Raw genomic sequence first — 115,343 nt, 5'->3', positions numbered from 1 at the left:
ACAGAAACTACAGCGTGCAGAACAAAAAAGGGCGAACACAAGGTTCGCCCCTACGGATTGGCAAGTCCCTCTTTAATCCCACAGCCAGGAAAATCTCCCCTCGCCGCGACGCCGCTCCACAAACACTGCGGTGCTGCGTCCGGGTAGGGTGAAGGTGCCGCTATCGCGGTCGAAGTTCACCGCGCGCAGGCGCACGTCGGCGGAGAGCAACTGTCGCGGGTGCTGATGCAGTCGGATACCGCGCAGGCTGTCGTGGCTAAACTCGACGCTTTCGTCGTCGCCGTTGAACAGCACCAGTACGCGCTCGTAGCGGCGGTCGATCTCACCCTGCGGATCGTGCAGCTGCATCGCGATCAATCCGGGAACCTGCTCCGGGCCGGTGTTGAGGAAGCTCAGGTGCTTCTCCACCGCCGCGGCGCTGGTCAGACGGAACAGCGGCGAGCTGTTGCGGATCGCCAGCTGCTCGCGGAACAGATCGATGCTCCACAGCCGGTGCCACTGCTGCGGCGCGAGCGCCGGATCGGCCAGCAGCGGCTGCATCAGCGGCCACTTGTCCTCGTTCTTGTCGGCGATCGGCAGGCCCGCACCCCAGTTGCCGGTGGCGAAGCTGAAGTCCAGCGCGTTGAACCAGTCACCGGAGTTGTAGCTGTCGCGGTCCATCGACTTGGAACGCAGGAATTCCTGCCCCGCGTGGATAAACGGAATCCCCTGGGCGAACAGTACCAGCGAGTTGCCGAAGGCCTGCATGCGCACCCGCTCCTCCAGCGAGGCAGTGCTGTTGGCCTTGATCTGGATACCGTCGAACAGGGTCTCGTTGTCGTGGGCGGCGATATAGTTGATCGACTCCTGCGGGTCGGCGGTGTAGCCGGTGGGCTGGCCGTTGTAGATCAGCTGGCTGCCGGTAATCGCGTTGCCGTAGGCGTTGGTCAGCGGGAAGTCGGCCAGGTTGCCGGCCAGCGAGATGCGCACCTTGTCCGCCAGCGTCAGCAGGGTCGCGCGCTCGTCCCTGCCCTCGAACTTGCCATTGGAATCGGTAAACAGCCCCGTGCCGAAGCCCTGTTCCTCGTAGCCGCCAAACGGATTGCCGCCGCGCACCGAGTCGCGCAGGCGATCGTTGAAGGTGCCCACACCGGTGCCGGCCATTCTGGACTGGCGCGCCTGTACGAAGCGGGCGTCGTCGGCCACCTCGCCGAAATTCCAGCCCTCGCCGTAGAGATAGATACCGCCGCCGTCGACACCGTCCCGCTCCGGCGTCAGCGCCTGCAGGGCCGCCCTGGTGTTGAGGATATTGTCGCGGCTGTGGTGTCCCATCAGGTCGAAGCGGAAACCGTCCACCTTGTAGGCCCTGGCCCAGGTGAGCATGGAATCCAGCATCAGCTTTTCCATCATCGCGTGCTCACTGGCGGTGTTGGCACAGCAGCTGCTCATCTCCACGTCGCCGTCGAGATTGCGGCGGTGGTAGTAGCCGGGCACGATCTTGTCGAGCACGGATTTGTCGTACTGGCCGTAGGAGCTGGTGTGGTTGTAGACCACGTCCATCACCACCCGCAGGCCGGCATGGGACAAACCCTGCACCATCTCGCGGAATTCGCGGATGCGCGCGGTGCCGTCCGGGTCGGTACTGAAGCTGCCTTCCGGCACGGTAAAGTGCAGCGGGTCGTAGCCCCAGTTGAAGCCGTCGCTGTCGCGCACGGCGTTGACTGCGGCCTGCTGCTCACTGCTGTCCGGTGCGAATAGGGACAGGTCCGGTGTCTGTACCTGCTCGGTCCGTTTCTCGTTGACGGTGGCGAAGTCGAAGGCCGGCAGCAGATGCACATGCGTCAGGCCGGCGCGGGCCAGGCCAGCCAGGTGGCGCATGCCGCGGCTGCCGCGTTCGGCAAAGGCGGCGAAGGTGCCGCGCGCGTCTTCACGGACGCTGTCGTCCTCGATGCTGAAGTCGCGCACGTGCAGTTCGTACAGGCTGATGTCTTCCGGATTCTCCAGCGCCGGCTTGCGCAGCCGGTCCCAGCCGCGCGGTTTCAGGTCGGCGTCGTCGAGGTTGACGATCTGGCTCTTGCCGCTGTTGACCGACAGGCTCAGGGAGTAGGGGTCGGTGACCAGATTGGTTTCCATCCGGCGCGTGAAGTAGGAATAGACCTCGACTTCGTAGAGGTAGAATTTTCGCTCCCACTGCTTGTCTGTGACTGCGGACCAGACACCGCTGTCGGCGTCGCGCGTCATCGGCACCACCATATCCGCGGCGCTCTGCGCGGCGTCACCGAACAGGTGCAGCTTCACCGAGCGCGCGGTCGGCGCCCACAGGTCGAAGCGAATGGCGGAGTCTCCGACCCGCGCGCCCAGCGCGCCGCCGTAGTAGAAGCGGTCGTCGAGGGCACCGGCCAGTTGCACACCGGTCGCGTCGCGCACTTTGCCGTCACTGTCATAGAGCACCAGTGCCAGTTGCTGCGTCACCAGATCGCCGATAGCGGGGCTGCCCGCGGGCAGCTTGAAGGCGGAGAAAGAGGCCAGGTGCGGGAATTTCTGCTGCACCGTATCGGCGAGTTCCGCATCGGTCTGCAGCGCAATGGCATCGCCGCCGCTGACGCCGCCGGTCTCCAGTTTCAGGCTGGCATCCGCGCTGTAGTGCAGTTTGACGGTATCGCCTTCGCTCGGGGAGATGTTCCAGGCAAATGTATCGCCGTCGACCCAGTGCGCCCTGTCCAGGCCCAGGTCACCGCGGGGAATCCCGTCGCTGCTGACGACGACCTGTTTGCTGGCGCTGTCGAAGGCGAAATAGATTTCGTCGTGATCCGCGGCCACGGTGAAAGACACATTGTTGCCATAGCTGCCGTAACTCTCGCTCCAGCTTTCGTTCAGTGCCACCTTGAACTCGTAATTGCCGGCGGCGATCCTGTCGGTGACAAACGTATAGATACCGTCACCGTCGGCGTCCTGCATCCAGCTCTGCAGGCAGTCCGGCTGCCAGTCGCCGGGACAGCCCAGCTGGTACTGAAAGTTGCCCGCCACGGTGGCGATGGTGGCGTTGAGGTTGTCGGCGATCCAGTGGGATTCGTGGTCGTAAATAAATTTTACTTCGCGCCCGGCGGATAGATTGAGGGGAATATTGGCGCCGTTACGCCAGCCGCCGAGACCGTAGTTCTCATCCCAGCTGGCGTTCAGCGCCGCCTTGTACTCCCAGCTGCCGGCGGGAATAAAAAAGCTGCCCTGCCACTTGTCGTCGCTGCTGTCGTAGCCGAGCATGGTGGCGGCGCATTCAGGCTGCCAGTCTCCGGGACAGCCGAGCTGACTCTGTATAGTGCCGGGAATATTGACCGCCGAAGGTGCCGGTGTGTCGGCGGCCAGCGCCGGCAGTTGCGCGGCACAGAAGAGGCCGCCGAGTAGAATTCGCGCCCAGGTGTCCAGGTGACAGGCGCGCGGGTGAGAGGGTTTTATCGATCGCATTTTATGTGCCCCGTTGTGTCGTTATTTGGTGGGGTACGGCATACATCTCCCGCGCGCTCATTGAAGCGCAGTGGTTTTTCGTGGGCATCCCACCCCCGGGAGGCGGAGTCGCCATGTGCGGGTGGTCGGCTAACAAGCATGCGCTCTGTCACAAAATTTTTATAAAGGCGTCACGGAGCGGCAATCTGGCGGGGGCATTCTTATCCTCGAGTAAAGAATGCAGCGGAACTAAAAGTTGTGTCTATACTCCAACAATCTGGTTGTCGCGGGTCGAGAAAGGTGATGCACTCGCTGCAATCGGGTTATGAAGGCCGGCTCTAAGCCGGCTTTTCTTTTTGTGTGCGGCTGGTGCCGGCGACGACACATCCTGCGCCGTTTCTCCTGACTGCCGATCTGCTCGACGGGAGAAATGGCGCTTGCACACTGCCGGCCGCGCTGCTAGATTCGCGCCTAAATATTCACCAGCGGAGGACTCCAGATGATTGTATCCATCCTTCGCCGGGCCTCTCAGCTCTAAGCTGTCCCAGCCCGGCGACCATCCTAACCGTCGGGTTTCCCCAAACCGGAAGCCTCGTTGACCGCCTTGCCGCGGTTGTAATGCGCAATGTGCGCCCTGAGGATTTTAACCTTGAGTAAATCACTGATTTCCCGCCGCCCGAGAATCGGGCGCGGTGGCTCCGCCGTGCAGTCGGCTGGCGAGCGCCAGTTGTCATCGCTGCAGCGCCTCGGCTGGAAGCCATTCTTTCAACAGCAGCTCTCACTCGCCGAGCTGGGCGAATGCGAAGTGGTGCGGGTAATGGCCGTGCACCGCAGTCAGCTGCAGGTCGCCGGCGAGCGCGGCGAACAGCCGCTGCCCGTTACACCGGTACTGCTTGCCGAGGATATCGAACAGCGCCCCACGGTGGGCGACTGGCTGCTGCTGGAGCGCGAAAGTGGCAAGTTTGTGCGTCGCCTGGAGCGCAGCAGTCTGTTCCAGCGCATGGCCCCCGGCGCCAGACAGCTGCAGCTGATCGCCGCCAATGTCGACAGCGTGCTGATCGTGTCCTCCTGCAATGATGACTTCAACCTGTCGCGTATCGAACGCTACCTGGCGCTGGTGCGCGAAGCAGGTTCCCGGCCCTATCTGGTGCTGACCAAGGCCGATCTGTGTGCCGATACCGCGGCCTATACCGGGGCCATGCAGGGTTACCGCGATCTGCCGGTAGCGCTGGTCAACGGCCTGGACGCGGACAGCGTGGCGCAGCTGCGCCAATGGTGTCTGCCCGGTGAAACCATTGCGCTGCTGGGCTCTTCCGGCGTGGGCAAGTCGACCCTGCTGAACGGCCTGGCCGGCCAGCAGCTGGCAGCCACCGCCGCGATTCGCGAGGACGACAGCAAGGGGCGTCACACCACCCGCCACCGCGCGCTCTATCCGCTCGCTGCGGGCGGCCTGTTGCTGGACAGCCCGGGTATGCGCGAACTGGGGCTGGCGAACGCGGAGCAGGGACTCGCCGCCACCTTTGACGACATCGGGGCTCTTGCGCGCCGCTGCCGCTTCGCCGACTGCCACCACGATTCGGAACCCGGCTGCGCGGTGCAGGCGGCGATCGATTCCGGGGCGCTGGACGAAAGGCGCCTGCACAACTGGCGCAAGCTGGAGCGGGAGATAGAGCGCAACAGTCGCACGCTGGCGGAACAGCGCGCCGGCGACCGGGCCCTGGGGCACTTCTACCGCGAGGTACAGAGCCACGCGCGGGAGCGCAAGCAGCGCGGCGACTGATCCGGCCTTCCCCTTGTAGGAGCGGATGGCCGCCCCGCCGCTCCTACAATAGGGGTGGAGGCAAGATATGGCCGAGATCTATACCGAAGCACCGGAAATCGTCGCGTCCAGCTGGCTGAACACGGCGGGGCCGCTCGCGTTGCGCGACTTGCGCGGCAAGGTGGTGCTGCTGCACGCCTTCCAGATGCTGTGTCCGGGCTGCGTACTGCAGGGCACCCCGCAGGCCGCTGCGGCGGCGGAGTGTTTTGCGGGGGAGCCCTTTCAGGTCATCGGTCTGCACACGGTGTTCGAGCACCATGCGGTGATGAATCTGTTGGCGTTGCAGGTCTTTGTCAGGGAGTTCCGCCTGGAGTTTCCGATCGCCGTCGATCAGCGGGCGGAAGACAGTCCGGTGCCGGTGACGATGCAGGCGCTCGGCTTGCAGGGCACCCCCTCACTGGTGCTGATCGACAAGAACGGCTTGCTGCGCTTTTCCCATTTCGGGCGCTTGAGCGATATGCAGCTCGGCGGGATGGTGGGGCAGTTGCTGGCGGAATAGCGCCGGCCAGACTGGACGGCGCCTGAAGGAACAGAAAGGGAGGCGAACGCTGTGTTCGCCCCTCTGTGCTTTTACCGCCCGGAAACCCCGCCGAGTGCGACCGGTTTCGGTTGGGCCAGTGCCGAACCGCCGCTGCGTGCGTCGATCCAGCTGTTCATACGCGCTTCCAGGACATTCAACGGCAGGGCACCGGCGCCCAGCAGTTCGTCGTGGAAGGCGCGGATATCGAAGCGGGCGCCAAGCTGCAGTTCCGCCTTGGCGCGCAGTTTCTTGATCTGCAACTGCCCCAGCTTGTAGGCCAGCGCCTGGCCCGGCCACACCAGGTAGCGGTCGATCTCCACCGTCACATCGTGCAGCGGCTTGGCGCTGTTGTTCATGAAGTACTCGATTGCCTGCTCGCGGCTCCAGCCCAGCTGGTGCATGCCGGTATCGACGACCAGGCGCACCGCGCGCCACATATCGTAGGTCAGGGCGCCGAACTCGCTGTAGGGATCCTTGTACAGGCCGAGGTCGTAGCCGAGGCTCTCGGAGTAAAGGCCCCAGCCCTCGACGAAGGCGGTGTAGCCGCCGAGGCGGCGCAGCGGGTGAATGTCCTGCTGCTCCTGCGCCAGCGCTATCTGCAGGTGGTGTCCGGGCATGGCCTCGTGGACGGTCAACGCCTCCATCTCCCACTTCGGGCGGCTCGGCAGGTTGTAGGTGTTGGCGAAGAAGACACCGGCGCGGCCCGCTTCACTGGAGCCCGGCTGGTAATAGGCCGTGGTCTGGGATTTCTCCGTATAGCTGGGGATGGGCTTCACGCCGTAGGGCAGGCGCGGCAGCGTGCCGAACAGGGCCGGCAGCTCGCCGTCGATGCGCTTGGCGATATCCCGGTAACCGCTCATCAGTTCTTCCTTGTCGGTGTAGTAGAACTGCGGATCGGTGCGCAGGAATTCGGTGAACGCCTTGAAGTCGCCCTGGAAACCGGTCTTCTGGATGATCTGGTCCATTTCGCCGCGGATGCGCCGCACCTCGGCCAGACCGATGCGGTGAATTTCTTCCGGGCTCAGTGTGGTGGTGGTGTTATCGCGCACCTTGTGGGCGTACCAGCGCAGGCCGTCGGGCATGCTGGTGAAGGCGGTGTCCACCTTGGCAGCGGGGATATATTCGCGCTCGACAAACTCCGCCATGCCCTGCCAGGCCGGCACCAGTTCCTTGTGATACAGCGCGTAGACTCGGCTCTGCAGGCGGCGCTGTTGGGCGGCGGGAACGCCGTTGGGCATTTCGGCAAAGGCTTTCAGCAGCGGGCTCTGTTTCGGATCCGCGGGGACCAGTGCGCGGATCTGTTCCGGCAGGTCGCGCAGGGTGATCTGCGGTGGGGTGATCTTCTTCTCCAGCCCCTCGCGCATCAGCGCCTGGGTCTGGGCAACCAGCGCGGGCAGCTTTTCCAGTCGGGCCACGATAGTCTCGTAATCGGCGACTGTGCGCCTGGGCATGCTGTTCAGCACGCCCGGCACGTTGCGCTGGATGCCGTCCATATGGCTGACCGGCAGCAGGTGGTCCGGGAACTGGAAGCCCTTCACTTCGGAAAGCAGGTCCTGGTACAGCAGCTGATAGTCCAGTTGCTGCGCCTCCGGCAGCTCGCTCTCGCGGATATGGCGGCTGGCGGCGAGCATGCGACGCGTCTGTTCCCGGCGGCGCTGGATGCCGTCTTTCGAGGCGTCGGTCCAGCGGCCATTGACCCCGGGGTAGCCCTGGTAAGTGGCCCAGCCCGGGAAGCTCTCCATGGTCCAGCGGTAGCGCAGGTCCTGCAATGCCTTCAGCTGCTGGCTCGCGTCTTTTTTGGGCAGGGCGTCGAAGGCCTTATCAAAGGCCTTCTCTTCCATCGCGGACGCGCTGGCGGCGGCCAGGCCGATGGCGGCGGTAAGGCCCAGCGCCGCAACAGGATTTTTTCTGAATAAGGACATGGTCCCCCCGCATTCGAATGCAAAAATAAATACAAAAAAAGGGCCCAACTTGGGCCCCGTTACTTCAACTAGATGGCGGCCGCTTTCTCTTCAAAGCCCTTGCCGTTCAGCAGCTGCAGGCGGCGGCGGATCTGTTCCTCGATACCGCCGGCATCGAGGCCTATGGCGGCGAGCAGATCCTTGTGTTTGCCGTGTTCGATAATCTTGTCCGGCAGGCCCAGCTGTAGCAGCGGAACCAGGGTGCCGCTGCTGTTCAGGTATTCCATGACCGCGCTGCCGGCGCCGCCGGCCACGGTATTCTCCTCGATGGTGACCAGCAGCTGGTGGTCCGCGGCCAGCTCGTCGATCAGCTTCTCGTCCAGCGGTTTCACCCAGCGCATGTCGGCGACAGTCGCGCCGAGCCTCTCTGCGGCGGCCAACGCCGGTGCCAACAGGGTACCGAAGTTCAGTATGGCGACCCGGCTGCCCTCGCGCAGCAGCCGGCCCTCGCCGAGCGGCAGTGCGGTCATCTCCTCGCGAATCTCCACGCCCAGGCCTGTGCCGCGCGGGTAGCGCACCGCGGCGGGGCCCGGGTGCTGATAGGCGGTGTAGAGCAGCTGGCGACACTCGTTCTCGTCGCTGGGCGCAGCGATAGCCATATTCGGCAGGCAGCGCATATAGGTCAGGTCGAAACTGCCGGCGTGGGTAGGGCCGTCCTCGCCGACAAGACCGGCGCGGTCGATCGCGAAGGTGACGTCCAGATCCTGGATGGCGACATCGTGTACCAGCTGGTCATAGCCGCGCTGCAGAAAGGTCGAGTAGATGGCGACAACGGGTTTGGCGCCCTCGCAGGCCAGGCCGGCCGCGACAGTCACCGCGTGCTGTTCGGCGATGGCCACGTCGTGGAAGCGCTCCGGGAAGCGCTCGGCGAACTCCACCATTCCGGAGCCCTCGCACATGGCCGGGGTAATGCCGATCAGGCGCTCGTCGCGCTCGGCCATATCGCAGAGCCAGCGGCCGAAGATGTCCTGGTACTTGGGTCCGCTCTTTTTCTTCTCCCCGGGCACTGCAACCTGAACCTTGGGCTCCGGCTCCAGCTTGTTGAGTGCGTGGTAGCCGACCGGGTCTTCCTCGGCGGGGCCGAAGCCCTTGCCCTTGGTGGTGACGATATGCAGCAGCTGCGGCCCGCGCTGGGTGCGCAGGTTGCGCAGTGTGTGCACCAGGTCGTGCATGTTGTGGCCGTCCAGCGGGCCCACGTAGTTGAAGCCCAGCTCCTCGAACAGGGTGCCGGGGGTGATCATGCCCTTGACGTGCTCTTCGGTGCGTCGCGCCAGCTGCCAGGCCTTGGGAATGGCCGACAGTATCCGGCGGCTGCCCTCGCGCATGGTCAGGTAGGTCTTGCTGGCGAGGATCTTGGCGAAGTAGGTGGCCAGGCCACCCACGTTCTTTGAGATTGACATGCGGTTGTCGTTCAGTACCACCAGCATGTCCCTGCCGGTGTGCGCGGCGTGGTTCAGGGCCTCGAAGGCCATGCCCGCCGTCATGGCGCCGTCGCCGATGACCGCCACCACCTTGCGCTCGTCCGGCGAGCCCAGCGCCATGCCCAGGGCGGCACTGATGGAGGTGCTGGAATGGCCGACGCCGAAGGTGTCGTAGGGGCTCTCGCTGCGCTTGGGGAAGCCGGACAGGCCGCCCTGCTGGCGCATGGTGAGCATCTGCTCCCGGCGTCCGGTGAGAATCTTGTGCGGGTAGGTCTGGTGGCCCACATCCCAAACCAGCCGGTCCTCCGGCGTGTTGTAGATGTAATGCAGGGCGATGGTCAGCTCTACTACGCCCAGGCCGGCGCCGAAGTGGCCGCCGGTCTGGCCGACGCAGTACAGCAGGTATTCGCGCAGCTGACTGGCCAGTTCCGGCAGCTGGCGCTCGTCGAGGGCGCGCAGTTGCGCGGGCTCGTCGATCGTGTCGAGCAGTGGCGTCTGCGGCCTTGTGCGGGGAATTTCGTCGAACATCAAACGTATCAATTGCAACTGATGTGTAGGAGAGGGGGATTGTATGCCTGTGACGGCGATATTGCATCCCGCGGTCGGGACCGGGGCGGCGCAGCTTGCGCCGGGGACCGGGCGGGTAGCGCTCATCTGCCGCTTGCGGAAGAGGGCGGACCCGCGGCCCGATGCCGAGCCGGGGCTCGGCGCTCCCGGCGATCAGTGACTGCGTTGAACTATGTAGTCCGCGAGCTGGCCCAGCAGGCTGGTGTCGCGGTCCAGTTGCGCCAGGGACTCCAGTGCCTGGCGGTGCAGGCCCTGCAGTTTGTCCCTGGCACCCTCGAGGCCCAGCAGCGAGACATAGGTCGGCTTGTTGCGCGCGGCGTCGGCGCCCTGGGTCTTGCCGAGGGTGGCGGTGTCGGCGGTGACGTCGAGGATATCGTCCTGCACCTGGAAGGCGAGGCCGATGGCCTCGGCGTAACGGCTTACAGCGGCCAGCTCAGCCTCGTCTGCGCCGCCCAGCAGGGCGCCCATACGGGCACTGGCGCGGATAAGGGCACCGGTCTTGAGGCGGTGCATGGTTTCCAGTTGGGGCAGGCTCAGGGCTTTGTCGACCGAATCCAGGTCGATGGCCTGGCCGGCGACCATACCGCGGCTGCCTGCGGCCGCGGCCAGTTCCTCGAGCAGGCGCAGTTTCAGTGCGGGGGCGGCATCGCTCGCCAGCAGCAGTTCGAAGGCCTGGGTCTGCAGCGCGTCGCCGGCGAGAATGGCGCAGGCCTCGTTGAATTCGATATGGCAGGTGGGGCGGCCGCGGCGCAGGTCGTCGTCGTCCATGGCCGGCAGGTCGTCGTGGACCAGCGAGTAGGCGTGGATACATTCCAGCGCGGCGGCGGCCGCGTCGCAGCGCGCGGGCACGAAGTCAGCGCCGCGCAGCGTCTGCGCGCAGGCGTAGACCAGGCCCGGGCGCAGCCGTTTGCCCGGCCCCAGCGCAGCGTAGCGCATCGCCGCAAACAGCTTCTCGGCACCGGCGGTGGATGGTTCGAGCGCGCGCTCGATCTCTGCTTCCACGCGGGCGGCGGCCTGCTGCAGGAAGGTCTGCAGCTGCGCGGACATGGGCTCCGGCCTGGTCACTCAGGCTTCTTCCCCGCCAATGTTCGCGGGATTGTCTTCATGGGCATCGAAGGGCAGTTCGCGGATGCTGCCGCTCTCCTCCATCAGCACCTTGACCTTCTGCTCGGCACTGGCGAGCTTCTGCTGGCACTCGCGCGTGAGTTTCACACCGCGCTCGAAGTCTGCCAGGGCTTCTTCCAATGGCAGGTCGCCCGCCTCCAGCCGTTCGACCAGCTGTTCCAGCTCTTCGAGCGCCTCTTCAAAGGTCGCCGATTTCTTTTTTGCCGCCATTGCATCGCCTCGTTAACTTGCCGGGGAACCTTAGCCGCTGGCGCCTGAAGGGTCAATTGGTGCACGGGTGCCAGGGCTGCAAATCAATGTTTGGAGCTGTTGCTCTCCACCTCGAGTGACATCAGGTAGTGGGCCAGGGCGCGTTTCTGGGTGCCGCTGAATCCGTAGTTGGGCATCGGCGGCGTGGGCGTGTCGAAGTAGTTCGCCAGCGTCTGCAGGTTATACTTCTTCGCCAGGCTTCGCAGCGGCACCTGGGCGGCGTGACACTGGGTGCAATTGTGCCGCCGGTAGAGTTCCTCGCCGCGCAGCGCGGCCCCGGAATCGATGACCAGCGGCTTGTTGGGCGCCTGCATGCGCGGCTTTCCCTCCGCGGCGGCGCCCGCCGAGCGCGCCACGCCGGCACTCACCCGGTAGACGGCGCCGGCATAGTCGTCAGAAATGTAGATGTTGCCACTGGCGTCTTCGGCAATGGCGACCGGTCTGCCGTGGACTTCCGATTTGTCGTCGCTGAGGAATCCCCACAGAAAGTCCCGTTGGTGGATGTAGCCCCGTTCATCCCAGTGCAGCGAGACGACCTTGTAGCCGTCCTTGACGCTGCGGTTCCAGGAGCCGTGCAGCGCCACCAGGGCGGCGTCGCGATAGCCCGCCGGCTGCGCCGGGCTGCGCAGGAAGGTGATACCCAGCGGCGCATTGTGCGCGGGGAAATCGTGTACCGGCGGCCGCGATGCGGCGATCTTCTGCGCTATCTCGGCGCTGGCATTCGCGCCGCTCTCTTCTGGGGTGAAATGCGGGTCCGGTACGCGGTTGCCGTTGGCATAGGGCCAGCCGTAGAAGGCATTCTTTTCCACCAGATTCAGTTCGCAGGGGGGGAAATCGTCACCGAGCCAGTCGCGGCCGTTGTCCGTAGCGTAGAGACTGCCATTCTTGGGGGACCAGTCGAAGCCGACACTGTTGCGCAGGCCGGTGGCGTAAATTTCCAGACTGCTGCCATCGGGCCTGAAGCGCATGATGGCGGCGCGCCGCGGGTCTTCCTCCTCGCACACGTTGCAGGTGGAACCGCTGCTCAGGTACACCCAGCCGTCCGGGCCCATGGCGATGGTCTTGGTCCAGTGATTGCCCTCGTCGCCGAGGCCCTCGAGAATTCTCTGGTAGCTGCCGGCCAGGCGTCCGTCAGAGTGATCGAAAGGAACGCGCCCCACGCCGTCACTCTCGGCGATATACAGCCAGTTGTCGTGCAGGAAAAGGCCGTGGGGGCGGCGCAGTCCGTCGATCAACACACGCTGGCCATCGGCGCGGCCGTCGCGGTTACTGTCTGCCTGCAGCAGGGTTACCTGGCCGCGCTTGGGCTGTGAGGCAATCACGTCGCCACGGCGGGTGACCGCCAACCAGCGGGCATTCGGCACGTCATCGGCGAAGAGGTCGATCCGGTAGCCATCTGCGGTGTGTAGCTGTCGGTCGACGGTTTCCACGTCGGTGTCCGCGCCGCCGGTCAGTTGTCTCCATGGCACGCTGACGCCGGGCGCGAAAATAATTAGCATCGAGAGGACAAGACCGAGGGCAAGAAAAAAAATTAGCGTATATTTCAACAGGCTTTTCACGACAGTGATTGATCTCGTAACGAATATGGCTATAGTGACGGCTTCTTGTTTTTGCGGCGCCAGTTTTACCATAAGCGGGCGCCACCCGTCTTCGCCGCCATCCGCGCGTGGGATATTTCACCTCCTTGTGAGATATCTCGCACAAGAAAATCAGCCAATTGCCTCTACTATTTTTTCCCCTGATGTCCATAATGAAATTGCAAGGACGCACTAAGGGACTGACTTCAGCGGCAAGGGAAAAAAGGGACTGCGCCGCTCGCCCTAGGGACATGGGCACCATCCTGTGAGACGCACCGCCCGGGCCGGATTGCCCGGGCGGTGTTTTATTGGGGGTTTGCGAAAGCGGCTGCCGCCGCGCCGTCACCCAGCCCGACCCCGTCTTCCTCTCCAAAATTAATCCTGAACCCCCCGCACTGTCTGGAAATTGAAACAATTGTGCGCTTTAATCATTGTAGTTCGGCCAATAATACGGACGGCCGGCGGAGGGTGATGCATTCAGTAATCCAGTGCTAGCAGTGTCCGCTTTCCTACAGCCTCCATTCTGCTGGCGGGCGATCCCCTTCTCACCTCTGAATTCTTGCAAAAGCCCTGCCGGGAAACCGGCGGGGCTTTTTTGTGCGGCGCATCCCGGCCTTGCCCTTCGCGGGCCAGCCGAAACTGGCGGGATGCGCAACCGACGCTTCATGAATTGCTCCGGCTCACATTCCACTGATCGAATTGACTGTGATCCTTTGAACTGCAGGGAGGGACGGCGATGCAAGCGAGAATTCTGCGACTGAATCTGGCCGGGCAGCCGCTCGAATGGCTGAACTGGCAGGAGGCGGCCTGCCTGTATGTGCGCGAACTGGTCACCTGGTCGCTGGGCGGGGTAGTGCAGCGGGTGCATGGAGGGATCAACCGCTTCGGGGAGCGCTCCTGCCTGGATCTGGCTGCGATCATCGCCTGCGGCGGCGAGCGCATGGCGCGCCCGCGCCGGCGACCGCCACTGACCAACCGCGCACTCTTCTTCCGCGATGCCCACACCTGCATGTACTGCGGCAATGAATTCCGCACGGCGGACCTGACCCGCGACCACGTACACCCGGTCTCCAAGGGTGGGATGGACGCCTGGGAAAACGTGGTGACCGCCTGCCGCCGCTGTAACCAGCACAAAGGCAACCGGCTGCTGGAAGATATCGAAATGGAACTGCTGGCGCTGCCGTTCTGCCCCAACGCGGCGGAATACCTGGCGCTGATCAACAACGAGCGGATCCGCGGCGATCAGATGGAATTTCTGCGCGGCCAGTTCTCCCGCCGCAGGCAGGAGGGCTGGTTGGCAGTCAGTGGTTAGTGGTGCGTGGCTCTAGTCACTGGCCACTAAACAGTTCAGCGACAACGGAGGGCGACCTTGATAATCAGAAGTGGATCCCGGTTCAAAGTATTGCCGCAGCGGGCAATTTTCAGAGCGGCTATTGCACTGCCGCTCGAATCAGGCTGGCCAAGTAGCGCGAGAAGTCGTGGCCGGCGTTGGCCATCATCTTGGGGAACATCGAGATGGGGGTCATGCCGGGAAAGGTATTGACTTCATTGAGGTAGATTTCGCCGTCATCGGTCAGGAAGAAGTCGATACGCGATAGGTCCTTCAGCTGCAGGCCGATAAAGGCGCGCCGCGAGGCCTCCTGGATCCAGCCCAGCTGGGCTTCGCTGAGCCCCTTGGCCTCCACATGGGTGACGGCGCGACTGCCTTCTGCGTATTTTTCCTCGTAGCTGTAGAAGGTGTCCGCCGGCGCGCACACCTCGCCCGGCGGCGTAATGACCAGCTCGCCCTCGTAGGTGTAGGTGGCCACTTCCAGCTCCCGCACTTTCAGGCACTTTTCCACCAGTACGTAGGGCGATAGCGCGAAGGCCTCCTCCAGCGCGGTCTCCAGTTCCGCGGCCGAACCGACCTTGTAGCAGCCCACCGAAGATCCCTGGTTGGAGGCTTTCACGAACACCTGACCCCACTCCTGCAGCGCCATGCTGGCCTTGCCGATCTCCTCCGCGTCGCTGCTGCACAGGAACTGGTAGGGCGTGTTGTCGATCCCCAGTGCGCTGAGCCACAGTTTGGTGGTGATCTTGTTGAAGCAGATCTTGCTGGCCTCGGGACCACAGCCGTAATAGGGGATACCGAATATTTCCAGTTCGGATTGCAGGTCGCCGGTTTCTCCCGGATAGCCGTGGATGGACGGAATCACATAGTGAACATCCCAGGTCTCGCCGCTTTCATCGCGCAGCGCGCGGTCCTGGGTCAACTGGTGCACCCGGCCCTGCCGGTCGGTCAGGCGGCCGTTGCCGTCCATTTCGACGCGCAGCAGCGCAATATCGTCCAGGTGTCCTAACTGACGCTCGATAAAATCTGCGGTGCGCAGTGAGACCTCGTGTTCGCTGCCGCCGCCGCCGCAGATGAGCAGGGTATTGATCATGCTGTTATTCCTTTATCGGCCGCGCTCAGGGCGCGTCTAAAACCTGTTCGCACTGCTGCGGCATCGGCTTCGGCTTGGGCTTCTCCGGCTGGGGCGCGGTCCCGCTCAGCATTGCGTAGAATTCTTCGCTGAACCACCAGTCCAGGTCCTTACCGCAGGGATCGTTGCGCACCGGCTGCTGGGGCTTGCAGTATTTTTCGCCGTCCGGGCAGGCGAGGCGCACATGGAAATGATAGTTGTGTCCCCACCAGGGGCGCACCTTGCGCAGCCACTCGTTGTCGCTGCCCGCGATACTGCACAGTTTACGCTTGATGGTCGGGTGCACGAAGATGCGCTCCACCCGCTCATCCTCCGAGGCCAGGCGCAGTATCTGCGGGACCCTCTCATCCCAGTTTTTCTCTATTAGGCGGTGGTCGCGCTCATCGGCGAGCGGGATGGCGGAAATGTTATCCCGCTCCCAGGCGGTCAGCGGGCGCTTGGCGGCCCGCGAGTCCTGGGAGTACCAGATATCGATATCCAGACCTGTCTGGTGGCTGCGGTGGCCATACTGGAAGGGACCCCCGCGGGCCATGGACATGTCGCCGATCTGCAGCCGCCCCAGGTCGTTGCGCGCGACGCTGCGGGAGAAATCTACCAGGAACGCCACGGTGGCCGGATGGGCGAAACGGCGCCCGCGCCCGGTGCGCACCAGCTGGAAACCCTCGCCGCGCAGGGACATCTCCTCGGCGCCGCTGAGACAGCCGTTGGTGTAGGTGCCGATACTGGCGGAGACCTGGGAGGACGGACGCTCAACCTCTTCCCAGGGGTTGGCGCCAGCGCCGTCGCTGAACGCGAGGATGCCAGTGAACAAAATAGTGGCGAAAAGAAAGTGCATAACCGCTCTACTGCGAATTTAAGGACGGATGTATTCCCGCGCGGCCAGCGGCCGCTTCTATTCCTATAGCCCTATAGTCCTATAGGGGCGGGTCGGGTGCGCAGGTCACACCCCGGCGAATGCCGGTAATTATAGAGGGGCGAATCAGCTATTCTGTGACGCCATTATCTCCGCACAGGCCGACAGCAGTGCCTCCATTTCCCCGTCTGTGCCGATGGAGATACGCAAGTACTCACTAATGCGCGGTTTGTCGAAATAGCGCACCAGTATGTCCCGCTCGCGCAGTGCGCGGTACAGGGTCGCCGCCGCCAGCCGCCGGGGGCGGGCCAGGACGAAATTGGCCGTGGATGGCACCACGTCGAAATCCAGCGCGCGCAGGCCCTCGACGGTCCGCTCGCGGGTGGCGATCACCTTGCCGCAGCAGTCCGCCAGCCAGGCGCTGTCGCCGATGGCGACGGTGGCCACGCGCTGGGCGATGGCGTCGACGGGGTAGGAGTTGAAGGAGTTCTTGGTCCGGTTCAGCCCCTCGATCAGGTGTTCCTGCCCCATCGCGAAGCCGAGCCGCAGTCCGGCCAGGGAATAGGACTTGGACAGGGTGTGGACCACCAGCAGGTTGGGATAGCGGTCGATCAGCGCCACGGCACTCTCCCCGCCGAAATCGATATAGGCCTCGTCGACGACAACCACCCGTTCCGGCTGCAGCTGCAGCAGCCGCTCTATCTCTGCCAGGGGCAGGCAGCGCCCGCTGGGGGCGTTGGGGTTGGCGAGTATCACGCCACCTGCGGCGCCGCGGTAGTCCTCCACCGCCAGGCTGAAGTCATCCCGCAGCGGCACAGCGCGGTGTTCGATGCCGTAGAGCTGGCAGTAGACCGGGTAGAAACTGTAGGTGATGTCCGGGAACAGCAGCGGTTCGTCGTCATCGCGGCGGAAGAAACTGTAGAAGCTGTGCGCGAGCACCTCGTCCGAGCCGTTGCCGACGAACACCTGCGCCGCCTTCAGGTCGAAGCGCGCGGCAATGGCCTCGCACAGCGCACAGGACTCCGGGTCGGGGTAGCGGCGCAATGCATCGGCCAGCCGTGCGTCGCCCAGGACCTCCAGCGCGCGCGGTGACGGCGGGTAGGGGTTTTCGTTGGTATTGAGTTTGATCAGTGTGCGGCCGCGCGGCTGCTCGCCGGGCACATAGGGCTCCAGTTGCGCCAGCGAGGGGCTCCAGAATGGATTGCTCAAGACTCCGTCTCCGTTGTGTCGCCCGCGCCGTCCTCGGGTGCGGTGGTATCCGCGTCCTTATCGGCTTTCTTTTCCGCCTTTTCTTCCTTCTTCTTCTCGATGGGGATATCAAACAGCGCCGGGGAACTGGCGATAAACTGCTCCATCGGCACGGGCTTGCGCAGCAGCAGGTCGTCGTATTTCAGTTCGGTGGAGATCTCCGGGATGTCGCTGAAGTCGTCCATGCCGCCGATCGTCTCCGCGAGACCGAGGCCGAGGAAACCCCAGGGCAGCACCAGCGCCACCGCCCAGCGCCAGCCGCGCGACAGATTGGTAGCCAGGTAACAGGCACACCACAGCATGGCCGGCAATATGAGCGCCAGCACGACGAAATCCAGTAGCTGCACCAGGTTGCCGAGGGCGAAGTTGTAGTTCAGCAGGGTGCTGAACCAGTCCCAGCCGGTGTAGATCAGCGCGCCAATGGCAGCGATCGACAGGTGGGTGAAAAAATTGGTCTCGTGGCGCACCACCCGGCCGATAAACGCCCAGGCGCCGGCGTAAACCAGCAGGCCGATCACGCTGCCCGACAGCAGATTGACGGCGACGGTCCACTCGTAGTTGCGCGCATAGCCGAGGTAGCTGATCACCAGGGTGGTCAGGGCCACGGTCAGCAACAGGCCGATGGCACCGGCCGGGCGCGACAGATTGCCGAAAAAGCTTTCCAGTGAATGCAGCGGTACCGCCTCTGGTATCGCCGCCTCGCTATTGATCAGGCGCAGGTGTGTCTTGCCGCACTGCACCAGGTCGTCGGACTCGATCATGCGCTCGGATACGTCGCCGGACTTTATCGACTTGTCGCGCGCATTGCCCAGCAGCTGGGTGCCGTTGACGCTGTCGAGGTCGCGCAGGTAATAGCAGCCGTCCTCGGCCAGGCGGATTTCCGCGTGGTGGGCATCCGCGTGCATATCCTCCAGGATCAGGTCGTTGTCGTAGCCGCGGCCGAGGGTAAAGCGGTCGCCATCCATGCGATAGCGCGCTTGCACCCGGTTGGCGCGGTTCAGTTCTTCGATAATCAGTGCCATTGGATCTCGCTTGTGAACTTCTCGGTAAAGGCCGCGGCAGATTCCTGGGTAAATCCGGACAGGGTGAAGTGGCTGACCAGGGCGCGGTTTTTCTGGTCCACGCTCAGGCTCAGGAAGAAGATGTCGTACAGGTCCGGGAAGTCCTTGTAGCGGCGCACGCAGTAGCTGGTGCGGGCCACAATCGGCTTCTTGTTGCGCTCGGGCTTGGATGTGGGCGTCTCGCCGTCGCGCGCCTGGGACGTAAAGGCCTGGCGGCACTGGAATTTGGTGACGTCTTCCTCGCCAGCGGTATTGCCGGGATAGAAACTGCTCATCTGCTGCTCGTACTCGGCGTAGAAGCGCGACGGCAGCAGGTCGTCCGCCTCCAGCCAGAAGAACTCGTATTCCACGCGGCCGGTGTTGAAGTCCTCGGACAGGAAGACCACGTCCTGGCCGGTGCAGCCCTTGTCGATACGCGTGACCGGGTTGTCGTCGCTCTCCTGGGTGCTGCCCCAGCACTGGATGGCCGGCACTATCTCGCCGACCACCTTGGCCTCGCCCAGCGAACGCCGCTGCCAGTCGGCCTGCAGGATCGAATCGATGATGCGCTGCTGGTTGTCCAGCAGCTGCTGGTGAGTAACCGCCTTGAGATCGACGGAATTGCCCTGCTTGCGAAAGTGCTGCAGCAGGTTCGCGAGCTTGTCCACCGGCACCAGGAAACTGACCTGGTTGCCAGCCGTAGCCACGTTGATGCCCACCACCTGGCCGCGGGTGTTGATGGCCGGGCCACCGCTCATGCCGGGGTTGATGGATCCGGCGAAGTGGATGCGATCGTAGAAGCTGCCGCTGGCGATGCCGTTGTAGGTGCCGGGAATCAGCGTCATGCCCAGGTCCAGCGGGTTACCGAGGGCCACGATGGTCTCGCCCTTCTTGGGGGTGTCCTCGGCCAGTTGCAGATAGTCCTTGCCGGGCTGATCCTGGCGCAGTATGGCCAGGTCGTTGATCACATCGATGTCCAGCAGCTCGAGGTTGCCCTTGACCCCGTCCACCGACAGAAACTCCAGCTGGTACTTGTCCGGTTCCGCCACGGCCTCGGCGACGACGTGGTAGTTGGTGGCGATCAGACCGTCGGCGGAAATCTGAAAACCGGAGCCCAGCCCGGCCTTCGAATTGGAGGATTTCTCGATCAGGCGAATCTGGTACAGGCTGCCGCGATAGTCGCTGTAGAGCTGCTCGTAGCCCTGCGCTGTCACCAGGTTGGAAAAGGCAAGTCCGGTAAAACAGCACAACAACAGGGCCAGCAGGCGGGCGGAGAGGTTCAGCATTTTGTTTGATTAAATTATGGGCAGAAGACGTTTGATATTACGGGATATAGGGTAGTGCAACAAGCGCCGAACCTCTGACTCGTAATAGCGGCGCAGGCCGGTATCCAGACCTTGCAGTATCGGGCGGCTTAGAACTGGACCCCGGCCTGCACCGGGGTGACGAGTCGGAAATGATTGCGGGTCAGAGGTAGTCCGCAACGGGCGGAAAGGCCTCCGCCACCTTCTTGTGCGACTCCAGATAAAAACGCGCAAACAGCGCATCCGCCTCCTTGCCCGTCATAAAACCGTCGCTGAAGCCCGAGCGCACCGGGTCCAGGTGCAGGCGCGCACAGCTGATTGCGTGCGCCGCCAGCTGCGCCATGTTTTCGTCGCCGACGGAAATGCGGATGGTGGTGGGGAAAATACCCGCCGCCAGCATCGCCTCCGGCGACAGCTCCGAGTGGGAGGTGAGTGCCGGGCAGAGCACCATGGTGTTGGTCTGCCCGAGGCTGACCATCTGCCCGAAGGCCGGCTCCAGCGCATCGAAGAAGCGCTTGAACGCCTCGGTCGGCAACTGCGCCGCCTCCATGTCGATGGTGAACAGCGGCGTCGGCAACTGGTAGCGCAACAGCGCCTCGCGCAGTCCGCTGTTGGGGTGCGATGCCAGCGCGTGGCTGTTGACGCGGATATCCGGGTGGCTGGCGAAGAAATGGCTCAGGCTCAGGGTGTTGATGCACTTGGTCAGCATGCGCATCTCCAGTGTGCGCATACCACTGTGCACCTCCCAGGCCTTGTCCGCATCCAGGAAGGCGCCCTTGATGTAGTAAACATCCCAGAACAGGCACTGGTTCCAGTTCAGCCCCTCGGCGCTGTCGCCCTTGGGAATAAACATGCGGTGGTTCTCGCCGATCACCACGCCGGCGGTGGCCGTACCGCTGCCGTCGAGATCCTTGGTATAGGAGTGCACGACAAAATCGGGTCGTTCGCTGCGGTCCTGCCGGCGCAGCGGCTGGTACAGAAAAGGCGTCGCCAGGGTCGCGTCGAGGCTCACCAGCAGTTTCTCGCGGTGTGCGGCGCGGCAGATGGCCGGCACATCCAGCATGATGCCGTGGGGATTGCAAGGGGATTCAATGTAGACGTGGACACGCGCGCCCCCGTTTAAGGCATCGGCATGATTCTTTTGGGTCTGCCGCAGTAACTGCTCGAATTCGTCGCCGGTGGTGCCGTCGAACCAGACCAGTTCGATTGCCAGCTTGTCCTCGCGCGCATAGAAATCCTGCAGCAGCTGGTGCACGCCGCCGTAGATATTGCGCGACACAATCAATAGGTCGCCGCGGCTCAGCTGATTGGACAGCAGCGCATCGATCGCCGCCATGCCCGAGTTGAAATTCCAGGCCAGATATTGATTGGCTTCGGGCCCGCACTCCAGGTCGACGATCGCGTTGGCCAGCGAGATGGAAGTCGGGTTCAGCAGGCGCGAATAGATATCGTGGCTGGGCTCGCGGCCGCGGAATGCATCGTCGATCCACTCGGTGCAGGCGTAGATATAGGTGGCGGTGCGCGCGATCACCGGCGTCGCGGAGAAGATCGCCGGGATATTGTCGAACAGCGGGTAGCCACCGCGGGTGGTGATATTGAAATCGTCTCCCTGCAGGCTCTGGAAACTGGCGCGCAGCGGGTTCTGCAGCGTGTCCAGCAGCTTGGCCAGCTGGAAACTCATAAAACGCTTGGCATTGAAATAGGCGACCCTGTCGGAGCGGTCCAGCCGCTGCAACGTCTCCGCGGTCAGTGCCCACAGCTGGCTCAGGTTGCCCTGGGCGCGGTACAGCAGCTCGGCGGTCTCCAGCAGCAGGCGGCCGTGGTCCGAATCCGCATCGATGGCGAAGTGCTGCAACTGCTCCCGCGCCAGCCCCTCGACACTGGTGGCCTGGGTGCTGTTGCGGCGGGGAGAGAGAATTTTCGCGTCGTTCAGATGTTCTTCCATCTTGCCCCCATCATTTCCTGCTTATTGTTATAGCCCGACTGCAGCTGCCCGCTAAGGATGCGGAGGCAGCTATCCCGTAATGGCGTGTAATGCCATGTGATCGACCTGTAATCGGTGGGTGCGTACATTAGCGCGCAGGGTTGCGGGGGTAACCGCGTCTGTGGATGTACCGGCGCTCTGTCCAAGGACTGGCAGACCCCGCAACACCGGATCCGAGGGATCGGATGCCTGCGCCCCCAAGTGGCGCAGTGCGGGAGGGAGACCCATTCAGCGTAAGCTGGACAGCCAAGCCGGACTCGGCAAACACAGAGCCTAGTCTGCCGGGATTTGGGGAAGGGCTTGGCCGGGGCACGGATGCCTCATTTCGCTCTTGATAGTGTTGTTGTAACCGTCGATGGCTGGGACCATCAATTCGGGCCGGTGGTAACGGAGTTACCACCGGCATTTTTTTTTTGCTTTTTTTGTCGTTCCAAGGCAGGTCACCGTAAAAATGTGATGGAGTTCCGGTGGCGGTTGGCATTATGCTATCAGCGCGTTTTTCCACCGGCGTCTTGGGGCAGTCGGTGGGCGAAATCTATTCAATAACCCTGGGCGGTTAACAGGGAACAAGAACAAACAGGAGTGGAAAATGAGCTCAAATGCCGTAGCAGATTATTGCAGTACCTTACCGGTCTTCGAGGTGGCGTTGCCGGAAGGCGACAACAAAGCCTCTTACGACCTGGTGTTGAAGCCGGTTCCGGCGGACGATGGTGTTGACCAGTACTGGCCGCTGTACCACGAAGCGGATGAAGGTGAGCAGTTTGGCAATATGCTGTTCAAGTTCAATGGCAAGAACGGCAAGTTCACGCTGAACATTAGCCTCGACCTGTCAGAAGTTGCGGGTGCGAAGTTCGTCGACAATTCGGGCAATCTGGATGGCATCGTAGGGCTCAGCCCTAACTTCAAGCACGAGTTCAAATCTAAGGTTGTATCTGGCTCCAACGGGACTCAGCTGGAAATTACGATCAAGAATAAAGACAAAAAGAAAGACCCGGATCCGAGCAAGGATGCCTTTTCCTTCCTGTGGCTATGCGAGAGTGCGACTATCGGTGGCCAGTTCAAGTCCGGTGACCCCGAGGCACACATCGAGCCGCAGTGATCAGTCGCAGATAGCAGTCGCCACTACTTTTGATACTTGGGGCTGGGTACAGAGCTGCTGGAAGGCAGGCAGATTGAACCACTCTGCACTCATGCCCTGCTCTAAGAGTTGGGAAATATAGTAGTTAGCGGCAGGCCACTGATTCGAGATGGCGTACACTTGGGCGGAGAAGTATCGTACGTACTTATCCTGAGGGGCGGCTTGCAATAACTCCGTTACTAAAGTGATCCCCTCTGCTGTTCTGCCGAGGTGGGCTAAAGCAAGCGCCCGGTATCGGCGCTCTTTGAGGCCTGTAGAATTTCGGGTCAAGTCCAACACCTCTTGGAAAACGTGCTCCGCCTCTAGTTTCTGACCAAGCATCAAGTAAGTTTCAGCAGTCTGCGACTTGATGAATATATCGTTAGGAACTTGAGAAAGTACACTTTTTAACTCAATAAGTGCTTCATTGTAATTCCCTTGCAGAAAGTGGGTTGAACCTAGGTTCAGTTTTGTGCGCCAGCCACGTAATTCTTCAGGGATGGCGGTAATGGCCGCTTCAGCTTTAGCTAGATTTCCGCTTTCCAGCTCGATTACACCCAGTAACGAATATGAAGACCAATGCTGCGGGTAATTGTGCGTAAGTCGCTCCAGTGTCGAGCGCGCTGAATTGTAGTCACCGCTGGCGGTCTGATTGATGGCAATTAGATACAGGTTATCGGCCGAGGGATTGAACGCGGCTGCCTTCCGTGCGTAGCTCAACCCCGACTCGTAATCTCCCTCCATATAAAGAAAACGCGCATACTTAGCTAGCAAAGTCGCTGAGGGTGACGTCTGATCGTCCAGCCGCTTGAGTAGCGCATCAAACTCGCTCTTATCGTTACTGTAAGTGCGCAACCAGAGTTCCAGCTCGAGAATCAGATTCGGATCTATGCCCCGGCCTTCGGCTCTATCGACGATGTCGAGTCCGGTCTGGAGGTATTTTTGCTCATTAGTGAGCACAAACAGATCGGTTGCCACTTGAGTGAGCATCCGGTACAGATTGGGATTTTGGGGGTAGGATCCCGATAAACTATCGAGCCTAGCCAAATCCTCTACGGTGTTTTCCTTGCTCTCCAAGCGGCTAATAATACTTAGGTAGTCGGCGTAATCCCTATCGGACATCATCACCTGCTCGTCAGCAGTCTTTGCATATCCGTTCGGGAAGAGTGTGGTTGCACTGTTGCCTATGTGGTATTCCGCTTCCTGCCGCTTATCCGCAAGAAACGCAAAGCTCGTTTGCTGCTTGATCTGACTATCCGCCGGCCCAATCCTTTGCAGCTCAATTTCACAGCGCACCTGCGCACACTCCAGCTTCGCGAACAGCGCGTCGGTCACGCCCTTGTCCCGCAGTGCCTGCAACTGCGCATCGAAATCCTGCCCCTCCTTGGGGGTAAAGCTCACCAGTGCACTGGCTTTGAGCTGCGAAGCCGCATTCATCAGCGCCTGCCGCACCATGGTCGCGGTCAGCGCCTTGGCGTTGTCCTCACCGCGCACCTCGCCGTTGATCTCCACCGGCAGCACGGCGATATATTGCGGCTCCAGTCGGGTGATCTCTTTCCAGCCCCAGTAGCCGCCACTGGCCAGAACCGCCAGCCCGGCCAGTGCGCCGAAAATGCGCTTCCGCCTGTTCGGCGGCCTGCGCAGCAGCTGGGTAACGGTGGCGGAGAACTCGCGCGTGTCGGTATCGCCGCCCTGCTGCAGGAAGGCGAGGGCCTCGGCCACCTGCGCGGCGGAATCCGGCCGCTGTTCCGGCAGTTTGCCCAGCAGCCTGTCCAGCAGTACTGCCAAAGGCTCCGGCAGGTGCGGGTTGGCTGTCTGCGGTGGAATATGGGGATTGCTGACCACCTTGTGCGCCAGCGCCATGGTGCCGCCTTCGCCTTTGTCGAAGGGTTTGACGCCGCACAGCAGCTCGTAGGCGATGGTACCGAGGCTGAACAGGTCGCTTCTGGGGCATAGCGGGTAGCCCTGCAGCTGTTCCGGTGACATGGCGTCGACGGTGCCGGCCACATTGCCCTCGCGGGTGAGGGTGTCCATGTCCTGCTGCAGGGACTTGGCGATGCCGAAGTCGTTTATTTTTGCGGTAAGAGTGGCGGTGCCGCTGCCGGCGCCATTGAGGGCGATCAGGATATTGTCCGGCTTGAGGTCGCGGTGGATGATGCCGAGGGAGTGGGCTTCGCTCAGACCGTTGCAGATCTGGATCAGCAGCTCGAGCTTCTGCTGCAGGCTGGGCGTGCGTTCGCGCATCCACTGCTGCAGCGTGCTGCCCTCCACGTACTCCATCACCAGCGCGATGCCGTCACCGTCTTCGATCACGTCGTGCAGCTGCACGATATTGGGGTGGTTGAGCTGCGCCAGCAGCTGCGCCTCGGACTGGATGCGCTGGGCGGCGGTGCTGCTGGTACTGTCCTTGCGCAGCTTCTTGATCGCCACCGGGCGCTGCAGCTTGGTGTCGCGCGCCAGGTAGACGATGCCCATGCCACCGGCGCCGAGCGTGCGCTCGATGCGGTAGCGGCCCAGTTGCAGCACATCCGGTTCGGCGACTTCCATAGCCATTTATTCTTGTTGGTGGTGGTAAGGTCCGTTACATCCGGTGCTTCGCCCAACCCCGATGGCGCCGGCGAAGTGGCGCCCAGTTTACTGTGAAAATGTGACGCATTCTATTTCTGTGCAATCGCTGAGCTCTTCTGGCGCTCGGCGCAGAGCGCCGGGTAGTCGTCGCGCAAGTCGGCGAAATCGGCGCGGCTGCACACCGGTGCAAACGGCGTGGTATCGAACCAGATGGGCGAAACACCCTGTTCCAGGGTTTTGCGCACATGGGCCTTGGCGGAGAGCAGGTCGCCGGTGGTGACGTAGATCTGCGCCCGCGCGTAATTGACATAGAGGTCGTCCGGCGCGCGGCGGCGGATTTTCATCAGGTTCTCGATCGCGTGGCTGGGCTGGCCCAGCTCGGCGTAGGCGCGGGCCTGCATCAGCAGCCCCTCCCAGTCGGTCCGCTCGCGGGTCAGCTCCAGTGCCTGCTGGGCAAAGTCCTGCGCCAGTTCCGGCCGCTGTTGCGCGCGGGCAATCTCGGCCTGGTACAGCAGCGGGTCCGCATCGAGCGGCGCGCGCTCGGCCACGCCGGCAAAGCACTGCCCGGCGCGGTCGAAGTGCTTTTCGATGTAGTGGGCGAGGCACAGGTTGTAGGTGTCCATCGGCCCCAGCTGCTCGACATCGGCGCTGTTGAGCAGACGGATGGTCTCTTCGGGGAAGCCGCGGTCCAGCTCGTTGGCGGCCAGCAGGGAGATGGCGTCGATATTGCTGTCGCTCAGGGCAATGGCGCGCTGCAACAGCGGCTTGGCGGCCTCCATATCGCCACCGGTGGTCAGGGACAGGGCCCTTTGCAGCACATAGTTGAAGCTCTCGCGCTGGGCCAGCGCCTGGTCTATGGCGGCGAGAGCCTGCGGGTATTCACCGCGCTCCTGGTGGTACACGGCCAGCAGGTGGTAGTAGCTAGCCTGGTCCGGCAGGACGATCTTGAGCTGTGCCAGCAGCGCTTTGGCGCGGCTTTCCTCGGCGCGGTAAATCGCCAGGCGCAGTTTCGAGATCAGCACCGCGGGGTGCTCGGCGATGGCCTCCGGCGCCAGGTTCAGGAAGCGCTCCAGGCGATCGATGGTCTTTTCACTGCGGGTATTGAAGCGCTGGTCGATCACCAGGTCGCCGTAGAGTTCGTAGTAGGGTGGGAAGTTCGGTGTCCGTTGCTGCAGCTCTTCCAGCGCGCTCAGGGTCGCTGCCATGTTGGCGTAGTCGTCGCGGCGCTCGAACAGGTCCAGGTAGCGCTGGTAATCCTGGGCGCTGATATTCAGTCTGGACTCGCGGTCCCGCGGCAGGTACTGGGGCAGCAGGTAGTTGAGCTGCTGCAAAATGCGCGCACGGGATTCCAGGCTCTCCTCCGGATCCAGCATGGTGCCGCGGCTGGCGATGACCGCCAGGTTGCGGGTGTCGATCAGTTCCAGCGACGCTTCGCAGCGCCCCGGGTCGCAGGACAGCGACGGGTGCAGCAGCAGGTCGGCGTTCAGCGCCTGCGCCTGTTTTCGCAGTGGCTGGCCCGACAGTTGTTCCGATTCCGAGTAGGGCACCAGCAGCAGACCATCGCGGTTGGACAGCCCCTGTTTGATGGCGCTCAGCGCGTTGTTGCCCAGCAGGCGGGCCTCGGCGGTGGTCAGGGACTTTGCGTTCGGCGCGACAATGGCGATGTACTTGCCCGCCGCGCTGCTCTCCGCTGCCGGCAGCAGCGCCGCGGCTACGGCGACCAGCAGCGCGGCGCCACCGGCGAGAATGGCGCCAGTGAGCAGCTTGCGGCGCTTGCCCCGGCGCCTCTGGCTGCGGTGGTAGCCCTCGGCGGTAATCGTTACGGTGCGGCTGACGGTGTCTGTGGACCTGTCATCCAGCTCCATCAGTATTGCGTCCAGCTCCGCCGCCACCGCGGTGGCGTTGACCGGTCGCCTGTCCGGCTGCTTTGCCAGCAGCCGGTCCAGCAGCTGGCACAGTGCCGGCGGCAGCTCCGGATTCAGTTTTGCCGCCGGCGGGTGTGGGCTGTTGATGATGCGGTCGACGGTGATAAACGGGCTGTCGTGCTCGCCGAAGGGGTTTTGCCCGCACAGCAATTCATAGGCCAGCACGCCCAGGGCGAAGAGGTCGCAGCGATTGTCCAGCGGTTTGCCGAGGGCCTGTTCCGGCGACATGGCCCCCCAGCTGCCGGCGATATGCTGTTCGCGGGTCAGGTCGCTGTTCTCGCGCCAGTTCTTGGCAATCCCGAAATCCGTGATCTTGGCGGTGTTGTTGTCATCGATCAGGATATTGTCGGCTTTCAGGTCGCGGTGAATGATGCCGATGCTGTGCGCGCGGGCGAGGCCGTTACTGATCTGCCTGAGCAGCTGGAGTTTCTGTTGCAGGCTGGGATTGCGCTCGCGCTGCCACTGGCCGAGGGAGCAGCCGTCGACATATTCCATCACCAGGGCGACATCGTCCTGCTCCTCCACCACATCGTAGATCTGCACGATATTGCTGTGGTTGAGCTGCGCGAGCAGCAGTGCCTCCTGGCGGATGCGCAGGTGCGCGTTGCTGCTGGTGGGATTGCTGACCAGCCGCTTGATGGCCACGCGGCGGTGCAGGCGCTCGTCGGTGGCCAGGTAGACCACGCCCATGCCGCCGGCGCCGAGTTGCCCGGTTACCCTGTATCGACCGATGTGGAAAGGTTGCTGCTCTGACGCCATGGATCTTGCTGAGTGGCCCTGTTGTTACGCTATTGTCGCGTTGCGCCATCCCTGGCAAGCCGTCGTTGTTGTCATCCAGTGTGGCCACCCGCCTGTCCGTTGCGGGCGGCCCGCTCGATCAGTCCGTCAGTGCGCGCCTGGATAGATTTGCCTGGGCCTCCAGTTGCGAGCCCTTGTAAATTTCAAAGCGGCGGCAGCCGAGGCGGATCTCCCAGGAGCGGCGCTCTACCAGGCCGGAGGTGTCGATGGCGTCCGGCAGGGTCTCGGCGATCTGCTTGCGCGCGCGGAAAATCTGCGTGTTCAGGTGGTTGACGGTAATGCCGAGCTCGCGGGTGGCCACCTGGATGGAGACCCAGCCCTGGGCATCGGGGTCGGCGCCCCGCTCCATGTCGCGAACGCGGGCGCGCGCCAGGTACAGCAGCAGGTAGTTGTGAATGCGCGCGGGCAGGGCCTGTTTCATGTCCTCGCGGCGCAGCTGCAGCTGCACATGCTCTTCGTGATGGCTGACGGAAAAGCGCAGCTCGAAATCGGTGATCGACAGCTGCTGCAGCGAGAGTTCCTTGGTCGCGCCCTGGTTGTCGGCGAGAAACAGTTGCCAACTGTGCAGCCCGCAGTCGATGCGCTCGCCGTGCTTGATCGCGACGGCGTTGTCGATGCCGTTCGAATTGCCGGTCAGCTCGTACAGCCACTGGCCGGTGACCGGGCTGAAATGCAGGCTGGCCAGCGGTTCGCGCTCGTTCGGCAGCAGGTGGTACTGCTCCAGGGACTGCGCCTCGCCGGTTTGCAGGTCGATCAGCAGGTTTTCCGGCGCGTCCAGGTTTTCGACAATCCAGATGGGGTTGTTCGCGCGGCCGAAGGCGATACGGTCGCCCTGCTGCAGGGGATAGTTCTTGGCCGGGACCAGTTGCTGGCCATTGACCCAGGTGCCGTTGCGGCTGAGGTCGCGAATGTTCCAGTGGGTACCCGTCCACTGGATGGCCGCGTGAATGCTGGAAATCTCCGCGCTGGTAATGCGCGTGTCCACTGCCCCCTGGCGGCGACCTATGGTGTGGTGCGCCATCAGGTATACGGGCTGGTCCCTGTCTGGATGCTGCAGGCAAGCCATGCTTTAGTCCCTTTCCCCTCTGTTCGTATCGTTGGGGTGTGTGCGCGAAGGCAGCGAATGACTCCATCAGGACAGGCGGCGCAGGCGCGGGATGCATGGCCCACGGGCGAAAAACAGCTGGGGCTGTTTAGAGGTTCAATTTCGCCAGGCGCCGCACCGCTAACTGCTGTCGATATTTCTGGTCTAGCCCAGAGACACTGCATTTTTAGCGGCGCTTTTGAGATAGTTATTGCGCCCTGTCTTGAGTAAGCAGTCGCTAACGTCAAGGCGGGCGATTGCTTTAGTGTTGTCGCTCCATTTATACCGATCTTCGGTGCGAATGCAACGATTGAATGCGAACGGCCCTATTTTCGCCGGTAAATTGCGTTGGCGTCAAAAGCATCTTGCGGGCTTTATTGGTGCACCGGTGTGAACTGCCGCCAGCCGGGCGCTTATTGCTTTGTTACTGCTCGCCATGCCCGGCTCAGATTTCTTCCTGTTCCTCGTCGTCTTCGTCCGACTCTCCCGGCGGCAGTTGCCTGCTGTCCTTGCGATCCAGATCGCCGACATCCAGTACCGGCGAGGCATCTATATGCTCTGCATCCATCATCCGCGCCACGCGCTGCAGTGAGGAAATGATCATCGACTGTTCCCAGTCGCGCAGATCGCGAAACTGGCGCACGAAATGTTCCTGCAGCGGGGTCGGCGCATCGCGCAGAATCTCCGCGCCCTTGTCGGTCAGGTAGGCGTGCACCTTGCGTTTGTCCTCGGAGGAGCGCTCGCGGTAGACGAGGCCGCGCTTTTCCAGGCGGTCGAGAATGGTGGTCACCGTCGCCTGGCTGAGGCTGATCTCCTTGGCCAGTGCGCCGATGGTGACCTGGCCCTTTTCCCGTATTGCCTGCAGCAACAACAGCTGCGGGGCGGTGAGTCCCGCGGTCTTCACCAGCTGCTTGGAGTGCAGGTCGGTGGCGCGGATCAGCCGGCGCAGGGTAATCAGTACTTCTTCGATCTTATCCATCAGTTCTTCTAGCGGTGATTGGGGGCGCTGCAGATCGCGACCGGACAAATGTTTGCGGCCGACTTTAGGCGCTGCGCGACGATTGTCAATTGCTTCCCGCCCCACCTTTCGCTCGCCCCCCCTGCTCCGGAGGCGGGTGTCGTCCCCTCTCTCCTCGCGGTGTGATCTGGTTACCTCTTGATCAATTTCCATTGGGCTGGCCTTGCGATTACGCGTTTGTTTAGAGTACTATGCAAAAAATTATTTAGAGTAGTAAATAGTTTTGAGTTTAAAAGGTCAAATATGGCCTTTAAGGTGTAAAATGTTGCCGGTATGTGAACTTTTGCGCCTTATTCAACGATTTGACAACTAAAGGTATTGATTTGAACGCCACAAGCGTTGCAGCTGCCCTCAGCGAAGGTAAACAAAGTTCGAACGAGCGCTCGGACAGCCAATCGGAAGAATCTGCGGAAGAAAAGCTTCCCGCGCGGCAGGGGTCCAAAACCAGGGAAGCCCTGCTGCGCCGACCGGTCAGCGAAGATGGTGCCGCTGTGCATCGACTGATCAGCCGCTGTCCGCCATTGGACGAAAACTCCATCTACTGCAATCTGCTGCAGGCCAGCCACTTCTCTGATACCAGCGTCGCCGCCGAAGTGGATGGCGAACTCGCCGGCTTTGTCTCCGGCTACCTGATGCCGCAGCGCCCCGACACCCTGTTTATCTGGCAGGTGGCGGTGGCCTCAGAGGCGCGCGGTATCGGTCTCGCCGGACGAATGATCCGCGAGATTCTGCGTCGTCCCGCCTGCGTCCAGGTGCGCCATCTCGAAACCACCATTACTCCCGACAATACCGCCTCTTGGGCGCTGTTCCGCGGCCTGGCCAGAAAGCTCGGCGCCGGCTGTGTCGACTCGGTCATGTTCGACCGGGAGCGGCACTTTCGCGGCCGCCACGACAGCGAAATGCTGCTGCGCATAGGTCCATTTGCCGAGGCCGCTGCCGCTTCCACGGAGTAGTGCCGCCAGTTTTCCTTTTTAGTGAATAGCCAACTCATCAAACAAAGGTTGCCATCATGAAAGTTTTTGAAGAGATCGAATCAGAAGTGCAGAGCTATGCCCGCGCTTTCCCGCGCGTGTTCAACAAGGCCCAGGGGGAATACCTCTACGACGAGGACGGCACCCAGTACCTGGACTTCCTCGCCGGTGCCGGCACCCTGAACTACGGCCACAACAACCCGCTGTTCAAGGAGGCGTTGCTCGAGTACATCCAGCAGGATGGCATTACCCACGGCCTGGACCTGCATACCAAGGCCAAGCGCGAATTCCTCGAGACCTTTTATGAAAAGATCCTCAAGCCGCGCGACCTCAACTATGTAATGCAGTTCACCGGCCCCACCGGCACCAACGCGGTGGAGGCGGCGATGAAGATCGCGCGCAAGTACAAGGGTCGCGAGAACATTATCTCCTTCACCAACGGCTTCCACGGTTGCAGCATGGGCGCCCTGTCCGCCACCGGTAACTCCCACCACCGCGGTGCGGCCGGCGTGAGCATGAATGGAATCACCCGCATGCCCTACGACGGTTACCTCGGCGACGACATCGACACCACCGCCTACCTGGACAAGGTGCTGTCCGATTCCTCCAGCGGTGTGGATCACCCGGCCGCGGTGCTGGTGGAAACTGTGCAGGGCGAAGGCGGCATCAACGCGGCCAGCATCGAGTGGCTGCGCAACCTGCAGAGCGTGTGCAAGAAGCACGACGTGCTGATGATCATCGACGACATTCAGGCCGGTTGCGGCCGCACCGGCAGCTACTTCAGTTTCGAAGAGGCCGGTATCTCGCCGGATATCGTCACCCTGTCCAAATCCCTGAGCGGCTACGGCCTGCCGTTTGCGGTTGTGCTGATGCGCCCGGAGCTGGACCAGTGGAAACCGGGTGAACACAACGGCACCTTCCGCGGTAATAACCTGGCGTTCGTCACCGCCAAGGCGGCGATCGACCACTACTGGAGCGACGACAAGTTCGCGCGGGAAGTGCAGCGCAAGGGCGACTACATCGGCCAGCGCCTGGAAGCCATTGTGCAGAAGTTCGGCGACGGCAACATGACCACCCGCGGGCGCGGCATGTTCCGCGGCCTGAACTGTGTCAGCGGAGATCTGGCCGGGCAGATCACCCGCGAGGCGTTCAAGCACGGCCTGGTCATCGAAACGAGCGGCGCCGACGACCATGTGGTGAAAACCCTGTGCCCCCTGACCATCAGCGACGCCAATCTTAAGCGCGCGCTGGATATCGTCGAGGCTGCGGTGGAAAAAGTACTGAAAGGCACCGAGGTGCCGGAAGAGCACGATTTCTTTGCCGACGACACCGGCGAATCAGCACAGAAGGAAACAAAAGCTGAGCTGGCCGGCGCCGCCTGAAATTTTTGGGGGCCTAGCCGCGCGAACACAAAGCAAAGCTTTGTGCGCGGCTAGGCGCCCCGCCAGGGATGGCGGGGCAGGGGCCCGATCGGTGCCTCTGATGTAGCGCCAGGGAAGGCAGGCATAAATCCGAAACCTGGCTTTGTGCGCGGCTAGGCGCCCCGCCAGGGATGGCGGGGCAGGGGCCCGATCGGTGCCTCTGATGTAGCGCCAGGGAAGGCAGGCATAAATCCGAAACCTGGCTGTGTGCGCGGCTAGGCGCTCCGCCAAGGATGGCGGAGCAGGGGCCTGATCAATGCCTCTGAAGTAGCGCCAGGGAAGGCGTGCACGAATTCCATACCGACTCAAATTAACCGTCAAGAGAAATTCAATGATCGTAAGAACTCTGCAAGAAGCCGAAAAATCCGAACGCCGTGTAGTTTCCGAAGGCTGGGAGAGCACGCGCCTGCTGTTGAAGAACGACAATATGGGCTTCTCCTTCCATATCACCACCATCTACGAAAACGCCGAACTGCACCTGCACTACCAGAACCACCTGGAGTCCGTGTACTGCATGTCCGGTGAGGGCGAAGTGGAAACCGTGGCGGATGGCAAGGTCTACCCGATCCAGCCGGGCACCATCTACATCCTCGACAAGAATGACAAACATATCCTGCGCGCCAAAGCTGAAATGAAAATGGCTTGTGTATTCAATCCGCCGCTGCACGGCAGGGAAGTGCACAACGCCGAGGGGGCCTACGAGCTGGAAGCGGAAGAGGTTTCCGATAACAAATAAATAGATGTTGTGTTGTCGGGCCGGCGCGGAGGCGCCGACCACCCACAAAAGCTCATACATCTACAGGAAGACCATGAAACTACACACGGTGGAAAAAATCGGTGGCACGTCCATGAGTGACTATGCCGCGGTTCGCGACAACATCATTCTGAAAAACGGTGGGACCGTCAAAGGCGGGACTGCCAAGGCGGGCGTTTACCAGCGCATCTTCGTCGTCTCCGCCTATGGCGGCATCACCGATTTGCTGCTGGAGCACAAGAAGTCCGGGCGCCCGGGTGTTTTTGCCCTGTTTGCCGGCACCGACGAGGAGCAGAGCTGGAGTGAGGCGGTTGACGGCCTGCGCCAGCGCATGGAGGAGATCAACGCGAACCTGTTCGCGGATCCGGATCTGCTGGCGCGCGCCAACGCCTTTATCGGCGAGCGCCTGCAAGACACCGAACGCTGCCTCAGCGATCTCGAGCGGCTGTGTCAGCATGGCCATTTCGAACTGGAAGGCCACCTCAACACCGTCAGCGAGATGCTCGCCAGCCTCGGCGAGGCGCACAGTGCCTGGAACACGGTACAGCTGTTGCGCCAGGAGGGGATCAGTGCGCACTTTGTCGACTTGACCGGCTGGCGCGACGGCGAACACCTGGACCTCGACGATCGCATCCGCCGCGCCTTCGCCGATATCGATCTCAGCCAGGAGCTGCCGATCGTGACCGGCTATGCGCACACGCGCGAGGGTCTGATGCAAACCTTTGCGCGCGGCTACAGTGAAATGACGTTCAGCCGTATCGCGGTCATTACCGAGGCCCGCGAAGCGATCATTCACAAGGAGTACCACCTGAGCAGTGCCGACCCGCGCCTCGTCGGCGAAATGCAGGCGGTGCCCATCGGTCGCACCAATTACGACGTGGCCGACCAGCTGGCCAATCTGGGCATGGAGGCGATTCACCCGCGCGCCGCCAAGGGACTGCGCCAGCAGGAAATCCCGCTGCGGGTGATGAACACCTTTGAGCCGGAGCACTCGGGCACGCTGGTCACCGGCGACTATATCAGCGAGACGCCCTGTGTGGAGATTATCGCGGGGCGCAAGAACATCTACGCGGTGGAGTGTTTCGATCAGGACATGATGGGCATCATGACCAGCTACGATCGCACCATCAACGACATCATCGCGCGCTTCAAAGGCAGTGTCGTCACCAAGGACATCAATGCCAACACGATTACGCATTTCCTGGCCAGCAACCTGAAAACCGTGAAGCGCATTCGCAGCACCATCAGCGAACAGTATCCGGATTGCGATATCCAGGTGCGCAAGGTCGCGGTGGTCTCCGCCATCGGCAGTGACATGAAGGTGCCGGGCATGCTGTCCCGCGCGGTGGCGGCGCTGGCCCAGTCAGGCATCAGTGTGCTGGCGGTGCACCAGTCCATGCGCCAGGTGGATATGCAGTTTGTCGTCAACGAAAGCGATTACGAGAGGGCGGTCAAGAGCCTGCACCACGCGCTGGTCGAGGTCTATGAACACGGTGAGGCGATCTGCGCGGCGTGATAACGGGGCCCGGGACCGTAGGGGCCTCAAAAAAATAGCCCCCTTCCCCCGCTTGCGGGGGAGGGGGTTCCTGTCGGCGCCCCCTCTCCCTAACCCTCTCCCCAAGGGGAGAGGGGATGGAGCGTACCTTTTCCCGGATCCCGTCCCGCATCCCGAAAAATAATAAGGAAATTCCATGCTCGCCAGCTTCCTCTTCTTCCTCGCCATCTTTGCCGCCATCGGTATCAGTTCATTTCTCAAGAGCCGCGGCACCAAAAAGGATTACTACCTCGCCAGCCAGGACGTGCCGCCATTCCTCGTCGGACTCTCCGCCGTGGCCACCAACAACAGCGGCTATATGTTTATCGGCGTGATCGGCTACACCTACGCCACCGGGCTGGCCTCCATCTGGCTGATGGTGGGCTGGATTCTCGGCGACTTCCTCGGCTCCCTGTGGGTGCACAAGTCCCTGTGCCGGGCGACAAAGGAAACCGGCGAATCCAGTTACGCCGGTGTGATCGGTCACTGGAGCGGAGCGCGCTTCGCGGCCTGGCAGCGCCTGGCCGGGGTCCTGTCGCTGCTGTTCCTGCTGGCCTATGCCAGCGCACAGCTGGTGGCCGGCAGCAAGGCGCTCTATGTGCTGCTAGATCTGCCGATCTGGAGCGGCGCGGTGATCGGCGGGCTGATCGTGGCGGCCTACTGCCTGGCCGGCGGTATCCGCGCTTCCATCTGGACGGATGCGGCGCAGTCGCTGGTGATGATCGTCGCCATGGGGACACTGTTGCTGGTGGCCACAAACGCCGTGGGTGGCATAGGCGCGGCGATCGAATCCATGGGGAAAGTGGATGGTTTCCTCAGCTGGTATCCCCGGGACCTGCTGCTGCCGGGCGCCGCCGGCGGTGCGCTCTTTGCACTGAGCTGGCTGTTTGCCGGCCTGTCGGTGATCGGCCAGCCCCATGTGATGGTGCGCTTTATGGCGCTGCGGTCTGCGGATCGCATGGTACAGGCGCGGATCTGGTATTACCTGTGGTTCACCGCCTTCTATGTCATGGCTACCGGTGTGGGCATGCTGGCGCGCATTCTGCTGAGCGATCCGGGCAGTTTCGATGCGGAGCTGGCGCTGCCGATGATGGCCACCGAGCTGCTGCCGCCGGTGCTGGTCGGCCTGATTCTGGCCGGCGTATTCGCGGCCACCATGTCCACCGCGGATTCACTGGTACTGAGCTGCTCCGCCGCGCTGACCCACGATATTCTGCCGCAGCGCATCGAGAAGACCTGGATGCTGAAAGTGGCCACGCTGGTGATCACCGCGGCCGCGGTGGGCTGGGCGCTGCTGAACAAGCAGAGTGTGTTCAGCCTCGTGGTGTTGTCCTGGTCGTCGCTGGCTTCGGCCTTCGCGCCATTGCTGATCGTGCTGGCGCTGGGCGGGCGCCCGTCACAGAAGGTTTGCATCGCGATGAGCCTGCTCGGCCTGGCGACGGCGCTGCTGTGGCGCTGGCTCGGCTGGCACGGGCACATCTATGAGGGGATGCCGGGGATTCTTGCCGGCCTCGCTGTCTTCGGTTTGATGAAGTGGCTGGTGCGGGAGCCGCTGCCGAGCAGTGCCAACGCGTGAGTCTATTTATGGATCGATCGCGGCCATGGGCGGATGGCCGCCCCGCCGCTCCTACAGCGAGCCAATTCACTGTTTGCAGGAGCGGCCCATGGCCGCGAACGAAGTAAGAAAAAGCCCGGCATATGCCGGGCTTTTTCGTTGAGAGCGGAGATCAGATCTTGACGCCCTCGATGTCCAGGATCATCTCGATTTTCTGCGACGCCGGGCCCAGGTTGTAGTCGATGCCGAAATCCTTCAGCTCGAACTCGGTGGTGCCGCTGAAGCCCTGGCGGTAGCCGCCCCAGGGATCCTTGCCGCCGCCGATGTTGGTCACGTCGATGGTGATCGGCTTGGTGACGCCGCGCAGGGTCAGCTCGCCGCTCAGTTTGGCCTTGCCGTCGCCCAGCGGCTCAAAACCGGTGCTCTTGAAACTGGCGCTGGGAAATTTAGCCGTGTCGAGGAAATCCGGGCTGCGCAGGTGCTTGTCGCGCTCCGCGTGGTTGCTGTTCAGGCTGGTCACATCGATGTTGACGTTGACGGTGGATTTCTCCGGCGCCTTGTCATCGTAGAAAAAGGACCCGTCGAAGTCATCGAAGCGGCCGTAGAGCCAGCTGTAGCCCAGGTGCTTGATGCGGAACTGAATAAAGGCGTGGGCGCCCTTGGTGTCTATCTTGTACTCTGCGGCCTGGGCGGTAGCGCCCAGCAGAGCGGCGAACAAAAATACGGCCAGTTGTTTCATCTTGGTTATCCCTCTATTTGGTAGTGGTCGCGGTTACGGATGAGAGCGTTGCTCGGGTTTGTGAATGGTTGTCGGATGACGCGGCTTTGGTGCGAAGGCCCAGCATCCTGCGCAGGGTGGCATCGCGGTCGAAAAAATGGTGCTTGAGCGCCGCCAGTGCGTGCAGGGCGACCAGTGCCATCAGGGTCCAGGCCAGAATTTCATGAATTTCACCGGCGATATCTTCCTGATTGGCAAACCCCTGAATCGTCGCGGGCACACTGAACCAGCCGAAGACATCGATGGGGCGGCCATCGGCGGTGGAGATCAGGTAGCCCGAGCACATGATGGCCAGCAGCAGCAAATAGATAACGCCGTGGGCCGCGCGCGCCGCCAGCGCCTGCCAGCGCGGCGTATTGGCCGCGGCTGCCGGGCTGGGATTTGCCAGTTTCCACAGCAGCCGGAACAGCAGCAGGCCGAGCAACAGGATGCCGATGCCCTTGTGCAGCTCCGGGCCCTGGCGGTACCAGGGATCGTAGTAGGACAGCTGGCGCATCCACCAGCCGAGGGCGAACATGCCGATAATGGCCGGCGCCATAAACCAGTGCAGAACGATGGCGACCCAGCCGTACTGCTTATCGCTGTTTCTGGCGGACATCCGCTTATCTCCATGCTCTGAAAACAGAATTTCGGGGCAGCGCTGGACTGCCCGCTTTACGACAGGCTACCAATTATAAAAATTCCGATATACGGGAAAAGCGCAAAAAGCTGAAGAAACCTATCGAAAAAATTGACGGAGTTAACAGGAAATTCGCCCCGAGGCAGGGCGATTAGTGGCCAACTTTAATGCGGGGTACCGCGCACACCCTCGCGCTCGGCGGCTGCCAGAACGCGTTCGAGCGCGGCGCGGTCGATGGAGCCGGGGCGCTGGGCCAGTTGCTCGGCCAGCCAGGCGGTAGAGTGGTGGTTGCCGTCCAGGGCCAGCTGTTCCAGCTGCCAGATCACATTGAGCAGCAGCTGTGGTTCCAGTTCGCTGTCCGTTTCCTGGGTGGAGAAGAGCTGCGGTTCCAGCTGCTCCAGGTCGCTGCGCTTCAGTACCAGTTCCGCCAGGTTCGGGTACCAGCGGCTGCTGAAGGGTTCCGGTCGCTGGCGGTAGTCGAAGGTGATGCGCAGGCGGTTGCCCTCGGCGTCTTCCAGCAGGGGGGTGTCCTGTTCGTAGGCGGGCAGCGCGGGGCGATGGCGCAGAATACCGGCGATGGCACTCCAGTCACTGTGGTTCTCCGCGCAGAGGCGCAGCGGTTCGGTGAGCTCGCCGGTGCCCGGGCGGTCGAGGTAGGTCAGCTTCTGGCCCGGTCGGTACCAGTAGAGATCGAGCAGGTGCTGTTCGGCCAGGTCGGCCAGGTCGGCACTGGTCAGGGGCTCCTCGGCCACGGCGCTCAGGTGATTGACCGCCTGCTGCACACTCAGCCACTGTCTGCGGTGGAAGGGTTTGGCGATAGTGGTTCCCATGCAGTGCCCCCGGCGCCAATCGACCGGTGTTCCGTTGTTGTCGTTGAGACTTCAAGCTTAGCAGTTGCGGCATTCATTCACCGCGAAGCGGGCCCGCGGGCGCAATGGCGGGTACAATGGCGCCTTTTGCACAGTCTGGGGGCTCGCCTGTGAAACTGAAATCTGTACTCTCGTCCCTATTTCTGCCGCTCGTGGTTCTGTCGCCGTCGATCCACGCCGCGGTGTCGCCGGCGGCGCAGAGCACTGCGGACTACGCGGTGGAAAAATACGAAGCGGCGATGACCGATACCCTGGCGGCGCTGGTGCGGTTCGAGACGGTCGCCCGTGACGATGTACCGCTGGAGAAGAACGCGGAGTTCACCGGTTTCAAGCAGGCACTGCGCGACAAGGCGGGGGAACTGGGGTTGGAGTACCAGGACTTCGGTCATGTGGTGATCATCGCCCTGGGCGAGGGGCAGGAAAAGCTCGGCATAGTGACTCACGGAGACGTGCAGCCGGCCAATCCGGCCAAATGGCGCAAGAGTCCCTTCACGCTGGACCGGGTGAGCGAACCGGGCAAGCTGATCGCGCGCGGCAGCGAGGACGACAAGGGCCCCATCGCCACCGCGCTCTATGCGATGAAGGCGATCAAGGACCAGGGCGTGCCGATGAAGCGACGCATCGAGCTGCTGGTCTACCTCGCCGAGGAGTCCGACTGGGAACCGCTGAAAGCCTTCCTGAAAGATTATCCGATACCCGCCTACAACATCACCATCGACGCCAGCTACCCGGTGGTGACCGCGGAAAAAGGCTGGAGTGAAGTGCGGGTGACCGCCGCCGGAAATGAGCAAGCGATCGAGAACACTGCCGGGCCTTACCTGAGCGACTTCTACGGTGGCTACTTCCGCAGCCAGGTGCCCGACGAGGCCCACGCGACCCTGGTCAACGCCACCCCGGAACTGGTGCAGGCCATACGCGCGCGGGCCGCTGGTCACGAGTCGGTGAAATTCGAATTTGTCGAGCGCGACGGCGAGCTCGAGATCACCGCGCGCGGCGTGGCCACGCACAGCTCCGAGCCGGAACACGGTGTCAATGCGATCGCCTATCTCGCCGACGCGCTGCAGGTGCACGACTGGCCGGCCAATGCGGCCGGCAGCACCGTGCGCTACCTGAACGAGCTGGTGGGCACCGGCATACTGGCGGAGCAGTTCGGCGAAATCGCCTACAGCGACGACTTTATGGGGCCGATGACCGCTGCCGTCACCATGGTCAAGGCGGAGGACGGCGGGCTGACCAGCTACCTGAACCTGCGCCGCCCGACCGGCAAGAGCGCCGGCCAGCTGGATGGCGAGATTCGCAGCGCCCTGGCGGATTGGCAGAAGCGCAACGGCATCGAACTCGCCAATATCGAGGTGGAGCTGGGTGATCCCTACCGGGTGGACAATGCCCCGCACGTGGAGCCGCTGCTTGAAGTGTTCCGCCACTTTACCGGCATGAAAGATGCGGGCCCCATTGCCATCGGTGGTTCCACCAATGCCAAGCTGTTGCCGAACGCGGTCAGCTTCGGCCCGTCCATGCCCGGCGCCGCCTACACCGGCCACTCGGAGCACGAATTCATCACCGAGGAGCAGTTTCGCCTGAACCTGAAGATGTACACGGCGATGATGATCGAGATAGGTAACTTATAAGTCGCGCGGGCACCGCATCTTCTTTTTGTAGGAGCGGCCCATGGCCGCGATCGATCTTGCTATTTTCCGGGATGCGCCAGTAAGCGGGGGCAGTGGCGGTCCTGATACCGGGGGCTCTTTACGGGACACGCCGTAAATCCATCCCTGGAGGCTTGTCTGCGAGGTCCCTCTCGCAGACAGTCCCGCAAAGAGCCCCCGGCATCAGGACCTTCGCGTCTGATTGCGTGCCTCGCCAACTATGATCAAGCCAGTTGGTTAGTAAAGTGCAAGGCTCTGCTACCGGTGGCTATCCGGGAAATATTTACCGATTAGGTTTTTTCCCGGATAGCCACCGGTAGCGGAGCCGATCGAAGCCTCTTGCGAACCCGCCTATCCAGTCTTGCTCTACAACCATCCCTTCTTCTTGAAATACAGATAGGGCGCAATGCCGGACAGCACTATCAGCACCAGCGCAAAGGGATAGCCGAGCAGCCACTTGAGTTCCGGCATCACATCGAAGTTCATGCCGTAGATACTGGCCACGGTGGTCGGGGGCAGGAATACCACCGCGGCGATGGAAAACATCTTGATGATGTTGGTCTGCTGGATATTGATGAACCCCTGGGTGGAGTCCATCAGGAAGTTGATCTTGTTGAACAGGAAGCCGGTGTGCGCAGTCAGGGTGTCAATATCGCGGGTGATATCGCGGAAGCTCTCCTGCAATTCGTTGTCGATATGGATATGGCGCTGCAGGAACGTGATGGAGCGGCGGGTATCCATCAGGCACAGCAGCACTTTTCCGTTGCTGTCCTCCAGCTTGGCAAGCAGGTCGATGGCATCTTCCAGATCCGCGGCCACGTCCTCCAGCACCAGGTAGCTGGCCTCGCCCAGTTTCACGTGGATATCCTCCAGCGCGTCCGCCAGGTTTTCCACCTTCTGCTCGAACAGCTGGACCGTCAGTTCCTGGGCGCTGCGCGCCTCCACCTGCCGGCGGCGCGCGCGCATGCGCATCAGGCGGAAGTCCGCCAGATCGCTGTCGCGCACCGTGATCAGCCGCTGCGGCTGCAGGATAAAAGCCACCGTCGCCGTATCGTGGCGGCCCTCGCTCTGGGTCAGGAACAGGGAGTGAATATGGACCCCGGCGTCGTCGACGAAATAGCGCGCCGAGGCCTCGATCTCCTCGACGTCTTCCGATTCCGGCAGCTCGGTGCGCAGCAGCGTCTCCAGCAGCTCGCGCTCCTCCTCCTGCGGATCCTGCAGATCGATCCAGACCACTTCGGCGAGCTGCTGTTCACTGACGCCCGCGTCGCCGGGCTGCTCGACGATTTTGCCCCGTGTGATTTCAAAGAGTCTCAGCATTGCGGTATCCGTGCGGCCTAACTGCGGTCAATGAGATTGCCACATGGTTGCAATCTGTGGGGCGCAAATCAATCGTTCTTGGTTTCAAGTAATAACTGCAATTTCTGAAACTCCGACTATAACCTCCCTCTTATAACCATTCCGGCAGCTGCGCCCGGATCTCCTCCGCATCACAGTTCACCAGGTTCTTCCGCATTTCGCCGGCGATGGTGGCGCGCGTCGGCGCCTTCAGTGAGTCGCGCAGGCTGCCGACCATCTGCGGCTCGGCAACGATATAGAGCTTCTCGAAGCGCCCCTCTTTGCGGCCGCGTTCCAGCGCGTGCGCTATCTCGCGGGCAAACACCTGCCCGTTGCGACGATGCAGCTCGCTGGCGTTGCCCATGGCGTGACGCCCCAGGCCGCCGCTGTCGAAGGCGCGCCCGGGCGCATCGCTCTCCAGGTCGAGACCCTTCATGCGCGATTCCGGATGGATCAGGGTTTCGAATTCATGGAGTTTGCTGGCGCGTTTGGCGGCCTCGAACAGCCGCGCTTGAGATTGGTTGGCCACAAGGACCCATGCTAATGCCATGTTATGTATCCTCGCCGTTTCTCTCTACCTAATGCTAGTTGAAAACGGCGCCGGTGACGCGGGGCAATCGACATAAGGCGACGCGACTCTGCGCCTTTTCTTTATAAGGAATATTTAAAACCCCGCGCTTTCTTATGACGTCTCGGCCTAGGGTGAGGCCTAAAAGTACTACTCGGCGGCGGTTCGCACCCTAGAATTCACCCGCAAAGTACGGGCAGACGGCAGGTGCTTTCTCAGTTGAGCACAACTGCCGGACTACCCGAAATCAGAGCGACAGATGGAGGTTATATCATGAGCCTGATACCGAGAGGGTCCCTGCTGGACCTGGACAATATGTTCGAACAGATGATGTCTCCTGCGCGCACCGCCGGCGCCGGCGCCGGGCGCGAGGGCTTTTTCTCGCCGCGTATCGACGTCAGCGAAAACAAGGACAGCTACGAGATCAGTGCCGAGCTGCCGGGCGTGAACAGGGAGGATATCAATGTCACGCTGGAAAACGGCGTCCTGACCCTGGAGGCGGAAGTGCACCGCGAGGAAAAGCAGGAGAAGGAGGGCCGCGTGATTCGCCAGGAGCGCCGCTACGGCAAGTTTATGCGCAGTTTCAATCTCGGCGACGATGTCAGCGAAGAGGATATCGAGGCTAGCTACAAGGACGGGGTGCTAACATTAAAGGTGCCGAAACGCGAAGAGCGTCAACCGCAGAGAAAACGCATTGAAATTCACTAACCGTGTACCGGGATTTCGGTGGCCTGTCGTCACCATTACTGTACGCGGTCGGGAAAATCGTGGAGTCAGATTATGAGAGTCAAAGAAGCGATGCACGAGGGCTGTACCTGGTGTTCACCGGATACGCCCCTGTCGGAAGTGGCAAAGATACTGCGCGACGAGGATATCGGGGCTGTGCCCGTCGGTGAGAACGACAGGCTGATCGGCATGGTCACCGACCGCGATATCGCCTGTCGCGGTGTGGTCCAGGGCAAGGATACCTCTTCACTGACCGCACGCGATGTGATGACAGAGGGCATCGAGTGGTGCTCGGAAGACGATGATCTGAACGCCGTGATGCAGAAAATGGAGCAGCAGCAGTTGCGCCGTATGCCGGTGATGAACCGCGAGAAGCGCATGGTGGGAATACTGAGCCTGGGCGATATCGCGCACGCTGTGGTCCTCAAGCAGTGCGGCGAGTTCGCCTCGGCAGTATCCGCTCACCATCATTAAACCGGTTCTGGCGGCTGGTCCGATCGGCAGCGATTTGAGCGGGGCGATCCCGGCTCAGAGCAGGTGTTCGATCGGCAGCCAGCTGCTCAGGCGGGATCCCACCCGCTGCAAAAGGCTGGCATCGGGTTCGCGGTCGACACTGCGACCGTCCGCCCGGTGCCAGGTTATTCTGTTCCCACTGAGTTCGAGCCGGTAGGCATTGTTGCGCACATTGTCGGTGAAATTACCGGCTATTTCCGTCGCCAGTTGTGGCGAGTCTATGATCAGTCCGAGCTCTGTATTCAGCAGGATCGAGCGCGGATCCAGGTTGAAGGAGCCCACGTAGAGCCACTGTCCGTCGACCACAAAGGCCTTGGCGTGCAACAGCGATTTGGATTCGCCGCTCCAGTTGTCCAGCTTGTATTTCAGTGCGCTGGATAATTCGTAAAGCTGTATACCGGCTTCCAGCAGCGGCTGGCGGTATTTGCGGTAGGCGCCGTGCACCAGCACCACGTCGGTGGACGCCAGTGAATTGGTTAGTATCTGCACCTCGACGCCGCGGTTGGCGGCGGCGATCAGCTGTTGCAGGTATTCGTCCCCGGGCAGCAGGTAGGGCGAGATAACGATCAGCTGGCGCCGGGCGCCGGTGATTCGCCGCATCAGTTCACCACCGGCGAAGCGGCCATTGCTTTCACTCGGGTACGCCACCTTCTCAGGCGGATCGAACAGAGCGGCGGTTTTTCCCCAGTACCAGATACCGGCATCCCGGCTCAGCGTCTCTATTACCGGTGAGTCTTCCACACTGCGGCCGTAGTCACTTAACAGCAGTTGTGCGCCGTTGTGCTCCAGCTCATCCAGGAATCGCCGCTGTTCGGGCACGGGCCGGTGAGCGAAAACCGACTGCACCGGAAAGCTGTAGGGGCTGTTCCAGTAGAGGTCAAACTGCCGGGAGATATCCGGTACTACATCGCCGATGGCGATCAGTTCCAGATCGCCGAAGTGCACCTTCTTGTCGATACCGAAATACTTGTTACTGAGGTTGCGCCCGCCGATAAAGGTGACCCGGTTGTCCACGGTGAACGATTTGTTGTGCATGCGCCGCTGCAGGCGGCTGAAATCGGCGAAAAATTCCAGTGCGCGCGGACCATTGTGCGGGAAGGGGTTGAACAGGCGTATCTCTATATTTGCGTGCTGCTGCAGGGCCACCAGGGTCTCGCCGGCATCCCCGGTGGTGAAGTCATCCAACAGGAAGCGCACGCGCACACCGCGCTCGGCAGCCTGCAGCAGTTCCCGGGTCAGCAGCAGGCCCGTCTCGTCGCGGCGAAAGATAAAGTACTGGATGTCGATCGAGCTGCTGGCTGCGCGGATGGCCGCGAGGCGCACCGCCAGTGCATTGTGGGCCGAGGTAATCGGATAGACACCGCTCTGGCCCGGGTGTGCCGCGGTGAGCCGGCCGGTAACTTGCACCAGCGGCGCATCCGCCGGCGCTTCCAGATAGTGGCTCGATATTCTCGGGGGCGGATCGGGAAACCGCGGCTGGCCGGCGCAGGCGCACAGGCAGAGCTGAGACAGCAGTGACAGCAGCAGAAGCGGGTACTGGCGCAAGGCGGCTTCCATGCATGCGGGCCCGGGGCCGGCCGCAGCGCAATTAACGGGTTCAGAGTCGCAGTATAGAACGTCCTGCCCACTGCGATTGGCGCTTGTTCCCGCGGCTGACTGTGCTTCAAACGGCAGGTCGCCGAGAAATGAAAAATTTTTCCAATAAAGCGAATTTAAATAGAAAAAAATTGCAAGAAACTGTTTTTATACCGCAGCCCGGCCGGTATCATCTAGCGCCCATGCGAGGCGCGGCGGAGCTGAGACCGGCGCCCACCGGCTGGCGATACGATGTTGTTATACAGGAGAACTGAGTGCAAAAAACCTACGAGGGGAGCTGCCACTGCGGCGCCGTGCGCTTTGAGGCGGACCTGGACCTGAGCGCCGGGACCCGCAAGTGCAACTGCTCTTTCTGCAGTAAGTTGCGCTTCTGGGCCGCCCTGGTCCCCCCGCAGGATTTCCGCCTGCTGCAGGGCGAGGAGTTCCTCCGCGATTACCGCTTCGGATACAAGGTGCAGCACCATTTCTTCTGCAAGCGCTGCGGTGTCAGCCCCTTCGGGCGCGGCTTCGTGGAGGCGCGCGGCGGCGATTACATCGCGATCAATGTCGCGGCACTGGACGACCTGGAACCGCAGGCCTTGATTGAAGCGCCGGTCAGCTACCTGGACGGGCGCAACGACAACTGGCGATCCGCGCCGGCGGAGACCCGGCATCTATAGCTTGAGCTTGCGGGGCAGGAGCTGGTCGGGCGGGAGCTCGCCGGGCAGGATTCAGTCCAGGCCCTGAGCGGTCAGCAGGCTGGTCGCGGAAGTGTCCTGGGCCAGGACGTTTTGCAAGTAGGGCAGCGACAGTTGCAGCTGCTCGCGCAGCGGCCAGGGCGGATTGACGACGAAGACGCCGCTGCCGTACATACCGCCTGCGACGGGGTCTTTTACCCGCAGCTCCGCGTGCAGGTGGCGCGGAGACATCTGTTTCAGCTTCTTCACCATCGCCGCGACTTCGGGCCGCGCCAGCAGCGGATACCAGATCAGGTAAACCCCGGTGGCGAAACGCCTCAGCGCTGTCTCCAGTGAGCTGATCACACGCTGATAGTCCTGCTTCACCTCGTAGGGCGGGTCTATCACCACCAGCGCGCGCCGCTCGGCTGGCGGCAGTATTGCGGACAGTTGCTTGAAGCCATCCTCCCGGCACACCCGTACGCGCTTGTCCCCCGCGCCCCAGCGCTCCAGGCGGACGGCATCGTCCGGATGCAGTTCGAACAGCTGCAGCCGGTCCCGCGGTTTCAGCAGCGCGCGCGCGAACGCCGGCGAGCCCGGGTAGGTCTGCAGGCGTTCACCGTTGAACTCCCCGACCAGCTCCACATAGCGCTGCAGTGGCGCCGGCAGGTCCCTGCGCTGCCAGAGGCGGGCAATACCGGTCTCGAATTCGGCGTTCAGCTGCGCGAACTCACTGGTGAGCGAATAGCTGCCGGGGCCCGAGTGGGTGTCGATATAGCGCAGTGGCTTGTCGCCCTTCTGCAGCAGGTAATCCAGAATGAGCACTTCGGCCAGGTGTTTGAGAACGTCGGCGTGGTTGCCTGCGTGGAAGGCGTGGCGGTAACTGAGCATACAGAACTTACTTCCGGATGGGCTCTGGCAGGGCGCGCATTATTATCCCGGTTCGGCTTGCCGTCTAGAAATTGTTCAGTGTTTTTGGCCGGTCTGTTGCCGGTGCCCCGAGCCCGCCGGGCAGCGGCCGGGGATAGCCGCCCGACCTGTTCCAGGGCCCGCGGGCGGCTTGGGGCTGACAGCCGGCGGGCGTGCGCCCGCGCGGATCGTGCCAGACCGTCTAACCTGATTCGAAAGCATCGCCGAAGGCGTATAATCCGCGCCTTTTAACGGAGGAGAGCCCGGATGAGCAGTGAACAGGAACTGATGGCGCGCAGCGGCGGCCAGTGCGAACTCTGTGCCGCGAATAGTGGCCTGGCATCCTGGGACGTGCCGGCTTCGGAAGGTCGCGGGGATGTCGACATTCTGCTGTGCGAGACCTGTCGCAGCCAGCTGGATAATCCCGCGCAGCTCGACGGCGAGCACTGGCGCTGCCTCGCCGACAGTATGTGGAGCCAGGTCCCGGCCGTGCAGGTGACGGCCTGGCGTCTGCTCAAGCGCCTGTCGGGCGAGACCTGGGCGCAGGACCTGCTCGATATGCTCTACCTGGACGACGACCAGCTCGCCTGGGCCCAGGCCGGCGCCCTGCCGGCGGAGGGTGACATACTGGTGCACCGGGATTGTAACGGCGTCCAGCTGCAGGCCGGCGATACCGTCACCATCATCAAGGACCTGGATGTGAAGGGTACCAGCATCGTCGCCAAGCGCGGCACCGCGGTGCGCGGCATCAGCCTCACCGACAACCCCGAGCATATCGAGGGGCGGGTCGACGGACAGCGCATAGTCATCCTGACCAAGTTCGTCAAAAAATCCTGAGATCCCCTCTAAGAACCTACTGCGCGTGCGCCTGGCGGCGCCCGCTCGCCAGGATTTCTAGCGGTGCCCCCCATACGGGGTCGCTACGCTGGTGACCGGGCCGGGTCATCGGTTTGTCACGAAAAGTACATAGACTGGGACAATGAATCCGCTGCGCTACGACCATTACCGGGTCTTCCGGTTCAGCCGCCGCGAGCGCCCGGAGCTGAGCCGTCAATACTTCCGCGGTAAAAGGATCGGGCTGCTCAACGACAAACTCAGTCACACCCTCTAGCTGCTGCCGCTGGCCTCGCTGAAAGAAGCAGGCATCGATTTCGCGGCGGAGAAACTGATTTACTTCGACGACGCGGCCAGTCTGTACCGCGCATTCGTCCGCGGCGAAAGTGATCTGCAGGCCGCGGTCGGCGACCGGATTGACGCGGATCTGGGCGGTTACAAGACCACTGACGGTAGAGTAGTGCAATGGGGCAAGCTGTATCGCTCCGGCGTACTGGCCAACCTTACCGCAGACGATTACGAATACCTGCGCGATCGGCAGTTCAAAACCATCGTGGATTTCCGCTCTACGGAAGAGCGCACGAGGGAGCCCACCAACTGGCAGGCAGGCGATATCGAGCACCTGAGCTGGGATTACCACATGGGTAGCCGGGAGAAGGAGTTCGCCAGGGTTTTCGCCAATCCGAATTTCGGCAAGGAAGACATCACCCGCTTGATGGACAGCGGTTATGTTGGACTCGTCCCGCAGCAGGCGCCGCACTACCGGGCCAGTTCCCGGAGGGCGACTCGCCGATGCAAGGCGGCTCAGTTTCTTGCGGATTTCCCGGTTACAATCGCTATTTTGCCACCAACTGCTGCGGGAGTCGGAGTGTTAGAGGGAATCCACCACGCCGCGATAATCTGTTCCGATTACCGCGTATCCAAGCACTTCTACGCCGGTATTCTCGGGCTGGAGATCATTGCGGAAAACTACCGGCAGGCGCGCGATTCCTACAAGCTGGATCTGCGCCTGCCCGACGGCAGCCAGATCGAGCTTTTCTCATTTCCCGATCGACCGCCGCGGCCAAGCTACCCTGAGGCACTGGGGCTCCGCCACCTCGCTTTTCGGGTCGGCAACGTGGAACAGTCGGTGGCGCAGCTCGCGTCTGCCGGTGTCGAGGTGGAGCCGATTCGGGTGGACGAATATACCGGCAAGAAGTTTACCTTCTTCACTGACCCCGACGGCCTGCCACTGGAACTGTATGAGATATGAGTGCTCACTCTGCAGATGGCTTGACCCCCGGCAGGCCGCCCGCTAAGAACGCAGTGTCAGTATGGCTCCGCAATACATTGCCGGTTTGATGGCAGCAATTGGGAGCTGCGACCGGAATTCGACTGGGCGCAGTACTTTCCGGAAATCCCTGCGGGCTATTGGCGGGATGTGTCTTATGGGCCGGCTCGTCGCCGCAGATCAGGGGCGCTCCACGGCGCTGTTGCAGCTCAGCGATGGGCCGTAAGGTCCCGCCGTCGACGGTCCTGTCGCATGCGGTGCCAATTCGGCTATAGTCCGAGTATGATCTGCGCACTGCTGCCCCTGCAGTATTAAAAATCCGACCGCTGGATACGCGGTCGCGTCCGGTCTGCCTGTTTTCCAAGATCATCGAATGAAACCTATTTACGAGATCCGTAGCGGTGCCCTGGCCGGGTTCAGCCTGTTGGTGCCGCAGCTCGGCGGGGATTCATCGGCACTGCTTGTCCGGGTCGGCCTGCCGCCGGACTGTACGCGCCGCCCGGATATTTTGATCCCGATCGCAACCCTGACGGCGCTGCTGAACCTCTGTGCCGAAGAGCTGGAGTGCAGCGATTTCGGTCTGCGTCTGGCAAATATGCAGGGGGTGCGCATGTTGGGGGCGCTGGGCAAACTGTTGCTGCACGATGGCAATCTGGCCGGGGCGCTGGCGGCAACGCACCGCTATATGGTGCTGCACAATCAGGCCGATCACTGGCGCGTGCAGGTGAGCGGGGACGAACTGAGCGCGCTGCGCATCGATCACTTTGACGAACCGCTGGCCGCAGGCCAGTACCGCGAGCTGGCGATGGGGGCCGGCTACCGGCTGATTCAGGATCTGGCCGGCGCGGATATTCGCCCGCGGCGGGTCACCTTCCGCCAGGGACCGCTGTCCACGCCGCAGCGCTACCGGGACTTCTTCAACTGCGAGGTGCTGTTCGACCAGGAGCGCGACTGCCTAGTGTTTGACGCCGACATACTGGATAGGCCGCTGCGCAGTCCCGGGGCGAGGCTCAACCACTATTTCGAGGAATTTACCCAGCAGTTGCTCAGCGAATATGAAGGCGATATCGCGCAGCAGGTGCGGACGCTGATCCTGCAGACGCTCGGCGCGCAGCAGCACGGGCTGGCGCAGATTGCCGAGTTGATTGATATGCCATCGCGCACACTGCAGCGGCGCCTGCGCGAGGCCGGTACTTCGTTCAAACAACTGCTGCAGGACGCGCGGATGGAAACCGCGCGCTGGCACCTGCGCGCATCGAGTATCGATATCAACCTGCTTTCCGCCAGCCTCGGCTACACGGATATCAGTGCCTTCTCCAAGGCGTTTCGCGCCGTGCACGGGAGCTCGCCGCTGCAGTGGCGCAAGCTGCAGCGCGAGCAGGCGTAGCGGGACAGCGGCCGGGGGCGCCAGAGTCTTTGCATCCGTGGTGAGCGCCGGGCTATGCTGAGCAGCAATACCAAGATCATTCTCCAACAGGGAAAGTAACAATGAATGCAGAAACCATCCGCTGTAAAGCCGCGGTAGCCTGGAAGGCCGGCGAACCGCTCTCCATCGAGGAAGTCGAGGTGGCTCCGCCCAAGGCGGGCGAGGTGCGGGTCAGGCTGGTCGCCAGCGGCGTCTGCCACACGGACGCCTTTACATTGTCCGGCGAGGATCCGGAGGGCGTATTCCCGGCGATCCTCGGTCACGAGGGCGGCGGTATCGTCGAGTCGGTGGGTGAGGGCGTGACCAGCGTCAAGGTGGGCGACCATGTGATCCCGCTGTATACGCCCGAGTGCGGCGAGTGCAAGTTCTGCCTGTCCGGCAAGACCAACCTGTGCCAGAAGATACGCGCGACCCAGGGCCAGGGGCTGATGCCGGACGGCACCACGCGTTTTTCCATCGACGGCAAGCCCATCTACCACTACATGGGCACCTCCACCTTCTCCGAATATACGGTGTTGCCGGAAATTTCCCTGGCCAAGGTCAATCCCGCGGCGCCGCTCGAGGAGGTCTGCCTGTTGGGCTGTGGCGTCACCACCGGCATGGGCGCGGTGATGAACACCGCCAAGGTGGAACCGGGGGCGACAGTGGCCATCTTCGGCCTCGGCGGCATCGGCCTGTCGGCGGTCATCGGCGCGCGCATGGCCGGCGCCGGGCGCGTCATCTGTATCGATATCAACGAGTCGAAATTCGAGCTGGCAGAGAAGCTCGGCGCCACGGACTGCATCAACCCGAACAACTACGACAAGCCGATCCAGGAAGTTATCGTCGAGCTGACCGATGGCGGGGTGGATTATTCCTTCGAGTGCATCGGCAACGTCAAGGTGATGCGCGCGGCGCTGGAGTGCTGCCACAAGGGCTGGGGTGAGTCGGTGATTATCGGCGTGGCCGGGGCCGGCCAGGAGATCTGCACCAGGCCCTTCCAGCTGGTGACCGGACGCGTCTGGCGCGGTACCGCATTCGGCGGCGTCAAGGGGCGTTCGGAACTGCCGGATTATGTCGAGCGCTACCTGGCGGGGGAATTCCATCTGGATGACTTTATTACCCACACCATGCCACTGGAAAAGATCAACGACGCCTTTGACCTGATGCATCAGGGCAAGAGCATTCGCAGTGTCATTCATTACGGTAATCCCCCCGAAAAATAACCGGGGCAGAAGCAGCGACATGTCTTTAGAACTCGTCAGTAGCACCAAGTCCTTCGATGGGCTGCAGCAGCAGTATCGCCACCGCTCAGAGGTGCTGAACTGTGCGATGCGCTTTGCCGTCTACCTGCCACCGCAGGCGGAGGAGGCGCGGGAGCACAGGTTCCCGGTGCTCTACTGGCTCTCGGGCCTCACCTGCACCGATGAGAATTTCAGCCAAAAGGCCGGCGCCCAGCGGGTGGCGGCGGAACTGGGTATCGTGCTGGTCATTCCGGATACCAGTCCGCGCGGTGACGACGTCGCCGACGACCCGGAATACGACCTGGGGCAGGGCGCCGGTTTTTATCTGAACGCGACCCAGGAACCCTGGAAACAGCACTACCGGATGTACGATTACGTCGTGCAGGAGCTGCCGGATCTGATCGAGCGGAATTTCCCCGTCAATGAGCGGCGCGCCCTTTCCGGCCACTCCATGGGTGGCCACGGTGCCCTGGTGATCGGCCTGCGCAATCCCGAGCGCTACGCGTCCATCTCGGCCTTCAGCCCCATCTGCAACCCGATCGCCTGCCCCTGGGGCGAGAAGGCGTTCAGTGCCTATCTGGGTGCGGACAGGTCCAGCTGGGAGGAATACGATGCGACGGTATTGCTCGGCCGCGCCACCCGGCATTTGCCGATACTGGTTTCCCAGGGCGAGGAGGATCAGTTTCTGGAGCAGCAGCTGAAGCCCCACGCTCTGGAGACTGCCGCGGAGGCCAGCGGTTACCCGCTGAAGATCGAACATCACGCGGGCTACGATCACAGCTATTACTTTATCGCCAGCTTTATCGAGCAGCATCTGCGCTTTCATGCGGATTATTTGCTGAAGCACTGACGCTATGGCTTAAAAGCAATTTATCCCTTGTAGGAGCGGCGGATGGCCGCCCCACCGCTCCTACGAGGGGGGAATTTAGCGGATCCTCAGGATGAGCACAGGCGCGCGGTGACATACCCATCACATGCCGATCGGCCATTGCCCGGCGTTCCTGTTCAGCCGGCAACGCCGACCGTCAGCGTCGCCACATAGCCGTTTTCGACATCGCCGCTCACCTCCGCCAGCTGATAGGCTACGCCGTCCCTGAAGATGCCGTCGGCGGTGTTGCTCATCACCGAAGTATTCTGTCCGCGCCCGGCTGTGATTAGCCGGAATAGACACCGTCCCTGTCGCAGTGCCAGACATAAACGGACGCGCTGGTGATGGGCGCGCAGTCGCTGTTGACGTTCACCAGCTGTATTGCCAGCTTCAGCGGCACACCGGTCTTGCCCTCGGTGATATCGGAGCGCACCATGGCCGTGTTGCTCAGCACCGCAGTCAACGGGTAGGGGCCCTCGGTCTCCTGCGGTATCAGGGTACAGACATCCACGCTGCCGCCAGAGGAACCGCCGGAAGAACCGGAGCCGCCGGAGGAACTGCCGCTGTCCGTGGAAAAGTCGCTGCCGCTGCCAGAGGAGCCGCTGCTGCAGCCGGTGATTACCGCTGCGCCGGTCAGGCTGCCCAGCAGCGCCAGTGTGCGGCGGCGGTTCGGATCACTAAGGGCGTTGTCTTCGCTCATCAGTGTTCCTCCCTGTTGTCAGCCGGACGCCGTGCGGCACTCGCCGCGGATTTCTGCAGAACCGCGGTCGAAGGTTTTCTCGATCACGAACCACCCGTTGGTGCAGTAACCGGTTTCCGCCAGCACCTCCTCCAGGCGCGCCATCGCGGCCTTCTCCGAGTTGCCGCGCATCTTGCCCGCCATGCCACCGCCCGGGCCACTGCCCATGCCGCCGCCCGGGCCACTACCGTCGGGCCCACCGCCCATGTCGCCACCGGGACCGCCACCCATGTCACCGGGCCGGCCGCCCCGTTGATCCGTGCTCAGTGTGGCCTTGTAGGTAAAGAAGCGGTTGCCCTGCTCGGAGATATCGGTGATCAGGGATTCGGAAAACACCGGTGGTATTCTCGGCGTCGAGCTGCAGCCAGCGGTGATGGCAGCCAGGGTGGCTGCGGCCAGCGGGAGATGGCATTTCATTATGCGGGTCTCATCCGTTTGTCGATTCGCAGATGAGGCCACGACTGCGGCGGGGCGTTGGGTTAAGTTCGGTAAACGATTGTTAATGACGCCCGCCGGTGGGGCAGGGCTATTCGTGTCCCCAGGGCGGCGGGGGCAGTTCGGTGGCCTCGGTGAGATCGAACTCCACGCGGAATTTGCGTCCGCCCGGGCGCGTCAGTTCGTAGGCGAAGATGTTCCCGGGGTGTATTTCCATCGCCCAGGTATTTTCGACCGAGGCCTTCAGCCCCTCCCGTTGGAACAGGGCTACGGATTCCCTGTCCACCGGGAATTCCTGGCGTGTGGCGCTGCCGCTGTCGACGGTGTCTCCGCCGTATATGGTGACCTTGTCCTCACTGCCATCCTCGTGGCGGTGATCGTGTTTCAGCCGCAGGCCGCTGTCGGTGCGGGACAGGATCCAGGTGCGCGAGCGGTCGTCGCCGACGTGGAACGGGATGCGCAGTTCGCGGCTCGGCTGCTCGCAGCCGCGCACATGCATGACCAGGTTTTTGTCCGCGAACGGGTCCGCGTCTGCCGGCGGCTCGTTGGCGACCACCCGCCCGCTGAAGGCTTTACCGCAGTACTCGGCGACATTGGCGAGAAATACATCCGCCGGAGCTGCGGTTTCGGCCGGCCTGTCACAGCCGCCCAATGTTGCCCCAGCGGCGCAAATGCCGACGCAAATAGCGGCGAAAGCTGTGTGCCTGGCCATGGAATTCTTCTCTTTGGCGATGTTGTTATTCGGGGTTGGTCTCGTCGAGCAGCTGTTGCAGCTGTTGTTCGAAGGTACTCACTTCCTGGGCGCCGCTGATCGCATACTCGCGATTGAAAATAAACAGCGGTACGCCGCTGACGCCCTGGCTGGTGATCAGCTTTTCCAGTTCGCGCACAGCGCCGGCGTAGGTCTGGTTCTTCAGCACTTCCCGCGCCTCCTGCCCGTCCAGGCCGATGGCCGCGGCGGCGTCCGCCAGCACCTCGATATTGCCGACATTCTTGCGCTCGCGAAAGAAATCGTTGAACAGGCGCTGGCTCAGTTCGGTTTCGCGATCATAGGCTTTGGACCACTGCAGCAGCTGATGCGCGTTGAAGGTGTTGTACATGCGCATGTCATCACTGTAATTGAAGGTAAAGCCGACGTCCGCGCCCAGGTCCGTCAGCCGCTGGCGCGCCTCGATACTCTGCTGCGGCGTGGTGCCGTACTTATTGGCCAGGTGCTCGCGCAGGTTTTCCCCCTCTGTCGGCATCTGCGGATTCAGTTCGAATGGCAGCCAGTGGATTTCCGGCAGCAGGCGGTCTGCGTAATTTTGCAGGGCCCGGCGCAGGCGCAGATAGCCGATTACACACCAGGGGCAGACGATATCGGAGACGATTTCGATTTGCAGCGGAAGTTTGGCCATGAGACTCGCGCTTGCGTGGGCTATTCTGATCAGTTTAGCCCCGCTGCGAGTCCCTGAACACTCAGGCTCGCACAATTAGCGCCTGGGTTATCAGCAGCAGCCCCGAGGCCAGCAGCAGCGCGCGGCAGCACAGGGCGAACTGGGACTCGGAAATTTTCCCCTGTATGCGCCGGCCGAGCCAGGTGCCGAAGATGGCGATGGGTAGCAGTAGCAGCGACAGCGCAAACAACCCGGGCGTCCAGCGTCCGCTCATCAGGTAGGGGATGAGTTTGACCGCATTCATGATGCCGAAGAATATGCCGGCGCTCGCCAGCCAGGTCAGCTTGGGCAGGCGCCGCGCCAGCAGGTAGATATTGATCGGCGGCCCGCCGGCGTGGATCAGGGTGCTGGTCAGCCCGCTGATTCCGCCCCACAGCCACGCTGCGCCGCGCATGCCCCCGAGCCGCGGCGCCAGGTGGTGCCAGAGTGCGAACAGGACGGACAGGCCGCCGAGCAGTATTTTCAGCGCCTCCACCGGCATCCTGCCGAGCAGCAGGCCGCCGGCGGCGATCCCGGCCAGGGCGGCCGGCACGATTTTCCTGAGTTCGGCAACGCTGGTGTGCTGGCGATAGTACTGGATGGTCTTGATATCCATCGCCAGCAGCAGCGGCAGCATCAGGAACACCGCCAGCGGCACCGGCGTCACCAGCGCCAGCAGCGGCACCGCGACGACGCCGGCGCCACCGGCAAATCCGGATTTGGAAATGCCGGTCAGGGTCACGCCGACGAGCGCCAGCAGCCAGAAGAGCGGGGAGGCGAGCAGCGAATCCACGACTATTCGCGCGGCAGGTCGAACCAGAGTGCTTCCAGTCCCTTGGCGCCGGCGACCAGGGTCTGCTCGCGGGTCCTGGTCATGCCCGCGCCGTCGCCGGCGGCGAGCCGGGTCTTGTCGGCGTCCGCCGAGCCCTCGATGACATGCAGGTAGCCGGCGCGGCTGCCACTGCGCAGCGTAAAGCGCTCCCCGGGCTGCAGGTGCAGCCGGTAGAGGCTCGCATCCTGGTGCAGGCGCAGGGAACCATCGCGGCCGTCCGGGGTGACCAGCGGTGTCAGCTGGCCGCGCTGTTCGATCCGCGCCTGTTCATAGCTGGGGGCAATGCCCATCACGTCCGGCTCTATCCAGATCTGCAGGAAGCGCAGCGGTTGCGTGCGCGACGCATTGAACTCCGAGTGCTGGATGCCGGAGCCGGCGCTCATGCGCTGCACCTCGCCGGCCGGGACCACGAAGTGGTTACCGGCACTGTCGCGGTGCTCGATCGCGCCTTCCAATACGTAGGAGATGATCTCCATATCCCGATGGCCGTGGGCGCCGAAGCCGGTACCGCCCTTGACGGTATCGTCGTTGATCACCCGCAGCACCGAGACACCCATGTGTCGCGGGTCGTAGTAGCTGCCGAAGGAAAAGGTGTGGCGGCTGTCGAGCCAGCCGAAGTTTGCGCGCCCGCGGGCGTCGGCCTTTCTGATGTAGTCCATGATCGTGACCCTCCTGTAAAAGAAGTCATGGGCGGCATCATAGGTGCGGGACCCGCACAGATAAATCGCATAATTTGCGATGTTTTTATCAACTGATTCGAACGGTGGGCCGGGAACCCGGGTTGCGGGCCAGATCTGCCAAACCGTTGTAGAATCCGGACCGGCGGCGAGAGTTGCTCTAGAGAAGTTGTAAATTAGAAAAAAGAGATGTTGTATGAAGCGAGAATTGCTTTTTCTGCTCGGCTGCACATTTGCCGGCATTTGTTCTGCTGAACAGCTGACTATCGAGAGAATATTCTCCGATCCCGCCCTGAGTGGCACCTCGCCGCGCGCGCTGGAGTACTCTCCGGATGGCAGCCGCGTGACCTTCCTGAAAGGCCGCGAGGAGGACTACGACCGCTACGACCTGTGGGAGTACAACATCGCCGCCGGCAAAAGCCGGATACTGGTGAACTCCGATTCCCTGCACAAGGGTGAGGAGGTGCTGTCGGATGAGGAGAAGGCGCGGCGCGAGCGCCAGCGTATTTATGGCAGCGGCATCATGGAGTACACCTGGTCCGACGACGGCAAGTCCCTGCTGTTCCCGCTCGCCGGCGACGTCTACTACTACGACCTGGGCAAGAAGTCCGCGCGGCGCCTGACCGAGACAGAGGCGTTTGAAACCGATGTTCGCGTATCGCCGGCCGGCCGCTATGTGTCGTTTATCCGCGACCAGAATATTTTTGTCGTCGACCTGCAGACCGGCACGGAGCACCAGCTCACCCGCGACGGCAAGGGCCCGATCAAGAACGGCATGGCCGAGTTCGTCGCCCAGGAGGAGATGGACCGCATGACCGGCTACTGGTGGTCGCCGGACGATCGTCATATCGCCTATCTGCAGGTGGACGAGTCACCGGTGGATGAAGTCACCCGCAGCGAAATCTATGCGGATCGCATCGAGATGATCCAGCAGCGCTATCCCGCCGCCGGCCGCCCGAACGTGCAGATCAAACTGGGGGTGATGGATGTAGAGACGGGCAACACCCGCTGGGTCGACCTGGGCAAAGACCAGGATATCTATATCCCGCGCGTGGCATGGGCGCGGGACAATCTGCTCACCTATCAATGGCAGAATCGCAATCAGCAGAAATTGGAACTACGCCTGTTCAACCTGGACAATGGCAAGAGCGGCAAACTGCTGACGGAAACCAGCGATACCTGGGTCAACCTGCACGACGACCTGCGCTTCCTGAAAGACAGCGACCGCTTTATCTGGTCGTCCGAGCGCGACGGCTTCAAGCACCTGTATCTCTATGGCCTCGACGGCAAGCGGCTGAAACAACTGACCAAAGGCGACTGGGCCGTAGATGCACTGGCTTCCGTAAACGAAAAGGATGGCGTGGTCTATTTCACCGGCCGCAAGGACACCCCACTGGAGAGCCACCTGTATGCGGTCGAGCTGGACGGCGCGAATTCGGTGCGGAAGATTTCCAGGCGCACCGGCACGCATGAAATCGAATTCGCCAAAGACGGCTCCGGCTATATCGACAAGTTTTCCAATATCACCACGCCGTCCCAGGTGAGCCTGCACAAGGCCAGCGGCGAACAGGTCACCTGGCTCGAGGAAAACGCGGTGGTCGAGGGGCACCCGCTGTATCCGTACAAGAAAGACTGGATAGCGCCGGAATTCGGCTCCATCGACGCGCCGCAGGGGCACAGGCTCTACTACCGCATGTACAAACCGGCGGGCTTCGACAAAAACAAGCGCTACCCGGTCATGGTGTTCCTGTACGGTGGCCCGCACGCGCAGCTGGTGACCAACAGCTGGGACCGGGAATTCAACCAGTACATGGCGCAGCAGGGCTATATCGTCTTCACCCTGGACAACCGCGGCTCCGCCCATCGCGGCACCGAGTTTGAGAATCCCATTTACAAAAATATGGGCAAGCCGGAAGTCGAGGACCAGGTCACCGGTGTGAAATTCCTGCGTTCTCTGCCCTATGTGGACGGCGACAATATCGGTGTCTACGGCCACAGCTACGGCGGCTATATGGCACTGATGAGCATGTTCAAGGCCGGCGACTTTTTCAAAGCGGGGGTTTCCGGCGCGCCGGTAACCGACTGGTCCCTGTACGACACCCACTACACCGAGCGCTATATGGGCAACCCGACTCGCGATGGCAAGGCCTATGAGGCCTCCTCGGTATTCCCCTACGTGGGTGGTCTCAAGGGCCCGCTGCTCGTCTACCACGGCATGGCGGACGACAACGTGCTGTTCACCAATACCACCAGACTGATCAAGGAGATGCAGGACAAGGGGCTGCAGTTCGAGCTGATGACCTACCCGGGCAAGAAGCACAGCCTGCGCGGCAAGCAGACCCGCATCCATCAGTACAACATGATCAAGGATTTCTTCGACCGCCATCTGAAGGAGAGCGAATAGTCCCCACGCACAGTCCCGTGCCGAAACAGGTTTGCAGGTTTCGGGGCGGGACGTTCACTCTTTTTATTCGCGGGGCATTGCGCCGTCACGCCGCTGACGAAGACCTTCTGCCGGAAATTAAGGCAAAGTGCTGGGAGCGGTATTTCGAAACCGTCGGGTACAGGGACGTACCCGACGGAGCTACAGGGACGTATTTATGCGTTTTCGAAATGCCGCTCCCAGTGCTTTGCCGCCACCGCACCTACTCAAAGCGGAACTTGGGGTACATCAACAGTCCGCGCGGGCCATGCCCCGCCATTATTCTTGCGCATGAATCGTCGATAAATGCCGCGGGTCCGTGCTGGGGCACAGGCTTCGTTTTCATCGAATTTAGGCGCCCGTATTATTTTCTCTTGCCCAACGCGCCGAGTGCGGGAGGGGGCCGGTCACTATACTGCCAAAAATCGAATGAATGACCGCGCCAGTCCAGCACGGGGAGCATCAGCATGGCATTGTGGAAACCGGATCCCTCTTTCTACCCTTCCGCCAGGATGGCGATGCAGGCGCCGCCCGAGCGTCACGCCTATGTCGCGGCGCTGAATCCGAATGGTGCCGACAAACCCGACGCCATCTGTGTCGTGGATCTCGATCCCAAGTCCGCCACCTATTGCCAGGTGGTCAGTACGCTGGAGCTGCCGCATGTGGGCGACGAGTTGCACCACTTCGGCTGGAACGCCTGCAGTTCGGCCCTGTGCCCCTATGCGCCGCACCCGCATCTGGAGCGGCGCTACCTGATAGTGCCGGGATTGCGCAGTTCGCGTATCTACGTGATCGACACCAAGCCGGATCCGCTGAAACCGCAGATCGTCAAGACACTGGAACCGGAAGAGGTGATGGCCAAGTCCGGCTACAGCCGCCCGCACACGGTGCACTGCGGTCCCGACGCCATCTACATTTCGGCCATGGGCTCCGTCAATGGCGACAACGGCCCCGGCGGTATTTTCATGCTCGACCACTTCAGTTTCGAAGTGATCGGCCCCTGGGAGCTACATCGCGGCGACCAGATGCTGGCCTACGATTTCTGGTGGCACCTGGCGGAGGATGTACTGATCAGCAGCGAGTGGGGCAAGCCGTCGCAGTTCGAAAACGGCCTGGTGGCCGAGGATCTGCTCGGCAACAAATACGGCCACCGCATCCATTTCTGGAACCTGCGCAAACGCAGACTGGAGCAGAGCATCGATATCGGCGCCGAGCACCAGATGCTGCTGGAGCTGCGCCCGGCCCACGACCCGCGGGAATCCTACGGCTTTGCCGGTGTGGTGGTCAGCACCGAGGACCTGTCCGCATCCATCTGGCTCTGGTATCGGGAAAAGGACAAGTGGCAGATGAAAAAAGTCATTACCATCCCGCCGGTACCCGCCGAGGAAGAGGATCTGCCGGACCTGCTGAAGGGCTTCAAGGCGGTGCCGCCGCTGGTGTCGGATATCGACCTGTCCCTCGACGACCGCTTCCTGTACGTCGCCTGCTGGGGCACCGGGGAGCTGCACCAGTACGACGTGACCGACCCGCACAAGCCAAAGCTCACCGGCAAGGTGGCGATCGGCGGCGTCGTGAACAAGAAGGGACACCCCAAGGCCGAGGGCCCACTGCTCGGCGCGCCGCAGATGGTGGAAATCAGCCGCGACGGGCGTCGCGTCTATTTCACCAACTCGCTGTACAGCACCTGGGACGACCAGTTCTATCCGGACAAGATGACCGGCTGGATGGTCAAGGCGGATGCGGATCCGAATGGCGGCATCAGCCTCGACGAGGACTTCTTTATCGATTTTGGCGAGACCCGGGTACACCAGGTAAGGCTGGAAGGTGGTGACGCATCTACCGATTCCTACTGTTACCCTTCCTGACGACTGGCAGATGTGGCTAGCGATGGTGCTGTTCGGCGCCTTTCACGGCCTGAACCCGGGCATGGGCTGGCTGTTCGCGCTGACCCTCGGCCTGCAGCAGCGCAGCGAGCGGGTGATCTGGCTGTCGCTGCTGCCGATTGCGCTGGGGCACGCGCTGGCGATCATCGCCGTGGTGCTGCTGGTGCTGGCCGGCCTGCAGTTCGTTCCCTTGGCGACGGTACAGAAATTCAGTGCGCTGGCACTGCTGGCGTTCGGTCTGTACAAGCTGTTCAACTACTACCGCCACCCGCGCTGGGTGGGCATGAAGGTGGGGGCCGGCGATCTGCTGCTCTGGTCTTTTCTGATGGCCAGCGCCCACGGCGCCGGGCTGATGCTGGTGCCGGCGCTGCTCGGCGCGGGTGACCAGGCGCACGCGCATCACGGCGGGCACGCGCTGCCCGGGGGATTCAGCATGCTCGCCGCGGTGGGCCTGCACACGCTGACCATGCTGCTGGTGATGGGCGTCGTCGCCTGGATCGTGTACCGCAAGCTGGGGCTCGCGGTACTGCGCAGCAGCTGGATCAATTTCGACCTGATCTGGGCAGTGGCGCTGCTGCTGGTCGGCTCGCTGGCCCTATGGATGGCGTATTCGCACTGAGCGCCCCTCTCTCGGCGCAATTCCCAGCGGTCGATATCGACACTGGCGATATTGGCCTTACCAATGTCATAATCCTGCCTGACAATGTGGTGCTTCCACCATGTCGTGAAAAAATAATAAGTGAGCCACAGAGAGTCCCGGATAATGAGTATCTACCGCTTGTTTCTGGCCGCGCTGCTGTCCCTGGCGGGCACCGCCTGCAGCGCGGAAAGCCCCGATCAACTGCGGCCGGCCGCAACCCTGGCCGACTATCGCGAGCAGTCCCGGCAATTGCTACAGCTGGACCGGCAGCATTTCATCGCGGAGTTGCGGCGGGCCGGGCTGGAGAAGCCGCTGCCGGCTGCCTATGCCGAGCGCTTCGGTTTCGATCCGAAACAACCGGTGGACTTCTACCGCACGGAAGCGGGCAGGCGTATCGCGGATAATGTGCTGAGCTATCAGACCCCGTCCGGCGGCTGGTCCAAGCGCACGGACATGGGCGCGGCGCCGCGCAGGCCGGGCCAGGTCTATGGCGTGTCAAAAAACTATATTCCCACCTTCGACAACGGCGCCACCAGCACCCAGTTCTGGGTGATGGCGAAAGCTTTTGCGGCCACCAAGGACAAGCGCTATGCGGATGCCGCCGAGCGCGCGCTGCATCTGATTCTATTGGCGCAGTATCCGCATGGCGGCTGGCCGCAGTCCTTTCCGCTGCGCGGCGAGTACCACGACCTGATCACGTTTAACGACGAGGTAATCAGCGACCTGCTGCGCATTGTCAACGCGGTGGCGCGGGGCGACGAGGGCCTGGAATTTCTGCCCGGGCCGCTGCGCCAGCGCGCCGCGGACGGCCTGAGCCGCGCCCTGCAAATGCTGGTGGACACCCAGGTGCAAAGCGGCGGCCGCGCCACCATCTGGGGCGCCCAGCACGACCCGCAGACGCTCGCGCCCGCCGCCGCCAGGGCCTTCGAACCGGCAGCGCTGGCCACGCGCGAAAGCGCGGACTTGGTGCTCTTCCTGATGGAGCTGGAACAGCCGTCGGAAAATGTTGCGCGGGTCATAGTGAGCGCCCACGACTGGTTTCAAAAGAATCAGATCCGCGGCTACCGCTGGGAAAAGGCCGGGGAGGAATACCGGGAGCTGCTGCCGGATGAAAATGCCGGTCCGCTGTGGGCGCGTTTTTACGAAGTCGGCAGCGACAGGCCGGTGTTCGGCGATCGCGATGGCAGCGTCCACTACGATATCCGCGAGCTGTCGCGGGAGCGGACGCTCGGCTACGGCTGGTATACCGAGCACCCGCACAAGGTACTGAAAAAATTCGCCGCCTGGCGACAGCGGCACCTTCCCGCTCCGGCAATCTGATCCGCCGCTGCGGGTTCAGGCGTTATTCGCGCAGCGCGGTCGCAATGAAACTGTCGCGGGCTTCCAAACGCCCGGCAAGTTGACTCAATTGCGGCCGCCCGCGGCGCCAGTCGATGTCGGCGTGGCGGAAATCCAGGTAGGCGAGGGCGCAGGCCAGGTTGATATGGGCCAGGTTCAGCGGCTCGGTCAGCTGGCCGGCGCGCTGTTCCAGGTAGTCCAGGGTGCGCCATGTCGCACTCTCGTAGCGCTGCCACCAGAAATCCGAGCGCAGGCCCTCTTTCTCCCGCACTTTCTCCAGGCGCCGCAGCACCAGTGTGTCGAGCAGGCCGGAGCAGACGCTGTAGAAGGTTTTCAGGTTCCAGTCCGCCTCGAGTGCCCGGCTCAGACGGCCGTCACCCAGTTCCCTGTCCAGATAGGCGCAGATCACCTCGCTGTCCATGATCGCCTCACCACCGGCCAGACTCAGGCAGGGCACCTTGCCCAGAGGATTGCTGGCGATGAAGTCCTCGGCGTTGTCGAACGGGTGGGATATTTCCTCGCTGACCCGGTCCTCGAGCCGCTGCTCGCGCACGACAATTCGCGCGCTGCGCGCATAGGGGGAGGCGTGGGTGAAGTAGAGTTTCATGGCGCCATTCGCTCCGTGCGGAAAAGCGGCAGTTTGCGCAATGGTACTCGGCGAGTCCAGCGAATGACGATTAACCCGGCAGCCGTCATTGCGGTAACGATCAACCTGGCAAAAGCATTACCGGGTTGATCGTTGCCGGATTAATGGCGGGTTTGCGCGCTGTTGGTGATGCGGTGGTAGAGGTGTTGTTTGAGGTAGGCGCGTTGTTTTTTCAGGGTGGAGTAGTGCTCGTCGTCGGTGCCTATGCCGCTTTCCTGTAACCCCCGGATTTGCTTGTCCAGTTTGTGATAGGTGTCGCTTTCTTCTTTGAATTGGAGATCTTCGTTCTGTAGCCGCTGGATGGTCTCTGCATATTCGGGGAAGTCCAGTTCCAGATCGTGAGGGGCGATGGGCATAGGGGGAGCCTCCGGTTGATTGTTAGATGGGAATGCCATCCCCAAGTGTAGTTGTTACGTCTCAAAGTCGCACAAAGTGCAAATCTAAATGATAATCTGTTGCATTTAGTGTTTCATCCCCTTAAGATGCGCGCAAAATTCACAAGGGGAATGGATTGTGACGAACAACAAGCGCGTACTGGCTCGCCCCACACTGCTCGCGGTGGCTCTATGTCTGGCGAACGCTCAAGCCTGGGCGGAAACCGGGGGGGCAATCGAAACGGTCGAGGTCACCGGCGAGGCCACCGAGTCCTATCTGATCGAGGAAATGGACACCGCCACCGGTCTGGGGCTTTCCAGTCTGGAGACACCGCAGTCGGTGTCCGCCATCGGCCGCGTGCAGATGGAAGATTTCAAACTGTACAGCCTGAACGACGCCCTGCAGGCGGTGCCGGGCCTGCAGGTGGAGAGCGTCGAGACGGACCGCACCTACTACTCATCCCGGGGCTTCGATGTCACCAACTTCCAGGTGGATGGCGTCGGTGTGCCCGCCACCTACGGCAACCGGGATGGTGAGACGGATACCGCCCTGTATGAGCGGATCGAGGTAGTGCGCGGTGCCAACGGCCTCATGAGCGGCGCCGGCAACCCCTCCGCCACCGTCAACATGGTGCGCAAGCGCCCCACCGAAGACTTCCAGCTTTCCCTGGGCGCCACCGCCGGTTCCTGGAACAGGGCGCGCCTGGAAGCGGATGCCTCCGGCGCCCTCACCGATGGCCTGCGCGGCCGCATGGTAGTGGCCAAGGAAGACCGCGAGTCTTACCTCGACTTCTATGGCATGGACAAGACCGCGCTCTACGGCGTGGTGGAAAAGAACCTGGGCGAAGCGACGCAGCTGACCGTCGGTTCCAGTTACCAGAGCAGCGAGGCCGACAGCCCGCTGTGGGGCGCACTGCCGCTGGTCTACAGCGACGGCACACCCACCGATTACGATGTTTCTGCCTCCACCTCCGCCGAGTGGGCCTACTGGGACAACATCGAGAGCGAGGTCTTCGCCGAGCTGAAGCACGAGTTCGCCAACGGCTGGGAGGCCAAGGTCTACTACATCCACAGCGACATCGAGGGCGACAGCGAGCTGCTGTATATGTACAGCCTGCCGGATGCCGCCACCGATGAGGGCCTGATCGGCTACGCCAGCGAGTACACGCTCGAGGAGCAGCGCGACCTGTTCGACCTGCGCCTGACCGGCAACTACAGCCTGCTGGGCCGTGAGCACGATGTCCTGTTCGGCTACAACTGGGCCGAGGGCAGCGTGAAAGAAACTTCCCTCTACGATTACACCAACGGCTTCCCCTGGATCGGCGACTTCACCCAGTGGAACGGCCAGACCCCGGTGCGCCCGGTGTTTACCGACGGCCTCACCGGCAGTGATTTCGACGACGAGCAGAGCGCTCTCTACGCCGCTACCCGCTTCCACATTACCGATGCGCTGAGCCTCGTCGGCGGTGCCCGCGTCGTGGACTGGGAAGCGAAGGGAACCGGTTACGGTACCAGCAAGGTCACCAGGGAAACCGGCAAGGTGCTGCCCTATGCGGGCCTGGTGTATCGCATCGGCGACAACTTCTCCGTGTACGCCAGCCACACCGAAACCTTCATGCCGCAGGACGACACCGCGGTGGATCTGACCTTCATCGATCCCACCGAGGGCACCAATAACGAGATCGGTGCCAAGGGCCTGTTCTTCGACGGCAAGCTGATTGCCACCGTCTCCTACTATGAGACCGAGCAGGCCAATGTGGCGGAATATGCCGGCCAGGTGGAAGACCCCGTCAACGACCAGATCCTGATCGACGTCTACGAGGGCCGCGACTACGAGAGCAAGGGCTACGACCTGACCCTGAGCGGCCAGCTCAGCGATGGCCTGCAGGTGGATTTCAGCTACGCCGATGTGGATATCGAGAACCGGGAGGGCAACGGCCTGAACCGCGACTACATTCCGGCCCAGACCCTGCGCCTGTTCGCCAGCTATTGCCCGCCGATGCTGCAGCAGCTGAAAGTGGGCGGCGGCATCAGCTGGCAGGACGACATACAGCGCACGCACAGTGCCGGTCACCTGATCGAGCAGGAGGCCTACGCCACCCTGCAGCTGTTCGCCAACTATCGCGTGAACGAGCAGCTGAGTTTCGCGCTGAACGGCAAGAACCTGACCGACGAGAAGTACATCAGCTCGCTCTACTGGGACCAGGGCTTCTACGCCGCGCCGCGCAACGTCAGCGCGTCGGCAAACTGGCGCTTCTGACGCTTAAATAGCTAATGCGCTCTCTTGGGGGTGGCGGGTTGATAGGCCCCGCCATCCTTTTTTGCGTACTGAAACCCGGCAATTTTTTCTGCGATATTTGATCCATATGAACAAGACCCTGTTCAAACTGCACAGCTGGATGGCACTGATCGCCTTTGTGCCGCTGCTGGTGATCTGCGTTACCGGCAGCATTCTGGTGTTCAAGCACGAGATCGACGCGCTGCTGATTGCGGACAAGGTGCGGGTGGATGCCGCCGGCCGCGAGCGCCTGGACCTCGATACGCTGGCAACCTCGGTGAACAGCAATTTTCCCGGTTATGAAATCGTCGGCTGGGCGCTGTTCCAGGATCGCGACCGCGCCGATCTCGTCTACACCATGCAGCATGGCACCGATGAGTGGACCTATGCACTGCTGGACCAGTACACCGGCGAGCCGCTGCGCCCGCCCATGGGGCTGACCCATCACCTCACCGACTGGCTGCTGGATCTCCACTACACCCTGCTGGTGGGTGACTGGGGTATGCTCATTACCAGTGTCTTCTCCATTCTGCTGTGCCTGTTGGGGATCAGCGGTTTCATTCTCTACCGCAAGTTCTGGAAGAACTTTTTCACCCTGCGCTGGAACGCGCGCCTGATCGTGTATTTTTCCGATCTGCACAAAATGACCGGCATCATCGGTGCGCCCATTCTGCTGGTGCTCGGTTTCACCGGGGCCTGGTGGAACATCACCCATTTTGCCCACGAGCTGGAAGAACACGCCGGCGGCGCCGAGCACTACAAGATGGCCGAGCGCCTCTACAACGACGAGCTGTCACTGCAGGCGCTGATGGATGACACCGCCAAGCGGGTGCGGAATATCGAGGCTACCTACATCTCCTTCCCCTGGGAGCCGGGCGCCAACTTCACCTTCTGGGGGGATGTCCACTCCGGCAATCCGCTGCTCAGCCAGTACGCCAGCAATGTGACCTACAACGCCCAGAGCGGCGAGCACATGGTGAGCTACGACATCCGCGAGGCGAGCCTCGGTGCAAAGATCGTCGACAGCTATCGCCGGCTGCACTTCGGCGATTTTGCCGGCCTGGTGAGCAAAGTGATCTGGTGTGTGATCGGCCTGTCGCCGCTGATGTTGTCGGTTACCGGCATTTACATCTGGTCCCGGCGCCGGGAAAAGCGCCGTAATGCGCGCGTCAAGCGGCGCGGCAAGCGGCTCGCCATTCCAGCTGTCGGATAATTGAGTGCCCCGAGAATTTTCAGGTTGTGAATGCGCCAGCCGGCGCGAAGCGGTGCTGGCGCCGCTGTGGAAGCTCGCCGAGGTAGAGCTTCAGGTAGGCGGCCGCGGCCCGCTTGCCTTCGGCGGCAATCCCGTCAGTGATACGCCCGAACCGGGTGTAAGATTGCGACAGGAATGCGTCACTGATATTCACGGCCAGCATGAAGCGTTCCCGCCAGTCCTGCGACGGCGGCAGTTCGAAATCGCGCGAGAGGTTTTTCAGCAGGGTGTCGGCCAGGCGCCCGCAGTGCTCCAGCTGCAGCTGACGCAGCGGCCAGCTCGATTGCGGGCCGAAGTGCACCTTGAGTGCCGCTGTATTGTCGTCGTAGTAGGAACGTATCAGATCGCAGATCTGGAATAACAGATCCTGCCAGCTCTCCAGCGGCGAAAAATCCGTGCGGCAGAGCAGGGTCTCGCTGAAGTAGCGGTAATGGCGCTCGGCCAGTGCAGTGAGGCTGGCATCGACGCTGGGAAAGAAATGGTACACCGATGCGGCGGGTACCCCGGCAACCTGGCTCAGGTTGGCGAGGCTGATATCATTTGAATCCTGTTCGGAAATGAGAACTTCGAGTGCATCGAGAAGCTTTTCGTACTTCTCGCGGCCATTTTTGCGTTGCGGTTTGCGCGGACTCGCAATGTCGCGCTGGCTGGCTGCCCGTCGATCGACCTGATTCAATTCACACCCCGACTGGCGCAAGCGGCGGAACGCCGACTAAGCGCTTTACTTCCCTGTAAATACTTGTCTTTTGGTGACGGCAATTATTGGCGCTGTAGCCGCGCGGGGCAAGAGTGTTTTGCCGGAAGTGTGGTTTAGTTCCGCCTTCCACAAATAACTTCGAGGAAGCCCCCGCGCTGCGAAGGGCCGTCCAGCCCGGATATTGCACCGGGGGCGCGATCATCGCGGCCCCCTGGTGCAATATCCGGGCTAGTGGTAGCGCAGCTCCGTTGCCTTGCCGCGAAACACCCGGTAGGAGAACACCGTGTAAGCCAGGATCGCCGGAACTACGATGACCGCGCCGACCAGAATGAACTGCAGCGATTCGGGTGCGCTGGCCGCCTGCCAGATATCCAGCTTCCCCGGCACGATTTCCGGGTAAAAGCTGAAAGCCAGGCCGGTAAAACTCAGCAGAAAGACCAGCAGCACGTTGACGAACGGAATCCAGCTGTGGCGGTCGTCCACCTTTGGCAGGCGCCGCAGCAGTACCTCGTTGGCGGCGAAGGCGAAGAAGCACAGCATCGGTATCAGCAGTACGAACATCACCAGCGGAAAGGTAAACCAGCGGTCGAACACGCCCGGGTTCACCAGCGGGTTGACGAGGGAAACCGCCACTACGCCGACGAAAGCCGCCCGGCCGGCGCTGTGGGTCCAGCGGATCGCGCGCCGCTGCAGCTCGCCCTCGGTTTTCATGATCAGCCAGGCCGCACCGATATAGCTGTAGGCGGCGGTGACACCTATGGCACTGAGCGCCGCGAACAGCTGTGTGGGCCAGCCGGGCTCAAAGCCCATCACATACTGGCCGAGCATATAGCCCTGGGTCAGGCTGGTGAGCAGCGAGCCCGCCTTGAAGGTGCGGTCCCAGGACAGCTTGTGGTCCACCGCCGCCTTGGCGCGGAAATCGAAGGCCACGCCTCGCATGATCAGGCCGATCAGCATGATTGCGGTGGGAATGTAGAGGTGCATCAGCACCATGCTGTGTGCCGTGGGGAAGGCGATCAGCAGCAGCCCGACCGCCAGCACCAGCCAGGTTTCGTTGGCGTCCCAGAAGGGACCGATCGACGCGATCATCGTGTCCCGCTGGCGCTCGCTGTCCGCGTCCATCGGCAGCAGTATGCCGACCCCGAGGTCGTAGCCGTCGAGTACCGCATAGACGAGCACTGCGAGGCCCATCAGGCCGATGAAAATCACCGGCAGCCAGTCGGCGAAAGTCAGGGATTCCACACTCATGCTGCGCCCTCCTCGGTGGCTTCGGGCAGGTTGGTGAGCTTGCCGCCCGCCTGCGGCGATTCCGTCTCGAATTCCTCGACCTTGACCGATTTGCGCGCCATTACCCCGAGCGTGTGGATATAGGCCCACAACAGCACCGCGTAGACGAGCAGGTACAGGGTCAGCGAGAAGCCCACATTGGCCGGCGCCAGCGGTGTTACCGCGTCCGCCGTTCTCAGCACGCCGGTGACCAGCCACGGCTGGCGACCGATCTCGGTGACATACCAGCCCGCCAGCGTGGCGACCCAGCCGGAGAAGGTCATCGCCACCACCACCTTGAGCATCCAGCGCGGCAGTTCGCCGCGCCTGCGCAGCAGGAAACAGCCGGTCCAGGCCACGGCCAGCATCAGGACGCCCATGCCGACCATGATGCGGAAGCCGAAGAACAGCGGCTTGACCGGCGGGTGATTGCCCTCGAATTCGTTGAGGCCGCGAATCTCGCCGTCGCGCTCGTGGGTCAGGATCAGGCTCGCCAGTTTGGGAATGGCGATCTCGAAGTGGTTGGTGCGCTGCGCCTCGTCGGGGATGGCGAACAGCAGCAGCGGCGCACCTCTTTCCGTCTCCCAGACGCCCTCCATGGCGGCGATTTTCTGCGGCTGGTGTTCGAACGTGTTCAAGCCGTGCAGGTCGCCGACAAAGGCCTGGATCGGCGCCAGTATGGCGGCGAGCACCAGGCCCGTCTTCAGCGCCAGGCGCGGCGCCAGCTTGGGGTCGCCCTTGAGGATGCGGTACGCAGACAGCCCGGCCACGAAAAAGGATGCCGTGAGGCCCGAGGCCAGCAGCATATGAGTAAGTCGATAGGGGAAGGAGGGGTTGAAGATCACCGCCAGCCAGTCGCTGGCGTGGACGACGCCGTCGCGTATTTCGAACCCCGCCGGGGTCTGCATCCAGGAGTTGAGGGCCAGAATCCAGAAGGCGGACAGGGTGGTGCCGACGGCGACGACGAATGCAGAGAGGGTGTGTATCTTGCTCGGCACCCGGTTGATGCCGAACAGCATGATGCCGAGGAAGGTCGCCTCGAGGAAAAAGGCCGTCAGCACCTCGTAGCCCAGCAGCGGCCCGGCAATATTGCCCACCTTTTCCATAAAGCCCGGCCAGTTGGTGCCGAACTGGAACGACATGGTGATGCCGCTGACGACCCCTAGGGCAAAGTTCAGCGCAAACACCTTGACCCAGAAACGGTAGGCGCGCATCCACACGGGGTTGTTGGTCTGCTCGAAGCGCAGTTTGAAGAAGAAAACAATCCAGCCCAGGGCGATGGTGATGGTGGGAAAGAGAATATGAAAGCTGATGTTGGCGGCGAACTGCATCCTCGACAGGATCAGGGTATCAAGCATGGGAACCTCTACTAATAAGCGGTAATTGCTGTCCGGGCTCGCAGGAGTGATTTGCTCCGCGGAAGATTATTTGGCTCTGGACGCGCCTCCTTTTACCTTGCCTTTGAGCTCCAGCAGCTTGCTGATTCCGGAACCCAGCTTCATCAATTTAAGCAGGTCTTTCTGTTCCAGCCTGCTGAGGGTGTTGGCGAACTGATCCAGCAGCTCCAGCAGGTCATAGACCTCCTGCATCTTTTCCTGCGCCTGGGCTTCCTGTTCGTCCTGGGGATCATTCAGCAGCAGCTGGCGCAGCAGGGTCAGGGTGGGGTCCAGCTCGCGCTTGCGGCGCTCCTCGAACACCGTGCGCGCCAGGTCCCAGATGGAACCGGCGGCGGTGAAGTAGTCCTTGCGATCGCCGGGCTGGTGGTGCAGTTCCACCAGGCGCCAGGCCTGCAACTCCTTCAGCCCCATGCTCACATTGCCGCGGCTGATCTTCAGCGCCTGGGCCAGCTGGTCCGCGTTCACGGGTTCGGGGTGGATGGTGAGCAGCGCAAACATCTGCCCGACGGTGCGGTTGAATCCCCAGCGGCTGCCCATCTCGCCGAAATGCAGCACGAATGCCTGGGCCTGACTGGATAATTTCATTGATTTCTTAACTTTCAGAAATTTCTGAAAATTGTAAAGACAATTTGGCGCTTGTCAATTCCAAGTGCCGGGAGCTTGTCGTTCAGGGGTCCCTAGAGGCTGTCCAGTGCGGTCTCGTACCAGTCGTCCGGCACGATAAAGCCGCGGCTGATCTCTCTGTCCGCATCCCGGTCCGCTTCCCGGGCCGCGACACAGAGCGGCCTTTCCAGGCCGCGATCGCGGAGTGTCTCGACCAGGCTGTCGACGCTGTCGCCGTGCGCGGCCCGGTAGCCGCGGTCCGCCAGCCAGGCGCGTTTCGGCAGGTGCCACCAGCGCAGGGGCTGCCGGCGGAAGTGAAAGTGGAACTCGTCGAGCGGGGCCCACCAGTAGCGGCAGGTCTCCGGGTTGATCGCCGCATGCAGCATCGCCTGTTCCTCGCCAAGGGGCCGGAACAGGCGCCCCGGCATCAGCGCCCACTGGCGGTCGATATGGATATCCCGCTGTTGCAGTATTTCCCGCGCGGCCGGCTGACGAATCAGCGGCAGCTGGTGCTCGCGCATCCGCGCGAGTTTGATATCCAGCCGGTCGCGAATGCTCGGTCCGACCCAGTACTCGCCCTGCACCTGCAAATAGAACTTGACCGCGATTTCCCAGTGCTCGGTGGCGCCGCTCGGCAGGTGTTGCACGACAAAATCCAGTTCCCCCAGCGTGCGGCCCCCGGCGCGCAGCGGCAGGTTGCGGCAGATCAGCGTGTAGGCGGGGTGCTGGGCGAATGCGAATGCCCAGAGATTCTCGAAATACACGCCGAGCCGCGCCGTCTTCTTCCGCTCGTCATTCCGGCGCAGGCTGGAATCCAGCTGCGATGCCAGCCGCTCGCGAACCTCTGCGCGCGAGAAGTAGCCGCTCAGTTCCGCCTGCCGCTGCGACGGCAGCCACGGCAGGCCGAAGCCGCGCGCGATATGCGGGGCACCGAGTGCCCAGAGCAGATTGGCCCAGTGGTCCGGTTTCACCATCGATGCTTCCGATGACATTTGATGTCCTGCGGTCAATTCAAGCTGCATTCAGCCGGGGAGCGCGCTACGGTCAGGTTGCGAAATACACCGTGCGTTCGCCGGCCCTTGTGTTAGGGTTGAAGCAGACACAGCTACATAATAATTAGAGGAGCATTGTGTGGAATCCGGACCTATGATCTCGATCGGCCTGCCGATCTCCCTGTTTATCATCATGATCGGTATCGGCATGACCCTGACTGCCAGGGACTTTCACCAGGTGACGGTGAAGCCTGCAGGACTGATCATCGGAACTGTCGCCCAGATCCTGGTTATGCCGCTGATCGCCTTTGCACTCTGCTGGGCGCTCAGCCTGCCGCCGGCCATCGCCGTCGGCCTGGTGATTATCGCCGCCTGCCCGGGCGGCACTACTTCCAACCTGTTTACCCTGCTCGCGCGCGGCAATGTGGCGCTGTCGATCGTGCTGACGGTGTCTGCGAGCCTGATCACCGTGATGACCCTGCCGGTGCTCACCAATTACGCGCTGCGTACCTATTTCGATACCCAGCAGGCAATCGTGCTGCCGTTCGGCAGGACGGTGGCGATGCTGTCGGCGATCGTGCTGCTGCCGGTGGTGATCGGCATGCTGGTGCGCGCCTGGCGGCCAGCTCTGGCCAGCCGCGCCGAGGGTATTGTGAGTATTTTTGGCGGCCTGGTGCTGGCGGTGCTGGTGATCGGCCTGGTGTGGGGCATTCGCGATCGCATCGGCGAGCTGATGGTGCAGGCCGGCCCCTCGGCGATCGTCCTCAACCTGCTGGGCATCGGCCTGGGGCTGCTGTGCAGCCGCGCGGTCGGCCTGTCCCGGCGCGAAGCGCTCGCGGTGGCCACCGAGCTCGGCATCAAGAACGGTACGCTCGGACTGATGGTGACGCTGACCCTGCTGCATTCCAGCGAGATGTCGATCCCGTCCGCCATCTATGGTGTGCTGATGTTCCCGATCGGCTTCCTGCTGGCCGCCTACGGCCGCCGGGTGATTCCGGCCGCCAGGGAAGCCCAGCCCGACGGGGCCACAGAGGTCTCCGGGGCCGGTTGATCTTCCCCTGCTGGGTCACCGCCGCCGCGCGGTGGCTCAGTCCAGCCCTTCGATATAGCCCTGCAGTTGCGCGGGATCGGGAATGGTCACACGGCCGTAGGCAAACTCGATCAGGCCCCGCGCCTCGATATTCTTCAACACCCGGTGCACGCCCTGCCGGGTCATGCCCATCGTGTTCGCGATAAGCTCCTTCGTCAGGCGGAAACTGGCCGCGCCGCCGGCGTCGTCCGCCGGCCTGTGCATCTGCACCAGGAACAGCAGGCGCCGGCCGATGCGCGCCTCGGTACCGCGCAGCACATCATCCTGGATGATCGACATGGCCGCCCACAGCCGGCGGCTCACCAGGTCCAGTGCCACCGGGTAGGCCTCCGGATGCCGATCCATCAGCTTGCGCAGCGCCTCGCCGGGCACATCGACTACCAGGCAGTCGTCGTGGGCGCTGGCCCCGAAGACCCGCGGCATACCTGGAGAGAACACCGTGTCGCCGAACCAGGCGCCGGTATCCAGTATGGCCAGCGTGGCCTCGCGGCCAGCCGCGTTGCTGGAACAGATACGCACACGCCCCTCGGCGACGATCGACAGCTGGCTCTGCATGGTGCCGGGCAGGTAGATCACTTCATTGGCGGCATAGCGCTGGGGGCGCGCCAGCTGTGCCAGTGCCTGTTTGGCCGCCGGCGGCAGTCCGGCGAGCAGCGGACAGGCGTCGAGAATGGGTAGAAGTTCGGTCATCCGCCAAGTGTAAACAAGTTGACAGTCTTCGGGGCAGGCCTGTTTCTAGAATGCGGAGATTCAATAGAGATCCAATAACGATAAGAGAGAAAACCGATGCAAGCGCAACTGGATTCAATACCGTCCCTCCAGGGCAAGGTCAGCGATGTGGAGTGGCAGCTGCGGGTCGACCTGGCCGCTGCCTACCGGCTGATCGCCCACTACGGCTGGGACGATCTCATCTTCACCCATCTTTCCGTGCGTATTCCCGGGCCCGAACACCATTTCCTGATCAACCCTTTCGGGGCCATGTTCGACGAAATCACCGCGTCCAGCCTGGTCAAGATCGACGTGCACGGCGAGAAGGTGGGCGACAGCCCCTTCCCGGTCAATCCGGCCGGCTTCACCATTCACAGCGCCATTCACGAGGCGCGCGAAGATGCCCAGTGCGTGATGCACACGCACACCGTCGAGGGCGTCGCTGTCGCCGCCCACAGCGAGGGGCTGCTGCCGATCTCCCAGCAGTCGCTGTTCCCGCTGTCGAGCCTGGCCTATCACGACTACGAGGGCATCGCCGTGCGTGAGGACGAGAAGGCGCGCCTCGTGCGTGACCTGGGTTCCGCCAACTACCTGATCCTGCGCAACCACGGCCTGCTGACCTGTGCGCCGACAGTAGCCGACGCCTTCCTGGCCATGTACATACTGCAGCGATCCTGCGAGATACAGGTGGCCGCACTGGCCGGCAATCGCCCGCTGACGCCGGTGCCGCAGCCGATCATCGACAAGATCTGCGGTGAGGGCGACAAGGTCACCAGCAGCCAGGGCGGGCTGCTCGCCTGGCCGGGCCTTTTGCGCAAGCTCGACCGCATCGATCCCGGCTACCGCGACTGAGGAGCATCGATATGGAACATGTAAGCGAAGAACAGGCGCAGTTTACCCACATGGAGAACGGCACCGCCGAGGACTGGCAGATTATCGCCGAGGCATTCGGGCCCTTCGCACGGGAGCTGCCCGACCGCATCATCACCCACCTGAAGCTGCTCCAGGGCGACTGCGGCGGCTTCCCGGTGGATCGCCTGACCCACTGCCTGCAGACCGCGACCCTGGCCCACCGCGACGGCAGAGACGAGGAGTATGTGGTCTGCGCGCTGCTGCACGACATCGGCGATACCCTGGGCAGCTACAACCACGCCGACGTGGCCGCGGTGCTGCTGGAGCCCTTCGTCAGCGAGGCAAACTACTGGATGGTCAAGCACCACGCGATCTTCCAGGGCTACTACTTCTTCCAGTACCTGGGCATGGAGCGCACCCTGCGCGAGCAGTACCGAGAGCATCCGTACTACGGGCGCACCGTGGAGTTCGTGTCCAAATACGATGCGCCGGCGTTCGATGCGGACGGCGAAGTGCTGCCACTGGCGTTCTTCGAACCGATGCTGCGGCGGGTGTTCTCGCAGCCGCGCAAGTCGCTGTACAAACAGGCAGTCGAAGCTGCCCGCTAGCGGAGAACTGGCTCCGGGGCCGCCGCAGGGCAAAAGAGCGGCGGCCCCCGCCACCTGCCGGGGCAGACTCCTGCCCCGCCCGTAACCATCCCCACCGCCCAATTTTCAGAAATCGTAGACCAGTCCCTAGCCGAGTGAGGCACTTAAAGGCACTATAACGCGGGCTCCGAAGCCGGCTGCACCTGGCCTGGCACAGGGCCGGCTTGCGCTCCCGGCATAGGCAGCATGGCAAAGTTGGGTACAATGCTCCCCAGATCGCGAATAGACGACACCGTATGGTCCTGAATTTCCTGAAAAGGCGCCTGCAGAAGCACGATGCCAGCAACAACCTGAAACTGGAGTCCATGGTTCGCAGGCAGCTGCTGGCGCAGCAGGCCCTGGCGGGCGGCGAACAGGGAGTCGGCAACGACAAGGAACACAATATCGTTGTGTCCCTGACGTCTTTTGACAAGCGCATCAACGATGTCTATCTGTGCATCGAGAGCCTGTTCCAGCAGTCGGTAAAAGCCGATGCCATCGTACTGTGGCTGTCGACCAGGAATTTTCCCGACAAGACGCTGCCGGAAACCCTGCGCAAACAGCAGCAACGCGGTTTGCAGGTTTTCTTCGTCGAGGAGGACCTGGGGCCCTATAAGAAGTATGTCTACGCTTTCGATCAGTTCCCGGACAGCCTGATCATCACGGTCGACGACGATATCCTCTACCCGCCGGATATGATTGACATGCTGTACCGCGCCTACCGGCGCGATCCCTCCCATATCTATTGCAATCGCGGGCACAAGATGCTGCTCGACAGAAACGGCGAGCTGCTGCCCTACGCAAAATGGCAGTCCGGCGTCTTCGACGGAAAGGCCTCGCAACTGGTGTTCCCGACCGGCATGGGGGGCGTGCTGTATTTTCCCGGAGCGCTCGACCGGGACGCATTCGACAAGGAAAAATTCATGGCGCTCTGCCCGGATGCGGACGATGTATGGCTGAAGGCCATGAGCCTGAAGAAGGGCACCCTCTGCGCGCGGGTTGACGATCCGCGCTACTGGAAAAGCCGTTTCCTGACCATCTCTGGATCACAGATACAGTCCCTGAAAAAGAAGAACTGGGACAGGCGCGCAGGCAATGACCGCAAGATCCGCAAGGTTTTCTCCGAATACGGGCTGTTTGATCTACTGCGCTGAGTCGCCGCTTCCGGTTTCAAACGCCGCCGCCGGCACCCGCGACAGCAGCAGCCCGCCCGCCGCGAACAGCAGAATCAGCGCGAGCATCGAATAGCGCACATCGCCGAACCAGACGCCGAAGAGCCCGAACAGCGGCGGCCCTATCAATGCGGCGAACTTTCCCATCAGGTTGTAGAAACCAAAGAACTCGCCGCTCTGTGCGGCGGGAATCAGGCGCGCATAGCAGGAGCGGCTGAGCGCCTGCACGCCGCCCTGCACCAGTCCGATCAACACCGCGATCACAAAGAACTCCCAGGGCGCGCGGATGAATGCGCCCCAGACGCACACCAGCGTGTAGACGGCGAGGCCGAGATAGATGCCGCGTTGCGGCCCTATATGATCGCCGAGCCGGGCAAACAGGATTGCCGCGGGGAAGCCGACAAACTGCACCAGTAGTAGCGCGAGAATCAGGTGCGCGCGCTCGAAGCCCAGGGCGCGGCCATAGGCGACGGCCATGCGGATCACGGTGCCGACGCCGTCGATATACAGCCAGTAGGCCAGCAGGAACAGCGCGACGTTGCGGTAGCGGTGCAACTGGCCGAGAGTGTTGCGCAGCTGCCCCAGCGTCCGGCCAATCAGGTTGCCGTCACCGGACGGCGCCGAGGCCGGCGGCTCGCGCACCCACAGCATCAGCGGCACCGAGAAGATCGCCCACCAGAGCCCGGTCATCACGAAGGCCGCCAGCGCCGCCTGGGTGCCGTCGGTGAAGCCGAAGGCGTCGGGCTTCAGTGCGGCGGCGACACAGCCGAGGTAGAGCAGACCGCCGCCGAGATAACCCAGGCCGAAGCCGAGACCGGAGACGGCGTGCCAGCGCTCCGGTGGCGCGACGCTGGTCAGCAGCGCGTCGTACAGCAGGTTGGCGCCGAGGAAGCCGACGGTGGCGCAGACGAACAGCAGCGCTGCCGCCAGCCAGGCGCCGCCGGGCACGCCGGCGAGCAGCGCGGTGGCCAGCATGCCCGGCAGGGCGAACAGCAACAGCAGGCGTTTGCGCGCCGCGGCGGCGTCGGCGAAGGCACCGAGCAGCGGCGCGCCCAGGGCAATAACCAGTGACGCGGCGGCGTTGGCCCAGCCGAGGCGCAGATTGGCGGTTTCGGCGGCGACCCCCGCGTTCCAGTAGTCCTGGAACAGCAGCGGAAAGAAGCCGGCCAGCACCACGGTGGCGAAGGCGGAATTGGCCCAGTCGTAGAAGGCCCAGCTCCAGACGGCGCGCCGCCCGCGATCAGCCCCCGCGGGAGCCGGCTTACTCTGCCTGGTCGACACCGCTCAGCCAGCCGCGCTGGATCCAGGCCTGCAGCAGCTGTGCCAGGGTGCCGGCGGCCCGCTCCGCGGGAACCAGCTCCAACAGGTGCTCGCACAGCCGGCTGAAGTCGGCACCGTCGAATGCAGCGCGCACCGCGATCAGTTCGGCCCCTGCGACCGAGGTGAACTCGGTCAGCCGCTCGCGGTTGCGCCACAGCAGCCAGTGGAATTCCCTCCTTTCCTGAGGCGGCGGGACCTCCTCGGCGCGCAGCGCCTGCCACACCTGTACGCAGTTCCAGCCGCTGTGCCAGAGCCGCACGCTGGGGTGAAAACACAGGCGCAGCTGCGGCCAGGCGCTGGCGGGCAGTTGCTGCAGGCTGTCGAGTGACAGCCGCCCGGCGTCCGCCGCATCGAACACCGTCATCAGCAGCCGCTCGAAGCGCGCCAGCTCGGCGATGAGTGGCTGGCGGCAGAAGGGCTCGGCAGCGGCGAGGAAATCCGGCAACTGCTCGCCGAAGTGGCGCAGGGAGGGGTGCTGTGAGGGGTGGCGGTCGATATAGCCATACGCCATCTGCTCGCACAGGTCATCGCCCAGGTAGAGGCCCAGCATCGGGTGGTCCGCATCCAGGGTCTCCTGCAGGCGCTTGCGATAGGCGTTGGCGTAGATGCCGAGGCGGGTGGACTTGTCGGCGGTGCCGCCAGCGCAAATATGCGCGTCTATCGCGGCGTCCCCGTGGAGCAGATAGGCCATCAGCTGGCGCTGGCGGTCGCGCAGTAGCTCACTCACGGCGCGTATGCCGCCTCCGCGGCGCAGACCTCGGCGAAGATGTGCCGGGCCATATCCAGTTCCGCGATCATCTGCGGCAGCTCGGGGATGTGGTCGTCCCGCTCGATCAGCGTACTCACCGGGCCGAAACGGCGCAGCGCGTGCCGGTAGAGTTCCCACACCGGATCGGGCACGTCGTGGTCGTGGGTGTCGATCACATAGTCGCCGTAGTCCGAGTGGCCGGCGAGATGGAACTGCTGCACCCGCGCCGGATCCAGAAAGTCGATGTATTCGCGCGGATCGAAGCCGTGATTGCGCGCACTGACATAGACGTTGTTGATATCCAGCAGCATCAGGCAGTCGGCGCGCGCGCAGACTTCGGCCAAGAATTCCCATTCCGTCAGCGACTGTTCGGCAAAGGTCAGATAGCTGGACACATTTTCCAGCAGCAGCTGCCGGCCGAGAAAATCCTGCACACGCCGCACGCGCGCAACCACGTGATCCACCACTTCCTCGGCGTAGGGCAGCGGTAGCAGGTCGTGGCTGTTGCGGCCATCGACGCCGGTCCAGCACAGGTGGTCCGACACCCAGGCGGGCCGCACTTCTTCCGCGAGGGCCTTCAGCTGTCGCAGGTAATCGAGATTGAGCGGATCTGTGCCGCCGATCGACAGGGACACGCCGTGCATCACCAGCGGGTAGCGCTCGCCGATGGCGCGCAGAAAATATCTGGGCTTGCCACCGGCGACCATAAAGTTCTCCGACACCACTTCAAACCAGTCCACCGCCGGCGACTGCTCCAGCAACTGCTGAAAATGCTGGGTGCGCAACCCCAGGCCGAAGCCGAGGAAGGGCATTGGTGTGCACGCGCTGGCGGGGGAAGTTATGTTTTCCGGCATGGCGGTCCCGGTGCAGTCGAAACGGATCTGGTGGTGCGGGCGTGAAGTTCGGCAGCGAAGGGGCACAGCCAAAGCGTTCAGACCGGGGCGAGAAAGCGCGGGACCAGCAGCGCTAATCCGAGCTTTCTCGACACGGAGCTGGACGTTTTGGCGAAGCGGGCTGTTGCCTAGCTTGGCGCAGGGCCCGCTAGCTGCCGACCTTGCCGCCGATATTGGTGCAGGACTTGGCGGGCATCGCGACCCAGCCGGTGCCCTTGCACGAGGACTTGCCGCCGCAATCGTGCTTGGCGGTCTTGCAGTCGTTGTGCCCCTTGCAGACGTTCACGCCATAGCACTGCGCCAGGTCGGCAGTCTTGACCGAGCCTTTCCAGTCGTCCTGCACCTTGCCGCCCACATCGGTACAGGCTTTGGACGGCATGGCGGCAAAGCCCGTACCCTTGCAGGAGGCCTTGCCGGCACAGTCATTTTTGTCTGTCTTGCAGTCGTTGTGGCCCTTGCAGACATTGACGCCGTAGCAGTGAACCAGGTCGGTGGTTTCGCCGTTCTGGGCCTGTTTGCCGGCGGCCAGGCTGGCGCCGCTGGTGATCAGACTGGCGGCGGCCAATGCCAGTGAAGCGCCGGTCAGTATCCGGTTGCGCTCGCTGTTCATGGTGAAGTCCTCGGTATTTGCACTGGTGGAAGGCCGGGGCCACCGCAGGGGGCCGCACAACCTAGGATTCAGTCTAGACGGCTTCGCGTGCGCTGCCGGCCCTGTCTGCCAGCGCTACCATTTGTAGCGAAAGCCGAACACCAGTCCGCCGCCGGTGCTGTCACCGAAGTTTTCCAGGCTGGAAGTCAGGTAGATTTCTCCGTAAACGGAGCATCGATCGCCGCACTCGTCGTAGGTGGCGCCGAGAACCAGTTCGCCGAGCCAGTCGTCCGGCTGCTGGTACAGCGTAGTATTGGAAACGTTGATATGGCTCTCTTGGTCGATGTTGTAGATGGCGCTGGGCGTGACGTAGAAACTGAAGCGCTCCAGCGGAAGCTCGCCGTACATATTGGGGCCGGATTTGCGCCGGGTGGCCCGCTTTTCTATGGTCGCGCCGATACGCGCCAGGAAGCCATTGTTGTTGATATCGGTGACCTTCACGTCGTAGGAGTCGTGGAAGTCATCAGCCTCCTCCTTGGAGTAGACAAGCTGCGCCTGGGGTGTGATGGAATAGAGGTTGCGTAATTTGAAACTGCGACCCGCCTCGACGGAGAAGGCATAGCCGAAGGCATCCTCGCCCTTGGTCAGATCGCGCAGGTCGAAAGCGGTGATATCAGATTCGAACCAGTTCAATAGCAACTGTGCATCGAAGTAGGTGCCCCGGGTGCCGTACCAGGTCATAAAACTGCTGACACCATAGCCTTTCACGTCGATATTGCCGTCGCCGTAAAAGGATTCCAGGTCGTTTTCCGAATCGCCGTAATGCAATGCGACGCTGGCGATCGGCTGGGTGCCCATCACGGTGAAATTGAGCGGTACATCGACCCCAAGCTGCAGTCGGAAATAGTCCTGTTCCCACCGTGTGTACGTGGTGGACTCCATGGGGTCTACGTCAATCTGGCGGGCGCTGGCCCGCACCCAGGCACCGCCGCCGTCGATGGACCGCTCCACCGAAGTGTCATAGTTGCAGTTGTTGACATCCTTGTAGCTGGAACCCATCCAGAAGCGATTGCCGACACGGCTGCGCAGGCTGGCGGGCTGGTTCAGGGAGCGCAGCAGCTGGGGATAGGTCTCGTACATAACCGCCGCCGGCTGCCAGCGCGGTGCTTCGCCGACTTCTAAATACTCCGGGTGGGTTGCCAGCGAGCGAAGGTACCAGTCCCCATCTCCCGGGTCCGCCTTACCGCTGTGGTGCAATGTATAGGCGTAGGCGCCGCCGACTGCCGCCGGCTGTCCGTCCTTGGCGACGAAGTCGCCGTCCAGCACGAAGGCATCCGCGGGGGAATTGCCGTCTATCTCTACCAGTTTGATGCCGTCGCCGCTGGTCGCAGCGCCGATTCCGCCCCGATTGGTGACGCGGATAAACGTCCGCCCGGAGGTATCGCCGGCAACCTTGAATTGATCAGCGGGCGAGCCATCGCCGTTCAGCCTGACGTCCAGCCAAAGTCTGCCGCCTTTGCCAATGTAATTGCCATAGTTGCCATCGGCGTCTTTGCTCAGTGTCAGTGTGTCGAAGCGGTTGTTGTAGTCGAGATCGAGGGTGCCCGCGTTGGCGATATTGCCGGTGACATTAAAATTTCGCGGAATGAACTGCACCACGCCGCCGAACAGAATATCCAGGCCCAGATCGGTACCGCCGGTATCCACGCCGCCACCCACATTCAGGGCGCCGAAAAACCTCATCGTGGAGCTGCCCCAAACGACGATGCGTTCCCAGTTTCGCAGAAGGCGGCCGTCCTGCTCGTGGTCGAGGATAAACGTCAGGGTATCTACATAACCATCACCAGTGTGGACATCGTCACCCCCGTCCAGTATCGGGCCGTTCTCGTAAGCCGCGGCATCGATTGTGAGATCATCGGAACCGGTTCCGCCGCGCACTTCGTTGGCGATGCCCTCATCCCAGTAGATGATGTCGTCGCCCTCTCCAGCGTCGATATAGTTGAAGACAAAACCGCCGTCCAGAATGATGCTGTCATTGCCGATGCCGCTCCAGACGTGAATTACCAATCCATCCAGCAGTTCGATGGTATCGTCGCCGCTACCGCTATCGATGCCGCCGCCATTAAGAACGTCTCCGATTCGAGATAGGCGGTTTTCTACGATAATAGTGTCGTTTCCCGAGCCGGTATCGATCAGGTTCTCAATGGAAATTTGATGGAGATCGACTTGGATTTCGTCGGCTAATTCTTCCGCCGCATCCCTATTGTTGAAATCCCTTTCATCCAGGTCGCTGAAGTCACTTTCCGCGCCTTTTTTGATAAAGACTGTGTCGTCGCCTTCGCCGGCATACACATTGTTTATGGTTGTTACGTCGTCGAGGTTAATATCTTCGGGGTTGGAGATATCAGTAGCGTTCTCACTGCCGATATTGATAGTGTCGTCGCCTTCACCGGCGTATACGGCGCCGACGTTTGTACCGTTGATGTCTAGGGTGTCGTCGCCGCCAAGGGCATCCACATCAGCGCCTTCGGCATCATTTTCTCGGTCACAGGAAATATGGTCGCTGCCGGCAGTGCCGGTATTGCCCGGGGTGCAGTCCGCCCGGGCGCTGTCGGTGATGGCGGTAAGTGCAGCAATAGCGCAGAACCCCATGGATAAACAGCTATTGACATTGCCGGTTCTTCGAAATGCCGAAGCGCTTTTATGGTGAATTCCGCCCACGATTATTCCTGAAATTATCCGTGGCATTTGCCGCTTTCTTGAGGATCCAAGCGAAGCCGTTCCGCCCTACAACATAGCTGATAATTTTGATCTTGCCGCCACCGGCTTCGGTCGCGGCCCAACATAGTAAGTCGTAAGGGTCGTCAGAACTTGAAGCCGAAGCTTAGGTTGACGATCCAAGGGTCATAGTCAAACTGTGCATAGAGGCGGTTCTGCCCCAGTTCGGTCGGGAAGGTTACGGTAGCGTCGGTATCCGACAGGAAGTAGAGGACTGCGGCGTTGATCAGCAGCGGTGAGTTGCGGCCGAAACTCAGGTCGACACCGGCCTGCACCGCCCAATCCCAGGAGTGCCCCAGGTTGAAATTGCCCCTGCCGGTGGCCAGGCCCGAGTTGATCAGGAAATCACTGAATTCGCCACTCAGGCTGACGTCGTGGAAGTCTGTATAGTTGATCCCAACGCCGAGATAGGGACGCCCCAGGCAGGTGTCGTCGAGCATATACCAGTTGGCGAACGCGAGCGTGGACGTCGCCTTGAAGTCCCCCAGTTCGATCAATTCACGCCCGGGGGTGCCGGTGAAATAGTCCAGGTCGACATCGTATTCGGCGCCGTTGATATGCAAGAGCTCCACCCCCCACTGCTCCATCGGCCGCCAGACGCCGGAAATCTGCCAGGTGGTGGCGGTATCTATTTCCCAGCTCGTGTTGTACAGGTCCCAGTGCTGCAGCACACGGAACTTGAGGGAGGTCGATTCGTCGTCCGGGTGAATGTAGCTGCCGCCGAGCCGGACGATGAAATCGCCCCAGTCCATTTCCCGCCAGTCCTGCTGAGCGCTGGCAAGTGGCGGCGGTGCAATCAAAAAGCTGAAGAAAAATGCGGCAAAAAATCGCATCGGTTTCATGGCTAGTTCCTTCTAGTTAGAATTTGATCGTTCAATCGTTATTCGCTGTTCTGACGGCAATTTATCCTTTTGCTTGCCGGCTACTCACTGCGCCTGGGCCGCGTATGAGTGGCTAGGAGTAACACTAAAAAGTAGCAGGCCGTACCGGATTTATGGTCGTGAGTTCCTCTACGGCTGCGCGAAAATACACCAGCAGGTTACGGCGAGTGGCCGAGCGTATTTGTGTTCTACCCAGGCAGGCCCGATCGAAGATAAAAAAAGGCCCGCTACTTTTTGATGGCGGGCCATTCAGTTTGGTGCGATGGTGGGATTGAAAGGGTTGTCCAAGTTTTTGATATATCAGCGATTTCTTTTGCCGGGTTTCCTAGCTCGTTAAAAAATCCGTCAATCTATGCTGGTTAACCAGCAACTTGGCGCTAATTTCGCTTCGGTACGAAATCCTTCTTGTGTAATTTCAGTTGTGAGTGCCGCGCTATGAAGCGTGTGTCAAGACAAAATGGTTGTAGTGGGCATGTTTCAAGTCGGACCGCGTCAGGTGTCTTGCTAATCAGCCAACATCACACTTATACCAAAAATGGAGAATGTTCCGATGTCTGAAATGTTTATTCAAATTCATAAATACGGCATTGAGTATCGAAGGAGCGCTGATCATCAGGGGGTAATAACGATGGTAGGAGTACCATTCAGAGTGGGTGGCGGAGAAAATATCTATCTGACGTTGCGGTTTCGTGAAATTTGGGATGATCGCAGGGAGGAGATAGGAGAATGGGCGCGGAATGGGCGCACAGGGGACGACTACCCTGGTGAAGGTCCCGTTCAAGTACGTCCAACTATTGTAAATATGAACGATTCCGAGGTTTACGTCGATTTACCAATGCGAGATTTCGCGCATATGAGACATATGCTTCAGACTGAATCACCAGTTTATGCGAAATGGAAAGTCGAGAATTCAGGAAGTCCGAGCCATAGAGACTACTTTGCCTTGGCCTCATTTGCGGAATCTCCGGGGGAGGGGTTCTCGGATGGGCGAGATTAATTATTAGTGTCTGCTAATTGGAAAGGTATACCCCTTTCTTTGGAGGGGTATCGAAAACCCTCCAGCTGGGCGAGCGGGATTTTACGGTTTGCTATTTAAATACTGGCGTTACCCAGAGAATAGGGTCGACCTGGCCTGACCATGACCAATGCTGTGATGTACAAGTATCCCAAGGAGCGTACGCATATTGGCCTGCAGCGGATTGACGGCAGTTCCCTCGGCCATTTGAAGTAGCCCTTCGGGATATCTCTCAGCTAGTGAGGCTTGCTCGAGCGCACACAAAAATCCAGCATAAGGTATGGAAACTGGTTGATCAAATTTTGCACGTGCGCTATTGTGCCGCCAACTGAAGGAGGACGGCCTCCCCCATTCTGGGTATTGATGCCGAGGACGACCTGGCCCTGTTTGAAACGGAGCAGTCAATGTCCTGGACCTACCTTCTCGTTGCCGGAGCCCTGGAAGTTGTTTGGGCTTTCTCCATGAAGCAATCCCACGGCTTCACCCGGCTCGTGCCTTCCCTCTTCACGCTGGTCACGATGCTGGGCAGTTTTTGGCTGTTAGCCATCGCCATGAGGAGTATCCCGCTCGGTACCGCTTACACCATCTGGACGGGCATCGGCGCTATCGGGGCTTTTCTCGTGGGAATTATTTTTTTGGCGGAGCCGGTGAATGCAATGAGAATCGTTGCCGCGATTCTGATTGTTTCGGGATTGGTGCTGATGAAACTTGCCAGTGCGTGAATTCAACCGTTTTCTAATCGAGATCCAATACCATCGGAGCCCCGCGGTTTTTCTGATCCGCGGCTAGATCCAAGTCGTGTTCAAATATGGTTATGCATTCCACCACATACACTCGCCTCCGAGACCAGGAGCTTGCTAAATCCACCAAGCCTTTCCAGGCCAAAGGTAAAAGCGTAAACCGCTGTCCCGACTGCCAGATGGGCGAGTTCGCCTGTATGTGCGCCTGGAGGCCGAGCGCGGAAAGCTCGGTGGAATTTGTGTTGCTGATGCACCGCAAGGAACTGTTCAAGCCCACCAACACCGGCCGTCTGATTGTCGACGTCTTTCCCGCTACGAAAGTCTTCCTGTGGAACCGGCTCGAAGCGCCAGCGGGCCTGAAAGAATTACTGAATGACCCGGAAAGGAATTGCTTTGTGGTATTTCCGGCAGACGGATCCGAGAGCAGTTCGAGAGAAATTGTTCGGGGCCTGCCATCCGGAGCCAAAAAAACCACATTGATACTGCTGGATGGAACCTGGAAGCAGTGCAGTCGCATGGTCGGCTTGAGCCGCTGGCTGGATGGGATTCCTTGCCTGCGTTTGCCCGAGACACTGGTGAAATCTTACGCGGTGCGAGACTCCGGGAAAAATGATCGATTCTCTACCGCCGAGGCGGCCATCAGTTGCCTGATGCTGGCTGGAGAAATGCCCGCAGCGCAGATCCTGCGACACTACTTTACGGTCTTCAACGCGCACTACCTGGCAACACGCGGGTGCAGTGCCCCGGATGTGATTGAAAGCTATCAGGCGCTTCAGTTGCTGGCTGGCTGAGAAAGTATTCGCGGTTATTCGCTGGCGGGGGCAAGCGTTGCGGGTTCTGCGGTTTTCTGGAAATCCGCGGGCCGGGAGAGATTCTTCGCTGCGCTCCTCACGCCTGCGGCCATCACAATGCGCATACGCACATCGATTGAGCCCGGTGCAGTTGTGTTTAGCTTCGTCAGAGGGCTGGGGTGGGGCGCTGGTACCCCTGATGGCGGGAGTGTTCGTCGCTGCGCTCCTCACCCCTTCGGGGCAGCCTTCGGCTGTCTTAACGCGCTGCGCGCGTTGATCGAACCCTGCACTTTGCATTCCACTCGCGTCAGGTCACCAAATTAAAAAGGCCCGCTACCTTGCGGTAGCGGGCCTTTTTAATTTGGTGGGATGGCGGGAGTCGAAAAGGTATTCTAACTTATTGATTATATGGGAGTTAATGGTTGGTAAGTTTCAAAACCCGTCAAAAAACCCGTCCATCCAATCAAGCTGCCTGGTTCTATGGCGGGTGTCTCTCCCTCCTACATAGGCGCGGGCACATCGCCTTTAGGTTGAGGTACAGGTTCCTTGGCGTGTGGCTCAGGCGCCGCCTCCTCGCAGAGGGGTGATATCTCTAGGAGGTAATTACACAGGGCCGCAACGCCAGTCTACTTATTGGGCGGGCAAGGGTCAGGTGGGAAATTAACTGGTCCCTGGCAAGTGGCCACCTCGGAACTGATTTATACGCTCTCTAGCGTAGCTAGTTCAAGCGCTTCTGATAACTGACGATAATCAGAGAATAAGCCTAGCCTCTGACAGGCTTCGATAAACGGTTTTTTAAGGAAGTTACATTCTGCATAGGGTTGGCGTTTTGCCTGGCGCTGCAAGGTCGCCAGAAAGTCACCAGGATTTCGCCCATCCTCCCATTCATCAAGCACTTGGATCAGCCAGTATCTGCCGTCGTTTTCCCCGCAAAATTTGGCTTTGTAGCGTTCCTCAATGCCGTATACGTCCTTCCAAGTCTCGATTTCTTCGGTGACAGCAGCGGGACCGAATTGCATCTGCACTTCGTCGGGTTTTAGTCTCGCAATATTGAAATGCTGCAAGGCTACTTGAATATCAATGGTGTAAGTAACTGATGCGAATGGGTAGAAAGCCTTACGTCGTCCAGCAGGGTTGCGTGCAGGGTCTTTCTTGAGCTTGTAGGTGCTATTGCACTCATGGCAAGTGGGCGCCAAATTGCGAAAATTGATCGAGTTAAATGGGTACAGCGCCTTGGGCAGGTAGTGGTCGTAGGCCTCGCGCTTGCTGTGATGTGTGCCTTTGATATCGCCGATACCGCAGAATGGGCACTTCCCAGCCTTGTTTGTCTGCACGAAGGTCTGGTAGTGGTCGTCGATCTTGCCGATCTTGTCGCGCAACGCCGCTAGGCTCAGAAGCGATTGCGAGTACAGGCCCTTGAAGAATGTGCCGAGCTCGGCCGCTAGACCCTCGTGATTGACGGCGATGTCGGTGTAACGGGCAAGATGTGTTACCGGATCATTGGCGCAAACTTTCTCAAGATCATTGTTCCCCTGATACCACTGCTGAAACTGGTCGATCTGAGTAGCGGTCAGCGCCGAAAATAAGCTATAGATACGCTCCACATGACCGGAGAAGAACTCGGCACCTATACTATCGTTGTAGTGGAAAGCAGTCATCACTTCATGCAGTTCGGGGTTCGGAACGAATAAGTCCAGGCTGTATTCGCCACTTGTTGGTGCCTTGCACCATACTTCATGAAAGATGAAGTCGATGAATACCTGCATTTTCTCCATCTGATGCGGTACATAGGTGTATGGAAATAGCATCAGCCCTGCACCTCCCCATTTCCTGGCTCATCAGCGTCAATGGCCTTGATCAACAGCACCTTTTCTACGGAGTCACCAAGCTTCTGGTGAATTTCCATGATCAATGAATCCTTATCTTCGGTGCCATGCTCAAAGCGCCTGCGAAACTCATTTAGTATCGCATGCGCATGGCCGGCGATGGTTTCGCGTTTGCCGAAGGTATTCATCGTGATCTTGTTGATCGATGCACCCAGTGTGTTGTAGTTAGGGTGGCTCAAGCTCACCGCGCCGGTAGTATCGTCCTTGGCAAACATCAAAACCTTGTCCGGCTTGCTGTCAGAGATCAAAAACGGCGTATGGGTGGTGACGAGCATTTCCTGTGCGCATTCACCGTTCCCCGGCAGGCATTGGCGCAAGCGACTGATGAAGTTGGCGCGCCAGTCCGGGTTGAAATGCGTCTCGGGCTCATCAAGTAGAAATAGGCTGTTGGTGTCGCGAAACAGCAGGCACAAGCCCAGGCTGTGCAGCAACTGGTGCTCGCCGTCCGACAGTTCCTTGAGCATCACTGGCTCACCCACGCCCTGCTTGGAGATGTAAACGAACTTGAAGCGCATGATGCGCTGGTCGGACGCCAGCGTTGGTACAGTTTCGCTGACGTAGTGGCTGGTCGAAGTATAGAGATCAGCCTTGAGCGCATCACTGACCGAATACAAGTTCAGTGTCAGCAGGACCTGAAAGGCTTGGAACAGTGCCAGCGCCGAACCATCGAAGTTTTCGCGGAATGCTTGCTGGGTAGCATCATTCACCCAGTAATCGAGCACCAGCGAATCGTTAGCGTCGTCAAGGTAAATTAAGGTGGCACAACGCTTGAGGGCGCTCACCACCAGCGAGGACTTCTCGTCACCCTCCAGCAGCTGAAGCAAATTCAGGCGATAGCGGGTGTTGCCCAAATCGTCGCTCTCGGCGTACAAAGCGGGGTTACTCTTGACAATATCCTCCAGCGACTGCCGCGCATTATCGTCTTCGCTGGCGAAGGCGGCCAATTGCTCCGGCTGCAGTTCGATGCTGCGGCGCAGGATGATCCGGAATTCCCTCAGGGCTTCGATACCCACATCTTCGTGGAAGGGCTGCAAGGTAGCTTCGTCCTGAAACAGCAGATTGCACAGCAGGATGGCCTGACTGAAGCTATTGTCCAAATAGGCCAGCCGTGTCTCCGGGTGGCCGGAGTAGCTGAGTTGCCGGGTCAGTGCATTCCTGTATTCGTCGAACTGCACGAAACGCATCTTGAAGAAGGGCAGGCTGAGGATTTCGTTCTCGCCCGACGAATAACCCAGCACGTACTGTGGCAGCAGGTTGTCGACGTGGCTGCCCTTGAAGGTTTCAGACACATCCGTGCTGAATTCGCTCTGGTTTTCCCACAGAAAGCGCACTGATTCGCCGGCGTTCTTGTGTATGCCCACTTTCGCCCACTGCGGGTTATCGGGGCCGCGGTACTCAGCGGGCACGCGAATCAGGTAATCCAGCTCAAAAGCGACGGGCGATACATCCAGCGCCTCGTCTTGCAATGCCTCGGGTAGAAAGCTGCGGCGCACACGCAGCACTTCCAGTTGATAGAAGATTGCCGCCAAGGCTTCGAGCAGGTTGGATTTACCGCTGCCGTTGGGCCCGGCGCAGATGAAGGGCGCAAAGTCGTTGGGTTGCAGCAACTCGTCCTGCAAGCCCCACTCAGTGCGGAAGTGGTGCTCAAAACCGCAGGGCAGGCTGCGAAATCCGTTGGGGTCGGTGATCTTGAGGCGCAACAGCTTCAAATCTGCTCTCCAGATTTTAGCTCTATCGAATTTCCAAGGACGGTCTCTTTGGTTTCAATTGCGCAGTAAACTTGGTTTCTCTCTTGCCGCAAATGCCCCGATTCAAGTGCTTCAAAAACCCAGGCTTTCACTACATCGTAATCGTCAGCGCATAGTTCAAAATCATTGTCTGGGTGCCGTTCGGTCAGTCGGGATTGCGCGGCAGCGACGAAGCCTTCGATGGAGAAAACCGTACTACCCAACTGAGTGCGATAGGAATCCAGCCAGAAGCGTAGCAGGGGCGGTAGCTGTGCGCGGTTTTCCAGTGCTGGCAACAGCAAATCGGTTTCGGGGAGATGGATCACTGGCGTGGTGATTGGAGTAGGCGCAACCGTGGCCATGGGGCTAGCTCCTTCGATGTAAGCGGCAGGCAAGGCCACCCTCGATAAATCCAGCTCACCTTTGAAAGCCTGCTGGCTCAATGCGCCGTAGAGGCCTTCGAGATCGCTTAGGTTTTGCTGGTAGCGGGATTTGAGGGCTTCGACCTTTTCGACGATGGTAGCGAATTGGTTTTGGAGACGTATGGGTGGAATGGCTAAGAAAACTGATCTTAGGTTCGCCTTAGAAATATTTGGCATGGAGCCAGCAGCCCCCGACGCTAGCGATTGAATCACTTTGCGCTGTGAGTCATTGGTAAGTAACTTCCACATGAAAATGGGGTTTACATCTGCGTCCCGCTTAAAGGCAAAGCGGAAGATGAGATCCGGCATCAGAAGCTTTGGACGAGTCTTAAATACATAAGCACACGCGGCCACAAGATCATGGGTATTCTTCCTGCTAAACAGCAAATCCCCAGCTTTTATTTCATTACGCACTGCCGGCGCGACAGTTTGTGGCAGAGCTTTATTTTCGTGCTCATCAAATCTGCAGCGCGTTACGGCGCCGAGTTTGAGTACCCCCCATTCTTCGACGTTAGCCTCTCTTGCCTCGCATTTTGGACTTTTCCCGCTTTCAATATCGTCTAGCAGATCGGAGAACTGACGCTTGTCCCACCCCTTCTCATTTCGCACCGGGTCGCCAAACATCTCCAGAAACACGCTTTTGAGCAGGTCGTCGAGTTGATGTAGGTGTTTTTTGCGCTGGGCAATCAGCCCTTCCACTTTGCCGAGCAGGTTGGCAATACGGATTTGCTCGTTAATGTCTTCTGGAACCGGAATTTCGTAGCGCTGAATCTCACTAAGGCTGATGGCTGGATAGGCAGAGTCTTTGATGAGTCTTGAAGGTGGAAATTTTTTGAGGGCAAGCCTCAAATAATCCCTGTGAACATTTTCCTTTGGGGTTAAGATTGCCAGGTGGCTAACGACATAGGCCGGGTTTTGCAAAACATAGATGCGATCCTTGGTTGCAGACATGCCGCTTTTAGCAAAAAGAATCGAGCCCTTGGGGTACAGTTTCAGCTTTCGCTTCTTCGCCACTTCAGCAGGCACAAGCTCGAAGTCTAACTCGCTTTTGCCCGCGATCAATTCCACTAGGCTTCCAGCACGAATAAAGGGAATGCCTGTGTCAGAAAACTCACTGGATTTGGGAGCCCCTTGCCCTGCGGTGACACCCGCAAGTAAGCTGATTGGAATCTGTCTCATCCCAGCATCCCCTTCAAATCCAGTAAATCACGCACGATGCCACTTTGCAGCTTGGCCAGTTCCGCCTCATCCAAATTGCCCACTTCCGCCTGAATCAGCCGGTCTAGGATCACGTCCGGTGCGTCGTAGTGCACTTCTTCGAACACATCGGTTTTGTAACGAGAGAGTGAAAGGTCGAAGTTGTTTTTCTCGTCAGCAATCTCACTGCGCGGCACCATAAAGTATTTGGCCGTACGGTCGGTGTCGGTCGCCGCATCGCGGGCGTGGTATTGGTTGATAATGTCCTGCAGGTCGCCATACCCTTGCTGCTTGTTACGCTTGTCGTCCAGTGAATAGCCATCCGCGACCATCTCGTAAAACCAGACGTTTTCGGTGGCGGGCTTGGTGATCTTGTCTTTCGCCCCCCAAACCTTGGTAAACAACAAAATGGCGGTGCTGACCCCGGCATAGGGTTTAAACACGCCACTGGGCAGGGTGATAATGGCTTTAAGATCACAGCGTTCCACCAGGATTTGGCGCAAATCCTTGAAGGCTTTGCCGGAGCTGAACAGCACGCCCTGCGGTACGATCACACAGGCGGTACCGCCTTTCTTAAGCAGGCGATAGATGTTTTCGACAAACAGTAGCTCAGTCTTGGTGGTGGAAAGTTGCAGCGCTTCGTTGATATCGCCCTTGTCGATGCTGCCTGTAAAAGGTGGGTTGGCCAGCACTACGTCGTAGGCAGATTCTTCGCTGTAGCTTTTACTAAGGGTGTCCTGATAGTCGATGTTGGGCTCGTCGATGCCGTGCATCATCAGGTTCATAAGCCCTAGACGCACCATCGTGGCGTCGATATCGTAGCCGTAAAGGCTTTGTTGCAAAATGGCCTGCGCCTTTTCGGTCAGCGATGCTGCGACGGAGGTGCGGATAAAACCGTCTTCATCGGGCGCGAGGTCTTTGGCTCCGGCTTTCTTTGCCAGTTCAGTGATGATGTACTGGTAGGCGCCGAGCAAAAAGCCGCCGGTACCGCAGGCCGGGTCGGCAATGCGATGGCCCAGTTGGGGCTGCACCAGGTCGGCCATCAGCTTGATAATGTGGCGCGGAGTGCGGAACTGACCGTTCTTGCCGGCGGTGGCGATTTCAGAGAGCAAAAATTCATAGACATCACCCTGGATGTCCTGAAAGGCCTGGCCCTTCTCTTGTGAGTCCTTCTCCATCACGGCAAAAATGTCGTCGATGGTTTTCACCGCTTCCACCAGCAGGGCCGCTTTTGGGATGATGAATACGGCGTTTTTCATGTGGTGTGTGAAATTGGATTCGGCACCATTGAGGTCTTTGAGGAAGGGGAAGACCTTGCCCTGCACATGCTGCAACATCTCCTCGGCCTGCATGCGCTTGAATTCGCTCCAGCGCAGTGTGCGCTTGTCGATGGCGAATTTTTCCGGCTCGCTCTGGTTGCGGTATTCGGGCGGGATCCATTGGCCTTCAAATTTGGACGTGTAGTTTTCGCCAGTCCATTCGGCATCGGCTTTACGCTTCTGATCCAGCTCATCGAGCCGTTTCATGAACAGCAAGTAGGTGATTTGCTCGATGGCAGTGAGCGGGTTGCTGATGCCACCGCTCCAGAATTTGTTCCAGAGCTGGTCGATCTTAGATTTTAGTTCGGAGTTGTTCTGTAGCATGGTCTGCCTTATTTTTTAGGCAGCCAACCGTTCGGTCAGCTGCAGGATTTCGTTGATTTCAGCGGGGCTAAACACGCCGCGAATGCCTTGCGGGTGTATGACCGTGAAGGGCGCGTTGATCAGGTCCTTCTTCTCCACCTTTTCGCGCTCGATGATGAAGTTCTTCAGTAGGTTGAGAAACTCCATCTGCCGGCTGCTGAGCGTGGTGTGGGCGCGGATGAATTGGTCAAAGGCGGCACTGACTTCGTCGGGGAAGCTCTTGAGCAGTTCTATCCCCAGGATGTGGCGGATGAACTGGATGAAACGCGCCTTGCGGTTCTTGTACACCTGGCGCAGTAGGTCTTCGGTGATGTGCGGGTGTTCTTCGTGCAGCAGTTCGGCCAGTTCATTGGTCTCGTCGTTGCTCACCGCTTCGCCGTTCTTGACCTTCTGCAGTACCGGGTTGTGTTCGGTCAGCTCGGCAATCAAGGCCTCGACCATTTCGCGGTAGCGGGTGATGCTGACCGCCTCATGCTGCGGACCGAATTCAACCCATTCTTTCTTGTGCAGCTCATCGGCCAGGTCCAGGTGGGCTTGTTCCTGGCGGGCAATTTGCTCGCGGAATTTCATCAATGGGCCAAGCTTCGCGACAAGATGATCAAACGCATCTTCATCGGCCTTGGCCCAGTAGTGGCTGCTTTGTGCGGCGCGTATCAAGGCTTCTTCCTGCTTGACGAAGCCGACTGAGAGCGGTAGTTCACTGATCTGTTCGACGATGCCTTCATTGAGAGTTCCGGCTTGTTCTTTGTCTTCATTTAGCACGGCCAAAGAGTATTCGAGCAAGTCGCGTTCGAAGCGCATGGCCTTGAAGTCTGCCTCGGAAACGGTGCGAAACAGCGGTTTGATTTGGGCGCGCAGGAATTCCAGCTGGGCGTGGCTAAGGCTGATCCAGAAGTTGTCGTCATTTAGGCGGGCCAGCGCAGCAGCGGCTTCCTTGATCACCACCGATTCATTGGGCAACGCTGCAATCTGCTGGCGGAGCTTGGTGATTTCGCGATTGGCGATGTCAGCATGGCCGGTGTCCTTGGCCTTCTCGATCTTATCCAAGCGTAAGCCCACCAGCCTCACTGGCAGCGGCAACTGAGGCTTGAGTTCCTTGCCCTTAGGGTTGAGCTTGAAGTATTCGAAGTTGTCCCAGCAGTCGAGGATCAGAAAGACGTCTTTCTCAAGACACCAGGGCTTGGGCTTGCTGGTTTCCAAGAGGCGTGTGCCACGCCCGACCATCTGCCAGAACTTGGTATAGGAATAGACAGGCTTGGCGAATACGAGGTTGACGATTTCTCGAACGTCGATGCCTGTATCGAGCATGTCCACACTGATGGCGATGCGCGGCATGTCGTTGTTGGTGAATTGGTCGAGCAGGCCGCCCTTGCCGTAGACGCGCGGATCGTCCGACACCAGCACCTTGGCCAGTTCGCCGTGGTATTGCGGGTAGAGCTTGTCGAAGATTTCTTCCATGCGCCGGGCATGGGCTTTGGTGGCGCAGAAGAAAATGGTCTTGCCTGGCAGCACGCCGTTGGCATCCTTGATGGACTCTTCCATGAATTCGCGGACGATCAGGGTGTTGGTGCCCTTGTTGACTACCTGCTTTTCAAGCTGGGTGCCCTCAAAGTTGATGTCTTCGACCTCTTTGCCCTGCAGGATAAGTTTTTTCTGGTCTTCCAGTGAAATGGTGCGCTTGCTGATGCCTTCCATCTGAAACTTGGTCTGAATTTTCATGACCTGGAAGTTGCAGAGGTAGGGCGGCACGTTGTTCACTGCCTCTTCATAGGTATAGGCAAATGTGGGGATGCCGTCTTCACAGTGAAATAGTTCAAAGGTGTTGTGATCGATAATGTCGGTCGGCGTGGCCGTCAGTCCCAGCGTGATGGCCTTGAAGTAGTCGAGCACTTCTCCGAAGGTGTTGTAGATCGAGCGGTGACTTTCATCTACGACGATGAAGTCAAAGAAGTGCGGCGACAGCTGTTGCCCCTGATCCCGGATGATATTGAGCATCGTCGGGTAGGTGGCAACATACACACGGCGGTCAGTGGCAATGAGCTTTTCACCGATATTCGGCCAGCGCGGCTCATTGGGCATGTGCTCCTTGAAGGCCGCCAGCGCTTGTTCGCGCAAAGCAATGCGATCCACGAGAAACAGCACCTTTTCTGCGTGGCCAGCACGCATCAAGGCATCGACCATGGCAATGCAAGTTCGTGTTTTACCGGTACCGGTGGCCATGACTAGCAAAAAGTCGCGCTTTTTCTGTTCGATGCCTTCAAGTACGGCACGAATGGCACGTATTTGATAGCCTCGCCCGGCAATCGAAGGATTGATGAACTCCTGTGTCAGCGATTTGCGATTGCGTCGGATGTAAGCAAAGCGCTCGAGGTCGTCGCGCGTGGGGAAGCCTACGACCTTGCGTGGGGGCGAGTTTTCCAGATCCCAGAAATAGAGTTCGTGGCCGTTCGTGTAGAAGCAGAATGGTAAGTGGCCGCCCAATTGCTTTTGGATGTTGTAGCAGTACTGCTTCGCCTGCTCACGTCCAATGGCTGCATCGCGGCTGGTCTTTTTGGCCTCGATTACCGCCATTGGTTTGCGATCTTTGCCCAGCAGAACGTAATCACTGAATTGGTGGCCCTCGTAAGGTGTGCGTGGCTCTATCACACCTTCTGACGAGGCGATAAGAATGTCGAATTCCTCTACAACCTGAGTGGGGTCCTTGACATTCCAACCCGCCAGGGCAAGTTGCTGATCGATGAGTTCTGACCGAGTTTGTGCTTCGGTTTTGCTCATGCGCTATTGCCCCCTTGCTGGACTTCTTGTTCTTCGCCCGCCCCACCAGCGCGCACCCACTCGTCTACCTCCGAAAGCTGAAACTTCCACAGCCGGCCTATTTTGTGCGCAGGCAAGCCTTTGCGCTCACGCCAGCGGTAGACAGTATCTTTGGCTATGCCCAGGTGTTGGGCTACATTGCTGGCGGTGACCCAAGGTTCGATGGTCATAGTAGTGGCACGGGCTTGAAAGGCTAGAGTCGTCTAAAGTCGTTTGAAGCCTACCCAACATGCACTCAAAAAGCTATGCCAAATTGCCTATAGCTCTCTGTGGTTTTTGCGTGTTTTTTGTACAGGTTCGGGCTCTCTTATTGCGACCGGCATACACAGGTCCATGCCTCTCGGTATCGCAATGTGACGCTTTTCCGCCCCTCCTCACAGCAGTTTGCCCAACAGGAATTCATACCACTAACTTAGCAGCGATGTTAATAGTGAGGGTTGTGGCGGTGCTTAGCCTTTGTTTGCTCCAATTGTGGTTTTTAGTATCTGTGATTGGAGGCCTGCATGGCCTCAGGCTCAGTGGGACGGTGTTTGGGAATCTGGGGTGTCGAAGAGACTTCGCATTTTCTCCAGTTCCCTTGCACCTGCTCGGCGGGATTTCTCCTCTGCAGTCTTGTCAGGCAGAGCCTGGGGCTCAAATAACTTGTGAATACGTGCGGGGTTTCCTTCGATGAGGCCACTGTTTTTGATTAGTCCGATTGCCCGGTCTACATCCAAGAACTGGAATCCGTTAACCCCATACTGACGGTTCTCATGATAGGCGGCTATGCCTCTATCTATCTCTTCACGACTAAAATCTTTGAGGTGCGCCGCATATTCTCGTTTCGCTAACGCCTCGGTTCTTTCGTCTGGAAATAGTCGGTCAAATTGCTCGCCATTTATCATTCGTAGTCGGAGGAAAAAGTAGGCAACTACATCTCTTTCACGCTCTTTAAGTTCGGAGGAGCCCATGGGTGATTTGAGCTGAGTTGAAGTCCGCAGGATTGTGCTAATTGGTTTCATATTATTCTCCTAAAACTTGATCGCTCTGTCGTAATCGTATGTGGCAGAGGCGCGCTCTGAGCGTCTTTCCTGAGCCGTTTTAACTTGCGAGTAGATTTTCTTCTCGTTTCTCACCCACACTCGCCATGTGGCAAGCCAATTAAGCTTGGTGGATTTGCTACCGGTAGCTGATACCCAGTAGTCGCGAAAGTTGTCCGCGATTTCATCGATATGACCGGACAGGTCTGGTCGTACCTGCATGGCAGCCTGACGAAATTCATCAGTGAGAGTCCAGTTTTCGGTCAGGCGAGTACCTCGTTTTGAGGTTGAGGGCGAGTCTGAAGGTGTTGCACTAGTTCTATTACTGGTTCTTCCTGGTTCTATAGAGAAGGGAGAGTCACTAACTTCACCGGTTGGTGTCACAGACTTCACCGGCTCGGTTGCAAGATTCACCGGTGCATTATTCTCACTGGTGAAACTATCGCGCTGCTTTTCTCCAAAATGCAGTATGTAATTTGTGCGGCGTCCATTGGATTTTTGGGCAGAAATGAGTCCGTGCGATATCAATTCTTCGATAGCTTTGACAACGGTTCGCTTGGAGCATTGTGCAATGTTGGCGAGTCGGGTGTTGCCCGGGTTGCACTGGCCGCTTTTACCGTTGTGGCAGTCAGCTAGTGCAATAAGAACTAACTTTGCAGTTGTGGTTCGGGTGCGGCGGTTGATCGCCCATGTTATGGCGTTAAAACTCACAGTCGGTCCCCAATCGTGAGGGCGGCGAAAGCCTTTTGGCATGTATCGAGTTCAAGGCAGTTCTTATCACGGCTTCTAAATGCTCTCTGGCTGTGTCAGAGAGTGAATAGAGCCCGTGGCGTCCTGGTATGCCGTCACGGTCTACATGCTTGACCATTTTGCAGGGGATTTCGAAGCCGCGGCGCCTGAGTTGAGCTACCACATCTGGTACGTTGCTGGTGCAGGCTGCAGTGTCCAGCTCTTCGCGGCTGTGAGGGCATTTTAAGAGGGCCGTTAGTGTCCGCCGTTGGCGGTGTGTGAAGCCGAGCCACCTAGCGGGGCTATTGGTTACTGGGTCATCTGTTGACTGGGGGTAGCTCTGTACCGTGGCAGCTTTGATCTCGTCCATCGAAACACCTCTACACTTGTGTCTCTGAGATCAGCTTTTGTCGGATTTCAATGAGGTAGGAGCCTTCCCAAACCGTAGTGCGCGCTCCAATTCTGTGACCGCGTTTGATTCGCCCGTCGGCTACCCACTTCCACCATGTGCTTTTTCCTACGGAGAAAATTTGAGCGCAGGAGGCTGCTCTATAGAGTGCGTCTGGGTTGATTGCGTTGCTATTTGTGTTGGCCATATTTGGCTTCTCCTGTTGTTAGCAAGGGTCGGTGCTGTACCGGCAACTGGATAGATAAAGCCGCTCAGAGCAGCATCGGGTTGATGAATTTCGGACACAAAAAAACCCGCACTAGGCGGGTTCGGGGGCTGAATTTCGGACACAAAAAAACCCGCTCGAAGCGGGTTTGGGTGTACTTGGTGAAGTGTTCGCGTCGCTGATGTTTAATTCAGAGTCCGGGCGGATCTCCACTCATCTAATTTGATCCTATAGTGTTCGTGCAAAAGTTCAATCTGCCGGGCATGAATTGGAGTTAAATAGCGAAAATCGAACCCTTCTCAGATAAAAACTCTGAGGTGCGATGCTTTTTCAGTTTTCCAGGTGGCGCCACCCCGTCGTCATGCCATGTATTGGCGTCGATTGGTGGGTAGACTTCCATGGACTCAATTTGTTGGTTTTTATTGGTTGTTAATTGAGCTGCGTTGCTTGGCCCTATCGTGGGCAAAAATAGCGGAGACTACATTGTTGGCAGTTGCCTGCGCTTTGAGGTTGTCCAGATAGTTTGCCCACTTTTGCATCATGTCGCGTCGTTGCGCTAAGTGCTTGGTGCGGTTGTATGCACGCCCCAGGGGGTCTTTAACCTCATGCGCTAGCTGCTGTTCAATATATTCCACTCGAAAGCCCAGAGCTTCATCTAGCAACGTTCTCGCCATTGCGCGAAATCCATGGGCGGTCATGGTTTCATTGTCGTAGCCAAGTGATCTCAGAGCCGTTCTGACACCGTTATCGGATAAAGGGCGGCTCCTGCCTCGGGCAGATGGGAACACGTAAATCCCGCATCCTGTCAGTGGTTCTAGCTCTCGTAATAGCTCTAGCGCTTGCTCGGCGAGCGGGATGATGTGCGGCTCACCCATTTTCATTTTCTCGCCTGGCAACTCTATCTGGCAGTCTTCCCAATTGATTTCTGACCATTCTAGCTTGCGCAGTTCTCCTGGCCGACAGAACAGCAGCGGGGATAGCTTGAGGGCGGTTCTCACTACTGGAGTGCCCTGATACCCGTCTATGGCAACCATCAGGCAGCCAACTTCCGTGGGCTCAGTTATTGCTGCCAAGTGTTTTTTCTTGGTGGGAGTGAGGGCACCGGTCAGGTCTGTAGTCGGGTCGCGGTCGGCTTTGCCGGTGGCGACAGCAAACCGAAATACCTGGCTCGCTACCCGTTTCACTCTGTGGGCGGTTTCCTGTGTCCCCCGGCTTTCGATCCGGCGCAGGCAGCGCAGCACTTCCGGAGGTGTAACTTCCGAAATAGGGCGCTTACCTAGATAGGGGTTCAGGTCGCGGCTCAGCGCGAGGTGTGCGCGGTCTTTGGAGGACTTTGATAGGTGCGCCATTTTCGCTGCGAACCACTCTTCGGCGACAGCGGCAAAGCTGTTGCGGTTGGCTTCCAGGGCGGATTCTTTACGAGTTCGTTTAATGTCGCGGGGATCTATACCCTCAGCGACATACCTGCGGGCCTCATCTCGAAGCTCTCTTGCCCGCTTGAGAGGAACGTCAGGGTAAAGCCCCAGTGCCATCTCTGGCCGTTTACCGTGGAGGCGGAATCGGAATACCCAGCGCTTGGATCCGGTAGGGGTGACCTCGATAGCCAATCCTTTCTCGTCGGCCTCGATGTACTTCCGGTCACGGGGCTTGAGTGCCCGTATCTTGGTGTCTGACAGCGGCATGGCTGCGCCTTTCTAGCTGGGTTTGGACGGGTTGGACGGTAGCGGTGGGCTCAACCCGTCCATAAACCCGGCCAGCTTGGGTTAGATTTGGACGGGTTGTATTAGACTAACTTAGATGGTCCAGATACACAAAAGCCCCGAAAACACTGGGCTTTCGAGGCTTTTTGAGTCTGTCTGAGACAGTTATTTGGTGGAGATGGCGGGAGTTGAACCCGCGTCCGTCAGCACTCTGCCAGAGGCTCTACATGCTTAGTTCCATCTATTGATTTAGCCCGTTACAGCCCGATGGGCAGGACGTAACAAGCGAGCCTGAATAAGTTTTAGGCCATCCACGTCAGGCACGTTTCAGGACGATCCAGTTCTGTATAACAGCCTGCAGCGCGGTACTGGAACCTTGCTGAAGGCCGCTAAGGGCGAACCCTTAGTAGTGCTTCACGGGCTGCTTACGCAGCCAGTTGGGCACCGTAGTTGTCGTCGTTGGCAACTAATAAAATGCAGCTTTGGATTTACGTGACTGGCTGCCATCACGGCATGCACCCAAGGTTTCGTTACCGGCGTCGAATCCAAGTCATCCCCGATAAGAACACTCTCGTGTCACTCAATTATACCTGAAACGGCCCCTTAACAATACGTTTCGGCTGTCCGTAATTGTCCCGCCAGTCATTTACAGAATTGACTGGGCGAACGCCGCCAGTATCAGCAGCGGGCAGACGATGCGCACATACCAGGGCCAGATCTTCCAGAACAGGGTCCGCTCGATACCCGGGTGGCCTTTCTGCAGCTCTGTCAGCAGCTGGTCCCGGCGCCAGATCCAGCCGGCGAAGATGCACAGGGCCACGCCGAGCAGGGGCTGTCCGTATTCGGTGCTGATGCTGACCACCAGTCCGAACAGGCTGTCGAAGTTGACGATGATGAGGCTGCTGATGGCGAAGATGACCAAGCCGACCAGCGGAGTCGCGATCCGGCGGGGCACGCCCAGGTTCTCGATGGAGAAGGCCACCGGCACCTCCAGCATGGAGATGGAGGAGGTCAGGGAGGCGATCACCATTAGCGCGAAGAAGGCGATGGCCACGAACAAGCCGGCGGTGCCCATGGTGTCGAACAGGGCGGGCAGTACCTGCAGTATCAGGTCCGGACCGGCGATCAGCTCGCCGCCGGCGGAGAAAATCTGGGTGCCCGCTTCCTGGGCCACGTACATGGCGGGCAGGATGAGCAGGCCGGCGGTGAAGGCGATGCCGACGTCGATCAGCGTCACCAGTGCGCCCAGGCGCGGCAGGCTTTCCTGCTGGCTCAGGTAGGAGCCGTAGATCAGCATGGTGCCGACACCGAGCGACAGGGAGAAGAAGGCCTGGCCCATGGCGGAGATCAGCAGCTGTGGTGAAAACTGGCTGAAGTCCGGCATCAGGTAGACCTCGAGGCCGGTCAGGGCGCCCGGCTGGGTCAGCACATAGGCAATCAGCAGAAACAGCAGAATGATCAGTGCCGGCATCAGCAGGGTGGACCAGCGCTCGATGCCCTTCTCCACGCCGCTGGCGATGATCAGCATGGTCATGCCGCTGAAGATCGCGGTGAAAGTGAGGTTGCGCCCGACACTGTTGCCGGTGAGCCAGTCTACCGCGCCGCCGGCGCCGAACAGGCTGGCGAAGGGCTCCGCCAGGTAGGCGACCATCCAGCCGGCCACGATGGCATAGAAGCTGAGAATCAGCGAGGCGACCAATATGCCGCCGAAGCCGGCCAGGCTGCCGAAAAAGCGACTCGCGGGACCGGTGGAAATCCCGCGCAGCGCCTGCACCATGTTGCGGCGCGCGTGGCGGCCGATGGTGAGTTCTGCCATCAGTGCAGGGTAGGCGAGCATAAAGGCCAGCAGCAGGTAGACCACCACAAAGGCGGCACCGCCGTTGCCGGCAGCCTTAGTGGGAAAGCCCCAGATATTGCCCAGGCCCACAGCGGAACCCGCCGCGGCCATCAGGAAGCCGATATTGGAGCTGAATTGTCCTCGCGGTGCACTCATGATAAATCCTGTAATTATTCTTCTGCGTCTTCTGTGAACTGACGATGCGCTATTTGTGGTCGGTGCGCATCAGGCGCTGTTTCTCGCGGTCCCAGTCGCGTGCCTTTTCGGTCTCGCGCTTGTCGTGCTTAGCCTTGCCCTTCGCCAGCGCAATCTCGCACTTGATCAAATGCTTTTTCCAGTAGAGCGCCGTGGCCACGACGGTGTGCCCCTTCTGTTCCACGGCGGCGATCAGCTTCGACAGCTCGCGCTTGTTGAGCAGCAGGCGGCGGGTGCGATCCGGCTCGGTGACAAAGTGGGTCGAGGCGCTGGGCAGCGGCTGTATGCGCGCGCCCAGCAGCCAGGCCTCGCCATTCTTGAAAATGACGTAGCTGTCGGTAAGTTGGGCCTTGCCCTCGCGGCAGCTCTTCACTTCCCAGCCCTGCAGCTCCACGCCCGCCTCGAACTTCTCCTCGATGAAGTAGTCGTGACGGGCCTTCTTGTTCAGGGCAATGGTGCTGGAAGACTGGGCATTTTTCTTTTTGGCCATAAATACAACTGATGCCTAATTTAGAAGAAACTGTACCCGAAGTACTTGTCTGCCACCGTAATGATGAAGACGACCAACAGGATCAGGGGGATAAATGTCCCCAGGGAGAAATTGATATATTTCTGTGAGATCGAACCGGCGAAGGCGGGGTCACCTACCTGCAGTTCCTGATCGAAGTTGGCCTTCTTCCACTTGTAGATCACGAACAGACATACCAGCAGGCCGTTCAGTGGCAGGACCGTAGAATAAAAGATCAGCTCTACCAGATCAAAGAAAGAAAGGCTCTTGCCGGCAACCGGGACGAAGGACGTCAGCCAGTCCGCCATGCCGAAAGACATGGCACAGCCGATGGCCAGCACAACCTGGATCGCGGCCACGGTATAGATCGCCTTCTTGCGGTCCATGCCGCGCTCATCGCGCAGAGTGGCGAGCGGCACCTCGATAATGGATACGAGCGATGTGATCGCGGCGACCAGCACCAGGAAGAAGAAAATCGCCGCGACGGTGCTGGCGCCGAAATAGCCGACACTGTCCTGCAGGGCGAGGAAAATCTTCGGCAGGAACAGGAAGATCATACCGGCGGACGAGTCACTGAGGGTGGCGGTGTCTATCTGCGGATTGAAGTGGAAGACACTGGGCAGTATCAGCAGTCCCGCAGTGAATGCAACCAGGGTGTCGGTAATGGCCACTGCCCTCGCTGAGCCGGGGATTGAATCCTGCTTTTTCATGTAGGAGCCGTAAGTGATCATGATGCCCATACCCAGGGACAGCGAGAAAAATGCCTGTGCCATGGCATTGTTCACTACTCTGGCGTCCAGTTTGGAGAAGTCGGGCACCAGGTAATATTTGATCCCAAGCACCGCGTTTTCACGGGTGAGCACGAAAAACACCAGCCCCAGCAGCATCACAAACAGCATCGGCATCAGGGTCTTTGCCGCACGCTCGATACCGTCCTTTACGCCCATGGCGAGGATGCCGTTGATCCCGAGCATCAGCACCACCAGATAGAAGAACACGACCGGCGAATTGATGAACTGGCCGAAGTGGGCCTCGGTGGTGAGCTGGTCCAGGTTGCCGCGCAGGGTCTCCACCAGGTAGCCGAGCACCCAAACGGTAACCACCAGATAGAAGACCGCGATCATGAACGGCGTGATCAGCGCCATCCAGCCGGGAATGCGCCAGAACCTGGAGCCGCCGGAGAGCTGGCGGTAGGCGCCCACCGGGTCCTTGTCGGACCTGCGGCCCAGTGCCAGTTCGGCCATCATGACCGGCAGGCAGATAAAGAAGACGAAGATCGCATAGACCAGCAGGAAAGCGCCGCCGCCGCTCTTGGTGGCGGCCACCGGAAATGCCACCAGGTTGCCGATCCCCACGGCGGAACCCGCAGCGGCCAGGATAAAGCCCAGCCGCGATCCAAAATGCTCTCTCACTGCGGACATAGTATTCTCGCTATTATTTTTGTCAGACGTGCTTGTCGATGGTGTTTTTCCGGCGCGGGCGCTGCGCGACCGGCCAGTTAAAACCGCGATTGTTGCAGGAATTGCCTTGCTTGAGTAGCGCCGACTGGCAAAATTGCCCGCTCGTAGTATGGGAATAGCAGGAATGACGGAAATTGAGCGCAGCGCGCTGGTAATGCACAGTGCGGAGCAGATGTTTGACCTGGTCAACGACGTGGCCAGCTATCCGCAGTTTTTGCCGGGGTGCCGCGGCGCCGAAATATTGTACAGCGATGAGCACACGCTCGAGGCGCGCCTCGAGCTGGCGCGCGCCGGTATCCGCCAGAGCTTCGTGACGCGCAATCGGCTGGAGCGCCCGGAGCGTATGACGCTGACCCTGGTGGACGGCCCCTTCGAGGCGTTTACCGGTCGCTGGCAGTTTACGCCGCTGGCGGAGGATGCCTGCAAGGTGACCTTTTCGCTGTCGTTTCGCCTGAAGAGCCGTCTGATTGCCGCTGCCGCCGGCAAGCTGTTCAGCGATCTCGCCAACCAGATGGTGGGTGTCATGTGCGCGCGCGCCGAGCAGGTATACGGGGAACAGAACGGGAAGCCCAGATGACAGATATCAAAACAATCGCCGTGGAAGTGGTCTATGCGCTGCCCCACGAACAGCGGCTGATGCGCCTGCTGGTACAGCCGGGCACCACCGCGCTGGAAGCGCTGGTGCGCTCGGGCATTCCGGAAGAGTACCCCGAGGTGGATCCGGCCACGGCCAAGCTGGGGATTTTCGGTCAGGCCCTCGGCACCAAGGGGCTGGCCCCGGCGAATCAGTATGTGTTGCAGCCGGGGGACAGGGTGGAGGTCTACCGGCCGCTGATTGCCGACCCCAAGGAGGCGCGCAAGCAGCGCGCGGAGAAAGCCAGGCGGCGCGCAGACAAGGCGTAGCTTCGGGCGCAGTCTGGCAGGCCACCAACTGCTGCGTTACGGCCAGCCCGCCGGCTGCCAGTCGCCGCTGGTGGCGATCAGGATGTCGCCGTTGAAGTAGACGGTAAAGCGCTTCTGGCTGACTTCGCCCTGGGGATCCCGCACACGATTGACGTAGTCCCAGCGATTCGGTTTGAAGGTGTCCTCCAGCAGCGGTGTGCCCAGTACGAAACGCACCTGGCGGCGGGTCATGCCCGGTTTCAACTGGTCGACCATTTCCTGGGTAATGATGTTGCCCTGCTGCACTTCGATACGGTGCACCCCGGGGAACTTGAACATACTACAGGCACCGAGCAGGGCACACAGGCCCGCGATGGCGAGAATTCTCAGGCTAGACGGCATTCATTGCTCCATTATGCGTTGTCGGACAGCGGTGGCTCGACCCTGGCACGCGGCGGTCGTCGGCCGATTGTTTACGGTTAAACAGAATAGGCGCCGGCGGGCCGGGAAAGTTCCCGCCTGCTGGCGATCTGTCCGCCTCTCGGGTGGCCCGGAGTGCCCGGGGTTCCGCTGACTCCGTTGGGCATGGGATAATACCCGAAGTGTTCGCCCGCTGACAGACGCGCATGCGGAGTCTGGGCCGGGCTGTGGTCCGGGTGGCGAACGATCGATTACTCCAGAAAAACTAGAGAACCCTGCCGGGAAAAATTTATTCATGTCTAACGAAAATCAGGAACTGCGCAAGGCCGGCCTCAAAGTCACATTGCCCCGAGTCAAGATACTGCAGCTGCTGGAAGGTGCCAGCGAGCAGCATCTGAGTGCGGAAGATGTCTATAAAATGCTGCTGGAGGCGGGCGAGGACGTCGGCCTGGCGACCGTTTACCGGGTGCTGACCCAGTTCGAGAGTGCGGGCCTGGTAATGCGCCACAACTTCGATGGCGGCCACTCGGTGTTCGAGCTGGATCGCGGCGACCACCACGACCATATGGTGTGTACCGATACTGGCAAGGTGATCGAGTTCCACAACGAGCAGATTGAAAAGCTGCAGAGACAGATCGCCGAGGAGCACGGCTATGAGCTGACCGGGCACAGCCTGGTGCTCTACGTGAAGAAAAAAGGGAAATAAATTCCCGAATAACCATGGGCGGGCCCCGGGCCCGCCCGCCGAACCGCTCGTCGGCGGATCAGGCCGGTGGCGTGTAGCGCTCCGGGTACTTGCCGATCTTGTCCGCGTAAAAATTCCGGAATCTGGCCAGCTCGGCTGTCAGGTTCTCGCCCATCTCCAGTACCGGGCCCAGTCCCACTTCCTTCTTCGGGAAATTGATAAAGCCACAGACGACCGGCACCGAAGCGCCGCGCGCTATGTGATAGAAGCCGGTTTTCCAGCGTTCCGCTCTGCTGCGCGTCCCCTCCGGTGGCACCGCGATAATCAGTCCCTCGCTCGCATTGAACTGGTTCACCGTCGCCTCCACCAGGTTGTTGGCCTTGCTGCGGTCCACCGCGATACCGCCGAACCAGCGCATGGTGGCCCCGAGCGGAAACTTGAACAGCTTGTCCTTGCCCATCCACTGCGGGGTCAGTTTGAGCTTGAGGGCGGTGAGAATGAAGTAATAGCCATCCCAGTTAGAGGTGTGGGGCGCCCCCAGCAGCACGTATTTTTTCAGTTTCAGCGCCTGTTGATCGCAGACCACGCGCCAGCCGTGGAGCTTCAGCAGCAGCCTGGCGAGCTGGCGCAGCAGTGGGGTCACAATGGGGGTGTTGAAAATCGTTCGTTGCATGAATCGGGCCGCAATAACCAAAGGCGCTGGAGTATAGGGTGACTTTGCCAGCAGTACTCGGTCATTTTCGGCCTATTCGCGTCAATTCCCCACACAATTCGTGAACCGTGAGTCTGCTTGACCGCGGCGCCGGGCTCCGGCGGTGTGATTGGCTGCCGCGTTTAGGGCTTGCTAACTGCGCGTCAGCATTTCTTCGGCATGGGCCAGGGACTGGGCGCTGGTGCCGCCGCCGAGCATCCGTGCGATTTCCTCGCGGCGTTCGCCGTCCTGCAGTTCCCGCAGGGAGACGAAAGCGGCATCGCCGTCACTGTATTTCTCCACCAGGTATTGCCGGTGCGCCCGTGCCGCCACCTGGGCCAGGTGCGTCACGCAGATGACCTGGCCGCAGCGGCCGTTGCGCGTCTCGCCGAGCTGGCGCAGCAAGCGCCCGACCACGTCGCCGGTGGCGCCGCCGATACCCACATCCACCTCGTCGAATACCAGCGTCGGGGTGCGCGAGGTCTGCGCGGTGACCACCTGGATCGCCAGGCTCACCCGCGACAGTTCGCCGCCGGATGCAATCTTGCCGAGTGAGCGCGGCGGCTGACCCGGGTTGGTGGAGATCAGGATTTCCACTTCCTCGAGGCCGCTGGAGGCCGGCTTGTCCTGCGGCTGCAGCGCCAGTTCCACCCGCGCGTGGGGCATGGCCAGCTCCGCCAGCTGGCTGTTCACCGCCGCGGCCAGTTCGGCCGCCGCCTTTTCCCGCAACTCGCTCAACTTGCCCGCCGTTGCGCGGTACAGCGCCTCCAGCTTATCGCAGGTGGCGGCGAGCTTGTCCAGCGCATCCGGCGCGCCTATCTCGTCCAGCTCGGCCTGCAGTTGCTGCTGCAATTGCGGCAGCTCATCGGGCTGCACCCGGTGTTTGCGCGCCGCCTGGTAGATGGCGCTGAGGCGCTCCTCCACCTCGGCCAAGCGCTCGGGATCCATCTCGAAGCGGTCGATATAGCGCGACAGGGTGCTCGCCGCCTCGTCGACCTGGATGCGCGCGCTGTCCAGCATCTGCGCCACTTCCGCCAGTGCCGGCGACTGCTCGGGCATGGCCGACAGCAGCTGCAAGGCGCGGTGCAGCTGTTCGGCGATATCCCCTTCGCCACCGGCGAGCAGTGCGCCCAGCTGGTAGCTGCCGCTCAGTATCTGTCCGGCGTTGGCCAGCTGGCGCTGCTCGCTCTCCAGTTCCTCTAATTCGCCCGGCTGCAGATTCAGCTGCTCCAGCTCCTCCAGCTGGTATTGCAGCAGCTGGCGCCGCGCCTCGGTCTCCTCGGCGCTGTCGGCCAGGGCGCGATAGCGGCGGTGCTGATCCTGCCAGGTCTTGAAATGGATGCGGGTCTCGGCGGCCAGCTCCTGGGCCCGGGCGAACTCGTCCAGCAGGCGGCGGTGGGTGTCTTTCTTCAGCAGCGACTGGTGCTCGTGCTGGCTGTGGATGTCGATCAGCTGTTCGCCCAGGGCGCGCAGCTGCAGCAGGGTTACCGGCTGGCCATTGATATAGGCCCGCGAGCGGCCGTCGGCGCCGATGGTGCGGCGCAGGATCACCTCTTGTCCGGCGTCCAGCTCCTGCTCCTCCAGCCAGACCGCTGCGGACGGGTGGTCGCCGATATCGAAGGTGGCGCTGATGTCGGCGCGGTTGGCGCCGGCCCGCACCAGCTCGGCATTGCCGCGATCGCCGAGGGCCAGCCCCAGGGCGTCGAGGGTGATGGACTTGCCGGCGCCGGTCTCGCCGGTCAGGGTGCTGGTGCCGGGACCGAATTCCAGCTCCAGCTGGTCCACCAGGGTGAATTGGCTGATAGACAGGTGCAGCAACATAGAAACTGTGGCCTTCTTATCTGGAGGCGCAGGGCGCCGATTAGTGGTTATTTATACAGTAATTGGTGCTGGTTCGCCATAGGGGCAGCGGCACACTATGCTGCTGTGAATAACCGCTGCAGTAAACCCACTTGAACTGTGTGGGGTAGGCCCCATATAGGTCTGCATTGCCCGTGCGGCGGGCGAGTATCCAATTAACTGACAGTCGACGCGACGGAGAGAGCAGTGGCCAGAGAGCGCAGCGAAGAAGATCAGATTGAAGAGCCCTCAGCTCAGGGGGGAGAGCCCTCGGCGCAGGGGAAAGAGGGCGTACACCCGGAGGCGCTGACCGATGAGCACACCCCGATCGGGGAAGAGCCGGTGTCCGTCGAGATTGAGGAGCCCAGCGCAGAAGAGCGGCGCCATGCCGAGGAGGTCTTGCACGCCGAACCCGAAACCGCCCACGCCCTGCACGAGGATATCGTCAGGCTGCAGGAGCAGCTGGCCCTGCAGAAGGACATGGCAATGCGCGCCCAGGCGGAGGCGCAGAACGCCCGCCGCCGCGCCCAGCAGGACGTGGAGAAGGCGCACAAGTTCGCGGTGGAGAAGCTGCTGCAGGATTTGCTGCCGGTCGTGGACAACCTGGAGCGCGCCCTGTCCTCGATCGACGCGGGGGACGAGGCCAACAAGGCGATAGTGGAAGGCATAGAGCTGACCCATAAGGCCTTTATCGACACGCTGGGGAAATACTCGGTGGAAGTGCTGAATCCGGTGGGCGAGCCCTTCGATCCCGAGTTGCACCAGGCCATGACCCAGGTGCCCAGCGGCGATGTGGAGCCGAACACCGTCCTGGACGTATTTCAGAAAGGCTACCGCCTTAACGGCCGCCTGGTGCGCCCGGCGCTGGTGGTCGTGAGCAAGGCGCTCTCTTAGCTTTGATTCATTCGTCCTGAATGAATCAAAGCGCGCCGGGCGCGGCGCATATCCGCACCCGGTTCTCGTCAAATCAGCCTGACGCTGGCTGATTTGCGCAGGACACATCCTGTGCCCCGTAGGCGTTTTGCGGAGCCGCCCTTGAAATCACCGGGCCGGCACCAATATAGCTGACATCAGAATCTAACCGCGCGACGGTCGCCGACAGGGCAGGCGGCGCGCAAGCAAGTGAGGATTTAACAGATGGGAAAGATAATCGGCATCGACCTGGGTACCACCAACAGCTGTGTCGCTGTGCTCGAGGGTGACAAGGCGCGCGTGATCGAGAACGCCGAGGGCGATCGCACGACGCCCTCCATCGTCGCCTACACCGAGGACGGCGAAATCCTGGTGGGCCAGTCCGCCAAGCGCCAGGCGGTGACCAATCCACAGAACACCCTGTTCGCGGTGAAACGCCTGATCGGCCGCAAGTTCAAGGACGATGTGGTGCAGAAGGACATCAAGATGGTGCCCTACAAGATCGTCGAGGCGGACAACGGCGATGCCTGGGTGGAAGTGCGCGGCAAGAAAATGGCTCCGCCGCAGATCTCCGCCGAAGTGCTGAAAAAGATGAAGAAGACCGCCGAGGACTATCTGGGCGAGAAGGTCGATGCCGCGGTCATCACCGTGCCGGCCTACTTCAACGACTCCCAGCGCCAGGCCACCAAGGATGCCGGCCGCATCGCCGGTCTGGACGTGAAACGCATCATCAACGAGCCCACCGCCGCGGCGCTGGCCTACGGTCTGGACAAGCGGGGCGGCGACCGCACTGTGGCCGTCTACGACCTGGGCGGCGGTACCTTCGATATCTCCATTATTGAAATCGCCGACGTCGACGGTGAAATGCAGTTCGAAGTGCTGTCCACCAACGGCGACACCTTCCTCGGCGGCGAGGACTTCGACCTGCGCCTGATCGACCACCTGGCAGAGCAGTTCAAGAAAGAGCAGGGCATCGACCTGAAAGGCGACCCGCTGGCGATGCAGCGCCTGAAAGAGGCGGCGGAGAAGGCCAAGATCGAGCTGTCCTCCAGCCAGCAGACCGAGGTGAACCTGCCCTACATCACCGCCGACGCCACAGGTCCGAAGCACCTGGTGGTGAAGTTGACCCGCGCCAAGCTGGAAAGCCTGGTGGAGGATCTGGTGGCCCGCACCATCGAGCCGGTGAAGATCGCGCTGCAGGACGCGGACCTGGCGGCGTCCGGCGTGGACGACGTTATCCTGGTCGGCGGCCAGACCCGCATGCCGCTGGTGCAGCAGAAGGTGACCGAATTCTTTGGCAAAGAGCCGCGCAAGGACGTCAACCCGGATGAAGCCGTTGCCATGGGCGCCGCCATTCAGGGCGCCGTACTGGGCGGTGACGTGAAGGACGTACTGCTGCTGGACGTGACTCCGCTGACCCTGGGTATCGAGACCATGGGCGGCGTGGCCACACCGCTGATCGACAAGAACACCACTATCCCGACTAAGAAGTCGCAGACCTTCTCCACCGCGGAAGACAACCAGACGGCGGTCACCATTCACGTGGTACAGGGCGAGCGCAAGCAGGCGTCCCAGAACAAGTCCCTGGGCCGCTTCGATCTGACTGATATCCCGCCGGCGCCGCGGGGCGTGCCGCAGATCGAGGTGACCTTCGATATCGATGCCAACGGTATTCTGCACGTGCACGCGAAGGACAAGGCCACCGGCAAGGAACAGTCCATCGTGATCAAGGCCTCCTCTGGCCTGTCCGAAGAGGAGATCGAGAAGATGGTGGCGGACGCCGAGGCCAATGCCGAGGCGGACAAGCAATTCGAAGAGCTGGTGCATACGCGCAACACTCTCGACGGCCTGATCTCCGCGACCAAGAAAACCCTGGAAGAGGCCGGCGACAAGGCCACCGCTGACGAGAAATCCGCCATCGAGGCGGCCATCGCCGAAGCGGAGGAAGCGGTCAAGGGCAACGACAAGGCGGCGATGGAAGCGGCCACCAATAAACTGACCGAGGCTTCCGGCCCGCTGGCGCAGAAGATGTACGCCGAGCAGGCCGCCCAGGCCGCGGGCGACGCCGAGAGCGCGGCCGGCGGGCAGGCGGAGCAGCCGTCCGGTGGCGACGACGCGGTGGATGCCGAGTTCGAAGAAGTGAAGGAAGACAAGAAGGAAGACAAGTAAGCATTCGCTTACATTCCTGAGACGGGGCCCCGCCGGGGCCTCCCTTCGCAAGCACTCGAGGGCGCGGCGCCGTTTCCAGAAGGCCCGCGCCCTGTGTTGTTTCAGTTCCGCCGACCGATTTCTTCGGAAACACGGGCGGCGGTTACCCCGGATCGGGAGGGGCCCGGGGGTATGGTTAGGGACAGGAAAGCAAAAGAACAGAGTTTGGCCGGCCAGCGCGCCGGACCAGAGACCACATTGATATGTCGAAACGCGATTATTACGAAGTCCTCGGCGTCGAGCGGAGTGCTACAGAAGTAGAACTGAAAAAGGCCTACCGCCGGGTGGCGATGAAATTCCACCCGGACCGCAACCCGGACGACAAAGATGCGGAGAACAAGTTCAAGGAGGCCAACGAGGCCTACGAAGTGCTGTCCGATCCGCAGAAGAAAGCGGCCTACGACCAGTTCGGCCACGCCGGCGTCGAGGGCCAGATGGGCGGCGGCGCTGGCGGTTTCGGCGGCTTTTCCGATATCTTCGGCGACGTGTTCGGCGACATCTTCGGCGGCGGTGGCCGCCGCAGCGGGCCGGCCAGAGGTTCCGACCTGCGCTACGACCTGGAGCTGGACCTGGAGGACGCGGTGCGCGGTACCACCGTCAAGATCCGCGTGCCCACCCTTGCCTCCTGCAATACCTGCCACGGCTCCGGCGCCAAACCGGGCACCTCACCGCAGACCTGCGGCACCTGTGGCGGTATCGGCCAGGTGCGCATGCAGCAGGGCTTCTTCTCGGTGCAGCAGACCTGTCCGAACTGTCGCGGCCGCGGCACCATCATTTCCGACCCCTGTGGCAGCTGTCACGGTCGAGGCCGGGTGGAGGAGACCAAGACCCTGTCGGTCAAGGTGCCGCCGGGCGTGGATACCGGTGACCGCATCCGCCTGTCCGGCGAGGGCGAGGCGGGGCCCGACGGCCGGCCACCCGGCGATCTGTACGTGCAGGTGGTGGTGAAGGAGCACGAACTGTTCCAGCGGGACGGCAAGAACCTCTACTGCGAAGTGCCGATCAGCTTTGCCACCGCCGCCCTGGGCGGCGAGCTGGAAGTGCCGACGCTGGATGGCAAGGTCAAGCTGAAGATCCCGGCCGAGAGCCAGACCGGCAAGCTGTTCCGCCTGCGCGGCAAGGGTGTCACCCCGGTGCGCGGCGGCGCCACGGGCGACCTGCTGTGCCGCGTGGTGGTGGAGACGCCAGTCAACCTGTCCGGCAAGCAGAAGGAACTGCTGGAGGAGTTCGCCAATACCCTGAGTGAAAAGAAGAATTCGCCGCGTCAGACCGGCTGGTTCGAGGGGGTGAAGAACTTTTTCGGGGACATGAAGCTTTAGCGGCGGGTAAGCGGCAAACACAACAACGAAAAAGCGGCCTGTGGGCCGCTTTTTCGTTTTTCCGTCGTAGCTTCCGGCGGAGGAATTAGAGTTTGTCCCTGAAGAGTCGGTGGCGGAAATCCCGATGAAATTCCCGCTGGATTTTCTTCAGTTCCTCCAGCTGTTTCTCATTCAGTATTGGCACCAGCCTGGCCCGGGTGTCGGCGCCGATCGCGAGCATTTTCGCGTCAATTTCCTCTTTTTGGACGCGGCTCAGTTTTGGGCGCTTCTTGTTGGGGCTAAAGCCGTATCGTTCCAAAAGTTCGAGGCGGCGCTCGAAACCCTGGCTGATGGTGGGCAGGACAGACTCCTCCTGTTCAGGGGTCAACTTCAGGCGCAGCGTCACCCAGTCGGTGATGTCGTCATATTTTTCCCAGAAGTCGTCCCCGGTATCTTCGTCCGCTGCGCTCAATTGCAGTGCGCAGAACAACACGCTGATCAAAAACAGAAAAGCCATGAAACGGGCGATATTGCCCGGGCGCGCGAATACTTTCATGCGGGCGCTCCAGTCACCTACTTGCATAAAGATTAGCAGTGACAAGCAATGCAGTTGATCGATGACCCGACCGCTTGGTTATGCATCGGCGGCTCCTTATTTCCCGGCACGATGAATGTGGCGGCTGGTGGCCGCCCCCGGCCTGAGTCGGTGGCACCGGGCGCCCGGATTGGCCACAGCCTGCTCCGGGCCCGAGCGTGCGGATTGCAGGTCCCGCCAGCCCTGCTTCAATTGTTCGAGTCGCCGCGCGCCCATCGGTCTACCCTTGCATCTTTCCTGATTGTTCCCTAAACCTATGCCGCGGCGTTGGTCGCGGTTAGAATCCGCGGCTTTATCGGGGGCGGGCAGGAGAGAGCAGGATGGCGGTAAAAATAGCGATAACGGGATTCGGCGGGCGCATGGGGCGAGCCCTCGCAGAGGCGGTGGCACAGTCGGACATGGCCGAGCTGACGGCGGCGATAGTGCGCCCGGGCTCCAGCCTGGTCGGCGCAGACGCCGGAGAGGTCGCGGGGCTCGGGCGCAACGGGCTCGCGATCGTCGACAGCCTGGAAGCTGCCGACTTCGATGTGCTGATCGATTTCACCGCGCCGGCGGCCACGCTGGCAAATGCGGCCTGGTGTGCCGACCACGGGCGCCCGATGGTGATCGGCACCACCGGTTTCGATACGAAGCAGAAAGCCGAGCTGCTATCGCGGGCACAGAAAGTGCCTCTGTGTCTGGCCAGCAATTTTTCCACGGGCGTGAACCTGTGCTTTAACCTGCTGGAAACCGCCGCGCGCGTACTGGGCGGCGACGCGGACATCGAAATCGTCGAGGCGCATCACCGCCACAAGGTGGACGCGCCCTCCGGTACGGCGCTCAGCATGGGCGAAGTGGTGGCGGATACCCTGGGCCGGGACCTGTCGCAAGTGGCGGTTTTCGGGCGCGAGGGGCAGACCGGCGCGCGCGAGCGCGACACCATCGGATTCGCCACCGTGCGCGGCGGCGATGTGGTTGGCGATCACACGGTGATGTTCCTCGCGGATGGCGAGCGGGTGGAGATCACCCACAAGGCCAGCAGCCGCCTGGCCTTCGCCCGCGGCGCGGTGCGCGCGGCGCTCTGGCTGGCGGGCGACCGCTGGCCGGGACATTACGATATGCGCGACGTGCTGGGCCTGAAGGGCTGACAGGTTGTAGAAAAAGGGCCTTCTGTGCCCTTTTTCGCCCCGGGTCTACGGCGCATGTCCGTAAACCCTCCACGACAAATCGAGTACTTAGGTGCTCGATTTGCGGCTCGAACCTCAGTGTTCGGGTCCGCAGGCTGTTGGAAATGCATTTTTCAACAGCCTGCCAAGCGCAAAACTCTTTGAGGAGCAGGTGTTGGAAAAGAAATTAATCGTCGGCAGCGAAGAGTGGTGCAGTTTCCCCGCGCTGGGGATTCCCGCGATCAAGGCGCGGGTGGATTCGGGAGCCAAGACCTCCTGTCTGCACGCCTATAACATCCAGACATTCAAGCGCGACGGGGAACCCTGGGTGAGCTTTGAGGCGCACCCGCTGCAGCACCTGCGCCGGCCGTCTGTGCGCTGTGAGGCGCGCCTGCTGGACAAGCGCACGGTGCGCAGTTCCTCGGGCGACAGCGAAAAGCGCCCGGTAATCCGCACCTCCCTGTCGATCGGCGGCAGCGTCTGGGATATCGAACTGACGCTGACCAACCGCGACAGCATGGGCTACCGGATGCTGCTCGGGCGCGAGGCGATGCTCGGGCGCATGATGGTGGACCCGTCGGAGAGCTTCTGCCTGGGCGAAATGCCCCCCAGCCAGCTGGAAGAGTATTACCGCGATGAGCACCATATGGCCGGC

General features: G+C 60.9%; 99 protein-coding genes, 1 other RNA gene and 1 pseudogene (1 of these 101 only partly in view). 40 read left to right on the top strand and 61 right to left on the bottom strand.

The window, feature by feature from the left end; all coding sequences use genetic code 11:
- Positions 1–72 precede the first annotated feature (72 nt).
- A complete protein-coding gene (gene pulA / locus RRF64_RS08780; protein ID WP_323845458.1) occupies positions 73–3,441 on the bottom strand; it encodes a pullulanase-type alpha-1,6-glucosidase in 3,369 nt (1,122 codons plus the stop codon).
- 628 nt (positions 3,442–4,069) lie between these two features.
- On the opposite strand from pulA, the gene rsgA reads away from it, so the two are divergent.
- Both rsgA and RRF64_RS08770 read left to right on the top strand, forming a co-directional pair.
- Positions 4,070–5,200 carry a ribosome small subunit-dependent GTPase A gene (gene rsgA, locus RRF64_RS08775; protein WP_323845457.1) on the top strand — a complete coding sequence of 377 codons (1,131 nt, stop codon included), beginning with the start codon at positions 4,070–4,072 and terminating at the stop codon, positions 5,198–5,200.
- A gap of 67 nt (positions 5,201–5,267) precedes the next feature.
- Positions 5,268–5,738 (top strand): redoxin family protein, encoded by a 471-nt coding sequence (locus RRF64_RS08770; RefSeq protein WP_323845456.1) that lies wholly within the window; start codon positions 5,268–5,270, stop codon positions 5,736–5,738.
- 71 nt (positions 5,739–5,809) lie between these two features.
- On the opposite strand, the gene RRF64_RS08765 is transcribed toward RRF64_RS08770, so the two are convergent.
- From RRF64_RS08765 to RRF64_RS08745, 5 genes are all read right to left on the bottom strand, one after another.
- Positions 5,810–7,681, bottom strand: coding sequence for a DUF885 domain-containing protein (locus tag RRF64_RS08765; protein WP_323845455.1), 1,872 nt, complete (start codon positions 7,679–7,681; stop codon positions 5,810–5,812).
- 68 nt (positions 7,682–7,749) lie between these two features.
- Positions 7,750–9,669, bottom strand: coding sequence for a 1-deoxy-D-xylulose-5-phosphate synthase (dxs, locus tag RRF64_RS08760; protein WP_323845611.1), 1,920 nt, complete (start codon positions 9,667–9,669; stop codon positions 7,750–7,752).
- 192 nt (positions 9,670–9,861) lie between these two features.
- The gene (locus RRF64_RS08755; RefSeq protein WP_422732624.1) at positions 9,862–10,755 is read right to left on the bottom strand and encodes a polyprenyl synthetase family protein; all 894 of its coding nucleotides are present in this window, start codon (positions 10,753–10,755) and stop codon (positions 9,862–9,864) included.
- A gap of 18 nt (positions 10,756–10,773) precedes the next feature.
- A complete protein-coding gene (locus RRF64_RS08750) occupies positions 10,774–11,043 on the bottom strand; it encodes an exodeoxyribonuclease VII small subunit (protein WP_323845453.1) in 270 nt (89 codons plus the stop codon).
- An 83-nt stretch (positions 11,044–11,126) separates the two neighbouring features.
- Positions 11,127–12,551, bottom strand: coding sequence for a DUF7133 domain-containing protein (locus RRF64_RS08745; protein ID WP_323845452.1), 1,425 nt, complete (start codon positions 12,549–12,551; stop codon positions 11,127–11,129).
- Between the two features lie 844 nt (positions 12,552–13,395).
- On the opposite strand from RRF64_RS08745, the gene RRF64_RS08740 reads away from it, so the two are divergent.
- On the top strand, positions 13,396–13,971 hold the full coding sequence (locus tag RRF64_RS08740; RefSeq protein WP_323845451.1) for an HNH endonuclease: 576 nt from the start codon (positions 13,396–13,398) through the stop codon (positions 13,969–13,971).
- 118 nt (positions 13,972–14,089) lie between these two features.
- On the opposite strand, the gene RRF64_RS08735 is transcribed toward RRF64_RS08740, so the two are convergent.
- From RRF64_RS08735 to RRF64_RS08710, 6 genes are all read right to left on the bottom strand, one after another.
- On the bottom strand, positions 14,090–15,082 hold the full coding sequence (locus tag RRF64_RS08735) for a D-alanine--D-alanine ligase (protein ID WP_323845450.1): 993 nt from the start codon (positions 15,080–15,082) through the stop codon (positions 14,090–14,092).
- Between the two features lie 25 nt (positions 15,083–15,107).
- Entirely contained in the window at positions 15,108–15,956 is an 849-nt protein-coding gene (gene mepA / locus RRF64_RS08730) for a penicillin-insensitive murein endopeptidase (RefSeq protein WP_323845449.1), read from the bottom strand.
- A gap of 144 nt (positions 15,957–16,100) precedes the next feature.
- The gene (gene hisC / locus RRF64_RS08725) at positions 16,101–17,183 is read right to left on the bottom strand and encodes a histidinol-phosphate transaminase (protein ID WP_323845448.1); all 1,083 of its coding nucleotides are present in this window, start codon (positions 17,181–17,183) and stop codon (positions 16,101–16,103) included.
- Positions 17,180–18,244 (bottom strand): FHA domain-containing protein, encoded by a 1,065-nt coding sequence (locus RRF64_RS08720; RefSeq protein WP_323845447.1) that lies wholly within the window; start codon positions 18,242–18,244, stop codon positions 17,180–17,182. The genes hisC and RRF64_RS08720 overlap by 4 nt, the downstream gene beginning before the upstream one ends.
- A complete protein-coding gene (locus RRF64_RS08715; protein ID WP_323845446.1) occupies positions 18,235–19,548 on the bottom strand; it encodes a S1C family serine protease in 1,314 nt (437 codons plus the stop codon). The genes RRF64_RS08720 and RRF64_RS08715 overlap by 10 nt, the downstream gene beginning before the upstream one ends.
- Positions 19,549–19,729: 181 nt before the next feature.
- Positions 19,730–21,511 (bottom strand): trans-sulfuration enzyme family protein, encoded by a 1,782-nt coding sequence (locus RRF64_RS08710; protein WP_323845445.1) that lies wholly within the window; start codon positions 21,509–21,511, stop codon positions 19,730–19,732.
- A 628-nt stretch (positions 21,512–22,139) separates the two neighbouring features.
- On the opposite strand from RRF64_RS08710, the gene RRF64_RS08705 reads away from it, so the two are divergent.
- Entirely contained in the window at positions 22,140–22,649 is a 510-nt protein-coding gene (locus RRF64_RS08705; RefSeq protein ID WP_323845444.1) for a hypothetical protein, read from the top strand.
- On the opposite strand, the gene RRF64_RS08700 is transcribed toward RRF64_RS08705, so the two are convergent.
- The 4 genes from RRF64_RS08700 to RRF64_RS08685 form a co-directional block, all read right to left on the bottom strand.
- Positions 22,650–25,193, bottom strand: a complete 2,544-nt coding sequence (locus tag RRF64_RS08700; RefSeq protein WP_323845443.1) for a protein kinase domain-containing protein — start codon at positions 25,191–25,193, stop codon at positions 22,650–22,652.
- 131 nt (positions 25,194–25,324) lie between these two features.
- Positions 25,325–27,919 carry a protein kinase domain-containing protein gene (locus RRF64_RS08695; protein ID WP_323845442.1) on the bottom strand — a complete coding sequence of 865 codons (2,595 nt, stop codon included), beginning with the start codon at positions 27,917–27,919 and terminating at the stop codon, positions 25,325–25,327.
- 118 nt (positions 27,920–28,037) lie between these two features.
- Entirely contained in the window at positions 28,038–29,024 is a 987-nt protein-coding gene (locus tag RRF64_RS08690; RefSeq protein WP_323845441.1) for an FHA domain-containing protein, read from the bottom strand.
- Positions 29,025–29,487: 463 nt separating this feature from the next.
- Positions 29,488–30,021 (bottom strand): MarR family winged helix-turn-helix transcriptional regulator, encoded by a 534-nt coding sequence (locus RRF64_RS08685; RefSeq protein WP_323845440.1) that lies wholly within the window; start codon positions 30,019–30,021, stop codon positions 29,488–29,490.
- A 494-nt stretch (positions 30,022–30,515) separates the two neighbouring features.
- On the opposite strand from RRF64_RS08685, the gene ectA reads away from it, so the two are divergent.
- The 5 genes from ectA to RRF64_RS08660 all read left to right on the top strand — a co-directional run bounded on the left by ectA (position 30,516) and on the right by RRF64_RS08660 (position 36,316).
- Positions 30,516–31,013 carry a diaminobutyrate acetyltransferase gene (gene ectA, locus RRF64_RS08680; RefSeq protein WP_323845610.1) on the top strand — a complete coding sequence of 166 codons (498 nt, stop codon included), beginning with the start codon at positions 30,516–30,518 and terminating at the stop codon, positions 31,011–31,013.
- Between the two features lie 56 nt (positions 31,014–31,069).
- Positions 31,070–32,413, top strand: coding sequence for a diaminobutyrate--2-oxoglutarate transaminase (gene ectB, locus RRF64_RS08675; protein ID WP_323845439.1), 1,344 nt, complete (start codon positions 31,070–31,072; stop codon positions 32,411–32,413).
- A gap of 370 nt (positions 32,414–32,783) precedes the next feature.
- Positions 32,784–33,188: an ectoine synthase gene (locus RRF64_RS08670; RefSeq protein ID WP_323845438.1), complete on the top strand. Its 405-nt coding sequence runs from the start codon at positions 32,784–32,786 to the stop codon at positions 33,186–33,188.
- A gap of 73 nt (positions 33,189–33,261) precedes the next feature.
- The gene (locus RRF64_RS08665; protein WP_323845437.1) at positions 33,262–34,722 is read left to right on the top strand and encodes an aspartate kinase; all 1,461 of its coding nucleotides are present in this window, start codon (positions 33,262–33,264) and stop codon (positions 34,720–34,722) included.
- Positions 34,723–34,897: 175 nt separating this feature from the next.
- Positions 34,898–36,316 (top strand): sodium/proline symporter, encoded by a 1,419-nt coding sequence (locus RRF64_RS08660; RefSeq protein ID WP_323845436.1) that lies wholly within the window; start codon positions 34,898–34,900, stop codon positions 36,314–36,316.
- A gap of 151 nt (positions 36,317–36,467) precedes the next feature.
- Here the strand turns inward: RRF64_RS08660 and RRF64_RS08655 are convergent, their stop codons facing one another.
- From RRF64_RS08655 to RRF64_RS08645, 3 genes are all read right to left on the bottom strand, one after another.
- Positions 36,468–37,034 (bottom strand): YceI family protein, encoded by a 567-nt coding sequence (locus tag RRF64_RS08655; protein ID WP_323845435.1) that lies wholly within the window; start codon positions 37,032–37,034, stop codon positions 36,468–36,470.
- A 13-nt stretch (positions 37,035–37,047) separates the two neighbouring features.
- Entirely contained in the window at positions 37,048–37,671 is a 624-nt protein-coding gene (locus tag RRF64_RS08650) for a cytochrome b (RefSeq protein WP_323845434.1), read from the bottom strand.
- Between the two features lie 185 nt (positions 37,672–37,856).
- Positions 37,857–38,522, bottom strand: coding sequence for a hypothetical protein (locus RRF64_RS08645; RefSeq protein ID WP_323845433.1), 666 nt, complete (start codon positions 38,520–38,522; stop codon positions 37,857–37,859).
- A gap of 149 nt (positions 38,523–38,671) precedes the next feature.
- On the opposite strand from RRF64_RS08645, the gene RRF64_RS08640 reads away from it, so the two are divergent.
- Positions 38,672–40,189 (top strand): dipeptidase, encoded by a 1,518-nt coding sequence (locus tag RRF64_RS08640; RefSeq protein ID WP_323845432.1) that lies wholly within the window; start codon positions 38,672–38,674, stop codon positions 40,187–40,189.
- 384 nt (positions 40,190–40,573) lie between these two features.
- Here RRF64_RS08640 and corA read toward each other — a convergent pair whose 3' ends face one another.
- Entirely contained in the window at positions 40,574–41,527 is a 954-nt protein-coding gene (corA, locus tag RRF64_RS08635) for a magnesium/cobalt transporter CorA (RefSeq protein WP_323845431.1), read from the bottom strand.
- Positions 41,528–41,657: 130 nt separating this feature from the next.
- Entirely contained in the window at positions 41,658–42,095 is a 438-nt protein-coding gene (locus RRF64_RS08630; RefSeq protein ID WP_323845430.1) for a host attachment protein, read from the bottom strand.
- A gap of 291 nt (positions 42,096–42,386) precedes the next feature.
- Here RRF64_RS08630 and RRF64_RS08625 point away from each other — a divergent pair, with 291 nt between their 5' ends.
- Together RRF64_RS08625 and RRF64_RS08620 are read left to right on the top strand one after the other, a co-directional pair.
- Entirely contained in the window at positions 42,387–42,821 is a 435-nt protein-coding gene (locus RRF64_RS08625; protein WP_323845429.1) for an Hsp20/alpha crystallin family protein, read from the top strand.
- A 72-nt stretch (positions 42,822–42,893) separates the two neighbouring features.
- On the top strand, positions 42,894–43,313 hold the full coding sequence (locus tag RRF64_RS08620; protein WP_323845428.1) for a CBS domain-containing protein: 420 nt from the start codon (positions 42,894–42,896) through the stop codon (positions 43,311–43,313).
- Positions 43,314–43,367: 54 nt separating this feature from the next.
- On the opposite strand, the gene RRF64_RS08615 is transcribed toward RRF64_RS08620, so the two are convergent.
- The gene (locus RRF64_RS08615; RefSeq protein WP_323845427.1) at positions 43,368–44,897 is read right to left on the bottom strand and encodes a phospholipase D-like domain-containing protein; all 1,530 of its coding nucleotides are present in this window, start codon (positions 44,895–44,897) and stop codon (positions 43,368–43,370) included.
- 305 nt (positions 44,898–45,202) lie between these two features.
- Between RRF64_RS08615 and RRF64_RS08610 the strand changes: the two genes are divergently transcribed.
- Positions 45,203–45,607 (top strand): GFA family protein, encoded by a 405-nt coding sequence (locus RRF64_RS08610; RefSeq protein WP_323845426.1) that lies wholly within the window; start codon positions 45,203–45,205, stop codon positions 45,605–45,607.
- A gap of 51 nt (positions 45,608–45,658) precedes the next feature.
- Here the strand turns inward: RRF64_RS08610 and RRF64_RS08605 are convergent, their stop codons facing one another.
- Positions 45,659–46,495, bottom strand: coding sequence for a 23S rRNA (adenine(2030)-N(6))-methyltransferase RlmJ (locus tag RRF64_RS08605; protein WP_323845425.1), 837 nt, complete (start codon positions 46,493–46,495; stop codon positions 45,659–45,661).
- A gap of 285 nt (positions 46,496–46,780) precedes the next feature.
- On the opposite strand from RRF64_RS08605, the gene RRF64_RS08600 reads away from it, so the two are divergent.
- Positions 46,781–47,350: a PhnA domain-containing protein gene (locus tag RRF64_RS08600; RefSeq protein WP_323845424.1), complete on the top strand. Its 570-nt coding sequence runs from the start codon at positions 46,781–46,783 to the stop codon at positions 47,348–47,350.
- 16 nt (positions 47,351–47,366) lie between these two features.
- On the opposite strand, the gene RRF64_RS18800 is transcribed toward RRF64_RS08600, so the two are convergent.
- A complete protein-coding gene (locus RRF64_RS18800) occupies positions 47,367–47,813 on the bottom strand; it encodes a hypothetical protein (protein ID WP_422732614.1) in 447 nt (148 codons plus the stop codon).
- Between RRF64_RS18800 and RRF64_RS18795 the strand changes: the two are divergent.
- From RRF64_RS18795 to fghA, 5 genes and pseudogenes are all read left to right on the top strand, one after another.
- Positions 47,808–48,059 (top strand): annotated as a pseudogene (locus tag RRF64_RS18795) (tyrosine-protein phosphatase); the annotation flags it as partial. The gene RRF64_RS18800 and the pseudogene RRF64_RS18795 sit on opposite strands and share 6 nt — an antisense overlap.
- Positions 48,060–48,215: 156 nt before the next feature.
- Complete coding sequence (gene gloA2, locus RRF64_RS08590; RefSeq protein WP_323845422.1) at positions 48,216–48,599, top strand: SMU1112c/YaeR family gloxylase I-like metalloprotein; 384 nt, start codon at positions 48,216–48,218, stop codon at positions 48,597–48,599.
- A 391-nt stretch (positions 48,600–48,990) separates the two neighbouring features.
- The gene (locus tag RRF64_RS08585) at positions 48,991–50,004 is read left to right on the top strand and encodes an AraC family transcriptional regulator (protein ID WP_323845421.1); all 1,014 of its coding nucleotides are present in this window, start codon (positions 48,991–48,993) and stop codon (positions 50,002–50,004) included.
- 101 nt (positions 50,005–50,105) lie between these two features.
- On the top strand, positions 50,106–51,248 hold the full coding sequence (locus RRF64_RS08580; protein ID WP_323845419.1) for an S-(hydroxymethyl)glutathione dehydrogenase/class III alcohol dehydrogenase: 1,143 nt from the start codon (positions 50,106–50,108) through the stop codon (positions 51,246–51,248).
- A 19-nt stretch (positions 51,249–51,267) separates the two neighbouring features.
- The gene (fghA, locus tag RRF64_RS08575; RefSeq protein ID WP_323845418.1) at positions 51,268–52,116 is read left to right on the top strand and encodes an S-formylglutathione hydrolase; all 849 of its coding nucleotides are present in this window, start codon (positions 51,268–51,270) and stop codon (positions 52,114–52,116) included.
- A 304-nt stretch (positions 52,117–52,420) separates the two neighbouring features.
- Here fghA and RRF64_RS08570 read toward each other — a convergent pair whose 3' ends face one another.
- The 6 genes from RRF64_RS08570 to RRF64_RS08545 all read right to left on the bottom strand — a co-directional run bounded on the left by RRF64_RS08570 (position 52,421) and on the right by RRF64_RS08545 (position 56,214).
- Positions 52,421–52,834, bottom strand: a complete 414-nt coding sequence (locus RRF64_RS08570) for a peptidase associated/transthyretin-like domain-containing protein (RefSeq protein ID WP_323845417.1) — start codon at positions 52,832–52,834, stop codon at positions 52,421–52,423.
- An 18-nt stretch (positions 52,835–52,852) separates the two neighbouring features.
- Complete coding sequence (locus tag RRF64_RS08565) at positions 52,853–53,290, bottom strand: hypothetical protein (RefSeq protein ID WP_323845416.1); 438 nt, start codon at positions 53,288–53,290, stop codon at positions 52,853–52,855.
- Between the two features lie 109 nt (positions 53,291–53,399).
- Positions 53,400–54,020, bottom strand: a complete 621-nt coding sequence (locus tag RRF64_RS08560) for a hypothetical protein (RefSeq protein WP_323845415.1) — start codon at positions 54,018–54,020, stop codon at positions 53,400–53,402.
- A 25-nt stretch (positions 54,021–54,045) separates the two neighbouring features.
- Positions 54,046–54,705: a DsbA family oxidoreductase gene (locus RRF64_RS08555; protein ID WP_323845414.1), complete on the bottom strand. Its 660-nt coding sequence runs from the start codon at positions 54,703–54,705 to the stop codon at positions 54,046–54,048.
- A 61-nt stretch (positions 54,706–54,766) separates the two neighbouring features.
- Positions 54,767–55,516, bottom strand: a complete 750-nt coding sequence (locus tag RRF64_RS08550) for a sulfite exporter TauE/SafE family protein (protein WP_323845413.1) — start codon at positions 55,514–55,516, stop codon at positions 54,767–54,769.
- 2 nt (positions 55,517–55,518) lie between these two features.
- On the bottom strand, positions 55,519–56,214 hold the full coding sequence (locus RRF64_RS08545; protein WP_323845412.1) for a pirin family protein: 696 nt from the start codon (positions 56,212–56,214) through the stop codon (positions 55,519–55,521).
- Positions 56,215–56,428: 214 nt separating this feature from the next.
- Here RRF64_RS08545 and RRF64_RS08540 point away from each other — a divergent pair, with 214 nt between their 5' ends.
- The 4 genes from RRF64_RS08540 (at position 56,429) to pelA (ending at position 62,497) form a co-directional block, all read left to right on the top strand.
- Entirely contained in the window at positions 56,429–58,636 is a 2,208-nt protein-coding gene (locus RRF64_RS08540) for a S9 family peptidase (protein WP_323845411.1), read from the top strand.
- Positions 58,637–59,121: 485 nt separating this feature from the next.
- Positions 59,122–60,519, top strand: a complete 1,398-nt coding sequence (locus RRF64_RS08535; RefSeq protein WP_323845410.1) for a selenium-binding protein SBP56-related protein — start codon at positions 59,122–59,124, stop codon at positions 60,517–60,519.
- Between the two features lie 10 nt (positions 60,520–60,529).
- A complete protein-coding gene (locus RRF64_RS08530) occupies positions 60,530–61,156 on the top strand; it encodes a hypothetical protein (protein WP_323845409.1) in 627 nt (208 codons plus the stop codon).
- Positions 61,157–61,300: 144 nt separating this feature from the next.
- On the top strand, positions 61,301–62,497 hold the full coding sequence (gene pelA / locus RRF64_RS08525) for a pectate lyase (RefSeq protein ID WP_323845408.1): 1,197 nt from the start codon (positions 61,301–61,303) through the stop codon (positions 62,495–62,497).
- 22 nt (positions 62,498–62,519) lie between these two features.
- Here the strand turns inward: pelA and RRF64_RS08520 are convergent, their stop codons facing one another.
- Together RRF64_RS08520 and RRF64_RS08515 are read right to left on the bottom strand one after the other, a co-directional pair.
- A complete protein-coding gene (locus RRF64_RS08520; protein WP_323845407.1) occupies positions 62,520–63,122 on the bottom strand; it encodes a glutathione S-transferase in 603 nt (200 codons plus the stop codon).
- A 140-nt stretch (positions 63,123–63,262) separates the two neighbouring features.
- Positions 63,263–63,517, bottom strand: a complete 255-nt coding sequence (locus RRF64_RS08515; protein ID WP_323845406.1) for an HP1242/YdcH family protein — start codon at positions 63,515–63,517, stop codon at positions 63,263–63,265.
- 157 nt (positions 63,518–63,674) lie between these two features.
- Here RRF64_RS08515 and RRF64_RS08510 point away from each other — a divergent pair, with 157 nt between their 5' ends.
- Complete coding sequence (locus RRF64_RS08510) at positions 63,675–65,795, top strand: TonB-dependent siderophore receptor (protein ID WP_323845405.1); 2,121 nt, start codon at positions 63,675–63,677, stop codon at positions 65,793–65,795.
- A 106-nt stretch (positions 65,796–65,901) separates the two neighbouring features.
- Positions 65,902–67,026 carry a PepSY-associated TM helix domain-containing protein gene (locus RRF64_RS08505; RefSeq protein WP_323845404.1) on the top strand — a complete coding sequence of 375 codons (1,125 nt, stop codon included), beginning with the start codon at positions 65,902–65,904 and terminating at the stop codon, positions 67,024–67,026.
- 19 nt (positions 67,027–67,045) lie between these two features.
- Here the strand turns inward: RRF64_RS08505 and RRF64_RS08500 are convergent, their stop codons facing one another.
- The 5 genes from RRF64_RS08500 to RRF64_RS08480 form a co-directional block, all read right to left on the bottom strand.
- Positions 67,046–67,741 (bottom strand): TetR/AcrR family transcriptional regulator, encoded by a 696-nt coding sequence (locus RRF64_RS08500; RefSeq protein ID WP_323845403.1) that lies wholly within the window; start codon positions 67,739–67,741, stop codon positions 67,046–67,048.
- A 249-nt stretch (positions 67,742–67,990) separates the two neighbouring features.
- Positions 67,991–69,010 carry a cytochrome d ubiquinol oxidase subunit II gene (locus tag RRF64_RS08495; protein WP_422732613.1) on the bottom strand — a complete coding sequence of 340 codons (1,020 nt, stop codon included), beginning with the start codon at positions 69,008–69,010 and terminating at the stop codon, positions 67,991–67,993.
- The gene (locus tag RRF64_RS08490) at positions 69,007–70,386 is read right to left on the bottom strand and encodes a cytochrome ubiquinol oxidase subunit I (protein WP_323845402.1); all 1,380 of its coding nucleotides are present in this window, start codon (positions 70,384–70,386) and stop codon (positions 69,007–69,009) included. Before RRF64_RS08490 ends, RRF64_RS08495 begins: the two co-directional genes overlap by 4 nt.
- A 66-nt stretch (positions 70,387–70,452) precedes the next feature.
- Positions 70,453–71,010: a GbsR/MarR family transcriptional regulator gene (locus RRF64_RS08485; RefSeq protein ID WP_323845401.1), complete on the bottom strand. Its 558-nt coding sequence runs from the start codon at positions 71,008–71,010 to the stop codon at positions 70,453–70,455.
- Between the two features lie 92 nt (positions 71,011–71,102).
- Positions 71,103–72,020 (bottom strand): DUF1853 family protein, encoded by a 918-nt coding sequence (locus RRF64_RS08480; protein WP_323845400.1) that lies wholly within the window; start codon positions 72,018–72,020, stop codon positions 71,103–71,105.
- A 139-nt stretch (positions 72,021–72,159) separates the two neighbouring features.
- Here RRF64_RS08480 and RRF64_RS08475 point away from each other — a divergent pair, with 139 nt between their 5' ends.
- Positions 72,160–73,071, top strand: a complete 912-nt coding sequence (locus RRF64_RS08475) for a bile acid:sodium symporter family protein (protein ID WP_323845399.1) — start codon at positions 72,160–72,162, stop codon at positions 73,069–73,071.
- 36 nt (positions 73,072–73,107) lie between these two features.
- On the opposite strand, the gene RRF64_RS08470 is transcribed toward RRF64_RS08475, so the two are convergent.
- The gene (locus tag RRF64_RS08470) at positions 73,108–73,800 is read right to left on the bottom strand and encodes a Crp/Fnr family transcriptional regulator (RefSeq protein ID WP_323845398.1); all 693 of its coding nucleotides are present in this window, start codon (positions 73,798–73,800) and stop codon (positions 73,108–73,110) included.
- Positions 73,801–73,896: 96 nt separating this feature from the next.
- Between RRF64_RS08470 and RRF64_RS08465 the strand changes: the two genes are divergently transcribed.
- The 3 genes from RRF64_RS08465 to RRF64_RS08455 all read left to right on the top strand — a co-directional run bounded on the left by RRF64_RS08465 (position 73,897) and on the right by RRF64_RS08455 (position 76,450).
- Positions 73,897–74,670, top strand: coding sequence for a class II aldolase/adducin family protein (locus RRF64_RS08465; RefSeq protein WP_323845397.1), 774 nt, complete (start codon positions 73,897–73,899; stop codon positions 74,668–74,670).
- A gap of 11 nt (positions 74,671–74,681) precedes the next feature.
- Positions 74,682–75,278: an HD domain-containing protein gene (locus RRF64_RS08460; RefSeq protein ID WP_323845396.1), complete on the top strand. Its 597-nt coding sequence runs from the start codon at positions 74,682–74,684 to the stop codon at positions 75,276–75,278.
- A 275-nt stretch (positions 75,279–75,553) separates the two neighbouring features.
- Entirely contained in the window at positions 75,554–76,450 is an 897-nt protein-coding gene (locus tag RRF64_RS08455; RefSeq protein ID WP_323845395.1) for a glycosyltransferase family 2 protein, read from the top strand.
- Here RRF64_RS08455 and RRF64_RS08450 read toward each other — a convergent pair.
- The 6 genes from RRF64_RS08450 to RRF64_RS08425 form a co-directional block, all read right to left on the bottom strand.
- Positions 76,439–77,749, bottom strand: a complete 1,311-nt coding sequence (locus tag RRF64_RS08450) for an MFS transporter (RefSeq protein ID WP_323845394.1) — start codon at positions 77,747–77,749, stop codon at positions 76,439–76,441. The genes RRF64_RS08455 and RRF64_RS08450 overlap by 12 nt on opposite strands.
- Entirely contained in the window at positions 77,730–78,515 is a 786-nt protein-coding gene (locus tag RRF64_RS08445; RefSeq protein ID WP_323845393.1) for an HvfC/BufC N-terminal domain-containing protein, read from the bottom strand. The genes RRF64_RS08450 and RRF64_RS08445 overlap by 20 nt, the downstream gene beginning before the upstream one ends.
- The gene (gene bufB, locus RRF64_RS08440; RefSeq protein WP_323845392.1) at positions 78,512–79,390 is read right to left on the bottom strand and encodes an MNIO family bufferin maturase; all 879 of its coding nucleotides are present in this window, start codon (positions 79,388–79,390) and stop codon (positions 78,512–78,514) included. Before bufB ends, RRF64_RS08445 begins: the two co-directional genes overlap by 4 nt.
- A 187-nt stretch (positions 79,391–79,577) precedes the next feature.
- Positions 79,578–80,039 carry a BufA2 family periplasmic bufferin-type metallophore gene (gene bufA2, locus RRF64_RS08435; protein ID WP_323845391.1) on the bottom strand — a complete coding sequence of 154 codons (462 nt, stop codon included), beginning with the start codon at positions 80,037–80,039 and terminating at the stop codon, positions 79,578–79,580.
- 114 nt (positions 80,040–80,153) lie between these two features.
- Entirely contained in the window at positions 80,154–82,670 is a 2,517-nt protein-coding gene (locus RRF64_RS08430) for an autotransporter family protein (protein WP_323845390.1), read from the bottom strand.
- A 212-nt stretch (positions 82,671–82,882) separates the two neighbouring features.
- A complete protein-coding gene (locus RRF64_RS08425; protein ID WP_323845389.1) occupies positions 82,883–83,638 on the bottom strand; it encodes an OmpW/AlkL family protein in 756 nt (251 codons plus the stop codon).
- A gap of 589 nt (positions 83,639–84,227) precedes the next feature.
- On the opposite strand from RRF64_RS08425, the gene RRF64_RS08420 reads away from it, so the two are divergent.
- The 3 genes from RRF64_RS08420 to RRF64_RS08410 all read left to right on the top strand — a co-directional run bounded on the left by RRF64_RS08420 (position 84,228) and on the right by RRF64_RS08410 (position 86,223).
- Entirely contained in the window at positions 84,228–84,674 is a 447-nt protein-coding gene (locus RRF64_RS08420) for a hypothetical protein (protein ID WP_323845388.1), read from the top strand.
- A 422-nt stretch (positions 84,675–85,096) separates the two neighbouring features.
- Entirely contained in the window at positions 85,097–85,414 is a 318-nt protein-coding gene (locus RRF64_RS08415) for a DMT family transporter (protein ID WP_323845387.1), read from the top strand.
- Positions 85,415–85,500: 86 nt separating this feature from the next.
- A complete protein-coding gene (locus RRF64_RS08410) occupies positions 85,501–86,223 on the top strand; it encodes a tRNA-uridine aminocarboxypropyltransferase (protein ID WP_323845386.1) in 723 nt (240 codons plus the stop codon).
- A 698-nt stretch (positions 86,224–86,921) separates the two neighbouring features.
- Here the strand turns inward: RRF64_RS08410 and RRF64_RS08405 are convergent.
- The 13 genes from RRF64_RS08405 to RRF64_RS08345 all read right to left on the bottom strand — a co-directional run bounded on the left by RRF64_RS08405 (position 86,922) and on the right by RRF64_RS08345 (position 103,974).
- On the bottom strand, positions 86,922–88,031 hold the full coding sequence (locus RRF64_RS08405) for an HNH endonuclease (RefSeq protein ID WP_323845385.1): 1,110 nt from the start codon (positions 88,029–88,031) through the stop codon (positions 86,922–86,924).
- Positions 88,031–89,818: a restriction system-associated AAA family ATPase gene (locus RRF64_RS08400; protein WP_323845384.1), complete on the bottom strand. Its 1,788-nt coding sequence runs from the start codon at positions 89,816–89,818 to the stop codon at positions 88,031–88,033. The genes RRF64_RS08405 and RRF64_RS08400 overlap by 1 nt, the downstream gene beginning before the upstream one ends.
- The gene (locus tag RRF64_RS08395; RefSeq protein ID WP_323845383.1) at positions 89,815–91,437 is read right to left on the bottom strand and encodes a restriction endonuclease subunit S; all 1,623 of its coding nucleotides are present in this window, start codon (positions 91,435–91,437) and stop codon (positions 89,815–89,817) included. Before RRF64_RS08395 ends, RRF64_RS08400 begins: the two co-directional genes overlap by 4 nt.
- Entirely contained in the window at positions 91,434–93,098 is a 1,665-nt protein-coding gene (locus RRF64_RS08390; protein WP_323845382.1) for a type I restriction-modification system subunit M, read from the bottom strand. Before RRF64_RS08390 ends, RRF64_RS08395 begins: the two co-directional genes overlap by 4 nt.
- Positions 93,099–93,113: 15 nt before the next feature.
- Positions 93,114–95,912 (bottom strand): type I restriction endonuclease subunit R, encoded by a 2,799-nt coding sequence (locus RRF64_RS08385; RefSeq protein ID WP_323845381.1) that lies wholly within the window; start codon positions 95,910–95,912, stop codon positions 93,114–93,116.
- Positions 95,909–96,121: a helix-turn-helix domain-containing protein gene (locus RRF64_RS08380; protein ID WP_323845380.1), complete on the bottom strand. Its 213-nt coding sequence runs from the start codon at positions 96,119–96,121 to the stop codon at positions 95,909–95,911. The genes RRF64_RS08385 and RRF64_RS08380 overlap by 4 nt, the downstream gene beginning before the upstream one ends.
- A gap of 345 nt (positions 96,122–96,466) precedes the next feature.
- Complete coding sequence (locus RRF64_RS08375; RefSeq protein ID WP_323845379.1) at positions 96,467–96,952, bottom strand: hypothetical protein; 486 nt, start codon at positions 96,950–96,952, stop codon at positions 96,467–96,469.
- Between the two features lie 9 nt (positions 96,953–96,961).
- Positions 96,962–97,681, bottom strand: a complete 720-nt coding sequence (locus RRF64_RS08370) for a helix-turn-helix domain-containing protein (protein WP_323845378.1) — start codon at positions 97,679–97,681, stop codon at positions 96,962–96,964.
- A gap of 1,051 nt (positions 97,682–98,732) precedes the next feature.
- Complete coding sequence (locus tag RRF64_RS08365) at positions 98,733–99,995, bottom strand: tyrosine-type recombinase/integrase (RefSeq protein ID WP_323845377.1); 1,263 nt, start codon at positions 99,993–99,995, stop codon at positions 98,733–98,735.
- A gap of 188 nt (positions 99,996–100,183) precedes the next feature.
- Positions 100,184–100,571, bottom strand: a transfer-messenger RNA (tmRNA) gene (ssrA, locus tag RRF64_RS08360).
- Positions 100,572–100,659: 88 nt separating this feature from the next.
- Positions 100,660–102,006, bottom strand: coding sequence for a sodium-dependent transporter (locus RRF64_RS08355; RefSeq protein ID WP_323845376.1), 1,347 nt, complete (start codon positions 102,004–102,006; stop codon positions 100,660–100,662).
- A 49-nt stretch (positions 102,007–102,055) separates the two neighbouring features.
- Complete coding sequence (gene smpB, locus RRF64_RS08350; protein ID WP_323845375.1) at positions 102,056–102,535, bottom strand: SsrA-binding protein SmpB; 480 nt, start codon at positions 102,533–102,535, stop codon at positions 102,056–102,058.
- Positions 102,536–102,555: 20 nt separating this feature from the next.
- The gene (locus RRF64_RS08345) at positions 102,556–103,974 is read right to left on the bottom strand and encodes a sodium-dependent transporter (RefSeq protein ID WP_323845374.1); all 1,419 of its coding nucleotides are present in this window, start codon (positions 103,972–103,974) and stop codon (positions 102,556–102,558) included.
- 163 nt (positions 103,975–104,137) lie between these two features.
- Here RRF64_RS08345 and RRF64_RS08340 point away from each other — a divergent pair, with 163 nt between their 5' ends.
- The gene (locus RRF64_RS08340) at positions 104,138–104,590 is read left to right on the top strand and encodes a type II toxin-antitoxin system RatA family toxin (RefSeq protein ID WP_323845373.1); all 453 of its coding nucleotides are present in this window, start codon (positions 104,138–104,140) and stop codon (positions 104,588–104,590) included.
- Positions 104,587–104,916, top strand: coding sequence for an RnfH family protein (locus RRF64_RS08335; RefSeq protein WP_323845372.1), 330 nt, complete (start codon positions 104,587–104,589; stop codon positions 104,914–104,916). Before RRF64_RS08340 ends, RRF64_RS08335 begins: the two co-directional genes overlap by 4 nt.
- 36 nt (positions 104,917–104,952) lie before the next feature.
- Here RRF64_RS08335 and RRF64_RS08330 read toward each other — a convergent pair whose 3' ends face one another.
- Positions 104,953–105,297, bottom strand: a complete 345-nt coding sequence (locus tag RRF64_RS08330; protein WP_323845371.1) for an outer membrane protein assembly factor BamE — start codon at positions 105,295–105,297, stop codon at positions 104,953–104,955.
- A 313-nt stretch (positions 105,298–105,610) separates the two neighbouring features.
- On the opposite strand from RRF64_RS08330, the gene fur reads away from it, so the two are divergent.
- Positions 105,611–106,021, top strand: a complete 411-nt coding sequence (fur, locus tag RRF64_RS08325; protein ID WP_323845370.1) for a ferric iron uptake transcriptional regulator — start codon at positions 105,611–105,613, stop codon at positions 106,019–106,021.
- Between the two features lie 58 nt (positions 106,022–106,079).
- On the opposite strand, the gene RRF64_RS08320 is transcribed toward fur, so the two are convergent.
- Positions 106,080–106,673, bottom strand: a complete 594-nt coding sequence (locus tag RRF64_RS08320) for a 1-acyl-sn-glycerol-3-phosphate acyltransferase (RefSeq protein ID WP_323845369.1) — start codon at positions 106,671–106,673, stop codon at positions 106,080–106,082.
- Between the two features lie 171 nt (positions 106,674–106,844).
- Positions 106,845–108,512 (bottom strand): DNA repair protein RecN, encoded by a 1,668-nt coding sequence (gene recN / locus RRF64_RS08315; protein WP_323845368.1) that lies wholly within the window; start codon positions 108,510–108,512, stop codon positions 106,845–106,847.
- A gap of 225 nt (positions 108,513–108,737) precedes the next feature.
- Here recN and grpE point away from each other — a divergent pair, with 225 nt between their 5' ends.
- The 3 genes from grpE (at position 108,738) to dnaJ (ending at position 112,969) form a co-directional block, all read left to right on the top strand.
- Positions 108,738–109,424: a nucleotide exchange factor GrpE gene (grpE, locus tag RRF64_RS08310; protein WP_323845367.1), complete on the top strand. Its 687-nt coding sequence runs from the start codon at positions 108,738–108,740 to the stop codon at positions 109,422–109,424.
- 243 nt (positions 109,425–109,667) lie between these two features.
- On the top strand, positions 109,668–111,611 hold the full coding sequence (gene dnaK / locus RRF64_RS08305) for a molecular chaperone DnaK (protein WP_323845366.1): 1,944 nt from the start codon (positions 109,668–109,670) through the stop codon (positions 111,609–111,611).
- A gap of 242 nt (positions 111,612–111,853) precedes the next feature.
- Entirely contained in the window at positions 111,854–112,969 is a 1,116-nt protein-coding gene (gene dnaJ, locus RRF64_RS08300) for a molecular chaperone DnaJ (RefSeq protein WP_323845365.1), read from the top strand.
- 85 nt (positions 112,970–113,054) lie between these two features.
- Here the strand turns inward: dnaJ and RRF64_RS08295 are convergent, their stop codons facing one another.
- Entirely contained in the window at positions 113,055–113,504 is a 450-nt protein-coding gene (locus RRF64_RS08295; protein WP_323845364.1) for a hypothetical protein, read from the bottom strand.
- A gap of 359 nt (positions 113,505–113,863) precedes the next feature.
- Between RRF64_RS08295 and dapB the strand changes: the two genes are divergently transcribed.
- Complete coding sequence (dapB, locus tag RRF64_RS08290; protein ID WP_323845363.1) at positions 113,864–114,670, top strand: 4-hydroxy-tetrahydrodipicolinate reductase; 807 nt, start codon at positions 113,864–113,866, stop codon at positions 114,668–114,670.
- Positions 114,671–114,863: 193 nt separating this feature from the next.
- Positions 114,864–115,343: the 5' end (the start) of a 30S ribosomal protein S6--L-glutamate ligase gene (rimK, locus tag RRF64_RS08280; RefSeq protein ID WP_479691292.1), read on the top strand. It continues 927 nt past the right edge of the window; only the first 480 of its 1,407 coding nucleotides appear in the window; the start codon lies at positions 114,864–114,866; its stop codon lies beyond the right edge, outside the window.

The organism is Microbulbifer magnicolonia (assembly GCF_035117725.1).
GTDB lineage: Bacteria > Pseudomonadota > Gammaproteobacteria > Pseudomonadales > Cellvibrionaceae > Microbulbifer > Microbulbifer magnicolonia.
The sequence above is the reverse complement of the archived record's forward strand: the minus strand, read 5'-3'. Positions and strand labels throughout refer to the sequence as shown.

Excerpts from the sequence above, each read along its gene's own strand:
- pulA (WP_323845458.1), bottom strand. The coding sequence starts at position 3,441 with ATGCGATCGATAAAACCCTCTCACCCGCGCGCCTGTCACCTGGACACC.
- dnaJ (WP_323845365.1), top strand. The coding sequence starts at position 111,854 with ATGTCGAAACGCGATTATTACGAAGTCCTCGGCGTCGAGCGGAGTGCT.
- RRF64_RS08420 (WP_323845388.1), top strand. The coding sequence starts at position 84,228 with ATGTCTGAAATGTTTATTCAAATTCATAAATACGGCATTGAGTATCGA.
- RRF64_RS08580 (WP_323845419.1), top strand. The coding sequence starts at position 50,106 with ATGAATGCAGAAACCATCCGCTGTAAAGCCGCGGTAGCCTGGAAGGCC.
- RRF64_RS08390 (WP_323845382.1), bottom strand. The coding sequence starts at position 93,098 with ATGCTACAGAACAACTCCGAACTAAAATCTAAGATCGACCAGCTCTGG.
- RRF64_RS08625 (WP_323845429.1), top strand. The coding sequence starts at position 42,387 with ATGAGCCTGATACCGAGAGGGTCCCTGCTGGACCTGGACAATATGTTC.
- RRF64_RS08460 (WP_323845396.1), top strand. The coding sequence starts at position 74,682 with ATGGAACATGTAAGCGAAGAACAGGCGCAGTTTACCCACATGGAGAAC.
- RRF64_RS08665 (WP_323845437.1), top strand. The coding sequence starts at position 33,262 with ATGAAACTACACACGGTGGAAAAAATCGGTGGCACGTCCATGAGTGAC.
- RRF64_RS08470 (WP_323845398.1), bottom strand. The coding sequence starts at position 73,800 with ATGACCGAACTTCTACCCATTCTCGACGCCTGTCCGCTGCTCGCCGGA.
- RRF64_RS08545 (WP_323845412.1), bottom strand. The coding sequence starts at position 56,214 with ATGGACTACATCAGAAAGGCCGACGCCCGCGGGCGCGCAAACTTCGGC.
- RRF64_RS08480 (WP_323845400.1), bottom strand. The coding sequence starts at position 72,020 with ATGTCATCGGAAGCATCGATGGTGAAACCGGACCACTGGGCCAATCTG.
- RRF64_RS08540 (WP_323845411.1), top strand. The coding sequence starts at position 56,429 with ATGAAGCGAGAATTGCTTTTTCTGCTCGGCTGCACATTTGCCGGCATT.
- RRF64_RS08410 (WP_323845386.1), top strand. The coding sequence starts at position 85,501 with ATGGTTATGCATTCCACCACATACACTCGCCTCCGAGACCAGGAGCTT.
- RRF64_RS08735 (WP_323845450.1), bottom strand. The coding sequence starts at position 15,082 with ATGATCAATACCCTGCTCATCTGCGGCGGCGGCGGCAGCGAACACGAG.
- RRF64_RS08380 (WP_323845380.1), bottom strand. The coding sequence starts at position 96,121 with ATGACCATCGAACCTTGGGTCACCGCCAGCAATGTAGCCCAACACCTG.
- RRF64_RS08520 (WP_323845407.1), bottom strand. The coding sequence starts at position 63,122 with ATGAAACTCTACTTCACCCACGCCTCCCCCTATGCGCGCAGCGCGCGA.
- RRF64_RS08560 (WP_323845415.1), bottom strand. The coding sequence starts at position 54,020 with ATGGCCAGGCACACAGCTTTCGCCGCTATTTGCGTCGGCATTTGCGCC.
- recN (WP_323845368.1), bottom strand. The coding sequence starts at position 108,512 with ATGTTGCTGCACCTGTCTATCAGCCAATTCACCCTGGTGGACCAGCTG.
- RRF64_RS08465 (WP_323845397.1), top strand. The coding sequence starts at position 73,897 with ATGCAAGCGCAACTGGATTCAATACCGTCCCTCCAGGGCAAGGTCAGC.
- RRF64_RS08685 (WP_323845440.1), bottom strand. The coding sequence starts at position 30,021 with ATGGATAAGATCGAAGAAGTACTGATTACCCTGCGCCGGCTGATCCGC.
- RRF64_RS08705 (WP_323845444.1), top strand. The coding sequence starts at position 22,140 with ATGAGCTCAAATGCCGTAGCAGATTATTGCAGTACCTTACCGGTCTTC.
- RRF64_RS08755 (WP_422732624.1), bottom strand. The coding sequence starts at position 10,755 with ATGTCCGCGCAGCTGCAGACCTTCCTGCAGCAGGCCGCCGCCCGCGTG.
- RRF64_RS08345 (WP_323845374.1), bottom strand. The coding sequence starts at position 103,974 with ATGTCCGCAGTGAGAGAGCATTTTGGATCGCGGCTGGGCTTTATCCTG.
- RRF64_RS08715 (WP_323845446.1), bottom strand. The coding sequence starts at position 19,548 with ATGCTGAACCTCTCCGCCCGCCTGCTGGCCCTGTTGTTGTGCTGTTTT.
- bufB (WP_323845392.1), bottom strand. The coding sequence starts at position 79,390 with ATGCCGGAAAACATAACTTCCCCCGCCAGCGCGTGCACACCAATGCCC.
- bufA2 (WP_323845391.1), bottom strand. The coding sequence starts at position 80,039 with ATGAACAGCGAGCGCAACCGGATACTGACCGGCGCTTCACTGGCATTG.
- RRF64_RS08570 (WP_323845417.1), bottom strand. The coding sequence starts at position 52,834 with ATGAGCGAAGACAACGCCCTTAGTGATCCGAACCGCCGCCGCACACTG.
- RRF64_RS08365 (WP_323845377.1), bottom strand. The coding sequence starts at position 99,995 with ATGCCGCTGTCAGACACCAAGATACGGGCACTCAAGCCCCGTGACCGG.
- fghA (WP_323845418.1), top strand. The coding sequence starts at position 51,268 with ATGTCTTTAGAACTCGTCAGTAGCACCAAGTCCTTCGATGGGCTGCAG.
- dxs (WP_323845611.1), bottom strand. The coding sequence starts at position 9,669 with ATGTTCGACGAAATTCCCCGCACAAGGCCGCAGACGCCACTGCTCGAC.
- RRF64_RS08295 (WP_323845364.1), bottom strand. The coding sequence starts at position 113,504 with ATGAAAGTATTCGCGCGCCCGGGCAATATCGCCCGTTTCATGGCTTTT.
- RRF64_RS08600 (WP_323845424.1), top strand. The coding sequence starts at position 46,781 with ATGAGCAGTGAACAGGAACTGATGGCGCGCAGCGGCGGCCAGTGCGAA.
- RRF64_RS08670 (WP_323845438.1), top strand. The coding sequence starts at position 32,784 with ATGATCGTAAGAACTCTGCAAGAAGCCGAAAAATCCGAACGCCGTGTA.
- RRF64_RS08555 (WP_323845414.1), bottom strand. The coding sequence starts at position 54,705 with ATGGCCAAACTTCCGCTGCAAATCGAAATCGTCTCCGATATCGTCTGC.
- RRF64_RS08415 (WP_323845387.1), top strand. The coding sequence starts at position 85,097 with ATGTCCTGGACCTACCTTCTCGTTGCCGGAGCCCTGGAAGTTGTTTGG.
- RRF64_RS08655 (WP_323845435.1), bottom strand. The coding sequence starts at position 37,034 with ATGAAACAACTGGCCGTATTTTTGTTCGCCGCTCTGCTGGGCGCTACC.
- RRF64_RS08630 (WP_323845430.1), bottom strand. The coding sequence starts at position 42,095 with ATGGCATTAGCATGGGTCCTTGTGGCCAACCAATCTCAAGCGCGGCTG.
- RRF64_RS08330 (WP_323845371.1), bottom strand. The coding sequence starts at position 105,297 with ATGCCGTCTAGCCTGAGAATTCTCGCCATCGCGGGCCTGTGTGCCCTG.
- RRF64_RS08375 (WP_323845379.1), bottom strand. The coding sequence starts at position 96,952 with ATGAAACCAATTAGCACAATCCTGCGGACTTCAACTCAGCTCAAATCA.
- dapB (WP_323845363.1), top strand. The coding sequence starts at position 113,864 with ATGGCGGTAAAAATAGCGATAACGGGATTCGGCGGGCGCATGGGGCGA.
- RRF64_RS08620 (WP_323845428.1), top strand. The coding sequence starts at position 42,894 with ATGAGAGTCAAAGAAGCGATGCACGAGGGCTGTACCTGGTGTTCACCG.
- smpB (WP_323845375.1), bottom strand. The coding sequence starts at position 102,535 with ATGGCCAAAAAGAAAAATGCCCAGTCTTCCAGCACCATTGCCCTGAAC.
- RRF64_RS08710 (WP_323845445.1), bottom strand. The coding sequence starts at position 21,511 with ATGGAAGAACATCTGAACGACGCGAAAATTCTCTCTCCCCGCCGCAAC.
- RRF64_RS08430 (WP_323845390.1), bottom strand. The coding sequence starts at position 82,670 with ATGGGGTTCTGCGCTATTGCTGCACTTACCGCCATCACCGACAGCGCC.
- RRF64_RS08355 (WP_323845376.1), bottom strand. The coding sequence starts at position 102,006 with ATGAGTGCACCGCGAGGACAATTCAGCTCCAATATCGGCTTCCTGATG.
- RRF64_RS08695 (WP_323845442.1), bottom strand. The coding sequence starts at position 27,919 with ATGGCGTCAGAGCAGCAACCTTTCCACATCGGTCGATACAGGGTAACC.
- RRF64_RS08485 (WP_323845401.1), bottom strand. The coding sequence starts at position 71,010 with ATGAAATTATCCAGTCAGGCCCAGGCATTCGTGCTGCATTTCGGCGAG.
- RRF64_RS08765 (WP_323845455.1), bottom strand. The coding sequence starts at position 7,681 with ATGTCCTTATTCAGAAAAAATCCTGTTGCGGCGCTGGGCCTTACCGCC.
- RRF64_RS08535 (WP_323845410.1), top strand. The coding sequence starts at position 59,122 with ATGGCATTGTGGAAACCGGATCCCTCTTTCTACCCTTCCGCCAGGATG.
- pelA (WP_323845408.1), top strand. The coding sequence starts at position 61,301 with ATGAGTATCTACCGCTTGTTTCTGGCCGCGCTGCTGTCCCTGGCGGGC.
- RRF64_RS08505 (WP_323845404.1), top strand. The coding sequence starts at position 65,902 with ATGAACAAGACCCTGTTCAAACTGCACAGCTGGATGGCACTGATCGCC.
- RRF64_RS08690 (WP_323845441.1), bottom strand. The coding sequence starts at position 29,024 with ATGGCTTGCCTGCAGCATCCAGACAGGGACCAGCCCGTATACCTGATG.
- RRF64_RS08750 (WP_323845453.1), bottom strand. The coding sequence starts at position 11,043 with ATGGCGGCAAAAAAGAAATCGGCGACCTTTGAAGAGGCGCTCGAAGAG.
- fur (WP_323845370.1), top strand. The coding sequence starts at position 105,611 with ATGTCTAACGAAAATCAGGAACTGCGCAAGGCCGGCCTCAAAGTCACA.
- RRF64_RS08585 (WP_323845421.1), top strand. The coding sequence starts at position 48,991 with ATGAAACCTATTTACGAGATCCGTAGCGGTGCCCTGGCCGGGTTCAGC.
- RRF64_RS08770 (WP_323845456.1), top strand. The coding sequence starts at position 5,268 with ATGGCCGAGATCTATACCGAAGCACCGGAAATCGTCGCGTCCAGCTGG.
- RRF64_RS08455 (WP_323845395.1), top strand. The coding sequence starts at position 75,554 with ATGGTCCTGAATTTCCTGAAAAGGCGCCTGCAGAAGCACGATGCCAGC.
- RRF64_RS08335 (WP_323845372.1), top strand. The coding sequence starts at position 104,587 with ATGACAGATATCAAAACAATCGCCGTGGAAGTGGTCTATGCGCTGCCC.
- RRF64_RS08605 (WP_323845425.1), bottom strand. The coding sequence starts at position 46,495 with ATGCTCAGTTACCGCCACGCCTTCCACGCAGGCAACCACGCCGACGTT.
- ectB (WP_323845439.1), top strand. The coding sequence starts at position 31,070 with ATGAAAGTTTTTGAAGAGATCGAATCAGAAGTGCAGAGCTATGCCCGC.
- dnaK (WP_323845366.1), top strand. The coding sequence starts at position 109,668 with ATGGGAAAGATAATCGGCATCGACCTGGGTACCACCAACAGCTGTGTC.
- RRF64_RS08645 (WP_323845433.1), bottom strand. The coding sequence starts at position 38,522 with ATGGGAACCACTATCGCCAAACCCTTCCACCGCAGACAGTGGCTGAGT.
- mepA (WP_323845449.1), bottom strand. The coding sequence starts at position 15,956 with ATGCACTTTCTTTTCGCCACTATTTTGTTCACTGGCATCCTCGCGTTC.
- RRF64_RS08405 (WP_323845385.1), bottom strand. The coding sequence starts at position 88,031 with ATGCTATTTCCATACACCTATGTACCGCATCAGATGGAGAAAATGCAG.
- RRF64_RS08320 (WP_323845369.1), bottom strand. The coding sequence starts at position 106,673 with ATGCAACGAACGATTTTCAACACCCCCATTGTGACCCCACTGCTGCGC.
- RRF64_RS08660 (WP_323845436.1), top strand. The coding sequence starts at position 34,898 with ATGCTCGCCAGCTTCCTCTTCTTCCTCGCCATCTTTGCCGCCATCGGT.
- RRF64_RS08565 (WP_323845416.1), bottom strand. The coding sequence starts at position 53,290 with ATGAAATGCCATCTCCCGCTGGCCGCAGCCACCCTGGCTGCCATCACC.
- RRF64_RS08720 (WP_323845447.1), bottom strand. The coding sequence starts at position 18,244 with ATGGCACTGATTATCGAAGAACTGAACCGCGCCAACCGGGTGCAAGCG.
- RRF64_RS08515 (WP_323845406.1), bottom strand. The coding sequence starts at position 63,517 with ATGCCCATCGCCCCTCACGATCTGGAACTGGACTTCCCCGAATATGCA.
- RRF64_RS08740 (WP_323845451.1), top strand. The coding sequence starts at position 13,396 with ATGCAAGCGAGAATTCTGCGACTGAATCTGGCCGGGCAGCCGCTCGAA.
- RRF64_RS08425 (WP_323845389.1), bottom strand. The coding sequence starts at position 83,638 with ATGAAACCGATGCGATTTTTTGCCGCATTTTTCTTCAGCTTTTTGATT.
- RRF64_RS08650 (WP_323845434.1), bottom strand. The coding sequence starts at position 37,671 with ATGTCCGCCAGAAACAGCGATAAGCAGTACGGCTGGGTCGCCATCGTT.
- RRF64_RS08490 (WP_323845402.1), bottom strand. The coding sequence starts at position 70,386 with ATGCTTGATACCCTGATCCTGTCGAGGATGCAGTTCGCCGCCAACATC.
- RRF64_RS08495 (WP_422732613.1), bottom strand. The coding sequence starts at position 69,010 with ATGAGTGTGGAATCCCTGACTTTCGCCGACTGGCTGCCGGTGATTTTC.
- RRF64_RS08530 (WP_323845409.1), top strand. The coding sequence starts at position 60,530 with ATGTGGCTAGCGATGGTGCTGTTCGGCGCCTTTCACGGCCTGAACCCG.
- RRF64_RS08395 (WP_323845383.1), bottom strand. The coding sequence starts at position 91,437 with ATGAGACAGATTCCAATCAGCTTACTTGCGGGTGTCACCGCAGGGCAA.
- RRF64_RS08385 (WP_323845381.1), bottom strand. The coding sequence starts at position 95,912 with ATGAGCAAAACCGAAGCACAAACTCGGTCAGAACTCATCGATCAGCAA.
- corA (WP_323845431.1), bottom strand. The coding sequence starts at position 41,527 with ATGCTGAGACTCTTTGAAATCACACGGGGCAAAATCGTCGAGCAGCCC.
- RRF64_RS08340 (WP_323845373.1), top strand. The coding sequence starts at position 104,138 with ATGACGGAAATTGAGCGCAGCGCGCTGGTAATGCACAGTGCGGAGCAG.